The 104,763-nt window shown below is 52.8% G+C and carries 86 protein-coding genes and 1 other annotated feature (1 of these 87 cut by a window edge); of the genes, 56 read left to right on the top strand and 30 right to left on the bottom strand.

Annotated features, from left to right (window positions below; genetic code table 11):
- Window positions 1-45: 45 nt before the first annotated feature.
- Window positions 46-762: a two-component system response regulator ArcA gene (arcA, locus tag J1779_RS08940; protein ID WP_217203584.1), complete on the bottom strand. Its 717-nt coding sequence runs from the start codon at window positions 760-762 to the stop codon at window positions 46-48.
- Window positions 763-1,430: 668 nt separating this feature from the next.
- Here arcA and J1779_RS08935 point away from each other — a divergent pair.
- The 5 genes from J1779_RS08935 (at window position 1,431) to thrC (ending at window position 7,200) form a co-directional block, all read left to right on the top strand.
- Window positions 1,431-2,117: a tRNA/rRNA methyltransferase gene (locus J1779_RS08935; RefSeq protein ID WP_056776742.1), complete on the top strand. Its 687-nt coding sequence runs from the start codon at window positions 1,431-1,433 to the stop codon at window positions 2,115-2,117.
- A 216-nt stretch (window positions 2,118-2,333) separates the two neighbouring features.
- Window positions 2,334-2,402, top strand: a complete 69-nt coding sequence (gene thrL, locus J1779_RS08930) for a thr operon leader peptide (RefSeq protein ID WP_071823645.1) — start codon at window positions 2,334-2,336, stop codon at window positions 2,400-2,402.
- Window positions 2,341-2,457 (top strand) — a sequence feature (Thr leader region). (Overlaps the previous gene by 62 nt.)
- Window positions 2,458-2,495: 38 nt before the next feature.
- Window positions 2,496-4,955: a bifunctional aspartate kinase/homoserine dehydrogenase I gene (gene thrA, locus J1779_RS08925; RefSeq protein ID WP_122094232.1), complete on the top strand. Its 2,460-nt coding sequence runs from the start codon at window positions 2,496-2,498 to the stop codon at window positions 4,953-4,955.
- A gap of 1 nt (window position 4,956) precedes the next feature.
- Entirely contained in the window at window positions 4,957-5,886 is a 930-nt protein-coding gene (gene thrB / locus J1779_RS08920; RefSeq protein ID WP_056776750.1) for a homoserine kinase, read from the top strand.
- Window positions 5,887-5,910: 24 nt separating this feature from the next.
- Window positions 5,911-7,200, top strand: coding sequence for a threonine synthase (gene thrC / locus J1779_RS08915; RefSeq protein WP_122094230.1), 1,290 nt, complete (start codon window positions 5,911-5,913; stop codon window positions 7,198-7,200).
- A 67-nt stretch (window positions 7,201-7,267) separates the two neighbouring features.
- Here thrC and yaaA read toward each other — a convergent pair whose 3' ends face one another.
- Both yaaA and J1779_RS08905 read right to left on the bottom strand, forming a co-directional pair.
- Complete coding sequence (yaaA, locus tag J1779_RS08910) at window positions 7,268-8,041, bottom strand: peroxide stress protein YaaA (protein ID WP_056776757.1); 774 nt, start codon at window positions 8,039-8,041, stop codon at window positions 7,268-7,270.
- A 112-nt stretch (window positions 8,042-8,153) separates the two neighbouring features.
- Window positions 8,154-9,581, bottom strand: coding sequence for an alanine/glycine:cation symporter family protein (locus J1779_RS08905; RefSeq protein WP_217203583.1), 1,428 nt, complete (start codon window positions 9,579-9,581; stop codon window positions 8,154-8,156).
- A 273-nt stretch (window positions 9,582-9,854) separates the two neighbouring features.
- On the opposite strand from J1779_RS08905, the gene tal reads away from it, so the two are divergent.
- The 3 genes from tal to J1779_RS08890 all read left to right on the top strand — a co-directional run bounded on the left by tal (window position 9,855) and on the right by J1779_RS08890 (window position 12,986).
- A complete protein-coding gene (gene tal, locus J1779_RS08900; protein WP_056777212.1) occupies window positions 9,855-10,808 on the top strand; it encodes a transaldolase in 954 nt (317 codons plus the stop codon).
- A gap of 126 nt (window positions 10,809-10,934) precedes the next feature.
- Window positions 10,935-11,522 carry a molybdopterin adenylyltransferase gene (gene mog / locus J1779_RS08895; protein WP_056776763.1) on the top strand — a complete coding sequence of 196 codons (588 nt, stop codon included), beginning with the start codon at window positions 10,935-10,937 and terminating at the stop codon, window positions 11,520-11,522.
- 141 nt (window positions 11,523-11,663) lie between these two features.
- Window positions 11,664-12,986, top strand: a complete 1,323-nt coding sequence (locus J1779_RS08890) for an MFS transporter (RefSeq protein WP_217203582.1) — start codon at window positions 11,664-11,666, stop codon at window positions 12,984-12,986.
- A 93-nt stretch (window positions 12,987-13,079) separates the two neighbouring features.
- Here J1779_RS08890 and satP read toward each other — a convergent pair whose 3' ends face one another.
- Entirely contained in the window at window positions 13,080-13,679 is a 600-nt protein-coding gene (satP, locus tag J1779_RS08885) for an acetate uptake transporter (protein WP_217203581.1), read from the bottom strand.
- Window positions 13,680-14,011: 332 nt separating this feature from the next.
- On the opposite strand from satP, the gene dnaK reads away from it, so the two are divergent.
- The 4 genes from dnaK (at window position 14,012) to nhaR (ending at window position 19,509) form a co-directional block, all read left to right on the top strand.
- A complete protein-coding gene (dnaK, locus tag J1779_RS08880) occupies window positions 14,012-15,913 on the top strand; it encodes a molecular chaperone DnaK (RefSeq protein ID WP_056776772.1) in 1,902 nt (633 codons plus the stop codon).
- Between the two features lie 100 nt (window positions 15,914-16,013).
- Window positions 16,014-17,150: a molecular chaperone DnaJ gene (gene dnaJ, locus J1779_RS08875; protein WP_056776775.1), complete on the top strand. Its 1,137-nt coding sequence runs from the start codon at window positions 16,014-16,016 to the stop codon at window positions 17,148-17,150.
- A 233-nt stretch (window positions 17,151-17,383) separates the two neighbouring features.
- Window positions 17,384-18,559 carry a Na+/H+ antiporter NhaA gene (gene nhaA, locus J1779_RS08870; protein ID WP_217203580.1) on the top strand — a complete coding sequence of 392 codons (1,176 nt, stop codon included), beginning with the start codon at window positions 17,384-17,386 and terminating at the stop codon, window positions 18,557-18,559.
- Window positions 18,560-18,621: 62 nt separating this feature from the next.
- The gene (gene nhaR / locus J1779_RS08865; RefSeq protein WP_056776782.1) at window positions 18,622-19,509 is read left to right on the top strand and encodes a transcriptional activator NhaR; all 888 of its coding nucleotides are present in this window, start codon (window positions 18,622-18,624) and stop codon (window positions 19,507-19,509) included.
- A gap of 82 nt (window positions 19,510-19,591) precedes the next feature.
- Here the strand turns inward: nhaR and rpsT are convergent, their stop codons facing one another.
- Entirely contained in the window at window positions 19,592-19,855 is a 264-nt protein-coding gene (gene rpsT, locus J1779_RS08860) for a 30S ribosomal protein S20 (protein ID WP_056776784.1), read from the bottom strand.
- Between the two features lie 439 nt (window positions 19,856-20,294).
- Here rpsT and ribF point away from each other — a divergent pair, with 439 nt between their 5' ends.
- The 5 genes from ribF (at window position 20,295) to ispH (ending at window position 26,027) form a co-directional block, all read left to right on the top strand.
- Window positions 20,295-21,233: a bifunctional riboflavin kinase/FAD synthetase gene (ribF, locus tag J1779_RS08855; protein WP_056776787.1), complete on the top strand. Its 939-nt coding sequence runs from the start codon at window positions 20,295-20,297 to the stop codon at window positions 21,231-21,233.
- 61 nt (window positions 21,234-21,294) lie between these two features.
- Window positions 21,295-24,111 (top strand): isoleucine--tRNA ligase, encoded by a 2,817-nt coding sequence (gene ileS / locus J1779_RS08850; RefSeq protein ID WP_122094220.1) that lies wholly within the window; start codon window positions 21,295-21,297, stop codon window positions 24,109-24,111.
- Window positions 24,111-24,617: a signal peptidase II gene (gene lspA, locus J1779_RS08845; protein WP_056776793.1), complete on the top strand. Its 507-nt coding sequence runs from the start codon at window positions 24,111-24,113 to the stop codon at window positions 24,615-24,617. The genes ileS and lspA overlap by 1 nt, the downstream gene beginning before the upstream one ends.
- Window positions 24,618-24,622: 5 nt before the next feature.
- On the top strand, window positions 24,623-25,093 hold the full coding sequence (gene fkpB, locus J1779_RS08840; RefSeq protein ID WP_056776797.1) for an FKBP-type peptidyl-prolyl cis-trans isomerase: 471 nt from the start codon (window positions 24,623-24,625) through the stop codon (window positions 25,091-25,093).
- Entirely contained in the window at window positions 25,074-26,027 is a 954-nt protein-coding gene (ispH, locus tag J1779_RS08835; protein WP_056776801.1) for a 4-hydroxy-3-methylbut-2-enyl diphosphate reductase, read from the top strand. Before fkpB ends, ispH begins: the two co-directional genes overlap by 20 nt.
- 82 nt (window positions 26,028-26,109) lie before the next feature.
- On the opposite strand, the gene J1779_RS08830 is transcribed toward ispH, so the two are convergent.
- On the bottom strand, window positions 26,110-26,985 hold the full coding sequence (locus J1779_RS08830) for an SMP-30/gluconolactonase/LRE family protein (protein WP_217203579.1): 876 nt from the start codon (window positions 26,983-26,985) through the stop codon (window positions 26,110-26,112).
- Between the two features lie 144 nt (window positions 26,986-27,129).
- Complete coding sequence (locus tag J1779_RS08825) at window positions 27,130-28,275, bottom strand: porin (protein WP_056776810.1); 1,146 nt, start codon at window positions 28,273-28,275, stop codon at window positions 27,130-27,132.
- A 786-nt stretch (window positions 28,276-29,061) separates the two neighbouring features.
- Here J1779_RS08825 and J1779_RS08820 point away from each other — a divergent pair.
- The 7 genes from J1779_RS08820 (at window position 29,062) to kefC (ending at window position 41,131) form a co-directional block, all read left to right on the top strand.
- Window positions 29,062-31,206 (top strand): type I secretion system permease/ATPase, encoded by a 2,145-nt coding sequence (locus J1779_RS08820; RefSeq protein ID WP_217203578.1) that lies wholly within the window; start codon window positions 29,062-29,064, stop codon window positions 31,204-31,206.
- On the top strand, window positions 31,203-32,636 hold the full coding sequence (locus J1779_RS08815) for an HlyD family type I secretion periplasmic adaptor subunit (protein ID WP_217203577.1): 1,434 nt from the start codon (window positions 31,203-31,205) through the stop codon (window positions 32,634-32,636). The genes J1779_RS08820 and J1779_RS08815 overlap by 4 nt, the downstream gene beginning before the upstream one ends.
- 271 nt (window positions 32,637-32,907) lie before the next feature.
- Window positions 32,908-33,729 carry a 4-hydroxy-tetrahydrodipicolinate reductase gene (gene dapB / locus J1779_RS08810; RefSeq protein WP_056776816.1) on the top strand — a complete coding sequence of 274 codons (822 nt, stop codon included), beginning with the start codon at window positions 32,908-32,910 and terminating at the stop codon, window positions 33,727-33,729.
- Window positions 33,730-34,205: 476 nt separating this feature from the next.
- Entirely contained in the window at window positions 34,206-35,366 is a 1,161-nt protein-coding gene (gene carA, locus J1779_RS08805; RefSeq protein ID WP_122094213.1) for a glutamine-hydrolyzing carbamoyl-phosphate synthase small subunit, read from the top strand.
- Between the two features lie 16 nt (window positions 35,367-35,382).
- Entirely contained in the window at window positions 35,383-38,607 is a 3,225-nt protein-coding gene (gene carB, locus J1779_RS08800; protein WP_056776825.1) for a carbamoyl-phosphate synthase large subunit, read from the top strand.
- A 123-nt stretch (window positions 38,608-38,730) separates the two neighbouring features.
- On the top strand, window positions 38,731-39,285 hold the full coding sequence (gene kefF / locus J1779_RS08795) for a glutathione-regulated potassium-efflux system oxidoreductase KefF (protein ID WP_056776827.1): 555 nt from the start codon (window positions 38,731-38,733) through the stop codon (window positions 39,283-39,285).
- A complete protein-coding gene (kefC, locus tag J1779_RS08790) occupies window positions 39,278-41,131 on the top strand; it encodes a glutathione-regulated potassium-efflux system protein KefC (RefSeq protein ID WP_056776830.1) in 1,854 nt (617 codons plus the stop codon). The genes kefF and kefC overlap by 8 nt, the downstream gene beginning before the upstream one ends.
- 58 nt (window positions 41,132-41,189) lie before the next feature.
- Here kefC and J1779_RS08785 read toward each other — a convergent pair whose 3' ends face one another.
- A complete protein-coding gene (locus J1779_RS08785; protein WP_217203576.1) occupies window positions 41,190-41,804 on the bottom strand; it encodes a LysE family translocator in 615 nt (204 codons plus the stop codon).
- A 106-nt stretch (window positions 41,805-41,910) separates the two neighbouring features.
- On the opposite strand from J1779_RS08785, the gene J1779_RS08780 reads away from it, so the two are divergent.
- From J1779_RS08780 to folA, 3 genes are all read left to right on the top strand, one after another.
- Window positions 41,911-42,720: a threonine/serine exporter family protein gene (locus J1779_RS08780; protein ID WP_056777219.1), complete on the top strand. Its 810-nt coding sequence runs from the start codon at window positions 41,911-41,913 to the stop codon at window positions 42,718-42,720.
- On the top strand, window positions 42,717-43,181 hold the full coding sequence (locus J1779_RS08775; protein ID WP_056776836.1) for a threonine/serine exporter: 465 nt from the start codon (window positions 42,717-42,719) through the stop codon (window positions 43,179-43,181). Before J1779_RS08780 ends, J1779_RS08775 begins: the two co-directional genes overlap by 4 nt.
- A 130-nt stretch (window positions 43,182-43,311) precedes the next feature.
- Window positions 43,312-43,797 (top strand): type 3 dihydrofolate reductase, encoded by a 486-nt coding sequence (gene folA, locus J1779_RS08770; protein WP_056776841.1) that lies wholly within the window; start codon window positions 43,312-43,314, stop codon window positions 43,795-43,797.
- A 74-nt stretch (window positions 43,798-43,871) separates the two neighbouring features.
- On the opposite strand, the gene apaH is transcribed toward folA, so the two are convergent.
- The 6 genes from apaH to lptD all read right to left on the bottom strand — a co-directional run bounded on the left by apaH (window position 43,872) and on the right by lptD (window position 50,698).
- Complete coding sequence (gene apaH, locus J1779_RS08765) at window positions 43,872-44,726, bottom strand: bis(5'-nucleosyl)-tetraphosphatase (symmetrical) ApaH (RefSeq protein ID WP_217203575.1); 855 nt, start codon at window positions 44,724-44,726, stop codon at window positions 43,872-43,874.
- 6 nt (window positions 44,727-44,732) lie between these two features.
- Window positions 44,733-45,110 (bottom strand): Co2+/Mg2+ efflux protein ApaG, encoded by a 378-nt coding sequence (gene apaG, locus J1779_RS08760; protein ID WP_056776850.1) that lies wholly within the window; start codon window positions 45,108-45,110, stop codon window positions 44,733-44,735.
- 4 nt (window positions 45,111-45,114) lie between these two features.
- The gene (gene rsmA, locus J1779_RS08755; protein WP_056776854.1) at window positions 45,115-45,942 is read right to left on the bottom strand and encodes a 16S rRNA (adenine(1518)-N(6)/adenine(1519)-N(6))-dimethyltransferase RsmA; all 828 of its coding nucleotides are present in this window, start codon (window positions 45,940-45,942) and stop codon (window positions 45,115-45,117) included.
- 5 nt (window positions 45,943-45,947) lie between these two features.
- On the bottom strand, window positions 45,948-46,970 hold the full coding sequence (pdxA, locus tag J1779_RS08750) for a 4-hydroxythreonine-4-phosphate dehydrogenase PdxA (RefSeq protein WP_136376933.1): 1,023 nt from the start codon (window positions 46,968-46,970) through the stop codon (window positions 45,948-45,950).
- Window positions 46,960-48,255 (bottom strand): peptidylprolyl isomerase SurA, encoded by a 1,296-nt coding sequence (surA, locus tag J1779_RS08745; RefSeq protein WP_056776857.1) that lies wholly within the window; start codon window positions 48,253-48,255, stop codon window positions 46,960-46,962. The genes pdxA and surA overlap by 11 nt, the downstream gene beginning before the upstream one ends.
- A gap of 67 nt (window positions 48,256-48,322) precedes the next feature.
- The gene (lptD, locus tag J1779_RS08740; RefSeq protein ID WP_136376934.1) at window positions 48,323-50,698 is read right to left on the bottom strand and encodes an LPS assembly protein LptD; all 2,376 of its coding nucleotides are present in this window, start codon (window positions 50,696-50,698) and stop codon (window positions 48,323-48,325) included.
- Between the two features lie 181 nt (window positions 50,699-50,879).
- Between lptD and djlA the strand changes: the two genes are divergently transcribed.
- Window positions 50,880-51,701 (top strand): co-chaperone DjlA, encoded by an 822-nt coding sequence (gene djlA / locus J1779_RS08735; RefSeq protein WP_056776863.1) that lies wholly within the window; start codon window positions 50,880-50,882, stop codon window positions 51,699-51,701.
- A gap of 63 nt (window positions 51,702-51,764) precedes the next feature.
- Here djlA and rluA read toward each other — a convergent pair whose 3' ends face one another.
- The 3 genes from rluA to J1779_RS08720 all read right to left on the bottom strand — a co-directional run bounded on the left by rluA (window position 51,765) and on the right by J1779_RS08720 (window position 58,054).
- Window positions 51,765-52,466, bottom strand: coding sequence for a bifunctional tRNA pseudouridine(32) synthase/23S rRNA pseudouridine(746) synthase RluA (gene rluA, locus J1779_RS08730; protein ID WP_136376935.1), 702 nt, complete (start codon window positions 52,464-52,466; stop codon window positions 51,765-51,767).
- 61 nt (window positions 52,467-52,527) lie between these two features.
- Complete coding sequence (gene rapA / locus J1779_RS08725) at window positions 52,528-55,425, bottom strand: RNA polymerase-associated protein RapA (protein ID WP_122094201.1); 2,898 nt, start codon at window positions 55,423-55,425, stop codon at window positions 52,528-52,530.
- A gap of 223 nt (window positions 55,426-55,648) precedes the next feature.
- Window positions 55,649-58,054 (bottom strand): DNA polymerase II, encoded by a 2,406-nt coding sequence (locus J1779_RS08720; protein WP_338019854.1) that lies wholly within the window; start codon window positions 58,052-58,054, stop codon window positions 55,649-55,651.
- 244 nt (window positions 58,055-58,298) lie between these two features.
- On the opposite strand from J1779_RS08720, the gene J1779_RS08715 reads away from it, so the two are divergent.
- Window positions 58,299-59,066 (top strand): DedA family protein, encoded by a 768-nt coding sequence (locus tag J1779_RS08715; protein WP_217203573.1) that lies wholly within the window; start codon window positions 58,299-58,301, stop codon window positions 59,064-59,066.
- Here J1779_RS08715 and thiQ read toward each other — a convergent pair.
- The 4 genes from thiQ to sgrR all read right to left on the bottom strand — a co-directional run bounded on the left by thiQ (window position 59,056) and on the right by sgrR (window position 64,332).
- Window positions 59,056-59,781, bottom strand: coding sequence for a thiamine ABC transporter ATP-binding protein ThiQ (thiQ, locus tag J1779_RS08710; protein ID WP_217203572.1), 726 nt, complete (start codon window positions 59,779-59,781; stop codon window positions 59,056-59,058). The genes J1779_RS08715 and thiQ overlap by 11 nt on opposite strands.
- Window positions 59,765-61,375 (bottom strand): thiamine/thiamine pyrophosphate ABC transporter permease ThiP, encoded by a 1,611-nt coding sequence (thiP, locus tag J1779_RS08705; RefSeq protein ID WP_217203571.1) that lies wholly within the window; start codon window positions 61,373-61,375, stop codon window positions 59,765-59,767. Before thiP ends, thiQ begins: the two co-directional genes overlap by 17 nt.
- Window positions 61,351-62,334, bottom strand: a complete 984-nt coding sequence (gene thiB, locus J1779_RS08700; RefSeq protein WP_217203570.1) for a thiamine ABC transporter substrate binding subunit — start codon at window positions 62,332-62,334, stop codon at window positions 61,351-61,353. Before thiB ends, thiP begins: the two co-directional genes overlap by 25 nt.
- A gap of 336 nt (window positions 62,335-62,670) precedes the next feature.
- Window positions 62,671-64,332 carry an HTH-type transcriptional regulator SgrR gene (gene sgrR, locus J1779_RS08695; protein WP_217203569.1) on the bottom strand — a complete coding sequence of 554 codons (1,662 nt, stop codon included), beginning with the start codon at window positions 64,330-64,332 and terminating at the stop codon, window positions 62,671-62,673.
- A 102-nt stretch (window positions 64,333-64,434) separates the two neighbouring features.
- Here sgrR and sgrT point away from each other — a divergent pair, with 102 nt between their 5' ends.
- Complete coding sequence (gene sgrT / locus J1779_RS08690; RefSeq protein ID WP_056776895.1) at window positions 64,435-64,620, top strand: glucose uptake inhibitor SgrT; 186 nt, start codon at window positions 64,435-64,437, stop codon at window positions 64,618-64,620.
- A gap of 170 nt (window positions 64,621-64,790) precedes the next feature.
- A complete protein-coding gene (locus J1779_RS08685; RefSeq protein WP_056776898.1) occupies window positions 64,791-65,954 on the top strand; it encodes an MFS transporter in 1,164 nt (387 codons plus the stop codon).
- Window positions 65,955-66,017: 63 nt separating this feature from the next.
- Here J1779_RS08685 and leuD read toward each other — a convergent pair whose 3' ends face one another.
- From leuD to leuA, 4 genes are read right to left on the bottom strand one after another with little or no spacing between them, the layout of a single operon-like run.
- On the bottom strand, window positions 66,018-66,620 hold the full coding sequence (gene leuD, locus J1779_RS08680) for a 3-isopropylmalate dehydratase small subunit (RefSeq protein ID WP_056776901.1): 603 nt from the start codon (window positions 66,618-66,620) through the stop codon (window positions 66,018-66,020).
- Window positions 66,621-66,630: 10 nt separating this feature from the next.
- Complete coding sequence (leuC, locus tag J1779_RS08675) at window positions 66,631-68,031, bottom strand: 3-isopropylmalate dehydratase large subunit (protein ID WP_217203568.1); 1,401 nt, start codon at window positions 68,029-68,031, stop codon at window positions 66,631-66,633.
- A gap of 1 nt (window position 68,032) precedes the next feature.
- Complete coding sequence (gene leuB, locus J1779_RS08670; protein ID WP_056776907.1) at window positions 68,033-69,124, bottom strand: 3-isopropylmalate dehydrogenase; 1,092 nt, start codon at window positions 69,122-69,124, stop codon at window positions 68,033-68,035.
- Between the two features lie 2 nt (window positions 69,125-69,126).
- Window positions 69,127-70,713 (bottom strand): 2-isopropylmalate synthase, encoded by a 1,587-nt coding sequence (gene leuA, locus J1779_RS08665; protein ID WP_056776911.1) that lies wholly within the window; start codon window positions 70,711-70,713, stop codon window positions 69,127-69,129.
- A gap of 750 nt (window positions 70,714-71,463) precedes the next feature.
- On the opposite strand from leuA, the gene leuO reads away from it, so the two are divergent.
- The 21 genes from leuO (at window position 71,464) to lpxC (ending at window position 96,811) form a co-directional block, all read left to right on the top strand.
- Complete coding sequence (leuO, locus tag J1779_RS08655; protein WP_122094185.1) at window positions 71,464-72,411, top strand: transcriptional regulator LeuO; 948 nt, start codon at window positions 71,464-71,466, stop codon at window positions 72,409-72,411.
- A gap of 289 nt (window positions 72,412-72,700) precedes the next feature.
- The gene (locus tag J1779_RS08650; RefSeq protein ID WP_217203566.1) at window positions 72,701-74,497 is read left to right on the top strand and encodes an AMP-dependent synthetase/ligase; all 1,797 of its coding nucleotides are present in this window, start codon (window positions 72,701-72,703) and stop codon (window positions 74,495-74,497) included.
- Window positions 74,498-74,905: 408 nt separating this feature from the next.
- Complete coding sequence (gene ilvI, locus J1779_RS08645) at window positions 74,906-76,624, top strand: acetolactate synthase 3 large subunit (RefSeq protein WP_056776924.1); 1,719 nt, start codon at window positions 74,906-74,908, stop codon at window positions 76,622-76,624.
- 2 nt (window positions 76,625-76,626) lie between these two features.
- Entirely contained in the window at window positions 76,627-77,118 is a 492-nt protein-coding gene (ilvN, locus tag J1779_RS08640; protein ID WP_013577020.1) for an acetolactate synthase small subunit, read from the top strand.
- Between the two features lie 167 nt (window positions 77,119-77,285).
- Window positions 77,286-78,290: a catabolite repressor/activator gene (gene cra / locus J1779_RS08635; RefSeq protein WP_056776928.1), complete on the top strand. Its 1,005-nt coding sequence runs from the start codon at window positions 77,286-77,288 to the stop codon at window positions 78,288-78,290.
- Window positions 78,291-78,988: 698 nt separating this feature from the next.
- Window positions 78,989-79,447, top strand: a complete 459-nt coding sequence (gene mraZ / locus J1779_RS08630) for a division/cell wall cluster transcriptional repressor MraZ (protein WP_056776931.1) — start codon at window positions 78,989-78,991, stop codon at window positions 79,445-79,447.
- Window positions 79,448-79,449: 2 nt separating this feature from the next.
- On the top strand, window positions 79,450-80,391 hold the full coding sequence (gene rsmH, locus J1779_RS08625; RefSeq protein WP_217203565.1) for a 16S rRNA (cytosine(1402)-N(4))-methyltransferase RsmH: 942 nt from the start codon (window positions 79,450-79,452) through the stop codon (window positions 80,389-80,391).
- A complete protein-coding gene (gene ftsL / locus J1779_RS08620) occupies window positions 80,388-80,708 on the top strand; it encodes a cell division protein FtsL (protein ID WP_056776937.1) in 321 nt (106 codons plus the stop codon). The genes rsmH and ftsL overlap by 4 nt, the downstream gene beginning before the upstream one ends.
- A gap of 27 nt (window positions 80,709-80,735) precedes the next feature.
- The gene (locus J1779_RS08615; protein ID WP_056776939.1) at window positions 80,736-82,499 is read left to right on the top strand and encodes a peptidoglycan glycosyltransferase FtsI; all 1,764 of its coding nucleotides are present in this window, start codon (window positions 80,736-80,738) and stop codon (window positions 82,497-82,499) included.
- Complete coding sequence (murE, locus tag J1779_RS08610) at window positions 82,486-83,973, top strand: UDP-N-acetylmuramoyl-L-alanyl-D-glutamate--2,6-diaminopimelate ligase (RefSeq protein ID WP_217203564.1); 1,488 nt, start codon at window positions 82,486-82,488, stop codon at window positions 83,971-83,973. Before J1779_RS08615 ends, murE begins: the two co-directional genes overlap by 14 nt.
- Window positions 83,970-85,331 carry a UDP-N-acetylmuramoyl-tripeptide--D-alanyl-D-alanine ligase gene (gene murF, locus J1779_RS08605; RefSeq protein WP_217203563.1) on the top strand — a complete coding sequence of 454 codons (1,362 nt, stop codon included), beginning with the start codon at window positions 83,970-83,972 and terminating at the stop codon, window positions 85,329-85,331. The genes murE and murF overlap by 4 nt, the downstream gene beginning before the upstream one ends.
- On the top strand, window positions 85,325-86,407 hold the full coding sequence (gene mraY, locus J1779_RS08600) for a phospho-N-acetylmuramoyl-pentapeptide-transferase (protein WP_056776950.1): 1,083 nt from the start codon (window positions 85,325-85,327) through the stop codon (window positions 86,405-86,407). The genes murF and mraY overlap by 7 nt, the downstream gene beginning before the upstream one ends.
- Window positions 86,408-86,409: 2 nt before the next feature.
- Window positions 86,410-87,726, top strand: a complete 1,317-nt coding sequence (gene murD, locus J1779_RS08595; RefSeq protein WP_217203562.1) for a UDP-N-acetylmuramoyl-L-alanine--D-glutamate ligase — start codon at window positions 86,410-86,412, stop codon at window positions 87,724-87,726.
- A 5-nt stretch (window positions 87,727-87,731) separates the two neighbouring features.
- The gene (ftsW, locus tag J1779_RS08590) at window positions 87,732-88,934 is read left to right on the top strand and encodes a cell division protein FtsW (protein ID WP_122094590.1); all 1,203 of its coding nucleotides are present in this window, start codon (window positions 87,732-87,734) and stop codon (window positions 88,932-88,934) included.
- A complete protein-coding gene (murG, locus tag J1779_RS08585) occupies window positions 88,931-89,998 on the top strand; it encodes an undecaprenyldiphospho-muramoylpentapeptide beta-N-acetylglucosaminyltransferase (protein ID WP_056776960.1) in 1,068 nt (355 codons plus the stop codon). The genes ftsW and murG overlap by 4 nt, the downstream gene beginning before the upstream one ends.
- Before the next feature lie 78 nt (window positions 89,999-90,076).
- Window positions 90,077-91,552: a UDP-N-acetylmuramate--L-alanine ligase gene (murC, locus tag J1779_RS08580; RefSeq protein WP_056777225.1), complete on the top strand. Its 1,476-nt coding sequence runs from the start codon at window positions 90,077-90,079 to the stop codon at window positions 91,550-91,552.
- The gene (locus J1779_RS08575) at window positions 91,545-92,465 is read left to right on the top strand and encodes a D-alanine--D-alanine ligase (RefSeq protein ID WP_217203561.1); all 921 of its coding nucleotides are present in this window, start codon (window positions 91,545-91,547) and stop codon (window positions 92,463-92,465) included. The genes murC and J1779_RS08575 overlap by 8 nt, the downstream gene beginning before the upstream one ends.
- A 1-nt stretch (window position 92,466) precedes the next feature.
- Window positions 92,467-93,309: a cell division protein FtsQ gene (gene ftsQ / locus J1779_RS08570; RefSeq protein ID WP_056776967.1), complete on the top strand. Its 843-nt coding sequence runs from the start codon at window positions 92,467-92,469 to the stop codon at window positions 93,307-93,309.
- Window positions 93,306-94,562: a cell division protein FtsA gene (gene ftsA / locus J1779_RS08565; RefSeq protein ID WP_056776972.1), complete on the top strand. Its 1,257-nt coding sequence runs from the start codon at window positions 93,306-93,308 to the stop codon at window positions 94,560-94,562. The genes ftsQ and ftsA overlap by 4 nt, the downstream gene beginning before the upstream one ends.
- 71 nt (window positions 94,563-94,633) lie before the next feature.
- On the top strand, window positions 94,634-95,788 hold the full coding sequence (gene ftsZ / locus J1779_RS08560) for a cell division protein FtsZ (RefSeq protein WP_013577005.1): 1,155 nt from the start codon (window positions 94,634-94,636) through the stop codon (window positions 95,786-95,788).
- Window positions 95,789-95,893: 105 nt separating this feature from the next.
- Window positions 95,894-96,811, top strand: a complete 918-nt coding sequence (gene lpxC / locus J1779_RS08555) for a UDP-3-O-acyl-N-acetylglucosamine deacetylase (RefSeq protein ID WP_056776976.1) — start codon at window positions 95,894-95,896, stop codon at window positions 96,809-96,811.
- 20 nt (window positions 96,812-96,831) lie between these two features.
- On the opposite strand, the gene J1779_RS08550 is transcribed toward lpxC, so the two are convergent.
- Window positions 96,832-97,356, bottom strand: coding sequence for a DUF721 domain-containing protein (locus tag J1779_RS08550; RefSeq protein ID WP_056776980.1), 525 nt, complete (start codon window positions 97,354-97,356; stop codon window positions 96,832-96,834).
- A gap of 26 nt (window positions 97,357-97,382) precedes the next feature.
- On the opposite strand from J1779_RS08550, the gene secM reads away from it, so the two are divergent.
- The 3 genes from secM to mutT all read left to right on the top strand — a co-directional run bounded on the left by secM (window position 97,383) and on the right by mutT (window position 101,222).
- A complete protein-coding gene (gene secM / locus J1779_RS08545; protein WP_056776984.1) occupies window positions 97,383-97,907 on the top strand; it encodes a secA translation cis-regulator SecM in 525 nt (174 codons plus the stop codon).
- An 80-nt stretch (window positions 97,908-97,987) separates the two neighbouring features.
- Window positions 97,988-100,705, top strand: coding sequence for a preprotein translocase subunit SecA (gene secA / locus J1779_RS08540; RefSeq protein WP_056776988.1), 2,718 nt, complete (start codon window positions 97,988-97,990; stop codon window positions 100,703-100,705).
- Window positions 100,706-100,826: 121 nt separating this feature from the next.
- A complete protein-coding gene (gene mutT, locus J1779_RS08535) occupies window positions 100,827-101,222 on the top strand; it encodes an 8-oxo-dGTP diphosphatase MutT (RefSeq protein WP_217203586.1) in 396 nt (131 codons plus the stop codon).
- A 71-nt stretch (window positions 101,223-101,293) separates the two neighbouring features.
- On the opposite strand, the gene yacG is transcribed toward mutT, so the two are convergent.
- Genes yacG through coaE form a run of 3 tightly spaced genes read right to left on the bottom strand, consistent with a single transcriptional unit; the run spans window position 101,294 to window position 102,909 of the window.
- On the bottom strand, window positions 101,294-101,491 hold the full coding sequence (gene yacG / locus J1779_RS08530; protein WP_056776990.1) for a DNA gyrase inhibitor YacG: 198 nt from the start codon (window positions 101,489-101,491) through the stop codon (window positions 101,294-101,296).
- A gap of 9 nt (window positions 101,492-101,500) precedes the next feature.
- Window positions 101,501-102,253, bottom strand: a complete 753-nt coding sequence (zapD, locus tag J1779_RS08525; protein ID WP_183848583.1) for a cell division protein ZapD — start codon at window positions 102,251-102,253, stop codon at window positions 101,501-101,503.
- 44 nt (window positions 102,254-102,297) lie between these two features.
- The gene (coaE, locus tag J1779_RS08520) at window positions 102,298-102,909 is read right to left on the bottom strand and encodes a dephospho-CoA kinase (RefSeq protein ID WP_217203560.1); all 612 of its coding nucleotides are present in this window, start codon (window positions 102,907-102,909) and stop codon (window positions 102,298-102,300) included.
- A gap of 242 nt (window positions 102,910-103,151) precedes the next feature.
- Between coaE and J1779_RS08515 the strand changes: the two genes are divergently transcribed.
- The gene (locus J1779_RS08515; protein WP_056777001.1) at window positions 103,152-104,195 is read left to right on the top strand and encodes a GMP reductase; all 1,044 of its coding nucleotides are present in this window, start codon (window positions 103,152-103,154) and stop codon (window positions 104,193-104,195) included.
- A gap of 79 nt (window positions 104,196-104,274) precedes the next feature.
- Here the strand turns inward: J1779_RS08515 and hofC are convergent, their stop codons facing one another.
- Window positions 104,275-104,763, bottom strand: the end of a protein-coding gene (gene hofC / locus J1779_RS08510) for a protein transport protein HofC (RefSeq protein ID WP_217203559.1). The gene runs 732 nt beyond the window's last position; 489 of the gene's 1,221 nt are visible here — the last part of the coding sequence; the start codon falls outside the window, past its right edge; it ends in the stop codon at window positions 104,275-104,277.

Below are 104,763 nucleotides of genomic sequence, written 5' to 3'. Positions count from 1 at the left end.
TGTTGCAACAGAACGGTTGGCAACCTTCTGTATGCGGGCCGGGGATCAGTCTTCCAGATCACCGCAGAAACGGTAGCCTTCGCCGTGAATGGTGGCGATGATTTCTGGTGTGTCAGGCGTCGCTTCGAAATGCTTACGGATGCGACGGATAGTCACGTCCACCGTACGGTCATGAGGTTTCAGCTCACGGCCAGTCATTTTCTTCAGCAAATCGCCGCGGGTTTGGATCTTGCCCGGGTTTTCGCAGAAGTGCAGCATGGCGCGGAATTCACTGCGCGGTAATTTGTACTGCTCACCCTGAGGGCTGATCAGTGAACGGCTGTTGATGTCTAATTCCCAGCCATTAAATTTGTAGCTTTCTACCAGACGACGTTCTTCACCGGCAGTACCCAGGTTCATCGTGCGGGAAAGCAGGTTGCGAGCGCGGATGGTCAGCTCACGTGGGTTGAACGGCTTGGTGATGTAATCATCTGCGCCGATTTCAAGACCCAGAATTTTATCAACTTCATTGTCGCGGCCGGTCAGGAACATCAGTGCAACGCTGGCTTGTTCACGCAATTCGCGTGCCAGCAGCAGGCCATTTTTGCCCGGCAAGTTGATGTCCATGATAACCAGATTGATGTCATTTTCGGACAGGATTTGGTGCATTTCTGCGCCATCATTGGCTTCATGTACCATGTAGCCTTCTGCTTCAAAAATGCTCTTTAACGTATTACGTGTCACTAACTCGTCTTCGACGATCAGAATATGTGGGGTCTGCATGATTGCTACCTAAGATTGCCAACAAATAGAAAATAGGAGTACAGAAGTCCTTGTTATCCCGATGAATTTCGACGGCTTACTGGCCATCTCACTCGTTACATGACTAAAGTACGTAAACGCGTTCTCGATGCAATTTCCATCAACGGCAACAACATCGCAAGCTCGGTCAGGGATTCCACTTTCTGCAGTTCCACGTGGTCCTAAAGCGGCGCATATCCTAACCCTATTAACAGCAATATAACAGCGAGTGCCGAAATTACCACCCAACAAAACTACGGTTTGTTGACATATATCAAGTTCAATTGTAGCACGGTAACAGAAACGTGAAAAACACTTATAAGAATGCACGCTTGAGTCACATTTCGTCCTTTATTGTACACGATTCAGCAATTCATTAAGTTGACCGAGATAAATGCAAAAAATGGATGAGTGAGTATTATATATCCTTATGAAAAATAATGATTTAAATTTTAATAAAGTTTGCTTAACCGCGCCAGCACCTTTTTTTACTGTCAGCTTCGGTTTTCCGATAAAATGGATGAATATATTCCGTCGGCTGTTAAGTTCTTGTGAATAATATAAGCATTGAATAAGGTCTGGCGCAGGGCAAAAATTCATCGCTGAACCACACCCGACATTATCTCTCCCACTCTTTGCGAAGGTACGACATGCAACTTCATATTATTTTGGTTTCACCTGCGCGCCCTGAAAATGTCGGGGCGGCGGCACGAGCCATGAAAACCATGGGCTTCGCATCCTTGCGTATTGTCGACAGCGAAGCGCATCTGAAACCGGAAGCGGGCTGGGTGGCGCATGGTTCGCAGGAGATCCTGCAAAATGCCCTGCATTTCACCACACTGGCGGAAGCACTGGCCGATATCGATTTTACGGTGGCGACCACTGCCCGCAGCCGTGCGCGCTTCCACTATTACTGCACGCCGCCGGAGTTGCTGACGCAGCTGGAAGAAAAAAGTCAGTGGGTGAACCATGCGGCGCTGGTGTTTGGGCGTGAAGATTCAGGCCTGACGAATGAAGAGCTTGAGCTCGCCGACATCCTCACCGGCGTACCGATGGTGGCTGATTATCCGTCTCTGAATCTCGGGCAGGCGGTGATGGTTTTCTGTTACCAGCTGTCGTCACTCAACCAGGTTGCCGCTGCACGGGCGGAAAATGCCGAGGCAGGGCAGTTGTCTGCCTTGCGTTCGCGGGTGGGCCGATTACTGGAAAATGTCGGGGCCGAAGATGATCAAAAACTGGCCGACTGGGTGCATCAGCGCCTCGGACTTTTGCAGCAGCGGGATGCTGCAATGCTGCACACTTTGCTGCATGACATCGAAAAAAAGCTGAACCAATGATGTGAGGGGTTTATTCTTTACGGTAGTGCAATATTCCGGATAAACTGAATAACCCTGCTATTTGAACTGGAATTTGCTTTACGTGCAGCGGATTGTTCATTTTGTTTCGACCGTGACCGTCAGCGTAAAACCAGAAAAAATTTGACTTGTTGTGCCTTATGCTTTAGCTAATAGAGGCAGACAGCGTAAAAACTCTAAGACAGACAGAAGATAAAAATGCGAATCATCAGCCTGAACACAACAATTATTACCACCACCGATACCACAGGTAACGGGGCGGGCTGACGCGTACAGGAAAAAAGAAAAAAGCCCGCACCTAACCAGTGCGGGCTTTTTTTTTAACACTTTAAAACGACGAGCTTCAGGAGAGAATCAGAAATGCGAGTGTTGAAATTTGGCGGGACCTCGGTAGCAAACGCAGAACGCTTCTTGCGGGTTGCGGACATTATGGAAAGCAATGCGCGTCAGGGACAGGTCGCAACGGTATTATCTGCACCTGCCAAAATTACCAACTATCTGGTCGCCATGATTGAGCGAACTGTCGCAGGACAGGACATTCATACCATCATGAGTGATGCAGAAAGCATTTTCGGACAGCTGATCTCGGGTCTGGCGGACGCACAACCGGGCTTTGATCTGGCAAAAGTGAAAGCCTATGTAGATCAGGAATTCGCTCAGCTCAAACAGTTGCTGCACGGCATCACCCTGCTGGGCCAGTGCCCGGACAGCGTCAACGCCTCGATCATCTGTCGTGGCGAAAAACTCTCTATTGCCATCATGGAAGCCGTATTTATTGCCAAAGGCTTTGGCGTCACCGTGATCAATCCGGTTGAGAAGCTGCTCGCACAAGGCCATTACCTTGAATCCACCGTAGATATCAATGAATCCACCCGTCGCATTGCGGCAAGTGCCATTCCCGCTGACCACATTGTGCTGATGGCCGGTTTCACCGCCGGTAACGACAAAGGCGAACTGGTGGTGCTGGGGCGCAACGGTTCTGACTATTCCGCCGCCGTGCTGGCGGCGTGTTTACGCGCTGACTGCTGCGAAATCTGGACCGATGTTGACGGCGTGTATACCTGTGACCCGCGCATTGTTCCCGATGCCCGCCTGCTGAAATCGATGTCGTATCAGGAAGCGATGGAGCTGTCGTACTTTGGTGCGAAAGTGCTCCATCCGCGTACCATCCTGCCTATTGCTCAGTTCCAGATCCCTTGTCTCATCAAAAACACCACTAACCCGCAGGCGCCTGGCACCCTGATTGGCAGTGAAAGCCTTGGCGATAACACGCCGGTGAAAGGCATTACCAACCTGAACAACATGGCGATGATCAACGTGTCCGGGCCGGGTATGAAAGGGATGATCGGCATGGCGGCGCGCGTTTTTGCGGTGATGTCCCGTTCGGGCATTTCCGTTGTGCTGATCACTCAGTCCTCGTCTGAATACAGCATCAGTTTCTGTGTGCCGCAAAATGAGCTGGAACGCGCGCGCAAGGCGCTGGAAGACGAATTCTATCTGGAACTGAAAGACGGTCTGCTTGAGCCGCTCGACGTGATGGAAAAGCTGGCGGTGATTTCCGTGGTCGGCGACGGCATGCGTACGCTGCGCGGGATCTCGGCGAAATTCTTCTCTGCGCTGGCGCGTGCCAACATCAATATTGTGGCGATTGCCCAGGGTTCTTCTGAGCGTTCAATTTCTGTTGTCGTCAATAACGACGATGCGACTACCGGCGTGCGTGTCAGCCACCAGATGCTGTTTAACACCGATCAGGTGATCGAAGTGTTCCTGATCGGCGTCGGCGGTGTAGGCGGCGCGTTGATCGAACAGATCCGCCGTCAGCAGGCATGGCTGAAAACCAAACATATCGATCTGCGCGTTTGCGGTATCGCCAATTCCCGCGCGTTGCTGACCAATGTTCACGGCATCGCGCTCGACAGCTGGCAGCAGGAGCTGGCCGCGGCGAAAGAGCCGCTGAATCTGGGGCGCCTGATCCGTCTGGTCAAAGAATATCATCTGCTCAATCCGGTGATCGTCGACTGCACGTCCAGCCAGGAAGTGGCCGATCAGTATGCTGATTTCCTGACAGACGGTTTCCACGTTGTTACGCCGAACAAAAAAGCCAACACCTCATCAATGAATTACTACCACCAGTTGCGCAAAGCAGCGGATGGTTCGCGCCGTAAATTCCTGTACGACACCAACGTCGGTGCGGGTTTGCCGGTGATCGAAAACCTGCAAAACCTGCTGAACGCCGGTGACGAACTGCTGCGATTCTCCGGCATCCTTTCCGGTTCGTTATCGTTCATCTTCGGTAAACTGGATGAAGGCATGTCACTGTCTGCGGCGACCTTGCAGGCGAAGGAAATGGGCTATACCGAGCCGGATCCGCGTGATGATCTTTCCGGTATGGACGTTGCCCGTAAGTTGCTGATTCTGGCGCGTGAAGCCGGATACAAGCTGGAACTGACGGATATCGAGGTGGAATCTGTTTTACCGTCTTCCTTCAATGCAGAAGGCAACGTAAATGAATTTGTGGCGCGTCTGCCGGAACTGGATGCACAATTCGCCAAACGCGTGGCCGAGGCTACCGCTGAGGGCAAGGTACTGCGTTATGTCGGTGCTATCGAAGAGGGGCGTTGCAAAGTGAAAATCGATGCCGTCGATGGTAATGACCCGCTTTATAAAGTAAAAAATGGTGAGAATGCGCTGGCGTTTTATAGTCGCTATTATCAGCCGTTGCCGCTGGTTCTGCGTGGTTACGGTGCCGGTAATGATGTGACGGCAGCAGGTGTGTTTGCCGATCTTTTGCGAACGCTGTCATGGAAGTTAGGAGTTTAATATGGTTAAGGTGTATGCCCCGGCTTCAATTGGGAACGTCAGCGTCGGTTTCGACGTGCTGGGCGCGGCAGTTTCTCCGGTGGACGGTACGCTGCTCGGCGACTGTGTGTCGGTTGAAGCTGCCACAGAATTTAGCCTGAAGAGTGAAGGCAAGTTTGTCTCCAAACTGCCAGACCGCATGGAAGACAACATTGTCTATCAGTGCTGGCAGCGTTTCTGTCAGGAAATCGGCAAGGAAGTGCCGGTGGCGATGACGCTGGAAAAAAACATGCCGATCGGATCCGGTCTGGGTTCCAGCGCATGCTCGGTGGTTGCCGGTCTGATGGCGATGAATGAATTCTGCGGCAAGCCGTTGAGTGAAAACCAGATGCTGTCGCTAATGGGAGAGCTGGAAGGGCGAATTTCCGGCAGCGTACATTTTGACAACGTCGCGCCGTGCTATCTGGGCGGCATTCAGCTGATGCTGGAAGAGCTGGATATCATCAGCCAGAACGTGCCGAGTTTTGACGACTGGCTGTGGGTGATGGCGTATCCGGGGATTAAAGTTTCAACGGCGGAAGCGCGGGCAATCTTACCGGCACAGTATCGCCGCCAGGATTGCATCAGCCATGGCCGTTATCTGGCGGGCTTTATTCACGCCTGCCATACCCAGCAACCCGCGCTGGCGGCGAAGCTGATGAAAGACGTGATTGCTGAACCGTATCGCACTCGTCTGCTGCCGGGCTTTGCGGAAGCACGCACCGCCGCAGAAGAAATCGGTGCGCTGGCCTGCGGGATTTCCGGTTCCGGCCCGACGCTGTTTGCAGTGTGTAACGACAGCGCCACGGCGAAACGCATGGCTGACTGGTTGCAGGCGCACTATCTGCAAAATGACGAAGGTTTTGTTCATATTTGTCGTCTTGATACCGCGGGCGCGCGGGTATTGGGATAACTCGAAAATTTACTGGGATAACAAATGAAACTGTACAACCTGAAGGATCACAACGAGCAGGTCAGCTTTGCTCAGGCAGTCAAACAAGGTTTAGGAAAACAGCAGGGTTTATTCTTCCCGCTGGATCTGCCTGAATTTGAACTGACCGAAATTGACCGCTTGCTGGAGCTGGATTTCGTCACCCGCAGCAGCCATATTCTTTCTGCTTTCATCGGCGATGAAATCCCTGAAGAAGCGTTACATCAGCGTGTGAAAAACGCGTTTGCCTTCCCGGCGCCGCTCGCCAAAGTGGAAGAAGACATCGCCTGCCTGGAGCTGTTCCACGGCCCGACGCTGGCGTTTAAAGATTTCGGCGGCCGCTTCATGGCGCAGATCCTGACTCAGGTGTCTGGCGACCAGCCGGTGACCATTCTGACCGCAACCTCCGGGGATACCGGTGCGGCAGTGGCGCATGCTTTCCACGGTATGAAAAATGTGCGCGTTGTTATTCTGTATCCGCGCGGCAAAATCAGCCCGCTGCAGGAAAAACTGTTCTGTACGCTCGGTGGCAATATTCATACCGTGGCGATTGATGGCGATTTCGACGCCTGTCAGGCGCTGGTCAAGCAGGCCTTTGATGATGAAGAGCTGAAACACGCGCTGAAGCTGAACTCGGCGAACTCCATCAACATCAGCCGTCTGCTGGCGCAGATTTGCTATTACTTCGAGGCCGTTGCCCAATTGCCGCAGGAAGCGCGCAATCAGCTGGTTGTGTCGGTACCAAGCGGTAACTTCGGCGATCTGACCGCCGGTTTGCTGGCGAAATCTCTGGGCCTGCCGATCAAACGCTTTATTGCGGCAACTAACGCCAACGACACGGTGCCACGTTTCCTGTCTAACGGGGAATGGGAACCGAAGAAAACCGTCGCGACGCTGTCGAATGCGATGGACGTCAGCCAGCCTAACAACTGGCCGCGCGTGGAAGAGTTGTACCGCCGCAAGATCTGGCAACTGAAAGATCTCGGTTTTGGTGCCGTCAGCGATGACACCACCGAAGACGCGATGCGCGAGCTGGCGGACCTCGGTTATATCTCTGAGCCGCACGCCGCCATTGCTTACCGCGTGCTGCGCGATCAGCTGCAACCGGGCGAGTTCGGCCTGTTTATCGGTACCGCGCACCCGGCGAAATTCAAAGAAAGCGTGGAATCGATTTTGGGTCAGGATATCGGCTTGCCGAAAGAACTGGCTGAACGCGCGGATTTACCGCTGCTGTCGCATAACCTGCCGGCTGATTTCAGCGAAATGCGTGCATTCCTGATGGCACTGCCTGAATAAAGACGGTGCGTCAGAAAGGCAAAAGCCCTCTTCAGGAGGGCTTTTTTATGTCTGTCATTCAGGGACATCAGCGTTCAGGGCGGGTAAATACCAGCTCATTGCCCTGTGAACGTGATTCATCAAATGCGTAACCTTCCAGATTGAAATCCTGAAGCTGTTTCGGCTTATCCAGACGCTCTTTGATGATAAACCGGCTCATCAGACCGCGGGCTTTTTTGGCGTAGAAGCTGATGACTTTGTATTTGCCATTTTTTTCATCGAGGAAGACGGGCTTGATGATCTCGCCATCCAGAAGTTTAGGTTTCACCGCTTTGAAATATTCGTCGGAGGCCAGGTTCACCAGCACTTTGCTTTTCTGTTCGCTGAGCAACAGGTTCAGTTTCTCAGTCAGTAAATCGCCCCAGAAAGCATAAAGATTCGTGCCCTGCGGATTTTCCAGGCGGATACCCATTTCCAGACGGTAGGGCATCATCAGATCCAGCGGACGCAGCAGGCCATACAAACCGGACAACATGCGCAGATGTTTCTGGGCAAAATCGAAGTCTTTCTCGCTGAAATCTTCTGCCTGTAAGCCGGTATACACGTCCCCTTTGAAGGCAAGCAACGCCTGACGCGCATTCTTCGGCGTGAAATCTGGCTGCCAGTCGTTGAACCTTTCCGCGTTCAGATGGGCCAGTTTGTCGCTGATCCCCATCAGGGAAGATATCTGCGCAGGGGACATTTTACGCGCCACGGTGATCAGCTCACTGGATTTATCCAGCAGTTCAGGCTGGGTGTAGCGCGTTGTCGCAAGCGGGCTTTCGTAATCGAGCGTTTTAGCAGGAGAAATAATGGTCAGCATAGTGCGTCCGTTTGGTCAGTGACGGTTCAGATTAAGGAATTTTTCGTTGCACTACTGTAGCAAAAAAGTCAGTGAAATAGCGCGCTGGTGAAAATAACAGCGATAGGAAAAATCAGTTTTGATGCGGATTTTTATCCCAGATACCCGGCTCAAGCTGGCCGCGCAGTTCAGGAAAATGGTTCGGATTAAACACGGGAATTTTCCCCATGCGCTGCTGGCGTTCATAGTCTTTCACGACTTTGACGGCAATGCCTGACAGCAACAGCAGGGCGGTCAGATTGAGAAGCGCCATCAGAGCCATGAAGATATCCGCCAGTTTCCATAAGACCTGTAATTCCATCAGGCAGCCGCCGAATACCATCGCAATCACCAGTAAACGAAAAGCCAGTAATTTTACGCCCCTTTCGCTGCGTACAAAGCCGAGATTGTTTTCCGCATAGGCGTAATTTCCGCAGATGGAGGTGAAAGCAAACGTAAACACGAGTGCCGCCAGCACGACATTGCTCCAGCCTGGTATCGCAGGAGAAATGGCCTGATGGAGCAGAGCAATTCCGGACGGTGCACCGGGATTTTCGAGCGCGCCGGAGGTCAGAATGATCAGCGCCGTCGCGGTACAAATCACTATCGTATCGATAAATACGGCCAGCATCTGATTAAAACCCAGCGCCGCCGGATGACTTACCGAAGCCATTGCGGCGGCGTTAGGCGAGGATCCGACACCCGCTTCGCTGGCGAACACACCGCGCTGCATACCCTGCGTGATGGCCTGCGTCATACCGTACGCCAGCGCGCCGGAAGCCGCTTCCTGCAAACCAAAGGCGCTTTTGAACACCAGCGCCAGAACCTGCGGCAGTTTTTCCACATGATGACCAATGACCCAGACAGCCAGCAGCAAATAGCCGAGGGCGATGAAGGGCATGAGTTTGTTCGCCAGCCGCGTTATCGCGCTTATGCCGCCAAAAATCAGTATCGCCGTCAGTGTGGCCAGTACGAAGGAGGTGGTCAGCGCGGGCGTGTCTAAAAACCGGGAGGAGGCCTGTGCGATAGCATTGGCCTGCAAGGCGATAAAAATGAATCCGCAGGAAATGACGATCAAAATGGAAAACAGGATGCCCATCCAGCGCATACCCAGACCTTTCTCCATATAATCCGCGGGGCCGCCACGGAAACGACCTTTGTTGCCGGGGCTTTTATAAATTTGCGCCAGCGTATTCTCTATCATCCCGGTGGCCATACTGAATACCGCAATCACCCACATCCAGAATATGGCACCGGGCCCGCCCAGCGTCAGCGCAATCGCCACACCGGTCAGATTACCCGTCCCCATTCTTGAGGACATGCTCAGGCAAAATACGCTCCATACGGACAAGCCGCGGGCGTCGGGATGACGTTGGAACGGTGCGCAGGAAAAGAGATGGCGAAAGCGGCGGAACTGAATAAAGCCGAGGCGGAAGCTGAGATAAATACCGGTGCCTAACAACAGATAAATCAGGATCGAACTCCAGAGAACTGTATCGAAAAATTCCAGTAACTCATTCATGACTTATCCTTGTTTGATTTACCTTTCATCATTTTTATCCACTCCGTGCGTGCGCCTCGCTGCGGGAGGGCTAACATACCTTTTTTACGTGACGGGGAATATATTCATTTTGGCTGATTTTGTGTGTTTTGGAAGGTGGGAAAATCCATGATGTTCGTAGCCGAGCATGCCGCGATAAGCGCCTTGCGCCTGGCTTTTTGCATGTTATCATCAGCCAAAGGCAAGGCATGAAAATGCCTATACGAAAACGTCCAAACGATGAGATATGCCAAAATGACCGATAAACTGACTTCCCTACGCCAAATGACTCAGGTTGTTGCTGACACCGGAGATATCGCGGCAATGAAGTTGTACCAGCCGCAGGATGCGACCACCAACCCGTCACTGATCCTCAGCGCTGCGCAAATTCCTGAATACCGTAAACTGATCGACGAAGCAATCGCCTGGGCACGTGACCAGAGCAGCGATCACGATCAGCAGATTACTGATGCCGCTGACAAACTGGCAGTAAACATCGGTCTGGAAATTCTGAAACTGGTCCCTGGCCGCATTTCAACTGAAGTTGATGCTCGTCTGTCTTACGACACCGACGCGAGCGTGGCTAAAGCTAAACGTCTGATCAAACTGTATAACGACGCGGGTATCACTAACGACCGTATCCTGATCAAACTGGCGTCTACCTGGCAGGGCATCCGCGCTGCAGAGAAACTGGAAAAAGAAGGCATCAACTGTAACCTGACGCTGCTGTTCTCCTTCGCTCAGGCTCGTGCTTGTGCAGAAGCGGGCGTCTTCCTGATTTCTCCATTCGTTGGCCGTATTCTCGACTGGTACAAAGCCAATGGCGACAAAAAAGAGTTCGCGCCGAATGAAGATCCGGGCGTTGTGTCTGTGACCGAAATCTACGAATACTACAAACAGCACGGCTACGAGACAGTCGTGATGGGCGCAAGCTTCCGTAACATCGGCGAAATCATCGAACTGGCTGGCTGTGACCGTCTGACCATCGCACCTGCACTGCTGAAAGAGCTGGCAGAGAGCGAAGGCCCGCTGGAGCGCAAACTGTCCTTCTCCGGTGAAACCAAACCACGTCCTGCACCACTGACTGAAGCTCAGTTCTACTGGGACCACAATCAGGATCCAATGGCGATCGACAAACTGGCTGACGGCATCCGTAAGTTTGCAATCGACCAGGGTAAACTGGAAAAAATGATTTCTGACCTGCTGTAATCAGCACTCAGTTTCAGCAAAAAGCGGCTCATCAGCCGCTTTTTTTATGCCTGCGATAAAACCCTCGGCCGGTTACCGATATACTGAAGCCTGTGACAATGAAGAAAAATGCTGTGGAGAAATAGCATGGATAAATTACGAATTGGTCTGGTATCGGTATCAGATCGCGCGTCGGGCGGTATTTATCAGGATAAAGGTATTCCGGCACTGGAAGCGTGGCTGGAAAAAGCGCTGATCACGACCTATACGCTGGAAAAAAGATTAATCCCCGATGAGCAGCCTTTGATTGAACAGGCGATCAGTGAGCTGGTGGATGAATGCGGTTGTCATCTGGTGCTGACCACCGGCGGAACCGGCCCGGCGCGTCGCGACGTTACGCCAGACGCTACGCTGGCCGTTGCAGACCGTGAGATGCCGGGCTTTGGTGAGCAGATGCGTCAGATCAGTCTGCACTTTGTGCCGACGGCGATTTTATCGCGCCAGGTGGGCGTGATCCGCAAACAGGCGCTGATCCTCAATTTACCCGGCCAGCCAAAATCGATTCAGGAAACGCTTGAAGGGCTGAAAGATGCAGAAGGGAAGGTGATTGTGTCCGGCATTTTTGCCAGCGTACCTTACTGCATCCAGTTGCTTGATGGCCCTTATGTGGAAACGCACGAGGCGGTTGTAGCAGCTTTTCGCCCGAAAAGTGCCCGTCGCGATACAAAAAACTGAATACCATCACTTTATGAAAATATGCTGACGTAAGATTCAGGCTCACTGGTGTGAAAATTATTTGCCGCTATAGTAATGATTACTTTACATGAGGCGGCAAAACCTTTTTTCTATTCTCACTCTGGTGTCACACGGACTCTTATGCAACACGCACAATCGCGCCGGCTGAACCGGCAGGATTTCAAAACGCTGTCCCTGGCTGCGCTGGGCGGCGCCCTCGAATTCTACGACTTCATCATTTTCGTCTTTTTCGCTGCGGTAATCGGCGATCTTTTCTTTCCTGCAGATATGCCCGACTGGCTGCGTCAGGTTCAGACCTTTGGCATTTTCGCCGCCGGTTATCTGGCACGTCCGCTGGGCGGCATTATCATGGCGCACTTCGGCGATTTAGTTGGCCGCAAGCGCATGTTCAGCCTGAGCATTTTACTGATGGCGCTGCCAACGCTGGCCATGGGGATGCTGCCAACCTATGCCTCAATCGGCATCGCTGCACCGTTATTGCTGTTGTTGATGCGCGTTCTGCAGGGCGCGGCGATTGGCGGAGAAGTGCCCGGTGCATGGGTCTTTGTGGCAGAACACGTTCCGCGTAACCGTATTGGTTTTGCCTGCGGGACGCTGACCGCCGGGCTGACGGCGGGGATCCTGCTAGGTTCTCTGGTGGCAACCCTGCTTAACAGCGCAATGACGCCTGCGGCGATCAGCGACTTTGGCTGGCGAATTCCGTTCTTCCTCGGCGGTATTTTCGGCCTGTTTGCTATGTATCTGCGTCGCTGGTTGCAGGAGACGCCGATCTTCCTTGAGATGAAAGCGCAAAAAACGCTGGCAGAAGATCTGCCGCTGAAATCAGTGGTAGTGAATCATAAAAAAGAGATCGTGGTATCGATGCTGATGACCTGGCTTTTGTCGGCGGGCATTGTGGTGATCATTCTGATGACGCCAACCTGGCTGCAAAAGCAATACGGCATTCCGGCTGCGCAGGCGTTACAGGCGAACAGTCTGGCGACCATCGCTTTGACGTTTGGGTGTATCGCGGCGGGCTGGATTGTTGACCGCTTTGGTGCCAGCAAAACCTTTATCGTGGGCAGCTTGTTCCTTGGCATCTGCAGCTGGTCCTTCTACCATTCTGTGGCCGCAGACCCGTCGATGCTCATGGGCATGTACGCGCTGGTAGGGTTCAGCGTCGGGATCGTTGGCGCGGTGCCTTATGTGCTGGTTCGCGCATTCCCGGCTGAAGTCCGTTTTACCGGTATTTCATTCTCGTACAATGTGGCTTACGCCATTTTTGGCGGGCTTACACCGATTTTTGTCACGTTGATTATGCGCGTGACGCCGATGGCACCGGCGTATTACGTTCTGGCGTTATCGGCGATTGGCTTGCTGACGGGCATCTATTTAACCCGTGATCTCAACAGTGAGGACAAGACACCGGCCGGTTTTGATCAGCGGGTGACATCCGGGCGTTAATGGCAACCGGGTCTTTCGACGGTAAAAACATCGGTACTATAAAAGCCAAAGGCCCCGCATAAGCGAGGCCTTTTTAGATCGTGCAGAGGGAAATTATGCCCCGGCGGTTACCGCATTCAGTGGGTGACCGTGAGGTTCGCCAATCGGCAAAATGGTACGACCGTATTGTTCGTTGAGCACTTCAGCCATGGCCAGATAGATTGCGCTGGCGCCGCAGAAAATGCCTTCGAAACCGGCAAAGTGCAGTACGGCGGTGTTGCCCGTCATGTTGCCGAAACACAACAATGCGAACAAAATCGTCAGGCTTGCGAAAACAACCTGCAAACCCCGGTTGGCTTTCAGGGTGCCGAAAAACATGAATAAGGTGAAAACGCCCCACAGGCCAAGATACGCGCCGAGGAAACTTTCACTGCTGGCATCAGCCATGCCCATACGTGGCAGCATCAGAATGCCCACCAGGCTCAGCCAGAATGCGCCGTAAGAGGTGAACGCCGTGGTGCCAAAGGTGTTTCCCTTTTTGAATTCCATCATGCCGGCCAGAATCTGAATCAGACCGCCATAGAAAATACCCATGCTCACGATCACTGCCGTCAGCGGGAAGAAGCCTGCATTGTGTAAATTCAACAAGATAGTGGTCATACCGAAGCCCATTAACCCGAGCGGGCCTGGATTTGCCAACGTTTTGCTCTGCATAGATCCTCTGAATAAGAAATATTACGAATAGATAACTGGGGGATATCCGCTTGCGAAATGGGTAAAAACCCCACATATCTTCAGAAGCGCGCGGCATCATAAAGAGGTGGCGGCGGGCAAACATTGATCTGGCGTAACAGCAATCGAAGATTTTTTTTCACTTGTCCCCTTGATGCTGCGCCGCATGGCCCCATCTTATTCCCAACCGCAGTTGTTACCGTCGGGAAAGCCGCGATATCGGGCAGTTGAAATCGAACTATTGAAATCGAAAACATTGCCCGCATATACAGTAACAACATGATCGAATATGAATTTTAAGTGGAGACGTTTAAATGGGTAAAATTATTGGGATCGACCTGGGTACTACCAACTCTTGTGTAGCTATTATGGATGGCACTACTGCACGTGTGCTGGAGAATGCTGAAGGCGACCGCACCACTCCTTCCATCATCGCTTATGCGGCAGATGGCGAGACTCTGGTAGGTTCTCCGGCTAAACGTCAGGCTGTGACTAACCCACAGAACACCCTGTTTGCGATTAAGCGCCTGATTGGCCGTCGCTTCCAGGATGAAGAAGTTCAGCGTGACAAAGGCATCATGCCTTACCAGATCGTAGGCTCCGACAACGGTGACGCCTGGATCGACATCAAAGGCCAGAAAATTGCACCTCCGCAGATCTCTGCTGAAGTGCTGAAGAAAATGAAGAAAACCGCTGAAGATTATCTGGGTGAACCCGTTACTGAAGCTGTTATCACCGTACCTGCATACTTCAACGATGCACAGCGTCAGGCAACCAAAGATGCTGGCCGTATCGCAGGTCTGGAAGTAAAACGTATTATCAACGAACCTACCGCAGCGGCACTGGCTTATGGCCTGGATCGCGAAGTCGGTAACCGCACTATCGCGGTATACGACCTGGGTGGTGGTACTTTCGATATTTCCATCATCGAAATTGATGAAGTAGATGGCGAAAAAACCTTCGAAGTTCTGGCAACCAACGGTGACACTCACCTCGGTGGTGAAGACTTCGACAGCCGTCTGATCAACTACCTGGTTGAAGAGTTCAAGAAAGAACAAGGTATGGATCTGCGTAATGATCCGCTGGCGATGCAGCGTCTGAAAGAAGCGGCTGAGAAAGCGAAGATTGAACTGTCTTCTGCTCAGCAAACTGACGTGAATCTGCCGTACATCACAGCAGATGCGACCGGTCCTAAGCACATGAACATCAAAGTGACCCGTGCAAAACTGGAATCTTTGGTTGAGGACCTGGTTAACCGTTGTATCGATCCGCTGAAAGTCGCGCTGAAAGACGCAGGTCTGTCAGTGTCTGACATTCAGGACGTGATCCTGGTCGGTGGTCAGACGCGTATGCCAATGGTTCAGAAGAAAGTGGCTGAATTCTTTGGTAAAGAACCACGTAAAGACGTGAACCCGGACGAAGCTGTTGCTATCGGTGCAGCGGTTCAGGGTGGTGTGTTGGCAGGTGATGTGAAAGACGTTCTGTTGCTGGACGTTACTCCGTTGTCACTGGGTATCGAAACCATGGGCAGCGTAATGACGCCGCTTATCACCAAAAACACCACCATCCCGACAAAACACAGCCAGGTGTTCTCTACTGCGGAAGACAACCAGTCTGCAGTGACCATCCATGTGTTGCAGGGTGAGCGTAAACGTTCAAGCGATAACAAATCTCTGGGTCAATTCAACCTGGACGGTATTCAGGCAGCGCCGCGCGGTCAGGCACAGATCGAAGTGACCTTCGACCTTGACGCCGACGGTATCCTGCACGTGTCTGCAAAAGACAAGACTACCGGCCGTGAGCAGAAGATCACCATTAAGGCATCTTCTGGTCTGACGGAAGAAGAAATCCAGAAAATGGTCAATGATGCCGAAGCGAATGCTGAGTCTGACCGTAAGTTCGAAGAACTGGTCCAGACCCGCAATCAGGCGGATCACCTGATCCACGGTACCCGTAAGCAACTGGAAGAAGCCGGCGACAAACTGCCAGCGGAAGACAAAACCGCCGTTGAAGAAGCCCTGCAAGCACTGGAAGTTTCTGCTAAAGGTGAAGACAAGGCTGACATCGAAGCGAAAATCCAGGCGCTGGTACAGGTTTCCGGTAAGCTGATGGAAATGGCTCAGCAGCAGGGTCAGGCTGAAGGCGGCGATAACAGCGCTCAGAAAGATGATGACGTTGTTGACGCTGAATTCGAAGAAGTCAAAGACAAGAAATAATCGCCCTTAAGCGGGCACAGTAAGAGTTCATTACTGAAAACCAGCACGGGCGTCGAGGAAACTCTGCGCCCGTGCACGCATGTTGAGGGTAGGTTAAAGCATGGCGAAGCAAGATTTTTATGAGATTTTAGGCGTATCCAAAACAGCGGATGAGCGTGAAATCAAAAAGGCCTACAAGCGCCTGGCGATGAAGCATCACCCTGACCGCAATCAGGGCGATAAAGCCTCTGAAACTAAATTTAAAGAAATTAAAGAAGCGTATGAAATTCTGACCGATGCGCAAAAGCGTGCGGCCTATGACCAGTACGGTCATGCAGCCTTTGAACAAGGTGGCATGGGCGGTGGTGGTGGCTACGGCGGTGGCGGCGGTGCAGATTTCAGCGACATCTTTGGTGACGTCTTTGGCGACATCTTTGGCGGCGGTCGCCGTCAGCGTGCAAGCCGGGGATCAGACCTGCGTTACAACATGGATCTGACTCTGGAAGAGGCCGTTCGTGGTGTCACCAAAGAAATCCGCATTCCTACGCTGGATGAATGTGACGTCTGCCACGGCAGCGGCGCGAAAGCGGGCAGCTCTCCGGCCACCTGTCCAACCTGCCATGGTGCGGGTCAGGTTCAGATGCGTCAGGGCTTCTTCACCGTGCAGCAGGCGTGTCCGACCTGTCAGGGGCGCGGTAAGGTCATCAAAGATCCTTGCAGCAAATGTCACGGTCATGGTCGCGTAGAGCGTTCGAAAACCTTGTCCGTGAAAATCCCTGCGGGTGTAGACACCGGCGACCGTATCCGTCTTGAAGGCGAAGGCGAAGCGGGCGAGCATGGTGCACCGTCAGGCGATCTGTACGTTCAGGTTCAGGTTAAAGCGCACAAAATCTTTGAGCGTGAAGGCAACAACCTGTACTGCGAAGTGCCCATCAACTTCGCTATGGCTGCACTGGGTGGCGAAATCGAAGTCCCAACGCTCGATGGCCGCGTGAGCCTGAAAATTCCTGCTGAAACGCAAACAGGCAAGATGTTCCGTATGCGCGGACGCGGTGTGAAATCCGTGCGCGGCGGTGCTCAGGGCGATTTAATGTGCCGCGTTGTTGTTGAAACGCCGGTTAGCCTGAGCGACAAACAGAAGCAGTTGCTGCGTGATCTGGAAGAAAGTTTTGGTGGCGTCTCGGGCGAGAAAAACAGCCCGCGCTCTAAAAGCTTCCTGGACGGCGTGAAAAAGTTCTTCGATGATCTGACCCGCTAATCCCGCGCTGATTACAGCGACGGAAAGCCAGACAAAATCCCCGGCAGCGGTTGACGCTCCGGGGATTTTTTTATGGTTCAAAACAGGCAAAACCCTGAAATCCAATGATTCGTAAAAACCGAGTTATACTGCAGAAATAATCGAATTTTTACGAAGTGAGTCTTTGCGTACAATTCGGTCATTCCATTGTGGCAATCCCTTTTGCGCCACGGTTTTTCTACAGGAGAGTCAGAATGTCGAATATTATTCGTCAGTTTTTACGGATGGAAGCCGCCGGAGGCGTGGTGCTGATCGTCGCGGCTATCGTGGCATTGATCATGGCGAACAGCCCGTGGCAGGGGGCTTATCAGGCATTTCTGGATATTCCCGTTACGCTACGTTTTTCAGAACTGCTGATCGATAAACCTCTTTTACTCTGGATCAATGACGGCCTGATGGCGGTGTTTTTCCTGATGATCGGGCTGGAAGTGAAGCGCGAGCTGTGCGAAGGCGCGCTGGCAAATCGTGAACAGGCGCTATTCCCGGCAATTGCCGCCCTGGGCGGGATGATTGTGCCTGCGCTGATCTACTTACTGTTTAACGGTAGTGATGAGATCGCTCGTCAGGGATGGGCCATTCCTGCGGCCACCGATATTGCTTTTGCGCTTGGAGTGATGGCGCTGCTGGGTTCACGTGTACCGACAGGGCTGAAAGTATTTTTACTGGCGCTGGCAATCATTGATGACCTCGGTGCGATCGTCATCATTGCACTGTTTTACAGCCATGATGTCTCTGTGCTGGCGCTGGGGCTGTCCGCGGTTTGCATCGGGGTGTTGGCCTTCATGAACTGGCGGGGAGTGACCAGACTGACGCCTTATCTCGTTGTGGGCGCCGTGTTCTGGGTATGCGTACTGAAGTCTGGCGTACACGCCACCCTGGCAGGAGTGATCCTCGGGTTCCTGATCCCGCTGAACACCAAAGAAAATAAACCATCCCCGGCGCGTCGCCTTGAGCATGGCATTCATCCTTATGTCGCCTGGTTTATTTTGCCTGTCTTCGCATTTGCCAATGCGGGGATCTCATTGCAGGGCGTATCGGTATCCGGTGCTTTTTCCCTGTTGCCTGTGGGCATCGCTGCCGGATTACTGCTCGGTAAACCGTTAGGTATCATCCTTTTCAGCGGTGTCGCCCTGAAGTTTGGCGTAACCCGTTTGCCGTCGGGAATTACGTTTAGCCAGATTGCTGCTGTGTCTGTGTTGTGCGGTATCGGTTTCACCATGTCGATTTTTATCGGCTCACTGGCCTTCGCTACACGTGACCCGGCACTGCTGACTTACGCGAAAATGGGCATCCTGATGGGGTCTGTGGCTTCGGCGGTATTAGGTTACTTACTGTTAAGCCGCTCTTTGCCAAATAAAGCCCTCAAATAATGATGAAGGTGCAGCGCGTTTCAGGGCGCGCTGCGCTTTTATTTTTCAGGAACGGATAAAACATGCCTCATATTAACTACAACCATTTGTATTATTTTTGGCACGTCTGTAAATCAGGTTCTGTCGTCGGAGCCGCAGAGGCCCTGTATCTGACGCCGCAGACCATCACCGGGCAGATAAAATCCCTTGAGGAACGTTTAGGCGGCAAGCTTTTTAAACGTCAGGGGCGCGGTCTGGTGCCGTCTGAGCTGGGACAACTGGTTTATCGCTACGCTGATAAAATGTTCACGCTGAGCCAGGAAATGCTGGATATCGTGAATTATCGCAAAGAGTCGAGTTTGCTGTTTGACGTTGGGGTAGCGGATGCGCTGTCGAAACGGCTGGTCAGTCGCGTTCTGGAAGCCGCCGTACCCGCTAACGCGCAGATTCATCTGCGCTGCTTTGAATCCACCCACGAAATGCTGCTGGAACAACTGAGCCTGCATAAGCTGGATATGATCCTGTCGGACTGTCCGGTGGATTCGACGCAACAGGAAGGGTTGTTTTCAGTCAAGCTGGGAGAAAGCCCAATCAGTTTCTATTGCTGCAACCCACCTGCGGGTTTTGATTTTCCTGCCTGCCTGGAGCAACGTTCTCTGCTGATCCCGGGACGTCGCTCAATGCTGGGGCGCAAGCTGCTTAACTGGTTTAACACGCAGGGTTTGAAAGTGAATATTTTGGGGGAGTTTGACGATGCTGCCCTGATGAAAGCTTTCGGCATGAACAATGACGCGATATTTGTTGCCCCAGCGATTTACTCTTCGACTGAGTTTCAGGATGAGAACATTGTTGAGGTGGGACGTGTCGAGGGGATTCTGGAAGAGTACTACGTGATTTTTGCCGAACGTATGATCCAGCATCCGTCGGTGCAAAGGATTTGCCACACGGATTTTTCAACACTGTTTGAGTAACAGTTCAGGCAAGACTCAACATTCAGGTATAAAAAAACCGGCGTTAGCCGGTTTTTTTATCAAGCATATCAGCGTAATGCAATTATTGCATTGCGTTGATTTGCGCAGTCAGGTTTGACTTATGACGCGCTGCTTTGTTCTTGTGGATCAGGCCTTTACAAGACTGACGATCCACAATTGGTTGCATTTCGTTAAATGCATTTTGTGCAGCAGCTTTATCGCCTGCTGCAATAGCCGTGTATACCTTCTTGATAAAGGTACGCATCATTGAACGGCGGCTCGCGTTATGCTTACGACGTTTTTCTGACTGTACGGCGCGTTTCTTAGCTGATTTGATATTAGCCAAGGCCAACTCCCAAATATTTTTCTATTGATGAACAATTCAAAGGCCGAGGAATATGCCTTTTCGGTCTTCTGTTGTCAACGGATTTGTGCAAATAAGCGTCGTTTTAAAGTGTGAACTTCAATCGTCGCTTGTTACGTTGTGATGGCGCAGGATTTTAACAGCTTCCGGCATCGGAATACAGTCTTTCGCGAGAAAAATCGACAGGAGAGTGTACAAACTGCCCACGGCGGCCATTAACGCTTTGTTTATGCGAAAAGTCACGCATTCCCTGCACGAAAAGAAAGATTTTCGTCGCCACACACTCATTTGAACCGCAATATCTGCGGTATGCAAGAGAGAATGGTGTGATCCTGCTAATCGCTGGTTAACCTTGGGGGCTGTACAAGGTATAATCCGCCGATTTCCATCTTTATGAGTCAGCATTGGATTTGAGCCAGCTATGGAGCTAATTCGCGGAATACACAATATTCGAGCACGCCATCATGGATGTGTGCTGACTATTGGCAATTTTGATGGTGTACACCGTGGTCACCAGGCCCTGATTGAACAGCTAAAGCTGGAAGGTCAACGTCTGGGGCTGCCGGTGATGGTCATGATATTTGAACCACAGCCGCTGGAACTGTTTGCAGGGGATAAAGCGCCTGCTCGTTTAACCAGCCTGCGTGACAAAGCCAAATATCTGGCTGAGTGCGGCGTGGATTATCTTTTATGTGTGCACTTTGAGCCGCGGTTCGCTGCGCACATGGCACAGGCGTTTGTCTCACAGCTGTTGGTCGAAAAGCTGGGCGTTAAATTCCTGACCGTAGGGGATGACTTCCGCTTTGGTGCCAGTCGTTTGGGCGATTTTGAACTGTTGCAGAAAGCCGGAAAAGAGTATGGCTTTGAAGTGATCAGTACCCAGACGTTCCGCGAAGGCGGTAACCGTATCAGCAGCACGGCAATCCGCGATGCGCTGCGTGACGATGACTTAGCACTGGCCGAAAACTTACTGGGCCATCCGTTCAGTATTTCAGGTCGCGTCGTCCACGGTGACAAACTGGGGCGCACGATTGGTTTCCCGACGGCTAACGTGCCGTTAAAACGCGTAGTTTCACCGGTTCGCGGCGTGTATGCCGTCGAAGTTCTTGGCCTGGGCCCGGAACCTTTGCCGGGCGTCGCCAATATTGGTATTCGTCCGACGGTCGGTGGCGTGCGCAAGCAGTTGGAAGTTCACCTGCTCGACACCACATTAGATTTATACGGGCGCCACATTGACGTGGTGCTTCGCGCAAAATTGCGCAATGAACAGCGTTTCTCCTCGCTTGATGCGTTAAAGCAACAAATTGCGAACGATGAGGTGACGGCCCGGGAATTCTTCGGGTTAAAGACACCACGCTAAACTTGTACTGACAGGCGTGTAACAAAGCCTGGAATCCAGCCGAAAACGGAACCGAGAATCTATGAGTGACTACAAGAACACCCTGAATTTGCCGGAAACAGGGTTCCCGATGCGTGGCGATCTGGCCAAGCGTGAACCTGACATGCTGAAAAATTGGTATGACCAGGATCTGTACGGGATTATTCGTGCTGCCAAGAAAGGCAAGAAAACCTTTATTTTGCATGACGGCCCTCCGTATGCGAACGGCAGCATTCATATTGGTCACTCAGTCAACAAAATTCTTAAAGACATGATCGTTAAGTCCAAAGGGCTGGCGGGCTTCGATGCGCCTTATGTACCGGGCTGGGACTGTCATGGTCTGCCAATCGAGCTGAAAGTCGAACAACTGATCGGTAAGCCGGGCGAGAAAGTGACCGCCGCGGAATTCCGTCAGGCGTGCCGTAAATATGCCGCAGAACAGGTTGAAGGTCAGAAGAAAGACTTCATCCGTCTGGGCGTGCTGGGCGACTGGGATCATCCGTACCTGACCATGGACTTCAACACTGAAGCTAACATCATCCGTGCGCTGGGAAAAATCATCGGTAACGGCCACCTGCACAAAGGGGCTAAGCCGGTTCACTGGTGTACAGATTGTGGTTCATCACTGGCTGAAGCCGAAGTGGAGTATTACGACAAAAGCTCCCCTTCTATTGATGTGATGTTCAATGCAACCGATGCGGCTGCGGTGGCGGCGAAATTCGGCGCGACGTCCTTTAACGGCCCGATTTCGCTGGTTATCTGGACCACCACGCCGTGGACCATGCCAGCAAACCGTGCGATTTCACTCAACGCTGAGTTCTCCTATCAGCTGGTGCAGATTGACGGGCAGTGCGTGATCCTGGCAACCGATCTGGTTGAAAGCGTCATGAAACGCGCAGGCGTTGCACAATGGACCGTACTTGGCGAGTGCAAAGGTGCCGATCTCGAATTGCTGCGCTTCAAACATCCGTTCCTTGGTTTCGACGTTCCGGCGATCCTCGGTGATCACGTGACCCTCGATGCCGGTACCGGCGCCGTGCACACTGCACCTGGCCATGGCCCGGATGACTTTGTTATCGGCCAGAAATACGGTCTGGAAGTGGCAAACCCGGTGGGGCCGAACGGTTGCTACCTGCCTGGCACATACCCGACGCTGGACGGTAAATTCGTCTTTAAAGCCAACGACCTGATTGTTGAGCTGCTGCGTGAAAAAGGCGCATTGCTGCACGTTGAGAAAATCACGCACAGCTATCCGTGCTGCTGGCGTCACAAAACACCGATCATCTTCCGCGCTACGCCACAATGGTTCATCAGCATGGATCAGAAAGGCCTGCGTCAGCAGTCTCTGGAAGAGATCAAAGGCGTGCAGTGGATCCCTGACTGGGGCCAGGCACGCATCGAAAATATGGTCGCTAACCGTCCTGACTGGTGTATTTCCCGTCAGCGTACGTGGGGCGTCCCGATGTCTCTGTTCGTTCATAAAGACACAGAACAACTGCATCCGCGCAGCCTTGAGCTGATGGAAGAAGTCGCGAAGCGTGTTGAAGTGGACGGCATTCAGGCGTGGTGGGATTTGAACCCGGAAGACATTCTGGGTGCTGACGCTGCTGATTACGTGAAGGTGCCAGATACGCTGGACGTCTGGTTTGACTCCGGTTCCACACACTCTTCCGTTGTGGATGTGCGTCCTGAGTTCAACGGTCACGAGCCTGATCTGTATCTGGAAGGTTCTGACCAGCATCGCGGCTGGTTCATGTCTTCACTGATGATTTCCACGGCGATGAAAGGCAAAGCGCCTTATAAGCAAGTGCTGACTCACGGCTTCACCGTCGATGGTCAGGGCCGTAAAATGTCTAAATCCATCGGCAACACCATTGCGCCTCAGGACGTGATGAATAAGCTGGGTGGCGACATTCTGCGTCTGTGGGTTGCGTCTACGGATTACACTGGCGAAATCGCCGTGTCCGATGAAATCCTCAAACGTGCTGCTGATTCTTACCGCCGTATCCGTAACACCGCGCGCTTCCTGCTGGCGAACCTTAACGGTTTCGATCCTGCGTTGCACAGCGTAGCTCCGGAAGAAATGGTCGTACTGGATCGCTGGGCCGTTGGCCGCGCGAAAGCCGCTCAGGAAGAGATCATTGCTGCGTATGAAGCCTATGATTTCCATGGCGTTGTACAACGTCTGATGCAGTTCTGCTCGATCGAAATGGGTTCCTTCTACCTCGATATCATTAAAGATCGCCAGTACACCGCGAAAAGCGACAGCGTTGCCCGCCGCAGCTGCCAGACCGCGCTTTATCATATCTGTGAAGCACTGGTTCGCTGGATGGCACCGATCATGTCCTTCACTGCAGACGAGATCTGGGCTGAATTGCCAGGTAAACGTGAGAAGTTCGTCTTCACCGAAGAGTGGTACGACGGTCTGTTTGGCCTGATCGGTAACGAATCCATGAACGATGCGTTCTGGGATGAGTTGCTGAAAGTTCGTGGTGAAGTGAACAAAGTGATCGAACAGGCTCGTGCAGATAAACGTCTTGGTGGTTCTCTGGAAGCTGCTGTCACCTTGTACGCAGACGACGCGCTGGCCACTGACCTGCGTTCACTGGGCAATGAACTGCGTTTCGTCTTGCTGACCTCCGGTGCGAAAGTCGCTGCGTTGTCGGAAGCCGACGATTCCGCTCAGGCCAGTGAATTGCTTAAAGGCCTGAAGATCGGCCTGGCAAAAGCCGAGGGCGATAAATGCCCGCGCTGCTGGCATTTCACTACCGATATTGGGCAGAACGCGGAACACAGCGACATCTGCGGCCGTTGTGTTACTAACATTGCCGGCGACGGCGAAGAGCGTAAGTTTGCATAATGAGTAAACCTCTCAGTTCTACCGGACTCCGCTGGCTATGGCTGGCGGTTCTCGTCGTTATCGTCGATCTCGGCAGTAAGTTTATGGTCATGGGGCATTTCCAGCTCGGTGAATCTCTGCCGCTGATCCCGTTCTTTAACCTGACCTACGCCCATAATCCGGGTGCAGCGTTCAGTTTCCTCGCGGATAAAGGCGGCTGGCAGCGCTGGTTCTTTACTGCCATCGCGTTGGTGATTGTGGTCGTTCTGCTGGTACTGATGTATCGCAGCAGCGCGAAACAGCGCATGAATAACATTGCGTTTGCGATGATTATTGGTGGCGCGCTGGGCAATATGTTCGACCGCATGGTGCACGGTTTCGTGATCGACTTTATTGATTTCTACGTGAATGACTGGCATTACCCGATCTTCAACCTGGCCGACAGCTTTATCTGTGTCGGTGCGGTGCTGGTCGTGCTGGAAGGTTTCCTCGCGAAACCGAACGAAGCGACGAAGAGCAAAGGATAAGAAGCATGTCTCAACAGGTGAAACACGACAGCGCCGTACTGGTGCATTTTACGTTAAAGCTGGAAGACGGCTCGACGGCAGAATCTACCCGCGCCAATGGGAAACCTGCGCTGTTTCGCCTCGGCGACGGCAGTTTGTCTGACGCGCTGGAGAATCAGCTTTCAGGGCTGAGTGTCGGGGATAAACATGCGTTTACCCTGTCACCGGAATCTGCATTCGGCACGAAAAGCCCGGATTTGGTTCAGTTCTTCTCGCGCCGTGATTTCCAGGAAACAGGGGTGCCGGATGTCGGTACCATCATGCTGTTCAGTGGTCGTGACGGTAACGAAATGCCGGGTGTGGTGCGCGAAGTGACAGAAGATTCAATCACTGTTGATTTCAACCATCCGCTGGCGGGACAGTACATTGATTTCGATATCGAAGTGCTGGAAATCGACCCGCAACTGGAGGAGAAACATGCAGATATTGCTGGCTAACCCGCGCGGATTTTGTGCGGGCGTTGATCGTGCCATCAGCATTGTGGAACGTGCGCTGGAATTATATGGCGCACCGATTTATGTCCGTCATGAAGTGGTGCACAACCGCTACGTGGTCGACAGCCTGCGTCAGCGCGGCGCGATTTTTATCGAGCAAATCAGTGAAGTGCCTGACGGTTCGATCCTGATTTTCTCCGCCCACGGTGTTTCGCAGGCGGTGCGTGCACAAGCAAAAGCCCGTGACCTGACCATGCTGTTTGACGCGACCTGCCCGCTGGTGACCAAAGTGCATATGGAAGTGGCACGCGCCAGCCGTAAAGGGACAGAAGCGATACTGATTGGTCACGCCGGTCATCCTGAAGTGGAAGGCACCATGGGCCAGTACAGCAATCCGAAAGGAGGCATGTACCTGGTTGAAGCGCCGGAAGATGTGTACAAATTGCAGGTAAAAGATGAAACCAACCTGTGCTTTATGACGCAAACTACGCTCTCTGTGGATGACACTTCGGCGATCATCGATGCCCTGCGCGATCGCTTCCCGAAAATCATCGGGCCGCGTAAAGACGATATTTGCTACGCAACGACTAACCGTCAGGAAGCCGTGCGAACGCTTGCCGATGGCGCAGATGTGGTGCTGGTGGTGGGGTCGAAAAACTCATCCAACTCCAACCGTCTGGCTGAACTGGCGCAGCGCGTTGGCGTGCCGTCCTATCTGATCGATTCTGCGGCAGATATTCAGGAAAGCTGGCTGAAAGACGCGAAAAGCATTGGTGTGACAGCAGGCGCATCAGCACCGGATATCCTGGTGCAGGATGTGATCAACAAACTAAAAACGTTTGGTGGTCTGGATGTGATTAACATCGAAGGGCGCGAAGAAAATATTGTTTTCGAAGTGCCAAAAGAACTGCGTGTGGATGTGAAACAGATCGACTGATTTTCACAGGTCCCTGCAACAATAAAAAAAACCGGCTCAATCGTGGCCGGTTTTTTATTTTCTGCGTCTGCATCAGCGCTGCTTAAGGCTTTTGCAGTTTGAATAAATTCTGCGGGGCGCCAACGGTTGACGTTTGAACGTGCAATAACGCCCCTTCCAGCGCATGGGGTGCTTCAAGGGTTTTGCGCGCAGAAGTGATGTAAAGCTCAGTCATGTCCGGCCCGCCAAACGTACAGCAACTCGGTTGTGTCACCGGAAGAGGGGCGGTGTCCAGAGTCAGTAATTCACCCTGATTGATTTGCTGGCGTAACAAGCAATGTGATCCCCAGCAGGCGGTGATCAGCCAGCCATTTTGAGCCAGTGCGGAACCGTCGGGAGATTTATCGCCGGAAGAGAAGCAGGAGATTTTTTGCGGATTGATACGGCGTGCATTAGCAGAATAGAAGCGGTTTTTTCGTGTATCAGCGAACCAGACCTTGCCTTCATACCAGACCAGCGTATTAGTGATCCCGACGTTATCAAGCATCATTTCTGGCGCATCGGCTCCTGCTTCATAGCGATACCAGGCCCCGTTATTCTTTTCTTCTTTGAGGTCCAGAGTGCCAAACCACAGAGAACCATCCGGCGAGATTGCTGCTTCATTCGGGCGAGTACCTTCTGCACCGAAATAACCGCAGATTGTCTGACGGCTTTTCAGATCGTAATCGTAGAGATGGATGCCGTCGATCGAAACCAGTAAAAACAGATTACGTTTCTCCGTCAGCAGGACGGCACTGGTGATGCTCGGCAGATCGTGGATTTCAGTTTTTTTGGTTTCAGGCCAGTAGCGCAACACACGTTGAGCAAGAATATCGACCCATAACAACGATTGAGTGCGCTGGCACCAGACGGGAGTTTCACCCAATTCGGCTCGATAATCGCCAACGGCGGTCACGTCGGACCGGAATAATGCTGACATCGTAAAGCTCTCCTGAGGGATAGGCTGTGGCAGCATTCAGTCTAGTCCTGCTTTGCGTGTAGTGGATAGTAGAAAAGGTGTAAAAATAAAGGGCCGGCACGTCATTAAGACGTAAAACCGGCCCGCAAATGAGTGCTTAAATGCTTAGAAATCGTATCTCAGACGGATCAGGTTCATATCACCGAGGTTATCGGTAGAGGATGTGAACACGTGTTCGTAATCAACACGGAAGCCGTAATCGAGCTGGAAGGAAACACCCAGACCGTTATCAATACGCTGATAATTACGGCCTGTGACATAGGTCAGACGGTCACCCATGAAGTAAGGCTGAATGGTTTTGACGGCCATCTGGTTGATCGGGAAGGCATAACCCAGGAAGTATTCCAGACCGTAAGCGTCGCCTGCAAAGAAGCTATCTTCAGTTTTCACGCCAGTGGTCAGGAAGTCATGGTAATAACCGCCGCCGAAGGATGCCGTCCAGTTACCTGGTTTCCAGCTCAGCGCAGTACCAACAATACTCTGGTTATAGTCTTTGGACGTGTTATCGCCCGGATTTCTCATTTCTGCGTCGGTGTAGTTGTACGCAGTACCCCAGGTCAGGTCTTTGGTGATGTGGTAATCCACACCGACAGAACCGCCGCCGTTACGTTTGTAACGCAGGCCATTTTTGCCGGTCAGCAGTTCGCTGTCTTCAAACAAGTAAGAAGCGTAAACATCTGCATCGCCGAATGTATTTTTATATTTCAGCATTTTACGGGAACGGTATGAACCATCGTAATCGCCGTTAACACCATTACCCGGTGCCTGGGCGAGCATGTCGTAATCCCAGATATCGGTTTTCGCACCGACCACATCATAGTAAACGCTGTTTTGCTGACCAAAGGTCAACTGACCGTAGGTTTTGCTTTTCAGACCGGTGTAAAGCATACGACGGCTGGTGTTATGCGCGCCATCTGCATGGTGATTATCCCAGCCGGTCAGGGCAGGAATGTTCACGCCCAGCTCGTAGTAGTTAATCCAGCTGATGTCATCAAACAGATAATAATCAGCAGAAAAACGGAAACGTGTGCCGCCATCAAAACCGTTGGTTTTGTAGTTTTTCACGCCGTTCTGGAACTGGAATTGTGGACGAATACTGCCGCCAACCTGGAAATTCAGGCGGCTGAGCGGATCGTTAGGCTGGGGATCTTGTTTGATCAGTGTGATTTCTGCGTGTGAAGCAAAAGAGGCTAAGCCGAATAACAGGCCTGCGGTCGCCACTTGCGTGACTTTGTTTAGTTTGAAGTTCATGTAAGTCCCTGAGCCAGTACTCTGTTTTGAAAAAACCAACAGAGAAACCGGCCTTGTGTGTTTTATAGTTTTTCCCCTTACTTATGACAGGCTGGTAAGGGTGAAGACGCGCCTCATACTTTCAGGCTGCTTTCATTTTAACCGCTCAAAAATCAACTTTCGTTGGTTAAAATTAGCTGGCTATTTATTATCATATTCATTGGTTTTATCAATATTATTTCGTGCCATATAATAAAATATTGATGTTTTAGATCTAAGAAATGGCGGTTTTGAGGAAATTATCTGCAAACTGCTTGGATGCGGAGGAGGGCATGGCCGCGTTGAGGGGTGATCCCGCTCCCCGGGTGATAACAAGGAGATCATCCGGAGGTGCAAGATCCTGTAGGGGTACAAATGGAATTAGGAAGCTAATGATATAATGACTTAGAGTGACAATATCGTAATGCGTATTATGAATAATGCCCTTAAAAGGCAAGAACGGTATGTTGCTATTTGGTTTGAACACAAGAATAAGTAATTCAATATCGGTCAGAGATAAATTAAATAATCAAGGAGGATTAATTAAATTATCGATAGTGTGATGTGTGTCTATCAATAAGATATCCCACTTATTAATGTTTTATATATTTTTATAATTATCATATATGCATGATTATTGATTTAAAAAATAGTATTGAATTAATGATGTCACTATTGAGTTTGAGCGTTTTTTTTGTTTTTAATGCTGTGGTACACGAAGTGCGAAAGGGATGTTTTGTCCATTATAAAGGGAATAAATAAACTATTATGTCACTGCTTGAAAATGAACTCAGTACAGGGGTGAAAAAACAGCATGATCTTGCTTTTTCTGCCCTGACTATTATTGCGCATTACCACGGCGTTGCTGCTAATGGTGAAGATTTAAAGCATCAGTTCAGTGATGGAAATGGTGGGCTGACAACAACCCAATGGCTGTTAGCGGCAAAGTCTTTAGGGTTAAAGGCAAAATTAGTGCGTCAGGATATAAACCGGCTTCACTTAATCAGCTTACCGGCCGTGGTATGGAGAGAAGATGGTGAGCATTTTATTTTGGCGAAAATTGATAACAATAAATATCTGATTCAGGATCTTGAACTCGGCAGGCCGGTTGTATTGGATAAAGGTGATTTTGAGGCGCGTTACAGCGGCAGGCTTATTCTGGTGACGTCCAGAGCTTCTGTGCTTGGCAGCCTGGCCAAATTTGATTTCACCTGGTTTATTCCTGCCGTTATTAAGTACCGAAAAATTCTGCTGGAAGTGCTTGCAGCATCGGCAGTTATTCAGTTTTTTGCCTTAATTACCCCTCTGTTTTTTCAGGTTGTGATGGATAAGGTGCTGGTGCACAGAAGTTTTAGCACACTCGATGTTGTGGCTGTGGCATTACTTATCGTGGTGTTATTCGACGTTATTTTGAGCGGTTTACGAACCTATATTTTAGCGCATACCACAAGCCGCATCGACGTTGAATTAGGGGCGCGTCTGTTTCGCCATCTGTTTGCGTTACCTCTCGCCTGGTTTGAAAAGAGACGCGTGGGTGACACCATCGCACGCGTCAGAGAACTGGAGCAAATCCGCACTTTCCTCACCGGACAGGCGTTGACCTCGGTGATGGATCTCAGTTTTTCATTCATCTTCCTTATTGTGATGTGGTTTTACAGTGGCTGGCTAACCCTTGTGGTGATGGTTTCATTACCCTGTTATGCCTTTTGGTCTGCCACGATCAGCCCTGTTTTGAGGGCACGGCTCAACGACAAGTTTGCCCGTAATGCCGACAGCCAGTCATTTTTGGTAGAGTCCGTCACCTCGGTCGGGACGATTAAATCGATGGCCGTTGAACCTCAGATGACCCGTAACTGGGATCAGTTGCTGGCGGCGTACGTGCATTCCGGATTACGGGTTACCCGTCTGGCGACCATCGGCCAGCAAGGCGTTCAATTGATCCAAAAATTAGTGATGGTGAGTACGCTGTGGCTGGGAGCTCAGCTGGTTATTGGCGGAGATTTAACGGTCGGTCAGTTAATTGCTTTTAATATGCTGGCAGGCCAGGTTGCGGCGCCGGTGATTCGTCTGGCGCAGTTATGGCAGGATTTTCAGCAGGTAGGGATCTCCGTGGCGCGTCTGGGAGATATTTTAAATACGCCGACGGAACGTTCCGGTAGCCGTTTAGCGCTGCCTGAAATTAAAGGAAAAATAGATTTTGAACAGGTAAATTTCCGCTACCGTCCAGATGGTTATGAGGTATTGCGCGATCTCACTTTGAGTATTCAGGCCAGTGAAGTGGTGGGGATCGTAGGCCGTTCCGGATCAGGTAAAAGTACACTCACCAAACTGGTTCAGCGCTTATATACCCCCGGGCGCGGCAGGGTGCTGGTCGATGGCAATGATTTAGCGCTGGCTGATCCGGCCTGGTTACGGCGTCAGATAGGTGTGGTATTGCAAGACAACGTACTGCTCAACCGCTCCGTTCGTGAAAATATCGGTTTAGCGGAACCCGGTATGTCTTTAGAAAGAATCATCCACGCGGCCAAACTCGCCGGTGCGCATGAATTTATTATGGCATTGGCTGAGGGCTATGACACGGTTGTCGGCGAACAGGGCGCGGGGCTATCTGGCGGCCAGCGGCAACGGGTTGCCATTGCGCGGGCATTGGTCGGAAACCCACGGATTTTAATATTGGATGAAGCCACCAGCGCTCTGGATTATGAATCGGAAAGGGCAATTATGCAGAATATGCAATTAATTTGCCGTGAACGCACCGTACTTATTATTGCTCATCGTCTTTCTACTGTTCGTTTTGCGCAAAGAATCATTGCAATGGACAAAGGTGAGATCGTCGAACAGGGCAGTCATGAAGAACTGTTGAAAATAGAAAATGGTTACTATCGTTACCTACATGAGCTTCAGTCATTATGAATATCTGGTTGCAGGCCTCGAAAGAACTTATCCGCAAATATTGTCATGTCTGGAAAGAAGTCTGGAAGGTTCGTGAAAAATTGGACCCGCCTAAACGGGAAGGCGATGAGCGAGTTTTTCTTCCCGCCACGCTGGAAATTACGGAGACACCTGTTTCAGTGGCGCCGAAATATATCGCCAGACTGATTATGTTGTTTACTGCCATTGCATTGATATGGGCCATATTTGGGCATATCGATATTGTTGCGGTGACGCAGGGGAAAACCATCGTCAGCGGGCGCAGCAAAAAAATTCAGCCATTGGAAACGTCCGTCATTAAAAACATTTATGTTAATGACGGCGATTATGTCCACGCGGGTCAGACGCTGATTGAGTTGAATGGCATCGGTTCTGACAGCGATTACGAACAATCCCGACATGCTTTGGAAGCGGTGCAGTTAACGAAATTGCGCTGTGATGCGTTAATCAAAGCGCTTCAACATGAGGGCGACATTGAGATTAACCGCGAAGAGGCGAAACAACTCGGTCTGAAAGAAACCGAAATCTTAGCCACACAGTTACTGGCGAAAAATCAATTTCAGTCGTGGTCTGCTGATAATGAAAGGTTGCAGGCGATTTTAAGCCAGCACAAATCTGAATTACGGTCGAATGAAGATCAGGTCCACAAGCTGGAGCAGATCCGAAAAATTGAACTGCAGCGATCAAAAGATTATCAGGCTCTACTGGAGAAAAAATACCTTTCTCAGCATGAGTATTATGAACAGGACAGCAAAACAATCCAGAATGAACAGGATCTTCGCAGCCTGAGAAATCAGACGCAGCAAATAAAAGAAAGCATTCATCAGGCTGAACAGGAAAAGCTATTAAACACCCAGACGTTTCAGCGAGACACGCTGGACGCACTGCGCCAGGCAAATGAGCAGATACCTCAGCTTCAGGGCCAGATGGAAAAAACCCGGCAGCGCCAGTCTTTGATGACATTAAAGGCTCCCGTCGACGGTACCGTTCAGCAGTTGGCATTTCATACGGTGGGTGGGGTGGCCTTAGAAGCAGAGGCGATCATGACGATTGTGCCACTTGATGACAAAATCGAGGTCGAAGCGATGGTGGCAAACAAAGACATTGGGTTTGTGAATGTTGGGCAGGATGTCATCATAAAAATCGAATCATTCCCTTATACTCGCTACGGATATATCACCGGAAAAGTCACCAGCGTCAGTTTCGATGCGATTGAGCATGAGAAATTAGGGCTGGTATTCAATGCGAATGTCGCGCTTGACCAAAACTATCTGATGGTGGAAGGCAAGCGTATCAACCTGGTGGCGGGGATGAACGTCAGTGCGGAGATTAAAACCGGCAAGCGTCAGGTGATTGATTATCTGCTGAGTCCGCTACAAACTAAAGTTGATGAAAGTTTCAAAGAGCGTTGATATCCCCTGACCATTATGCACAAAAATGAATGGTTATGCGGGGAGTTGAACACAGGGGAATTAAGGCTGGTTTTCTGAAACAGTTCCAGTTTGGTCGGGTTGTTAACACAAAACCTCACTTTAAGTAACCTGAAATCAAATGGTTTTTACTGATATTAACCAGCCTGTATCATAATTTTCTAATTATGTGGCAATTTTGCTGGCTACCCTATAGCAGGGTAGTTAACCTGATTCTGTTTCACGGCAGAACCCCTATAAAAAGAGAGTATTTATGAGTAACGCTGAAATTCGCATGGCCATTGTTGGCGCGGGCGGGCGTATGGGCCGGCAGTTGATTCAGGCCGTTTCCGACGCAGAAGGTGTGGTGCTGGGTGCCGCGCTGGAGCGTCCGGGATCATCCCTCATCGGTACTGATGCCGGTGAACTTGCAGGGATCGGCGCAGCGGGTATCAAGGTCAATGATGACCTGAATGCCGTGGCGGATGACTTCGATATTTTGATCGACTTTACCCGTCCCGAAGGCACCCTGGTGCATCTGGAATTTTGCCAGAAGCACCATAAAGGCATGATTATCGGGACTACGGGCTTTGATGACGCGGGTAAGGGGGCAATTAAACAGGCTTCTGAGGTTATTCCGGTGGTTTTTGCGGCTAACTTCAGCGTAGGCGTGAATGTTGTCCTCAAACTTTTAGAAAAAGCCGCCAAAGTGATGGGCGACTATACCGACATTGAAATTGTTGAAGCACACCATCGCTATAAAGTGGATGCGCCATCAGGTACCGCACTGGCGATGGGTGAAGCGATAGCGGGCGCGCTGGGGCGAGATCTGAAGGAATGTGCGGTATATGCCCGTGAAGGCCACACCGGAGAGCGCGATCCTAAAAGTATTGGTTTTGCGACGATCCGGGCCGGAGATATCGTCGGTGAGCATACTGCGATGTTTGCAGATATTGGCGAGCGCGTAGAGATAACGCATAAGGCTTCCAGCCGTATGACTTTCGCAAATGGCGCTGTTCGTGCAGGGAAATGGCTTGCTTCGCATAAGTCTGGCCTTTATGACATGCGGGATGTGCTTGGATTGGATGATTTGTAGCAGATGATTTAGATGTGATGTGGTTGTATTGGTCATAATCTTTTGATAAAAGGGCAGTTCCTTGATTGCCCTTCTCTTTTTATTAAAAAATAAGCATCCTGATTGAAATTTCCAGATTAGTCGTCTTTTTTATATCTTTTGTGGCGATTTCACCTGTCAGTCGCGCGTTTTTCGAACATCTCATTTCGTCCTCACCCGCACAAACCGATTTTCAGCACTATTTTCAGACATCCTCTTCCGCAAACGGTTACTATGTTTACTTAGCCTGTGGTTTTGTGGCTGTGACGGAGCCTTTTCACTGAGTTGTGCGAAAAATAGAGAAATATGGCGGCTTTTGGTAGACAAACCTCACTGCCATCATTAGAATGCGCGCAATTTGCCGAAAATTGGCTTCCCGAGCGATTTTTGCATTGATTTAGATCGGGTTATCTGAATTAATATGCAGATATTGTGATTTATTATTCTTGGAGGATGCTTTGATAAAGTCAGCGCTATTGGTTCTGGAAGACGGAACCCAATTCCACGGTCGGGCCATCGGGGCAGAAGGTTCGGCAGTGGGGGAAGTGGTCTTCAATACGTCGATGACCGGTTATCAAGAAATCCTCACTGATCCTTCCTATTCCCGCCAGATTGTCACTCTCACTTATCCCCATATCGGTAATGTCGGCACCAATGCCGCTGATGCAGAATCCTCCGCAGTACACGCTCAAGGCCTGGTCATTCGCGATTTACCTCTTATTGCCAGCAACTACCGCAGTGAAGAAAATCTTTCTGATTACCTCAAGCGCAACAACATCGTTGCCATCGCCGATATCGATACCCGCAAGCTGACCCGTCTGTTACGTGAAAAAGGCGCGCAGAACGGCTGCATCATCGCGGGCGATTCACCGGATGCTGAACTGGCACTGCAAAAAGCCAAAGCATTCCCTGGCCTGAAAGGCATGGATCTGGCGAAAGAAGTGACCACAGCGGAATCTTACAGCTGGCAACAAGGTAGCTGGACGCTGGAAGGCGAACTGCCGGAAGCGAAAAAAGAAGAAGACCTGCCATTCCACGTGGTGGCTTACGATTACGGCGCCAAACGCAATATCCTGCGTATGCTAGTGGATCGCGGCTGTCGCCTGACGGTAGTACCGGCGCAAACGCCTGCTGCTGACGTGCTGAAAATGAATCCGGACGGTATTTTCCTGTCCAACGGCCCTGGTGACCCGGAGCCTTGCGACTACGCTATCGCCGCCATCAAAACTTTCCTGGAAACCGACATCCCGGTATTCGGCATCTGTCTCGGCCACCAGTTACTGGCACTGGCCAGCGGGGCGAAGACCGTGAAAATGAAGCTCGGCCACCACGGTGGTAACCATCCGGTGAAAGATCTCGATAAAGATATCGTGATGATCACGGCGCAGAACCACGGCTTTGCGGTGGATGAATCCGATCTGCCGGCCAACCTGCGCGTGACCCACAAATCACTGTTCGACCACACGGTGCAGGGCATTCATCGCACAGATAAAGCGGCATTCAGCTTCCAGGGTCACCCTGAAGCCAGCCCGGGCCCGCACGATGCGGCGCCATTGTTCGATCACTTCATCGAACTGATTAACGCTTTTCGCGCTTCTCACAACCACAACGCCAAATAACAGGAGCGAATAAAAAATGCCAAAACGTACAGACATAAAAAGCATCCTGATCCTCGGCGCCGGCCCGATTGTTATCGGCCAGGCTTGTGAATTCGACTATTCCGGTGCGCAGGCGTGTAAAGCGCTGCGTGAAGAGGGTTACCGCGTCATTCTGGTGAACTCCAACCCGGCCACCATCATGACTGACCCGGACATGGCGGATGCGACTTACATCGAGCCTATCACCTGGGAAGTGGTGCGTAAGATCATCGAAAAAGAGCGTCCGGACGCCGTGCTGCCAACCATGGGCGGTCAGACCGCACTGAACTGTGCACTGGAACTGGAACGTCAGGGCGTGCTGGAAGAATTCGGCGTGACCATGATTGGCGCGACCGCAGATGCGATTGATAAAGCCGAAGACCGTCGCCGTTTCGACGTCGCGATGAAGAAAATCGGCCTCGACACGGCGCGTTCCGGTATCGCACACACCATGGAAGAAGCGCTGGCGGTTGCCGCCGATGTTGGCTTCCCGTGCATTATCCGTCCTTCCTTTACCATGGGCGGCACCGGTGGCGGTATCGCGTATAACCGTGAAGAGTTCGAAGAGATTTGCGAACGCGGTCTGGATCTTTCCCCAACCAAAGAGCTGCTGATTGATGAGTCGCTGATTGGCTGGAAAGAGTACGAGATGGAAGTGGTGCGTGATAAAAACGACAACTGCATCATCGTCTGTTCTATCGAAAACTTCGATGCGATGGGTATTCACACCGGTGACTCCATCACCGTGGCGCCAGCGCAAACCCTGACCGATAAAGAATACCAAATCATGCGTAACGCCTCGATGGCGGTACTGCGTGAAATCGGCGTAGAAACCGGGGGTTCCAACGTCCAGTTCTCGGTGAACCCGAAAAATGGCCGCCTGATTGTTATCGAAATGAACCCGCGTGTTTCCCGCTCTTCCGCGCTGGCTTCTAAAGCGACCGGTTTCCCGATTGCTAAAGTCGCGGCGAAACTGGCAGTGGGTTACACCCTCGATGAGCTGATGAACGACATCACCGGTGGCAAAACCCCGGCATCGTTCGAACCCTCTATCGACTACGTTGTGACTAAAATTCCTCGCTTCAACTTCGAGAAATTTGCCGGTGCAAATGACCGTCTGACCACGCAGATGAAATCTGTTGGCGAAGTGATGGCTATTGGCCGTACGCAGCAGGAATCCTTGCAAAAAGCGTTGCGCGGTCTGGAAGTGGGCGCGAGCGGTTTTGACCCGAAAGTGAACCTTGATGACCCTGAAGCGCTGACCAAAATCCGTCGCGAGCTGAAAGAAGCCGGTGCCGAGCGTATCTGGTACATCGCCGATGCTTTCCGTGCCGGGATGTCGGTTGACGGTATCTTCAACCTGACCAACGTGGACCGCTGGTTCCTGGTGCAGATTGAAGAGCTGGTGAAACTGGAAAATGAAGTGGCTGAAGGCGGCTTCAACATTCTGACTCACGATTACCTGCGCATGCTTAAACGCAAAGGTTTTGCGGACCTGCGTCTGGCGAAACTGGTCGGCGTTTCAGAAAGCGAAGTGCGCAAACTGCGTCATAAATACAATCTGCATCCGGTCTACAAACGTGTCGATACCTGTGCGGCGGAATTCTCCACCGATACCGCGTACATGTACTCCACGTATGAAGAAGAGTGTGAATCCAACCCGACCAATGACAAGCCGAAAATCATGGTACTGGGTGGCGGTCCAAACCGTATCGGTCAGGGCATTGAGTTCGACTACTGCTGCGTACATGCCTCACTGGCGCTGCGCGAAGACGGTTACGAAACCATTATGGTTAACTGTAACCCGGAAACTGTGTCTACCGACTACGACACTTCCGACCGTCTGTATTTCGAATCCGTCACTCTGGAAGATGTGCTGGAAATCGTGCGTATCGAACAGCCAAAAGGCGTGATTGTTCAGTACGGCGGCCAGACTCCGCTGAAACTGGCGCGAGAACTGGAAGCTGCGGGTGTGCCTATTATTGGTACCAGCCCGGATGCAATTGACCGTGCAGAAGACCGCGAACGTTTCCAGCAGGCGGTTCACCGTCTGGGCCTGAAACAACCGGCAAACGCCACGGTTGCGACAATCGAACAAGCCGTCGAAAAAGCAGCCGGTATCGGTTATCCGCTGGTGGTGCGCCCGTCCTATGTACTGGGTGGCCGTGCGATGGAAATCGTCTACGACGAAATCGACCTGCGCCGTTACTTCCAGAACGCGGTGAGTGTCTCCAACGATGCGCCGGTGCTGCTGGATCGCTTCCTTGACGACGCCATCGAAGTGGACGTTGATGCCATCTGCGACGGTGAACGTGTGCTGATTGGCGGCATCATGGAGCACATCGAACAGGCGGGCGTTCACTCCGGTGACTCCGCATGTTCATTGCCGTGCTACACGCTGAGCCAGGAAATTCAGGATGTGATGCGTCAGCAGGTCGAGAAACTGGCTTTTGAGCTGAGCGTTCGCGGCCTGATGAACGTCCAGTTTGCGGTGAAGAACAACGAAGTCTACCTGATTGAAGTTAACCCGCGTGCTGCGCGTACCGTGCCGTTTGTCTCCAAAGCCACCGGTGTGGCGCTGGCAAAAGTGGCGGCGCGCGTGATGGCGGGGCAGACACTGGCGCAGCAGGGCATCACAGAAGAAGTGATCCCGCCTTACTACTCCGTGAAAGAAGTGGTGCTGCCGTTCAACAAATTCCCTGGCGTTGACCCGATTCTGGGGCCGGAAATGCGTTCTACCGGTGAAGTCATGGGCGTCGGCCGTACCTTCGCCGAAGCCTTTGCCAAAGCGCAACTGGGCAGTAACTCCGGCATGAAGAAAGCCGGTCGCGCACTGTTGTCAGTCCGCGAAGGCGATAAAGGCCGCGTGGTGGATTTAGCCGCGAAACTGCTCAAACGCGGTTTCGAGCTGGATGCGACTCACGGTACCGCGGTGGTGCTGGGTGAAGCCGGGATTAACCCGCGTCTGGTCAACAAGGTGCATGAAGGCCGTCCACATATTCAGGACCGTATCAAGAACGGTGAATATGTGTATATCGTGAATACCACGGCGGGCCGTCAGGCGATTGAAGACTCCAAGCTTATCCGTCGCAGTGCGCTGCAATACAAAGTGCATTACGACACCACGCTGAACGGCGGTTTCGCCACGGCGATGGCGCTGTCTTCTGACCCGACGGAGCAGGTGATTTCAGTGCAGGAAATGCACGCGAAAATCAAAGGCTAATGGCATAATTGCTTGATGAAAGGCGCGGCGAAAGCTGCGCCTTTTCTTTTTATACGCTCAGCTTTTACCAGAAAGCCCAAAATTGCGTATGCTGAAGTAAAGCTAATAAGACAAGAGACCTGCATGATTTTAATAATTTACGCCCATCCTTATCCGCGCCATTCGCGGGCCAACCAGGGACTGCTTTCGGCCGTCAGCGATTTACCCAATGTTGAAGTGCGTTCGCTGTATGACCTTTACCCCGATTTCAATATCGATATCGCCGCTGAACAGAAGGCGGTTGAACGCGCCGATATGGTGGTATTCCAGCATCCGATCCAGTGGTACAGCCTGCCGCCACTGATGAAGCTGTGGCTGGACAAGGTGCTCGAGCACGGCTGGGCTTACGGCCATGACGGCAACGCGCTTAACGGTAAGCATTGCCTGTGGGCAGTGACGACCGGCGGAGATGAACACCATTTTGAGCTCGGCGATCACCCCAATTTCGACGTGCTTGCGCAGCCATTACAGGCGACGGCAGTTTACTGCGGCATGCACTGGCAACCATATTTCGCCGTACATAACACCTTTATTTGCGATGAAGTTGCGCTGAAAGCCGCGGGTGAAGAATACCGTCGACGTCTGACCGCTTGCCTGAGCCTGAAAGAAGGCTGTGCGCCGGAGGTCGAAAATGGATAACCATAACCTGATGATTGAAGGGCTGATTTATCTCGGCTCTGCGGCGTTGTTTGTCCCGATTGCGGTGCGTCTTGGTCTGGGCTCGGTGCTCGGTTATCTGATCGCCGGCTGCATTATCGGGCCGTGGGGACTGAAACTGGTTTCTGATGCTGAGTCGATTCTGACCTTTGCGGAAATCGGCGTAGTGCTGATGTTGTTCGTTATTGGCCTTGAGCTGGATCCTAAACGGCTTTGGACCATGCGCGCCTCGGTCTTTGGCGGCGGCAGCATCCAGATGGTCGGCTGCGGCGTGGTGCTCAGCGCATTCTGCTATTTCCTCGGCCTCGACTGGAAAATCGCCATGCTGATCGGCCTGACGCTGGCGCTTTCCTCAACGGCCATTGCCATGCAGGCAATGAGTGAACGCAGCCTGACGGCGTCACCGATTGGCCGCAGCGCCTTTGCGGTATTGCTGTTCCAGGATATTGCCGCGATCCCGCTGGTGGCGATGATCCCGCTGCTGGCGAGTACCGGCGAAGCCACCACGCTGATGAGTTTTGGCCTGTCGGCGGCGAAAGTGGCCGGTGCGCTGGTGCTGGTGGTGTTGCTCGGGCGCTATGTCACCCGCCCGTTACTGCATTTTGTTGCCCGCTCCGGTATGCGTGAAGTGTTCAGCGCCGTGGCGCTTTTTCTGGTGTTTGGTTTTGGCATTCTGCTGGAAATGGCGGGTATGTCGATGGCGATGGGCGCGTTTCTGGCGGGCGTATTGCTGGCGAGCTCTGAATATCGTCATGCGCTGGAAAGCGATATTCAGCCGTTCAAAGGCCTGCTTCTCGGGCTGTTCTTTATCGGCGTCGGCATGTCCATCGACTTCGGTACACTGGTTCATCAGCCGCTACTGATCGCCACCTTGCTGGTCGGTTTCATGGCGCTGAAAGCCGCTTTACTGTGGCTGGTCGCACCCTGGCTCGGCGTTCCGAAAAAGCAGCGCGGGTTGTTCGCCATCCTTATCGGACAGGGCAGTGAATTCGCGTTCGTGATTTTCAGCACAGCACAAATGGCCGGTGTGTTGCCGGTGGAATGGGCGAAGGCGCTGACGCTTGCTGTGGCGCTGTCGATGGCGGTCACGCCGCTGCTGCTGGTTCTCGCCGCGCGTATGGAACGCAATGCGCCGCAAGACGATCGTCCGCAAGATACGATTGATGATGAAAATGCGCAGGTGATTATCGCCGGTTTCGGGCGCTTTGGTCAGATTGCCGGTCGTCTATTGCTGGCGAATAACGTTCATACCGTGGTGTTGGATCACGACCCGGATCATATCGAAACGCTGCGTAAATTCGGCACCAAAGTGTTTTACGGGGATGCCACGCGGGTGGATTTGCTGGAATCAGCCGGTGCGGCGCAGGCCAAAGTGCTGATTAACGCTATCGATGATGTGGAAGCCAACCTGCAACTGACCGCGCTGGCAAAAGAGCATTTCCCGAACCTGAAGATTATTGCCCGCGCCCGCGACGTCGATCACTGGTATCAACTGCGGCAGCTGGGTGTGGAAGCACCGGAGCGGGAATTGTTCGAAGGATCCCTGCGCGTTGGCCGGGAAGTGCTGGAAACGCTCGGGCTCGATGCGTATGAAGCCCGCGAGAAAGCCGATCTGTTCCGCCGCTACAACCTGAAAATGCTGGAAGCAACCATCGAGAATTACGAAGACACTGAGTTCCGTATCGCCAGTATGCAGCGCGCGAAAGACATGCTGAGCGCCGCGATTGAACAGGATCAGGAACGTCTCGCCTCTGAACAGCAACAAGGCTGGCGGGGAAGTATCGACGGTAAAGCACCGGAGAATGAAGTGATTGAAGCGAAGAGTTAAGCAAGGATGAAATCTGAAGCCGGTGCCTGAACAGCACCGGCTTTTTTTTGTGTTTCTGTCAGCTCAGCGCGACTTTGATACCTAAACCTATCAGTACGCCGCCCAGCAGTTTATCGATAATTTTTTGCGCTTTTGCCAGACCACGACGCACCGGCGCGCTTTGGATCAACAAGGCCAGCGACGGCCACCAGACCAATGAAAGTCCGACAATGATCGAGGCATACCAGAGTTTCTCGCCAAGGCTGGAGTCAACCTGTAATACCTGGGTAAACATCGCCAGGAAAAACAGCGTTGCTTTAGGATTCAGCAGGTTGCACAGATATCCCTGTACAAAAGCGGTACGCAGTTTCACCTGCTGCGGCACCAGTCCGTCGAGATTCATTTTACTGTTGCTGCGCGAGAACAATGCCTGGATCCCCACCCAAATCAGATAAGCCGCCCCGACGTATTTCAGCAAGCCAAACAACCACGGCGTGGTGGTGATCACGACCGCCAGACCTGCGACGCAGTAAGACATATGTGTAATCACGCCACAAATCACCCCCAGCGAGGTCATCAGTGCCGCCGCGCGCGGATAGCGGGCCGCATTTTTGATCACCAGAAAGAAATCGGGGCCGGGAGAGAGCATGCCGAGAAAGGCGATACTGGCAATAAAAAGGGAGGTTTCAAGCATGAAAGTAACCGTCGTCAATGTTCAGGGCAAAATAAGGCCGCATGATACGTCAATCTTCACCTCGACGTATCACACTTATTGGCTTTTTTTACGGGCGGTAAAGGCTATGCAAGAACCTGTCGTTGAATACCCGCAGCGCGAAAGTCCACAGGCGCATTACCAGCGTGAAATCACCCGCCTGTGCATCGAATGTGCCCTGTTATTGTTACAGCACGGCGCTGAAAGTATGTTGGTGGAGCAGTTATCAGCCCGGCTCGGTATCGCGCTGGGCATGGATCGGGTGGAAAGTTCGATCTCCGCCAATGCCGTGGTGCTCAGTACGCTGTGCGGCGGATACTGCCTGACCTCAACGCGAAAAAATGTCGATCGCGGGATCAACATGCAGGTGGTCACCGAAGTGCAACATACGGTGATCCTCGCCGAGCATAAGTTACTCGACAGCACGCTGGTGGCGAAGCGTCTGAGCCATATCAGGCCGCTGCGCTATCCCCGCCCGCTGATGATCCTGATGGTGGCGCTGTCGTGCGGTTGCTTCAGCAAACTGAACGGCGGTGGCTGGGATGCGTTCAGCATAACGTTTATCGCCAGCGGTGTGGCGATGGCGGTGCGCCAGACGCTGACCCTTCGCCATATGAATCCGCTGATTAACTTCTGCTGTACCGCCTTTGTGGCGACCTCGATTTCCGGCCTGCTTATGCGCCTTGATGCATTCCATCACACCTCGAACGTGGCGATGGCTGCCAGCGTTTTACTGCTGGTGCCGGGGTTTCCGCTCATCAACGCGGTGGCCGATATGTTTAAAGGCCATGTGAACACCGGTTTGGCGCGCTGGGCAATGGCCAGTTTGCTGACGCTGGCAACCTGCATCGGGGTGGTCATGGCGATGGCGCTGTGGGAATTGCGGGGGTGGGCATGAGTCTGATCTGGGCACTCCTGCAGGATATGTTTCTGGCCGCGGTGCCGGCGCTGGGTTTTGCGATGGTGTTCAATGTCCCGCCGCGTGCGTTGCGCTATTGTGCGCTGCTCGGTGCCATCGGGCACGGCTCCCGCATGCTGATGATGCATGGCGGGATAAACATTGAGTGGGCTTCTTTGCTGGCGGCTATACTGATCGGCATCATTGGTATTCGCTGGTCGCGCTGGTTTCTCGCGCACCCTAAAGTTTTCACAGTAGCCGCCGTCATCCCCATGTTTCCGGGAATTTCTGCGTATACGGCGATGATTTCCATGGTGGAAATTTCGCACCTTGGTTACAGCGAAGTGCTGATGTCTACCATGGTCACCAATTTCCTGAAGGCCAGTTTTATCGTCGGGGCATTGTCGATTGGATTATCTTTGCCGGGGCTGTGGCTGTACCGCAAACGTCCCGGCGTGTAAGTCTGAGCGGCGCGCGTTTATATCTTTGTAAAGCGCGAGTCTCCCTATCGACGGCTGATGGGGCTTTCCGTATAGTGGCAGCTCTTTTTTCGGGTCACGGTTTTATTCCTTATCTACACAGGGCTTCACAATGATTATTAGCCTGATCGCCGCACTGGCGACCGATCGCGTTATTGGCATGGAAAACGCTATGCCTTGGCATTTACCCGGTGATCTGGCCTGGTTTAAGCGTAATACGCTCAATAAACCCGTCATCATGGGACGCAAAACGTTTGAGTCGATAGGACGCCCTTTGCCTGGCCGACTGAATATTGTCATCAGTTCTAAACCCGGCGAGCACGAAGGCGTGACCTGGGTGACGTCTGTTGATGCCGCACTGGCCGCTGCCGCCGGCGTGGAAGAAGTGATGGTCATGGGCGGTGGTCGTGTGTATGAGCAATTCCTGCCTAAGGCGAACCGCTTATATCTGACCCACATTGACGCCGAAGTTGAAGGGGATACCCATTTCCCTGACTATGAGCCGGACGACTGGGAAAGTACGTTCAGCGAATTCCATGATGCGGATGAGCAGAACTCTCACGGCTATTGCTTTGAGATCCTTGATCGCCGCGCCTGATTGAGCCGCAGCAGTCAGCAAAAAGGCACCTGAGAAGGTGCCTTTTGTCTTTCCGAAACAGGGAAAATGTCTGCTCAGCGCGCCTTTGGCGCGAGCGCCAGATCCTTTTCACTGCGCCGGTGAGAAGGCTCAGTGAAATAGGTTTTATCTTCCCAGCGCAGCATGGTCATATCGCCGCCCCAGCAACAGCCGGTGTCCAGCGCATAAATACCTTCCGGCGCGCCTTTTCCTTCCAGCGAAGCCCAGTGACCAAACGCAATGCTGAAACCCGCTTCCTGTAAAGGACCCGGAATATCAAACCAGGGTTTGAGCGGTTTCGGCGCGGTATCGGGCGTGTCTTTGCAGATCATATCCAGTTGCCCGTTAGGGAAGCAGTAACGCATCCGGGTCAGCGCATTGGTGCTGAAACGCAGACGCGCAAGGCCGGTCAGCTCGGGATGCCAGTTGTTGGGCATATCGCCATACATCGCGTCGAGAAACAGCGGATAGGTGTCACTTCTCAGCACGGATTCCACTTCACGCGCGCACATCTGCGCGGTTTCCAGGTCCCACTGCGGCGTAATCCCCGCATGCGCCATCACCAGCTTCAGCTCTTCATCCACCTGCAGGACCGGCTGGCGTCGCAGCCAGTTGATCAACTCATCTGCATCTTCAGCTTCAAGCAGCGGGGTGATGCGATCTTTCGGTTTGTTAAAGCTGATACCGGCGTAAACCGCTAACAGATGTAAGTCGTGGTTGCCGAGCACCATGCGGACTGCATCGCCCAAACCACTGACAAAACGCAGCACCTCGAGCGAGGACGGGCCACGGGCAACCAAATCTCCGGTCAGCCAGAGACAATCATTTTGCGGATTAAAATCCACCTGCGCCAATAGCGCCTTGAGTTCATCGATGCAACCGTGAACATCACCAATAAGGTATGTCGACATAAAGGATTAATTTATCAGTGTAGGGATGGCGAGGCGGAAGACCGGAACCGGCACACGGAAGGATTCACCGTCTTGTGCGACCATTTCATAATGGCCTTCCATGGTACCGAGCGGCGTTTCGAGGATCGCACCGCTGGTGTAGTGAAATTCACTGCCGGGCAGGATCAGCGGCTGTTCGCCGATAACCCCTTCGCCCTGTACTTCGGTCTGGCGGCCGTTACTGTTGGTGATCAACCAGTAACGGCGCAGGAGCTGTACGTTAAAACGCCCAAGATTGCGGATGGTGATGGTGTAGGCGAAGACAAAACGCTCATCTTCCGGTATCGACTGTGACTCAATGTAGACACTTTGCACCTGAACACATACGCGGGGCGAATTAAGCATATCGCTACTCCTGGGGTTCTGTGGTTTTCGGTCGGGTTGATAACCAGTTAGCCAGTTTACAGAATTGTTCGACTGAAATGTTCTCAGCACGCATTGACAGATCCAGACCCAGCGCGCTCATTTGTTCTGGTGTGAACAAGTGGCCGAGGCTGTTACGAATCGTTTTACGGCGCTGGTTAAACGCATCTGTTGTCAGACGACTCAGAATGCGGATATCTGAAACCGGGTACGGGATAACGTCATGCGGAATCAAACGCACCACGGCGGAATCAACTTTCGGCGCTGGCGTGAAGGACTCCGGTGGAACTTCCAGAACCGGGATCACGTTACAGTAATACTGCGCCATGACGGTTAAACGACCATACGCTTTGCTGTTCGGCCCCGCAACCAGACGGTTGACCACTTCCTTTTGCAACATGAAGTGCATGTCTTTAATGGCGTTGGTATAGGTGAACAGGTGGAACATCAGTGGCGTAGAAATATTATAGGGCAGGTTGCCGAATACGCGCAGCGGCTGGCCGAGCTCTTCGGAAAGCTCGGCGAAATTGATTTTCATCGCATCAGACTGAATGACGCGCAATTTGCCCTGAAACTTAGGATTACTTTCCAGACGAGCCGCCAAATCGCGGTCAATTTCGATAACGGTCATGCTGTCCAGACGCGAGGCGACGGGCGCCGTCAGCGCTGCCAGGCCGGGCCCGATTTCGACCACCGCTTGTCCCGGCATCGGATGAATGGCCGACACAATGCTATCAATCACAAATTGATCGGTTAAAAAGTTTTGGCCGAAACGTTTACGGGCAAAGTGCCCCTGGTGGACTCTACTATTCATTGTTTTTATTTATCAGTGTGTTGTGGTTCAAAAGTATTGATTGCCATACGAATGGCGAGATTTATTGCTGTCCTGAAACTGCCTGCATCGGCGGTACCGGTAGCGGCAAGTTCAAGCGCAGTACCGTGATCAACGGAAGTCCGGATAAAGGGCAGGCCAAGCGTGATATTCACAGCGCGACCGAATCCCTGATATTTTAGCACCGGAAGGCCCTGATCGTGATACATCGATAAAACAGCATCGGCGTGTTGCAGATATTTCGGCTGGAAAAGCGTATCTGCCGGCAGCGGACCCACCAGATTCATCCCCTGCTGACGCAGTTCATCCAGTGCAGGAATGATCGTATCGATCTCCTCATGCCCCATATGACCGCCTTCTCCGGCATGCGGATTCAGACCGCAGACGTAAATCTGGGGTTCAGCAATGCCAAATTTGGTTTTCAGATCATGATGAAGAATGGTGATCACTTCATGCAGACTTTGTCGGGTAATGGCACCCGGCACGGCCAGTAACGGTAAATGCGTTGTCGCCAGCGCGACGCGTAATTCTTCGGTCGCCAGCATCATCACTACACGTTCACAGTGGCTGCGGTCAGCGAAGAATTCGGTATGCCCGATAAACGGAATACCCGCATCGTTGATGATGCTCTTCTGGACCGGCCCGGTGATCAATGCAGCGAATTCGCCGCTTATCGCACCGTCACAGGCTCTGGCCAGCGTTTCCACGACGTAAGCACTGTTCGCGACGTCCAGCTTGCCCGCCGTCACCGGCGTTGCGGTTTTTACCGGCAGAACCGTGAGTGTCCCTGCAGCCTGAGGCTGGGCCGGGCGGCCCTGCACGTAATCGCGTAACTGAATGTTCAGACCCAGCGTCGCGGCACGTTCAAGCAACAGGGCCGGATCGGCACACACCACTAACTCAACAGGCCATGCCTGCTGAGCCAGCGCCAGTACCAGATCCGGCCCAACCCCGGCGGGTTCGCCGGGGGTGATGACCACAGATTTTGTCATGGAAGTATTATTTACCATTACCATCCATAATTTTTACATAAGCTTCAGCACGTTGTTCCTGCATCCACGTCTGAGCTTCTTCCGCAAACTTACGGTTGAACAGCATGCGGTAAGCACGTTCTTTCTGAGCGGCATCGGTTTTATCGACCTGACGCGTATCGAGTAATTCGATCAGATGCCAGCCAAAGGAAGAGTGTACCGGTGCGCTCATCTGGCCTTTTTTCAGGTTAATCAGTGCTTCACGGAACGCCGGATCGTACATGTCCGGAGAAGCCCAGCCTAAGTCCCCGCCCTGAAGCGCAGAACCCGGATCCTGAGAAATCTGTTTTGCTTCCTCAGCAAAGGTCGCTTTGCCGCTCTTGATGTCTGCAGCAACCTGTTCCAGTTTTGCTTTAGCCTGTGCATCCGTCATAACGACGGAAGGTTTCAGCAGGATGTGGCGGGCATGAACTTCGGTGACGGAAACCGTTTTGTTATCGCCACGGATGTCGTTCACTTTCAGAATATGGAAGCCAACGCCTGAACGGATTGGGCCGATGATCTGACCTTTCTGCGCGGTGCTCAGCGCCTGAGCAAACAGCGAAGGCAGCTCCTGCAATTTGCCCCAACCCATGTTGCCGCCTTTCAGCGCCTGTGAGTCAGCAGAATAGGTGATCGCCAGCTTACCGAAATCAGCGCCGTTATTCAGATCTGCAACAATTTTCTTCGCCTGCTCTTCAGCAGCATCGACCTGATCCTGCGTCGGGTTTTCCGGCAATGGCAACAGGATATGGCTGAGGTTAAATTCAGCACTGCCGCCATTTTGTGCCGCCACTTGCTTAGACAGCTGATCCACTTCCTGAGGCAGGATCGTCACGCGACGGCGAACTTCACCATTACGGACTTCACTGATCAGCATTTCTTTGCGGATCTGGGCGCGGTAGGTGCTGAAGTTCAGACCGTCATAGGCCAGACGACTGCGCAGTTGATCGACGGTGATGTTGTTCTGCTGAGCAATACCGGCGATGGCTTTATCCACGTCCTGATCGGTCAGTGTGATGCCCATCTTCGACGCCATCTGGAGTTGGATCTGATCCATGATCAGACGGTCGAGGATCTGGTGGCGCAACGTTGCATCATCGGGCAACTGCTGTTTAGCCTGGGCTGCCTGCTGTTTAACAGACTGCATTAAGCCATCGACATCACTTTGTAACACGACGCCGTTGTTCACAACGGCGGCGACTTTATCAACTTCCTGAGGGGCTGCAAACGCAGTGCTGGCACAAAGCGTCACGCCGAGGAGAAGTGTTCTCCAGTTCTTCATACTTTTTCCATTTGTCTAATCCGCAAGCGCGGGTTTCAAGTTCACTGAGTTAATCGTGTCGTCTGGCTTAGAAAGCGCGTTGATAAGGCAGTATGCCACTGGCCAACATTTCTTTCGTTCCGAGAGTTTGATTACTTCCCAGGCCTCTAAGTTCAATGTTGAAACCAATCTTATTGTCATACTTACTTTCAGACTTAACGGAGTCGTAGTTGGTGATCTTGCGTTCGTAACCGACATTGATGGCCCAGCAGCAGGTGTTGTATTGCAGGCCGATCAACTGATCTGCAGGCTGCTGTGCTTTGGTGTCGTAATAGTAAGCACCGACAATCGCCCAGCGATCGGCGATTGGCCAGCTGGCGATACCACCGACCTGAGAAATCCCATCCTGATAACCCGGGTTTGTCACGCTAGGTAAGGTAGCCTGAATATATTCCGGGCTGGCGTAACGGTAGCTCAACTGAATCATTCTTTCTGAATCAGCTTTGTACTCGAGAACGGCATCGCCCACGGCCAGCGAATCCAGACGCGTGTCGTACTGCACACCGCCACGAATACCCCAGAAGTTGTTGATTTTATAATAAGTGTCACCCGCCCAAACCAGGCTGCCGGTGTCATCATTTTTATCCAGTGCGCTGTTCTGGTCGCCCGTACGTGGCGGCTGGAAGTAGTAAATCTGACCGGCGGACGCATTAAAGCGCTCAACCAGACCATCATCATAAATACGGGTTGTTAAACCACTTGCGACCTGGTTGGCGGAGGCAATGCGGTCAAGGCCACTGTAGCTCTTATCGCGGAACAGGCCGGTATAGTCGGACTGCAGCAGCGTAGAGTCATAGGTGTTAATGGAGCTTTGATTACGGTATGGGATGTACAGATACTGCACGCGCGGTTCAAGCGTTTGCGTGTAATCACTGTTCCAGTCCATCGTACGGTCGAAGACCATTTTGCCGTCGCTTTTAAACTCAGGCATGACACGGTTTACCGACGAGCGCAGCTTGGTGTTCGGATTGGCCTCGTAATAGTTATCCGAAATGTCCTGCTGATAGTGGGTCGCCATCAGCTTCACTTCGTTATCCAGGCTTCCCCAACCGTTACTGAGCGGCAGACTGATGGTTGGCTCAATGTGCGTACGAATGGCTTCCGGGTTATCCGGGTTTACGCTGGTAAATTTGGCTGCCTGACCGTAAATGTGCAGATCGAACGGGCCAACGTCATTTTGGTAATAGTTGACATCAAGCTGTGGCTGAGCACGGTAGGCATTGGTATTTCCGTAATCGGAGAACACCTGGAACTGCTTGCTGGCCAGGGTGGCATTCCAGTTTTCGTTGAAATAACCGACACTGAATTTTTGGGTAGCATAGCCATCTGTACTTGAACCGTATTTCGAATCGAAATCGGTGAAGTAGTAAGGATCGCTAACTTTGGTGTAATCGACATTGAAGCGCCACACCTGATCATACACACCCGAATGCACCCAATAGTACATCCAGCGCTTCGTCTTATCGCTGATGCGGTTTTCATCTGCGACATACTGATCGTCAATTTTCTTGTCATTACCCAGGAAGTCAAACTCCATCAAACCTGCACCGGCAACGGTCAGATAACGGAATTCGTTCTGCAATTGCAGACCACGGGTACTCATGTAATTTGGCGTGATAGTGGCATCGTAGTTTGGTGCGATGTTCCAGTAATAAGGAACCGTGACACCAAAGCCATTGTTGCTGCTGTATTTCGCGTTCGGGATAAGGAAACCGGAACGGCGGCGGTCACCGATAGGCAACTGCATATACGGGCTGTAGAACACCGGCACCGGGCCGATGTGGAAGCGGGCATTCCAGATTTCAGCCACTTCTTCCTGACGGTCCTGAATCACCTCAGAACCCACTACGCTCCAGCTGTTATCGCCGGGCAGACAGGTCGTGAAGGTGCCGTTGTCCATGATGGTGTAGCGGTTATTATCACGCTGCTTCATCTTGTCGGCATCACCACGGCCCTGACGGCCTACCATCTGGTAATCACCGTTCTCAACATCCGTATCTTTGGTGGTCAGGTTGGCGAAACCTTTCGGCCCGTTCAGCTTGATTTGGTTATCGTTATAACGCACGTTGCCGGTCGCCGTGGCGGTACGGGTCGGTGTGGGCTGATTGGGATTGGCGATTTGGTTCAGCTGAACCTGATCGGCATCCAGCGTGCTGTTGCCCTGTACGACGTTAACGTTTCCGCTAAACAGCGCGCTATCAGGATAGTTACCGGTGGCTTTATCGGCATTGATGGTGACAGGCAGTGAGTTTGGGTCACCCTGTACCAGAGGTTTGTCATAGGTCGGAACGCCGAGCATACATTGTGCAGCAAGGTCGGCCATTGCGCCGTGACTGTACAATGCTGACCAGATTGTGGCGGCCAGCATTGTGGGTAAGCGTGTATTCAGACGTCTGTTTTTCATACGTAAAATGGTGTTCCGTCATCAGAGGCATCATGCCGGCAAACGGTCAGAGACTATCTCACTCATCATGGTTGCGCTAGTGTTAAATCCCACCTGTTACGTTGCCGCCGTTAGGCACAACGATAAATGCCGGTTATGATAAAGCAATTTTTAAGCGACGGCATGGCGAATTGAGGAGTATATGCAGTATTGGGGAAAACTGCTCGGACTTATCCTTGGCTATATGTCAGGGACGGGATTCTGGGGGATCGTATCAGGTCTGCTGATTGGACATATGTTTGACACGGCGCGCGCTGCAAAACGCCGGGGTTACTTTGCCGATCAACAGACGCGTCAAACCATCTTCTTCCGCACCACGTTTGAGGTGATGGGGAATCTGACTAAATCAAAAGGCAGGGTGACCGAGGCGGATATCCAGATCGCCAGCCTCTATATGGATCGTATGCAGTTGCATGGTGAGCAGCGTGAAGCCGCGCAGCGCGCCTTCCGCGACGGGAAAGAGGCAAACTATCCCCTGCGTGAGAAAATGCGTGAGTTACGCAGTGCGTGTTTTGGTCGTTTCGACCTGATACGGACTTTTCTGGAAATTCAAATCCAGGCTGCGTATGCCGACGGTTCATTGCATCCTAACGAACGCGAAGTGCTGTATGTGATTGCCGAAGGGCTTGGCATCTCACGGATGCAGTTCGATCAGTTCCTGCGCATGATGGAAGGCGGCCAGCAGTTTGGCGGCGGTCAGCAGGGCGGTCGTTCTTATGGCGGCGGTTATCAGCAGGCACAGCAGGGCCCGACCCTGGCCGACGCCTGCAAAGTGTTGGGCGTCAATGCGACTGATGATGCGACCACTATCAAACGCGCCTACCGCAAGCTGATGAGTGAGCACCATCCGGATAAACTGGTGGCAAAAGGCTTACCGCCGGAAATGATGCAAATGGCGAAAGAGAAAGCGCAGTCGATTCAGGCCGCGTATGACCTCATCAAACGAGAGAAAGGCTTTAAATAAGTCTGGTTGATGCAAAAGCAAAAGGCGCTGAATTCAGCGCCTTTTTTGTTTTTAGCCGCCGCATTAAAAATCCGGCTCGCAATTAAACACCAGCGGCTCATCGGTAACCGGATGGTAAAACGACAATTCCTGCGCATGCAGTTGCAGGCGATCCACGGCGGCCAGCGCGGCGGGGTGGGCGTAAAACTTATCCCCCAGAATCGGATGTCCGAGCGCCAGAAGATGCACGCGTAACTGATGTGAACGTCCGGTGATTGGCCGCAGCCGGACGCGGGTCGTGCCATCGTCATCCCACGACATCACTTCGTATTGCGTCAGCGCCTTTTTGCCCGTCTCATGACAAACCTTCTGCTTGGGCCGGTTCGGGTAATCGCAAATCAGCGGTAAATCGATAATGCCGTAGTCTTCTTCCATCCGTCCCCAGACCCGCGCGATATACACTTTCTTGGTTTCGCGTTCGCGGAACTGGCGTTTGAGCTCGCGCTCGGCGTCTTTGGTCAGTGCCACCACGATCACGCCGCTGGTCGACATATCCAGACGATGTACGGATTCCGCCTCAGGAAATGCCTGCTGAATACGGGTCATCAGGCTGTCCTGATGTTCAGCTAACTTGCCCGGCACCGAAAGCAGACCGCTTGGCTTATTGACCACCATGATGTGTTCATCCTGAAAAATCACCTGCAACCAGGGATCGGTCGGCGGATTATAGTTTTCCAGCGGCCGGGTGTTTGAAGGGACAGGCATGTTCGGTTGATGTTCGCTCATAGCGGTTTCAGTCTGTGTCGGGGTTAGAAGAGGGGGGCAGACCGGCTGCACCCCGTCGGGCTTACTGATGGCTGACCACCACCAGGCGGATCGCATCCAGACGCCAGCTGGCATCGTTCAGGTTCGCCAGCACTTGCTTACGGTTAGAGTCTACCGATTCCAGTTCGTCATCACGAATGTTCGGGTTCACTTCCTTCAGCGCTTTCAGTCGGGCGAGTTCCTGCGTCAGTTGCGCGTCGGCTTCTACCTTAGCCGCTTCAATCAGCGCACGCGCCTGTTCTGCAATCTGCGGTTCGGCCTGCTGCAACATGTTATGCACATCCTGCTGCACTGCGTTCACCAGTTTGCTGGAATTATGACGATTGATGGCATTTAACTGACGGTTAAAGCTCTCGAACTCTACCTGAGCGGCCAAATTGGTGCCTTTGCTGTCCATCAGCATGCGCACCGGCGTTGGCGGCAGGAAGCGGGTCAGCTGGAGATGCTTAGGCGCCTGACACTCGACCACGTAGATAAGCTCGGCCAGCATGGTGCCCACCGGCAGCGCTTTGTTTTTCAGGATAGACACCGCACAGCTGCCGGTATCGCCGGACAGGATCAGATCCAGACCGTTACGCACGATCGGGTGTTCCCAGCTAATGAACTGTGCATCTTCACGCGACAGCGCCTGCTCACGATCGAAGGTCACGGTACAACCCTCCTCCGGCAGACCTGGGAAATCCGGTACCAGCATGTGATCGGACGGCGTCAGAACGATCAGGTTATCACTGCGATCTTCCTGATTAATCCCCACGATATCGAACAGATTCAGCGCGAAGTTAACCAGATTCACGTCGTTATCCTGCTCGCCGATCTCTTTTGCCAGCTGCTGCGCACGCTCGCCACCGTTGGAGTGCATCTCCAGCAGACGGTCGCGGCCATTTTCCAGCTTCTCTTTCAGCGCATCATGTTCCGCGCGGCATTCGAGAATAAAGTCGTCCAGACCTTCCTGTTCAGCCGGCGTGGCGAGGAACGCGATCAACTGCTCATAGGCGCTGTCATAAATGGTGCGTCCGGTCGGGCAGGTGTGTTCGAACGCGTCCAGCCCCTCATGGAACCAGCGAACCAGCACCGACTGCGCGGTCTGTTCGAGGTAAGGCACCATAATGTCGATATTGTTTTGCTGGCCGATACGATCCAGACGGCCAATACGTTGTTCCAGCAGATCCGGGTTGAACGGCAGATCGAACATCACCATTTTGCTGGCGAACTGGAAGTTACGGCCTTCGGAGCCGATTTCAGAACACAGCAGAACCTGTGCACCATCTTCCTGCGAGGCGAAATAGGCGGCAGCGCGGTCACGCTCGATGATCGACAAACCTTCATGGAACACGGCGGCGCGGATCGCTTCACGTTCACGCAGTACCTGCTCCAGCTGTAATGCGGTGGCCGCTTTGGCGCAGATCACCAGCACTTTTTCGTCGCGGTTGGCGGTCAGATAACCGAGCAGCCATTCAACGCGCGGATCAAAGTTCCACCAGGTGGCGTTCTCGCCTTCGAATTCCTGATAAATCTGCTCCGGGTACAGCATGTCATGCGCACGGGCTTCGGCGGATTTCTTCGCGCCCATAATGCCCGAGACTTTAATGGCGGTCTGATACTGCGTCGGCAGCGGCAGTTTCACCGCCTGCAGATGACGCTCAGGGAAACCTTTCACGCCGTGGCGGGTGTTACGGAACAGCACGCGGCTGGTGCCGTGGCGGTCCATCAGCATGGAAACCAGCTGTTTGGCGGCGGCTTCATCACCTTTATTGGCGGCGGCCAGCAGGGCATCGGTATCGGCGTTGCCGACACTTTCACCCAGCAACGCCAGGGCTTGTGGCGTCAGCGGCTCTTTATTCAGTAACAGCGTGACGGCATCTGCCACCGGCTGATACTGCTGTTGCTCTTCGATGAATTCTTCGTAATCGTGGAAACGATCCGGATCCAGCAGGCGCAGACGCGCAAAGTGGCTTTCCTGACCGAGCTGCTCAGGCGTAGCGGTCAGCAACAGAACGCTGGGGATTTGCTGAGAAAGTTGTTCGATAACCTGATATTCGCGGCTTGGCGCGTCTTCGCTCCACACCAGATGGTGTGCTTCATCGACCACCAGCATGTCCCACGCCGCATCAGAAAGCTGCTCGAGGCGGGATTTATTGCGGCGCACGAAATCGAGGGAGCAGATCACCAGCTGTTCAGTTTCAAACGGGTTGGTCGCCTCATGTACGGATTCGGCGTAGCGGTCATCATCAAACAGAGAGAAACGCAGGTTGAAGCGGCGCAGCATTTCCACCAGCCACTGGTGTTGCAGGGTTTCCGGCACCACAATCAGCACGCGTTCGGCGCGGCCTGACAGCAGTTGCTGATGAATGATCATCCCTGCTTCGATGGTTTTACCCAGACCCACTTCATCGGCCAGCAATACGCGCGGGGCATGACGCTGACCGACTTCATAAGCGATGTGCAACTGGTGCGGGATCAGGCTGGCGCGCATACCGCGCAGGCCGCCGAACTCCAGGCGGAACTGCTCGCGCTGATATTTACGGGCGCGAAAGCGCAGGGCGAAACGATCCATGCGGTCGATCTGGCCGGCGAACAGGCGATCCTGCGGTTTGCTGAAGGTCAGCTTGCTGTCGAGCAGCACTTCACGCATGGCGACGCCGGTTTCTTCTGTATCAAGACGGATGCCGATGTAGGTCAACAGACCTTTGTCTTCAACGACCTCTTCGACCTGCAACTGCCAGCCTTCGTGGCAACTGATGGTATCACCGGGATTGAACATCACACGGGTGATCGGGGAATCATTTCGGGCATACAAACGGTTTTCACCGGTGGCGGGGAAAAGCAAAGTCACCATGCGTACATCCACTGCTACCACGGTTCCTAATCCTAATTCGCTTTCCGTATCGCTTATCCAGCGTTGACCCAATGTAAACGGCATAATCTCTCTCTGTGTTGTGTGTTCCAGATATGGCAACTGTGACGCCAACTGCGCAATGCTTGCTATGCCTCTGATGAAGCGTGGGCAATAGTCTTCTTTCCCCGCCCGAAGGGACGGAGTGATTCACTGTGTGAGGATGATTCAGAAATGGGAAAGGGCGCTATGGTAATGGAAGGTAAACGATTCGTCACCTGCGAATCACCGGGCGCGCATCAACTTTTGCTTAAAATAGCCCCATCTGACCCGTAATGAGTGTAGCAAAATCATCGTGAAGGAAAGGCAGAATGCCATCGGCCACCGGTTCAAGCTGGCGCTCAATGTAGTGGTCATAATCGACAGGTGACTGGCGGTTTTCCAGCGGTTCCGGCCCGGACGTGGTCATGACGTAGCTGATCCAACCGCCGTTCTGGTACTGCTTCGCACGGCCGTGCAGGGCGTTATATTCATCGGCAAGCCTCGCGGCGCGCACGTGCGGCGGCACATTTTTCTCATAATCGCTGAGTTTACGGCGCAGGCGTTTGCGATACACCAGTTTGTCATCGAATTCGCCCGCCAGCGTGCGCGCGACATAATCACGGACGTAATCCTGATAAGGCTGGCGGTGGAACACGCGCTGATACAGTTCCTGCTGGAACTCCTGCGCCAGTTTCGTCCAGTCGGTGCGCACGGTTTCCAGCCCTTTATAGACGATGTGCTCGCCATCGGCATCTTTCACCAGACCGGCATAACGTTTTTTACTGCCTGTCTCTGAGCCGCGAATGGTCGGCATCAGGAAGCGCTGGTAGTGCGTTTCGAACTCCAGCTCCAGCGCACTCTCCAACCCGTACACCTGCCGGATATGGTTTTTCCACCAGGCATTCACCTGTTCCACCAGATGGCGGCCAATGACGTTCGCGTCTTCCTGCGAATGGGCCTTGTTCAGCCAGACAAAGGTGGAATCGGTATCGCCGTAAATCACCTGATAGCCTTCGGCTTCAATCAGTTCGCGGGTCTGACGCATGATGTCGTGTCCGCGCAGGGTAATCGACGAGGCGAGACGCGGATCAAAGAACCGGCAGCCGCTTGACCCCAGCACGCCGTAAAAGGCGTTCATGATGATTTTCAGCGCCTGAGACAGCGGTTTGTTTTTCTGCTTTTTGGCTTCTTCCCGACCCATCCAGATTTGACGGACGATCTCCGGCAGGCAATGTTTTTCCCGCGAGAAGCGGGCGTTGCGGTAACCGGGAACCGAATGCTCATCGTCCGGTTGTTGCAGCCCGGCGACCAGCCCGACCGGGTCGATCAGGAAGGTGCGGATAATTGACGGATACAGACTTTTATAATCAAGCACCAGCACCGAATCATACAGGCCGGGCCGTGAATCCATCACAAATCCGCCAGGGCTCATTTCCCCTTCCAGTTCGCCCATGTTGGGTGCGACATAACCCGCGCGGTGCATACGTGGTAAATAAAGGTGAGTAAATGCCGCCACCGATCCCCCGCTGCGATCTACCGCCAGGCCGGTGACCGAGGCGCGCTCGAGCAGGAAGGGCATCAGTTCGGTTTTGGCGAAAATACGCGTCACCAGCTCGCAGTCTTTCAGGTTGTAGCGCGCCAGCATCGGTTTATCTTCACGAAAACGCTGCTCGATTTCTGCCAGCCGCTGATAGGGATTGTCGCTGGCCTTGCCTTCGCCCAGTAAACTTTGCGAGACGAATTCCAGGCTGAATGAATTGAAATTCCAGAACGCCGATTTCAGTGCTTCTATGCCGTCAATAATCAGACGGCCCGCCGCAGCGGCAAAAAAGTGCCCCTGCTTAAAGCCGTGCTCGCGCCACTCCAGCTCCCCGCCGCCGCGCCCGAATTTTAGCGGGATTTTGTAGCGGTCAGCGTGTTTTTGTAAAACCCGCAGATCAAACTGCACCACGCTCCAGCCGATAATGGCGTCGGGATCGTAGGTTTCCAGCCACTCATTGAGTTTTTCCAGCAACTGCGGACGGCTGTCGACATACACCAGATTGAAATCAAACTGCGCGTGCGGATCGCCATTGGGCGGCCCGAGCATATACACGTGGCGCTGCCCGCAGCCTTCCAGCCCGATGCAGTAAAGCTCGCCGTTACCGCTGGTTTCGATATCCAGGGAGCAGAGCTTCATGGGCGGGCGGTAGCCTTCGGCAGGCTTCATTTTGGTGTCGAGCAGAAGGTTTCCTGCTCCCGGTTTCCCGCTGAACCAGACGGGCGCGGTGATATACCGCTCCATCAGAAAGCGCTCCGGCGGGCGGATATCCGCCTCATAAACCTGAACGCCGCCTTCTTTCAGCAATTTCTCAATGCGCATCAGCTGACGGTGTTGCGGGCAATACAGCCCGAGAACCGGGCGGGAATGGAAATCCTGCATCGGTAATTCGCGCAAACTGACATTTTTTTCATCGGCCAGCAGGCGTTCTGCGGCGTGGCGCTGTTCCGCCGGAATAAACGCGACGGATTCCTGCAATGGCAGACGGATTTTCTGTGCGCCTTCGTCGGTTGCCAGCCACAGTTCCACCTCGGTGCCGCGCGGCGTGTCGCGCCAGTGGCGGGTCAGCACAAATCCCTGACGCGGCGGGGTATCAGTGGCAGCAGGAGCGGGACGAACAAAGGTGGAAGTAATAAGCGCCTCGAAACGGTACAGATGAAGATATCGGGATCCAATACAGAGTATGGTTATTTATACAGTCTTTGTCTATGGCTCAGGTTTCTGCCAAATACGCATACAATTACCCGGTTGACTGTGATAGTTCATGCACTGACAATTCAGCCGCTTAATGTATTTACTACAATGAGAAGGCAGAAAACTCACACTTGTCTCATTTATCTGCGCAATTGGCGCAGGCGAAACTGAATTCTGGGAATATATGGAAGCCTATCTACAACATCTGGTCGCTCAGTCGGTGGGCTTCGCGTTAATTATTGTCGCCGTGGTGGCTTTCTTCGAGTCGCTGGCGCTGGTGGGGCTGATCCTGCCGGGTACCGTCATGATGGCGACGCTCGGCACGCTGATTGGCAGTGGTCAGGTGGGATTATACGAAGCCTGGCTGGCCGCCGGTCTGGGGTGTTTCCTGGGAGACTGGGCCTCGTATTTCATTGGCCGTGGTTTCAAGGAGCCGCTGCATCGCTGGCGCTTCCTCAAACGTTACCAGTCATTACTGGATAAAACCGGTTATGCGCTGGATCGTCACAGTTTTGCCACCGTGATTTTAGGCCGTTTTATCGGTCCGACGCGTCCGCTGGTGCCGCTGGTCGCCGGTATGCTCAATCTGCCGCCGTATAAATTCGCCCCGCCAAATATTGTCGGCTGCATCACCTGGCCGCCGGTGTATTTTCTGCCGGGGATCCTGGCGGGTGTGGCGATCGACATTCCTGCCACTCACAACAGCGGCGTTTTCAAGTGGATGTTGTTTATCAGCGTGATGCTTATCTGGCTCAGTGCGTGGCTGGGGTGGCGCTGGTTCCGTGCCGGTAAAAGCTCACCTGACTTCATGAGCAAATGGCTGACGCTGCCAAGATTACGCATTGTCTGCATCCTGAGCGGGGTGGCGACGGTGGTCAGTCTGGTGATGCTCAGCAAGCAACCGATGATGCCGGTTTACGGCCATCTGCTGTGGAACGTCATTACACGCTGATATCAGGTTTACTTCCTGAAGCGTCGATTCCTAATACTCTGGCCTCCGGCGCACTGCCGTTTACCAGCGCCTGCGTCGGGCCATCGTAGAAAATCCTGCCATCGACAATCAGCAACGTGCGCGGCGCAATCCGCGCTGCGTCATCCAGATTATGCGACACCATCAGCAGCGTGAGTTGACGTTGCCCGCAGACCTTATCCAGCAAACTCAGCATTTCACTGCGCAGCGCCGGATCGAGCGCCGAAAACGGCTCGTCGAGCAGTAAAATCGGCTGGCTGCGCAACAGGCAACGTGCCAGGGCGACACGCTGACGCTGACCGCCTGAAAGCTGCGACGGCAACCGCGCCAGACAATCACTCAACCCCACCTGCCGGGCGATCTCTTCCAGTTCCTGCTTTTGTTGTGCCGTCAGTTTCAGCCCCGGATGCAGCCCCAGCCCCATGTTCTGACGCACGGTCAGATGTGAGAACAGATTGTTTTCCTGAAACAGCATCGATACCGGGCGCTTAGCCGGTGGCGTTGCGCTGTGATCGGCGCCATTAAGCAGGATCTGCCCGCTGACCGGCGACAGAAAACCGGCGGTCAGGCTGAGCAGGGTACTTTTCCCCGCACCGCTCGGGCCGAGGATGGCCACGCGCTCGCCGGCGTCGATCTGTAAATCGAAGCGCATCGGCAGATGTTCGTACAAATACGTCAGTTTATTCAGCGTCAGCATGGCGGCCCGGCAGTTTCTCAATCAGGGTGAATAACAGGAAGCATAACAACAGAAGTAACAGCGCCGTCACCGCACCGTCCTGGCTGCGATAGGCACCGATCTGCTGATACAGATAAAACGGCAGGGTGCGGAAATTCTCATTGCCGAACAAGGCGATCACGCCGAAATCTCCCAGCGACAGCACGCAGGCAAACGCCAGCGCCTGCGCAACCGGGCGTTTCAGCGCGCGGAGTTCCACCCAACGCAGGCGCTGCCAGCCGCGCATATCCAGCGAAAGGCACAGCGGGTTATAGCGTTCGGCGACGTCGCGCATCGGGTTATCCAGCACTTTTAATGCGTAAGGCACCGCCATCAGCGCATTGGTCATGATCACCAGAGGCCACGGCGATTGCGGCAAACCAGTAGTATCGCCGAGCAGCAGGAAAAAGCCGGTCGCCAGCACGATACCGGGCATCGCGAGGATCAGCATGCCGCTCAGATCCATCGCCTGCGCCCAGCCGTTTCGCTGACGTAAACGCAGCTCGCGACTGCTCCACAACAGCATCATGGTCAGCAAAACACACACGATTCCGCTGCCGAGCGCGATGCGCACTGAGGTCCATAATGCCTGCCAGAGCGCGGTTTGTTGCAGCACACTGACCGCCGCGCGGTTGACACCATCAAACATCACGGCCAGCAGCGGTGGCAGGATCAGCAACAATGCCAGACCAATCAGTACGCCATCGGCGATACGGCGCAGCAGAGAATCATCGGGATTTCGCCAGCGCTGAGCATGCGTCTGCCCGACCGGCAATGCCTGACTCAGTTTCTGACTGAGCAACACCAGCGCCAGACAACAGAACAGCTGCACCAGCGCCAGCGTGGCGGCACGGCTTAAATCGTAGTCGTAGCTAAGCGCCTGATAAATAGCCAGCTCAATGGTGGTCGCCTGCGGGCCGCCGCCCAGTGAAAGCACGGTGGCGAAGCTGGCAAAACACAGCATGAAGATTAACGCAGCCGCGGGGAAAATCTGCCGGCGCAGGGCAGGCCATTCAACAAAACGGAATTGCTGCCAGACGTTCATCCCGAGCTGCGCCGCAAGCTGGCGCTGTTCCACGGCGATGTTTTCCAGCGCCTGCACTAACAGACGCGTCGCCAGCGGCAGATTGAAAAATACGTGCGCCAGCAAAATGCCCTGTAAACCATACGGTGAGAAACGGTAATCCACGCCCAGCCAGCCGCACATCTGTGCCAGCCAGCCCTGTCGCCCGTAGACGCTGAGAATGCCAAACACCGCGACCAGAACCGGCAGCACCAGCGTCATTGCGCACAAACGTAATAACAGCTGCCGGCCGGGGAAACGGCGGCGAAACAGCGCACGCGCCAGTAAAATCGCGGGCAGCACGGAGCAGAGCGCCGAAAGCAGCGCCTGCCAGAAGGTAAAGCGGATCACGTGCCAGAGATAGGGATCCTGCCAGAGTGAGGTGCCGCTCATCTGCGGCGCATGACGCCACAGAGAACCTAACGCCAGTGCCGCCACCAGCAACATAGCCAGCGAGGCGACGGCACCCGGCCACAGCCAGCGCGGGATCAACGGCTGACGGCGTTCTGCCATGCCTGGATCCATTGTGAACGGTGGGTGGCAACATCCTGTGCGCTGTATTGCAGGGATTTGGCCGGTACGGTCAGTTGTTTAAAGGCGTCAGGCAGCGGCGTGTTAATCACCGGATACATCCAGTTGCCGGGTGGGATCACTTTCTGGAAATCTTCTGTGGTGACGAATTTCATGAACGCTTCAGCCAGTTTAGGTTGCTTGCTGTTGGCCAGCTGGCCCGCTACTTCAACCTGCATGTAATGGCCTTCGGTGAAATCCGCTGCCGCGTAATTGTCTTTCTTCTCTTCCACGATGTGGTACGCCGGGGAGGTGGTGTAGCTCAGCACCAGATCGCTTTCGCCTTTGAGGAATAACCCGTAGGCTTCGCTCCAGCCTTTGGTCACGGTGACGGTTTTCTTCGCCAGTTTTTCCCACGCCTCTGGCGCTTTATCACCATAGACTTTTTGCATCCACAGCATCAGGCCCAGACCCGGCGTACTGGTGCGCGGATCTTCATAAATCACTTTCCAGTTCTGATCGCTGTTGATCAGTTCATCGAGGCTTTTTGGCGGGTTCTTCAGTTTGTTTTTGTCATAGACGAACGCGAAATAGCCGTAATCGTAAGGCACGAAGGTGGTGTCATTCCAGCCGCCCGGCACGGTCAGTCTGGCGTCGGTTTTCGGTGCTTTGGCGAATAAACCGGTTTGCTCAGCGGCCTGCAACAGGTTGTTATCCAGCCCGAGAACCACGTCGGCTTTGCTGTTCTTGCCTTCCATCCGCAGACGGTTCAGTAAAGACACGCCATCTTCCAGCGCAACGTATTTCAGCTCGCAGCCGCATTGCGCCTCAAAGGCTTTTTTGATCGCCGGACCAGGGCCCCAGTCGGCAGAGAAAGAGTCGTAGGTGTAAACCGTCAGAACAGGTTTTGCAGCCAGGGCAGGTGCAGAAAGTAACAGCAGGCAGGACAATATTTTTTTCAACTTTGCGCTCCAAAAAAATGAAAGGGCAAAGGATTTTGAGTAAGCATCGCGCAGTCTCAAATCCCTCCGCCGGGATTAACCGGATCAGGTTCGACGGGTTTCAAATCTCAGCCTTTTAAACTTGCTGAGCGTGTGTTGATCGGGCGTCGTGCAGTGCTCGAAATGCTTACGTACTGTGTGTACGCTCCGCTTTCTGTGCGCTGGACTTCACCCGCTGAACACGCGCTCGCGGCGTTTAAAGATCGAGCTCATTCTTTATTAAAAAAGAACGCACTCGGGCACCCCGTTGAGAACGGATGTCATTCTAGAGATTAACGGCGCGATGCGATAGTCCGATTAACTGTCCGGTGGCGCAAACCAGGCGGATTTGAAGTCGAACCAGCCGAGGGTGTTCATGCGCACGCCGCGCATACTGCGCTGCCCCTGCAAGACCAGCCAGTGGTGAAACAGCGGATGGATCTGATGGCTGGCCGTTTGTTTCTGGCTCCAATTGGCGATGGATAAATTTCCCGCGTGCCACTGCGCAGCGGCCTGACTCATGTCTTCGCTAAAGCAATGTTTTGCCAGCGGTAATTCGTAGAAATGCGCGAACAGCGAAAACTCCAGCGGCAGGGTGAAGTTGGCGCTGCCGAGCCACACGTCGCTGCTGGCGTCGCCGCGATGCCAGACCGCGTAATCCACCACCTGAATGATCAGTTCGATACCTTCCGCCGTCAGCAGCGGGCGCAGCGCATTGCAGATGGCGTGATGCTCGGAGTGCTCACCGTAGAACGTCAGCGTCACCTGCGTCAGATTTTGCGGTTTGGGCGGCCGCGGCTGTGGCGCCTTATGGTGCCAGCGCGGCAGCAGGCCGTAAGCCGGGGACCAGTAGCGCTGAAAAATCGGCTCTGCATTACTGAGCAGTGCGATGGGGTTGAGTAAGTCGCACAGCCACCGGCGCGTTTCCTCTGACTGGCCGACCGGCGAACGCTGGTCAAATAACAGGAAATAGCAGCCTTCTTCGAGGCGGCTTTCCAGCTCGCTTTTGCCGGATTCATCCGCCTGTAGCTGAACACCGGAATGCACCAGCTCTTCACTCAGCTCCGGCAACACCCAGATATTCACTTCGTCGATCAGCGCCCGGAACCCGAAATAATCGTCAAAGGCGCGGATACGCAGCTGCGTTTTCAGATTACGCACCACGGCGTAAGGGCCGGTGCCGACCGGATGACGGGCGAAATCGGGCAGTGATTGCCATTCCTGCGGCAAAATCATCGCGTGAACATTGCCGAACAACCACGGCAGCCAGCGGTCAGGCTCATTCAGATGGACATCAATGACATTCGGCGTGGGCGTGGTGACGGATTTCAGGTTGCTGAACAGCGGATGCGAGGTCAGGCGGGTAAAGGTGGCGATGATATCGGCCATCTCCAGCTCACGGCCATGATGAAAATGAATGGCAGGACGCAGATAGAAACGCCAGTGCAGCGGTGAAATTTCCTGCCAGTGATGGGCTAAATCACCTTCAACTTCCCCTTTTTCCTCATTTATGCGTGTCAGGCCGCTAAAGATTTGCCGGGCGATGTGTGTTTCTGAACGGCGCAGCATGGTGCCGGGCAGCAGGTTAAACAGCGGACGGTAGTAGAGCACCCGCAGGATATGTTTACCCTGTCGAAAGCTGCGGCCGAGCTGTGATAACAGCATCTGGCGCACCTGCGTTTTATCGCCGACCAGTTGCACCAGTTGATCAATATGATCCTGCTCCAGCAGTTCTTCGGCCCGCTGTTGCCGTAGTGCCAGCCCGGTATACAGAAAACGCAGCGTGGATCGTTTGCCGCGCCCGGCCTCTGCGTCCCACGTCAGCCAGCCCTGTTCCTGCATGGTGCTGAGCAGCGAGCGCATGTGCCTGCGTGAACAATTCAGGACTTCCGATAACGCCTGTAATGTCGTTTCGGTTTCTTCACCGTGACAGCTTTGCCATAAACGAATGAACTGTTGTTGCAGTCGGGGCGAGGACATAAAAGAGGAACTCCGTGGGCGATCTTCATCAATTTATCTTTCCTCATATTACTCCGATACTGTTTCTCAACGAAAGCCTGTTGTGAACACCCGGAGGTCAGCATGAAACGCAGTCTGAACGCCCGTTTTTACCAGCGTTATTTTGAAGCCATAAAGAGGAACGCCTCTAAAAATCATGCAGACTGGCTGTCCTGGGTTCCGGTGCAATATCGTCTGGATATTCTGTCCCGTCTCACCCAGTGGGATATCGACTCCGTGGATGAAAAAGAGTATCGCCAGCGTCTGTAATCTTTTTCACGGCAGGTTTGACCCGAATTCGATTTTCTGAGTAATGGTGTAATTTCACCAGCCAGTGGGGCGACTCACTGGTTTTTTTATGCTCATTTTCCAGAACCGCCTGAAACTTCGCTACACTGTCTGTCTTGCTTTATCTGCTTTCATTTCTCAGGGACGACGTTATGTCAAAACCTCGTATTAATGCCATTTATGTCACCTTTCTGGTGGTTTCCTTACTGTGTGGTATTGCAGGCGCACTGCAGGCGCCGACGCTCAGTCTGTTTCTGACCAACGAAGTGAAAGTGCGGCCGCTGTGGGTCGGCTTCTTTTATACCGTCAATGCGATTGCCGGCATTGCGATTAGCTTTCTGCTGGCTAACCGCTCGGATAACAAAGGCGACCGGCGCAAGCTGTTGATTTTCTGCTGTCTGATGGCGCTTGGTAACAGCCTGGTGTTTGCTTTCAGCCGTGATTATCTGGTGCTGATCACCGTCGGCGTGCTGCTGGCGGCGATCGGGAATGCCTCGATGCCGCAGCTGTTTGCGCTGGCGCGTGAACATGCCGATCGCTCATCGAGCGAAGTGGTGATGTTCAGCTCGATGATGCGTGCGATGTTGTCGCTGGCCTGGGTACTCGGCCCGCCGCTCTCGTTTATGCTGGCGCTCAATTATGGCTTCACCCCGATGTACCTGAGTGCCGCAGCGGTGTTTGTCGGCAGCATTCTGATGATCATTTTCTTCCTGCCTTCTGTGCCGCGCGTCGAGCAACCGGTGGACGAAAAAGTGGTGCCGGTCAGCGCGTGGCGCAACAGAGACGTACGGCTGCTGTTCTTTTCATCCCTGCTGATGTGGACCTGCAACATCATGTACGTCATTGATATGCCGCTTTATATCACCAGCGATCTGGGATTGCCGGAAGGGCTGGCAGGGTTGCTGATGGGAACGGCCGCCGGGCTGGAGATCCCGGCGATGCTGCTGGCTGGCTATCTGGTCAGGCGCACCGGCAAACGCAAGCTGATGCTGTATGCCGTGGCGAGCGGGGTGGTTTTCTATGCCGGACTGGTGGCGTTTCAGTTCAAAGCGGCGCTGATGATCCTGCAACTGTTCAACGCGATTTTCATCGGTATCGTGGCCGGGATCGGCATGCTCTATTTTCAGGATCTGATGCCAGGGCGCGCAGGTTCAGCGACCACGTTGTTCACCAACAGTATCTCGACCGGCGTCATTTGCGCGGGTTTGTTACAGGGCTTCATCGTGGAAAACTTCGGGCATTATCCGGTGTACTGGGCGGCGACGGTGCTCGCGGTTCTGGCGCTGGGGCTGATGTATAAAGTGAAGGATGTCTGAATCTTGCTGATAAGAAAAAACCCGCGAATGTCGCGGGTTTTTTTTATAGCGGCGAAACCGTCATCACTGCATAAAGGCAGGCTGATTCTTTTCGTAGCTGGAGATATTGGTTTCGTGTTGCAGCGTCAGGCCGATGCTGTCCAGACCGTTGATCATGCAATGACGGCGGAAACTGTCAATCACAAACGGATAGCTTTTATCGCCCGCTTTCACGGTCTGCGCTTCCAGATCCACCACAAACGTGATGCCCTCGTTCGCTTCAACCAGCGCAAATAATTCGTCTATTTCTGCATCGCTCAGGGTAATCGGCAGCAGCTGATTGTTGAACGAGTTGCCATAAAAGATATCGGCAAAACTCGGCGCAATCACTGCGTGAAAACCGTAATCGGTCAATGCCCACGGCGCATGTTCGCGGGAAGAACCGCAGCCGAAGTTTTCGCGTGCCAGCAAAATACTTGCGCCTTTATAACGCGGTTTGTTCAGCACGAAATCAGGATTGGGCACCTGACCGGCATCGTCCAGAAAACGCCAGTCGTTGAACAGGTGCTGGCCGAAACCGGTACGCGTCACTTTCTGCAAAAACTGTTTTGGGATAATGGCATCGGTATCGACGTTTGCTGCATCCAGCGGAACCACCAGACCGATGTGTTGGGTAAATTTAGCCATGGTGTTGTCCTCAGTTCAAATCACGAATATCAGCGAAACGACCGGTCACCGCGGCAGCCGCAGCCATTGCCGGGCTGACCAGATGCGTGCGTCCGCCACGGCCCTGACGGCCTTCGAAGTTACGGTTGCTGGTGGACGCGCAACGCTCGCCCGGTTCCAGACGGTCGTTGTTCATCGCCAGACACATTGAGCAGCCTGGCAGACGCCATTCAAAGCCGGCTTCGATGAAGATCTTATCCAGACCTTCTTCTTCCGCCTGAGCTTTTACCGGGCCGGAGCCTGGCACCACAATCGCCTGTACGCCGGTGGCGACTTTGCGACCTTTGGCAACGGCGGCAGCGGCACGTAAATCTTCAATACGTGAGTTGGTGCAGGAACCGATAAACACTTTGTCGATCGCGACGTCGGTCAGTTTAATGCCCGGTTGCAGATCCATATAGGCCAGTGCTTTTTCTGCGGAAGCGCGTTCAACCGGATCGGTGAAGGAAGAAGGATTTGGGATCACCTGATTAACGCCCATTACCTGACCCGGATTCGTGCCCCAGGTGACTTGCGGTGCGATGTCTGCGGCGTCCAGCGTCACGATGCTGTCGAACTGAGCCGTTTCGTCGGTTTTCAGGGTCTTCCAGTATTCTACTGCGGCATCCCAGTTCTGGTTTTTCGGGGCAAACTGACGGCCTTTCAGATAGGCAAAAGTCGTCTCGTCCGGTGCAACCAGACCGGCCTTAGCCCCCATCTCAATCGCCATGTTGCACAGGGTCATGCGACCTTCCATGCTCAGCGCTTCAATGGCTTTACCGCAGAATTCCACCACATGGCCGGTACCGCCGGCGCTGCCGGTTTTGCCGATGATCGCCAGCACGATATCTTTTGCGGTGATACCGGCAGGCGCATCGCCGGTGACTTCGATTTTCATGGTTTTGGCGCGGCCCTGTTTCAGGGTTTGCGTCGCCAGCACGTGTTCCACTTCTGATGTCCCGATACCGAACGCCAGTGAACCAAATGCGCCGTGGGTGGCGGTGTGTGAATCGCCGCACACGATGGTCATGCCCGGCAAGGTCATGCCTTGTTCAGGGCCAATGACGTGAACGATGCCCTGGAACGGGTGGTTCAGGTCATACAACTGCACGCCGAATTCTGCGCAGTTCTTGATCAGTTCCTGCATCTGAATGCGCGCCATCTCGCCGCTCGCATTGATGTCTTTGGTTTGCGTGGACACGTTATGGTCCATGGTCGCGAAAGTTTTACCCGGCTGACGCACCGGACGCCCCATCGCACGCAGGCCGTCGAAAGCCTGCGGAGAGGTGACTTCATGCACCAGATGACGGTCGATGTACAACAGTGGCGTTTCGTTTGGCGCTTCGTAAACGACGTGCGCGTCATACAACTTTTGATACAGAGTCTTCGCCATGTTATGCCCCTTCTTTCACAAAGCGGGCAATAATGTCGCCCATTTCACTGGTGCCCAACGCCTGCTGACCGTTCGCCAAATCACCGGTGCGGTGTCCCGCTTCCAGTGCTTTATTAACGGCCTGTTCGATAGCGTTAGCGGCATCATCCGCACCCAGGCTGTAACGCAGCAACAGCGCGGCAGACAGGATTTGTGCAATCGGGTTCGCGATGTTTTTACCGGCGATATCCGGCGCTGAACCGCCCGCTGGCTCGAACAAACCAAACGCCTGCTCGTTCATGCTGGCAGAAGGCAGCATGCCCATTGAACCGGTGATCATCGCGCATTCGTCAGACAGGATGTCGCCGAACAGGTTGGAACACAGCAGCACGTCGAACTGCGACGGATCTTTAATCAGCTGCATGGTCGCGTTATCGATGTACATGTGGCTCAGGCTGACATCCGGGTAATCTTTAGCGATTTCGTTTACCACTTCGCGCCACATTATTGAGGTCTGCAACACGTTCGCTTTATCGATGGACGTCACTTTGCTGCGGCGTTTGCGCGCAGATTCAAAAGCGATACGGGCGATGCGTTCAATTTCAAAGCGGTAATACACTTCGGTATCAAAGGCTTTTTCGTGCATGCCCTGACCTTCGCGGCCTTTCGGCTGACCGAAGTAAATGCCACCGGTCAGTTCGCGGACGCACAGAATATCGAAGCCTTTGGCCGCGATGTCTGCACGCAGCGGGCAGAACTCTTCCAGCCCCTGATACAGACGGGCAGGGCGCAGGTTGCTGAACAGTTTGAAGTGCTTACGCAGCGGCAATAATGCGCCGCGCTCAGGCTGATCGTTTGGCGGCAGATGTTCCCATTTCGGGCCACCGACCGAGCCGAACAGGATTGCATCCGCGTTTTCGCAACCGGCGACGGTGGCTTCCGGCAACGGGCTGCCGTGTTTGTCGATGGCTGCGCCACCCACATCGTATTCGCTGGTGGTGATGTTCAGACCAAAACGCTGACGTACTGCGTCCAGCACTTTGTATGCCTGGGCCATGACTTCCGGGCCAATTCCGTCTCCGGGTAAGACGGCAATATGATGGGACTTGCTCATGTTCACACCGTTTCCTGATTATTTTGAATGTTGTGTTGCTGACTTTCCTGCTGCAAACGTTGTTTTTCAATCTCAACTTGTTTGCTGCGCCAAATGTTATTCAGTACATGGACCATCGCTTTCGCGGAGGATTCGACGATGTCTGTTGCCAGACCGACACCGTGGAAGCGGCGGCCATTAAAGGAAACTACCACGTCAACCTGACCCAGCGCATCGCGGCCCTGGCCTTTCGCGCTCAGCTGATATTTCACCAGTTCGATCTGATAGCCGGTGATACGGTTGATGGCCTGATACACGGCATCAACAGGGCCGTTGCCGGTCGCGGCTTCGGTGATGACCTCTTCGCCGCAGGCCAGATTGACTGATGCGGTCGCGGTAATGTTGGAACCGGACTGCACGCTGAAGTTATCCAGACGGTAAAATTCCGGCTCTTCCTGCTGCTTATTAATGAACACCAGTGCTTCTAAATCGTAGTCGAAAACCTGACCTTTTTTGTCTGCCAGCTTCAGGAACGCGGTATACAAATGATCCATATTGTAATCGGACTCTTTGTAGCCCATTTCTTCCATACGATGCTTCACTGCAGCACGGCCGGAGCGGGAAGTCAGGTTCAGCTGAATCTGGTTCAGACCTATGGATTCCGGGGTCATGATTTCGTAGTTTTCGCGATTTTTCAGCACGCCATCCTGATGGATACCCGAGGAGTGCGCGAAGGCGTTAGAACCGACAATCGCTTTGTTGCCAGGGATCGGCATGTTGGTGATCTGGCTGACAATCTGGCTGGTGCGGTAGATTTCTTTGTGATTGATATTGGTATGGACGTTCATGTAATCCGAACGGGTGCGGATCGCCATGATCACTTCTTCCAGCGCGGTATTCCCGGCGCGTTCGCCGATACCGTTCAGGGTGCCTTCAACCTGACGCGCACCGGCCTGGATTGCGGCGATGGAGTTACCGACCGCCATGCCCAGATCGTCGTGACAGTGAACGGAGATAATCGCTTTATCAATGTTAGGCACGCGTTCATACAAATTGGTGATGATGCCACCGAACTGAACCGGCGTGGTGTAACCGACGGTGTCAGGGATGTTAATGGTGGTCGCTCCGGCTTTGATTGCCGCTTCTACGACACGGCACAGGTTATCCAGCGGGGTGCGGCCTGCGTCTTCGCAGGAGAATTCGACGTCATCAGTATAGTTACGGGCGCGTTTCACGGAATGCGTTGCCATCTCCAGCACCTGATCAAACGAACGCTTCAGTTTGGACTCAATGTGCAGGGTAGATGTGGCCAGGAAGACGTGAATTCGGAAGGCTTCGGCAACGCGCAATGCTTCAGCAGCGGCATCGATATCGCCGTCAACGCAGCGGGCCAGACCGCAAACACGGCTGTTTTTAATCTGGCGCGCGATAGTTTGTACAGACTCGAAATCGCCGGGAGAGGACACCGGGAAGCCGACTTCCATCACGTCAACGCCCATTCTCTCCAGCGCCATTGCAATCTGAATCTTCTCTTTAACACTCAGGCTGGCTTGTAACGCCTGTTCACCGTCACGCAGCGTGGTATCGAAAATAATGACTTGCTCGCTCATGGGTTGTTCCTTGTCTGTTTTATTATTCGCGCCCTGCGGGAGGTAAAAAAAAACCCGCGCATCGGCGCGGGTTTGTTGTCTGTGGAAGTTGAATCAGTTCTGATTTTCGCCCACTGGCTTACCGCGCAAATTTTCTGCGTTGAGTAGTAGGCCTAGGAGACGGGTGGTCATAAACATGTTTTCAGCTTCTCGTAATAGGGTTGTTAAACGGACGTCGTTTAAACAGTGCTTAAATTGATACGGGAATGCGTCAGGTATGTCAACCTTCAGCGTGTGGAAATACCGTGAAAACTCACAAATGAAACTGACTCTCATTTAGCATAAAACTCTGTTTGTAAGAATGTGTTTAGCTTAAAGAATTCATGGCGAACTCCGGCATTTAATTGCACAAAAAAATGTCTAAATATGGACATTTGACGGACTGCGCCTGTAAAAAAGCAATGTAATACAAGGGATTGCAGATGATTTACTGCTGCTTAATTTATTATTCATTTTTTGCATGTTGTTCGTGCAAGTATTTTAATGTCTTATATCATCAGTTTTTTTAGAAGGAAATGAATTTTATATTTTGCTTTCTTATTATTTAAAGCCGTATTCGCGTATCTTTCTAAAAATAATAATATTAAATGGCACGCGCTCATTGTCAGCTATTTGTTAATTAGTCTGATGTCACTGTGCCGATTTTTTTAATCATATCAATTAAAGATAATCATTCTTCTGCGAGTCTGATGCTCTTTAGTGAGGATTGTTATGTCAGACATCATTACCGAAAACTCAGTGAAAACTGCTGAACCTGAAACACATCTTCGTAACGTCGATCTGAATTTGCTGACAGTTTTTGATGCCGTCATGCAATTACAAAATATTACCCGCGCTGCAAATATGCTGGGTATGTCTCAACCGGCCGTCAGTAATGCGGTGGCTCGTTTAAAAATCATGTTTAATGATGATTTGTTTGTCCGCTATGGCCGTGGCATTCAACCGACAATGCGTGCCCGCCAGCTTTTTGGCCCGGTGCGTCAGGCGTTGCAGCTGGTCATGAATGAATTACCCGGTGCCGGTTTTGACCCTACCGTCAGCATGCGCCAGTTCAACGTGGCGATTTGCAGCCCGCTGGATAAGCGCCTCACATCACAGGTTCTGCATGCAGTAGATACCTTAGCCAGCAGCGTCAGTATTAAATTACAAACCATTGTTAATGATAATATTGAACATCAGCTGCGCTACCAGAATATCGAGTTTATGATCAGCTATCGTAAATTCGAACGTGCTGATTTCTGTAATGAGCCTTTATTTAATGATGAGCTGGTTTTGGTGGCTTCGCAAAATCATCCGCGTATCAGTCCATATATGTCAGATGAGAAATATCTGAGAGAAAAACACGCGGTGATGATGATTGATCGTTTCTACTCTTTCAGCGGACCTTATTATGATGATCCAGAGTTACAATCTTTAATTGCTTATCAGGGCACTGATCTTTACAGCGTAATGGAAGTGGTTTCAAAAACAGACATGGTAGCGCTGGTTCCTCGCTGGTTAGCGCAGGCCAACGCCGGAATACTGAATTTATCTGTCATTCCGTTACCCTGGATGAAAAATCAGCTGACCTGTTATTTGTCATGGCATGAGTCATCCAGCAAAGATCGCGGCAATATGTGGATGAAATCTTTATTGAGCCAGTGTGTTGCCACGGCCTGATCCCGTTTAGAACATCATTTTTACTTCGGCGCGCGTTTAGGTAAAAATGGCTGATTATGATTTAATTTGAAGTGATTTATCCTGCGTAGTTTTTTTCTCCTCGTTAAGGCTATGCAGGTTTTTTTCCTCTCTCCCTTCCCCCATCGCGGTTACCAGCCGGCATTTTCTCACCCGCTATAATTTCGTTTCGCCGCACAATATTTGCCGGTAGACTGCGTTAAATCTTTGTAACAGAGCAATACAGTCAGCCGCCCCGGTGAGCTGCGCTGGACGCCGGTATAGACGCTGAATGAATCCAACCTTAAATGACTATCATCTGATCACCCGTTTTCGCCAACAGGTGATGACGCGTGCCGACCAAACAGCCTTTCGCGAGTGGTCGCCAGCTGCGCACACTGCACTGACCTGGCGTCAGCTGGGCGAGAATGTGGATGCGTTATCTCATCTTCTGTTGCAGGAGCAGGCAGGGATTCAGGAGCGGATCGCCATCTGCGGCAATAATTCCATCGCATGGGCGACGGCGGATCTGGCGATTTTGCAGGTGCGCGCGGTCACGGTGCCGGTGTATGCCACCAATACGCCTGCGCAATCGGCATACGTGCTCAATGATGCCGATATCCGCATTTTGTTTGTGGTGGGTCAGAAGCAATATGATGCCGCCGTGGCTTTGCGTGAATTATGCCCGCAGCTCAAACATATTCTGGTGCTGGATAACGACGTCGATTTGCAGGGCGTTTCTATCGCCAGACACGTTTCTCAGGCGGTTGCCTCGGATCCGGCATTATCCGCCGGGCTCATGGAGCGGATCGGCGGCTGCGATCTCAACGATCTCTTCACCCTGATTTACACCTCGGGTACGACCGGGGAAGCAAAAGGCGTGATGCTGGATTATCGCAGCATGGCAACTCAGCTGAAACAGCATGAAAAACGCCTGACGATTTCCGACAGCGATATCTCCCTGTGCTTCCTGCCGCTGGCGCACGTATTTGAACGCGCATGGAGTTTCTTTGTGATGCACAGCGGCGCGCAAAATGTTTTCCTGCGCGAAACGGATTTGGTGCGTGATGCTCTTGCGGCGGTGAAGCCTACCGTGATTTGCGCCGTGCCGCGTTTTTATGAAAAAGTGTTCAGTGCGATTCATGACAAAGTGGCCCGCGCGGGCACGGTCAAAAAGCGCTTATTCCACTGGGCGGTGGCGCAGGGTAAAGAGAAGTTTCTTATTGAGCGCCGTGGCGAACGTTACCCTTTCTGGTTATCCCCGGCGCATTTTCTGGCCGATAAGCTGGTGCTCAAAAAGCTCAGAGGTCTGCTCGGCGGCAACTTACGTTTTCTGCCCGCAGCCGGTGCGAGCCTGGATGACAATGTGATCCTGTTTTTTGAATCCCTCGGTCTGCACATCAAATACGGGTACGGTCTGACGGAAACGTGCGCGACCGTCACCTGTTGGGAAGAGCAGAATTTTCGTTTCGGCTCAGTGGGGACAGCGCTGCCGGAAATCGAAGTGCGCATTGGTGATGAAAATGAGATCCAGGTACGCGGGCCGACGCTGTTGCGCGGATACTTCAATAAACCGGAAGAGACTGCCGCCAGCTTTACCGCCGATGGCTGGTTCAAAACCGGTGATGCAGGGAAAATGGACGCAGAAGGGAATGTTTTTATTACCGAACGTCTGAAAGACCTGATGAAAACCTCGGGGGGTAAATATATTGCGCCGCAGCGTATCGAAGGCACGCTGGTGCAGGATCGGTATATCGAACAGGCGGCGGTCATTGCCGATGAGCGTCACTTCGTTTCCGCGCTTATCGTGCCGGATTTTGATGTGCTGAATATGTATGCGCAGACGCACCATATCGATTATCTCAACCGCAGTGGCCTGGTAAAAAACGAACAGATCCTGTCATTGTTTGCCCATCAGTTACGTGAAATCCAGCATGATCTGGCCGGATTTGAGCAGGTGAAAAAATTCGTACTGCTGATTAAACCGTTCACGATGGAAGCGGGCGAGCTGACACCCACGCTCAAACTGCGTCGCAAGGTGATTTTCAGTCGCTATAAAAAAGAAATCGACGAACTTTACGGCGAGTAGCGCTGGCCGTTGCGGTCTTATTTGTCACCGGCGAACGCCTGTTCGCCGGTTTACCCTTCATGCTGATGACAGCCTCAGACATAATTTAATCCTGTAATTTTTCCCGCCTTCCTGATATTTCTGACTGGTTGCCCTCTGCAGGCAGTGTTTTGTAGTGAACGGGTGAGGGCAGGCAGCGCGTCGCAATAATCAGAACGTGTCATCCCTATTTTGGCGTTTGCCTGACCTAAATTCTCACGCTAAGGTACTGAGTTGAGTTAGCAACGCCAATAACAACAGCAGGGTTATCATCAATCTTGTGCAAAGGCCTAAAATTCAGCGATTTAACGTGAGATTGCTGCTTGATAGAACAGTTTGCTGAAATAAAAGTCATCCTATAGAAGAAATAAAAAGCCTGGAGGCAAAACCATGGAGATGTTGTCAGGAGCCGAGATGGTCGTTCGATCCTTAATCGATCAGGGCGTTAAGCAGGTATTCGGTTATCCCGGCGGAGCGGTGTTGGATATCTATGATGCACTGCACACGGTCGGCGGGATTGATCATGTACTGGTGAGACATGAGCAGGCTGCTGTTCATATGGCAGATGGTTATGCGCGCGCCACGGGCGAAGTGGGCGTGGTGCTGGTGACGTCCGGTCCCGGTGCAACCAATGCGATCACGGGTATTGCGACGGCTTATATGGATTCCATTCCGCTGGTGGTGCTGTCCGGCCAGGTACACAGTTCACTGATCGGTTATGACGCGTTCCAGGAATGCGACATGGTGGGGATCTCCCGTCCGGTGGTGAAACACAGTTTTCTGGTAAAACGTGCCGAAGATATTCCCGGCGTGCTGAAAAAAGCCTTTTATCTGGCCTCGACGGGCCGTCCGGGTCCGGTCGTGGTCGATTTGCCAAAAGACGTCGTCAATCCGCAGATCAAGCTGCCGTATGCCTACCCCGAGCAGGTGTCGATGCGTTCGTACAACCCGACGGTGCAGGGGCATCGCGGGCAAATTAAACGCGCCTTACAAACTTTGCTGGCTGCAAAAAAACCGGTGCTTTATGTCGGCGGTGGGGCGATTAACTCTGAGTGTCACGCTGAAATTCTGGAGCTGGCCGAGAAACTGAATCTGCCGGTCACCAGTTCCCTGATGGGGCTGGGCGCGTTTCCGGGAACACATCGTCAGAGCCTTGGCATGCTGGGTATGCACGGCACTTACGAAGCCAATATGGTGATGCACAATGCCGATCTGATCTTCGGCGTGGGCGTGCGTTTCGACGACCGTACGACCAATAATTTGGCGAAATACTGTCCGAATGCCACCGTGATGCATATCGATATTGACCCGACGTCGATCTCGAAAACAGTCAATGCTGACATTCCGATTGTCGGCGATGCGAAGCAAACGCTGGTTCAGATGCTGGAATTGCTGGGGCAAAGTGAAGACAAGCAGGAATTTGACGCACTGCGTGACTGGTGGACAAGCATTGAAAACTGGCGTGCGCGTGAGTGTCTGAGCTTCGACAAAAATAGCGGTAAGATCAAACCTCAGGCCGTCATCCAGATGCTGCATCGCCTGACCAAGGGTGACGCCTACGTGACCTCTGATGTCGGTCAGCACCAGATGTTTGCGGCGCTCTATTATCAGTTTGATAAGCCGCGTCGTTGGATCAACTCCGGCGGCCTCGGCACGATGGGCTTTGGCTTGCCTGCCGCGCTGGGTGTGAAACTCGGTCTGCCGGAAGAAACCGTAATTTGTGTGACCGGCGATGGCAGTATCCAGATGAATATTCAGGAGTTGTCCACTGCGCTGCAATACAATCTGCCCGTGATTGTCATCAACCTGAACAACGGTTATCTCGGTATGGTTAAGCAGTGGCAGGACATGATTTATTCCGGCCGCCATTCGCAATCTTATATGGAATCGCTGCCTGACTTCGTCAAACTGGCGGAAGCTTACGGCCACGTTGGCATCGCTATCCGCACGCCAGATGAACTGGAAAGCAAACTGACGCAGGCACTTGAACAGAAAAATCGTCTGGTATTCGTGGATATCAGCATTGATGAAACAGAACACGTTTACCCGATGCACATCCGTGGCGGTGCGATGGACGAAATGTGGTTAAGCAAAACGGAGAGGACCTGATCATGCGCCGGATTTTATCAGTATTACTGGAAAACGAATCGGGCGCGTTGTCCCGCGTAGTCGGCCTGTTCTCTCAGCGTGGCTACAACATTGAAAGCCTGACCGTCGCGCCAACCGATGATCCGACGCTGTCCCGCATGACCATTCAGACCGTCGGTGATGCCAAGGTGCTGGAACAGATCGAAAAGCAACTGCACAAACTGGTCGATGTGCTGCGCGTGACTGAACTGGTGCAGGGCGCTCACGTTGAGCGTGAAATTATGCTGGTGAAGGTTCAGGCTTCCGGCTATGGCCGTGAAGAAGTGAAACGTTCGACAGAAATCTTCCGCGGCCAGATTGTGGATGTGACGGCGACGCTTTACACCGTTCAGCTTGCGGGAACCAGCGACAAACTCGACGCCTTCTTAGCCAGTATTCGTGATGTGGCTGAAATCGTTGAAGTCGCGCGCTCTGGCGTAGTCGGCGTTTCGCGTGGCGACAAAATCATGCGCTAAAGCGTAAAAAATCAGCAAGATGTAAATATTGTCTGCCTGATGAAAGCCCAACTTTTTAGTTGGGCTTTCTTTTTTGTGTCTCAGGTGAAGCGATTCGGTAAAACACCTTGCCCGGCAGGGTCTTCTGGGGTTAGATAAAGCATTATCTTTCTTAAGGGGTTATCTCAGTGAAGCTGGATGAGATCGCGAGGTTAGCGGGCGTTTCGCGTACCACGGCCAGTTATGTGATTAATGGCAAAGCGAAGCAGTATCGTGTCAGCGATAAAACAGTCGAAAAAGTCATGGCTGTTGTGAAGGAACATAACTATCACCCGAACGCGGTGGCGGCGGGGCTGCGCGCTGGCCGAACCCGATCTATTGGTCTGGTGATCCCCGATCTGGAAAATACCAGCTACACCAAAATCGCCAACTTTCTTGAGCGTCAGGCGCGACAGCGTGGGTATCAGTTGCTGATTGCCTGCTCTGAAGATCAGCCGGATAACGAAATGCGCTGCATCGAACACCTGCTGCAACGACAGGTTGATGCGATCATCATTTCCACCTCTTTACCGCCGGAACACCCTTTCTATCAACGCTGGGCCAACGGGGATTTCCCGATCATTGCGCTGGATCGCGCGCTGGATCCGGAACATTTCATCAGCGTCGTGGGCGCCGATCAGGAAGATGCCCTGATGCTGGCGCAGGAGCTGCGAACGTTCCCTGCTGAATCGGTATTGTATCTGGGCGCGCTGCCGGAATTGTCGGTGAGCTTCCTGCGCGAGCAGGGGTTCCGTCAGGCCTGGGCGGATGATGCACGTCAGCCCGAATATCTTTATGCCAACGCCTACGACCGCGAATCGGCGGCGGTTGTGTTCGCTGAATGGCTGAAAACCCACCCGATGCCGCAGGCGTTATTCACTACCTCGTTTCAGCTTTTGCAGGGCGTCATGGATGTCACGCTGAAGATGGAAGGGCGTTTGCCTGTCGATCTGGTGATTGCGACCTTTGGCGACAATGAACTCCTCGACTTCCTTGAATGCCCGGTGCTGGCTGTCGCGCAGCGCCATCGCGATGTGGCTGAGCGCGTGCTGGAGCTGGTTTTGGCTTGCCTCGATGAGCCCAAAAAACCTAAAGCAGGCCTGACCCGTATTCGTCGCAATCTCTTCCGTCGTGGCCGTTTAAGCCGCAAGTAAATCTCTGACGGGCATTCTGTGGGGTGCCCGCGATTTTCCCTCACCCGCTCTTTTCCTTTCTCAAATTTCACCAGGACAAGTATTCCCTTCGCTAAAAACAATCCCTTGCGGGATAAGCGGGTATTTTAAGAGCATTCCCAGAGCGCTGAATTATTAACAAATGTGTTCTCATTTTTTTCGCTGATATAAACCCGTAAATCAATTTCAAAATACGTTAATGCAGTCTGCAAAAGTGCTGTAGAATTCCCGGCTTAATTTCTTTGAGTATGGGTGCGGGCCGCGACTCGTGGTTTTTAAATGCGCTGAAAGGCTTGTGCCACGCGGGCTGGCATTCTTAATGATGATGATTTAGCAGTGATGGCCGAAAAAAAATCGGAAATGATTTTTCTTAAGGCATAAAGACCCGGAAAACTGAGTCATAGAGCAGAAGAATATAAATAGTTAAATAATGTTCATTTTGGTTTTTTTTTAAACGAAATTATTAACCCTCCGAAATTTCTTCAACTAATCATGACGTTATTTTCTATTTCACCTCTAAATCACCTCGCTTACCTGGGGCGGGCTTTCCTGTCCCTGCGTAAATATTACCAAACCGCCTCCGCTCTGGCTTGACAAGGTTTTAAAACCATCCGTAAACTCCTTTAAGTGGGAATTTGTGGAGGAAAGTGGTGAATAAGGTCAAAGGGGAGTAGAGCGCCATGTTTCGTGGCGCGACGATGGTTAATCTCGACAGCAAAGGGCGACTTGCCGTACCCACCCGATACCGGGATTTGCTGAGCGAGGAATCGCAAGGTCAAATGGTTTGCACCATAGATCTCCATCACCCGTGCCTCCTCCTTTACACCCTTCCCGAATGGGAAATTATCGAACGAAAATTGTCCCGTCTGTCGAGTATGAACCCTGTGGAGCGCCGTATTCAGCGCCTGCTTCTGGGACATGCCAGTGAATGTCAGATGGATAACGCCGGGCGTCTGTTGATTGCGAACACACTGCGTCAGCACGCCGGGCTCGCAAAAGAAGTGATGCTGGTTGGGCAGTTCAACAAGTTTGAACTGTGGGATGAACAGACCTGGTATCAACAAGTTAAGGAAGACATAGACGCTGAACAATCGTCTCAGGAACCTCTTTCTGATCGATTACAGGACTTGTCATTATAAGCATGGTTGAAAACTACAAACACACTTCCGTTTTGCTGGATGAAGCCGTTAACGGTCTGAACATCCGCCAGGACGGCATTTACATAGACGGAACTTTTGGTCGCGGTGGCCACTCACGTCTGATTTTGTCACAGCTTGGGCCTGAAGGCCGTCTGCTGGCGATTGACCGCGATCCGCAAGCGATCAAAGCCGCAGAGTCTATTGATGATGCCCGTTTCTCTATTATCCACGGACCTTTTTCCGATCTCGCTGATTACGTCCGCGAGCGGGGTCTGGAAGGTAAGATCGACGGTGTGCTGTTGGATTTAGGCGTTTCTTCTCCGCAACTGGATGATGCTGAGCGCGGATTCTCCTTTATGCGCGACGGACCTCTGGATATGCGCATGGATCCTACACGAGGTTATTCAGCGGCTGAATGGCTGATGAAAGCGGAAGAAGAAGACATTATTTGGGTTCTGAAAACGTTTGGTGAAGAGCGTTTTGCGAAACGCATCGCGCGCGCGATTGTCGAGCGTAACCGTGAATTGCCGATGACGCGAACCAAAGAGCTGGCTGATTTAATTGCGAATGCCTCGCCGTTTCGCGAGAAGCACAAGCATCCCGCGACGCGCAGCTTCCAGGCGATTCGTATCTACATCAACAGTGAACTGGAAGAAATCGAACGTGCGCTTGATGGCGCGCTGGAGATTCTTGCCCCGGCCGGACGGCTGTCGGTAATCAGCTTCCACTCACTGGAAGACCGCATCGTGAAGCGCTTTATTCGTCAGCACAGTCGCGGTGCACAGGTACCGGCCGGTATTCCAATGACGGAAGCGCAGATCGCCGAGCTTGGCGGGCGTTCATTAAAGTCAGTGGGAAAAATGATGCCCTCAGATGCGGAAGTGTCAGAAAACCCGCGGGCCCGCAGTTCTGTACTGCGTTTTGCTGAGAGAACGGCATCGTGATCGGCAATGAACGCCACGGTTTAGTGGGGGTCATTGCCAGCGACATTTTGCGCAATGGCAAGATCCCGATGATTTTGCTGATCGCTGTTTTAGTCAGCGCAATTTTCGTGGTCACCACCGCTCACCGTACGCGTTTACTGACGGCACAGCGGGAACAGTTAGTGCTGGAAAGGGATGCGCTGGACATTGAGTGGCGCAACCTGATCCTTGAAGAGAATGCCCTCGGCGATCACAGCCGGGTAGAACGCATCGCAACGGAGAAATTGCAGATGCAGCACGTTGATCCATCTCAAGAAACTATTGTGGTTCAGCCTTAAAATGCGCACGGAGAATACAGGCAGCTAATGAAAGCAACACGCACCGCGAAGTTAAAGCGTCCAGAAGATCAAGCCAGCTTTATAAGCTGGCGTTTTGCGTTGTTGTGCGCCTGTATTTTGCTGGCATTACTGGGGCTGATGTTGCGGGTAGCTTATCTGCAGGTGATTAACCCGGACAAGTTGGTCAAGGAAGGGGACTTACGCTCCCTGCGCGTTCAAACCATTCCGACCTCCCGTGGCATGATTACCGATCGCTCAGGCCGCCCTCTCGCGGTCAGCGTGCCGGTCAATGCTATCTGGGCTGATCCGAAAGAAATCATCGACCGGGGCGGCATCACGGTTGATACCAAATGGAAAGCGCTGGCTGACGCGCTGAATATGCCGCTCGACCAACTTTCTGCCCGTATTAATGCCAACCCTAAAGGCCGTTTCGTCTATCTCGCCCGCCAGATAAACCCTTCTGTCGGCGAATATATTCACAAACTCAAACTTCCTGGGATTTCCCTGCGCCAGGAGTCACGTCGTTACTATCCGGCAGGTCAGGTCACCTCGCACGTCATTGGTGTCACTAACATTGATGGTGAAGGTATCGAGGGTGTTGAGAAAAGTTTTGACCGCTGGCTGACGGGAAAACCGGGCGAGCGCACCATCCGTAAAGACCGTTTCGGTCGCGTTATCGAAGACATCTCCTCAGTGGATAGCCAGGCAGCGCACAATCTGGCGCTCAGCATCGATGAACGTCTTCAGGCGCTGGTTTATCGCGAGCTGAACAACGCGGTAGCCTTCAACAAAGCCGAATCAGGCACTGCCGTGCTGGTGGATGTGCAAACCGGCGAAGTGCTGGCGATGGCGAACAGCCCGTCCTACAACCCAAACAACATGCCGAATACGCCGAAAGACGTGATGCGTAACCGGGCGATCACCGACATCTTCGAGCCAGGTTCCACGGTAAAACCTATGGTGGTGATGACGGCGTTGAAAAATGGTGTCGTGCGTGAGAACAGCGTGCTGAACACCTTGCCGTACCGGATAAATGGTCATGAGATTAAAGATGTGGCCCGTTACGCGGAGCTTTCCGTCACGGGTATCTTGCAGAAGTCGAGTAACGTCGGTGTTTCACGACTGGCGTTATCGATGCCGTCCGCAGAGCTGGTAGACACTTACTCGCGATTCGGATTGGGAAAACCGACCAATTTGGGGCTGGTTGGAGAAAGCAGTGGCTTATACCCTAAAAAACAACGGTGGTCTGACATAGAGAGGGCCACCTTCTCTTTCGGCTACGGGCTAATGGTGACACCTCTCCAGCTGGCGCGAGTCTACGCAACGATTGGCAGCATGGGCATTTATCGTCCGCTGTCCATAACCCGGGTTGATCCCCCGGTATCCGGTGAACGCATCTTCCCTGAGCCTGTTGTGCGCAGCGTCGTTCACATGATGGAAAGCGTCGCGCTGCCTGGCGGCGGTGGCGTGAAGGCCGCGATCAAGGGTTACCGCATTGCGATTAAAACCGGTACCGCGAAGAAAGTCGGTCCCGATGGGAAATACGTGAACAAATACATTGCCTACACCGCAGGCGTTGCACCGGCAAGCAATCCAAGATTTGCACTGGTGGTTGTTATCAACGATCCGCAGGCAGGGAAGTATTACGGTGGGGCCGTTTCCGCACCGGTGTTTGGCGCCATCATGGGCGGCGTATTGCGCACCATGAACGTTGAACCGGATGCGCTGACTGCCGATGAAAATGCAGACATAGTGAATAATCAAAAAGAGGCTTCAGGTGGCAGATCGTAATTTGCGCGACCTATTAGCGCCCTGGGTGAGTGATGCCCCGGCAGTAGCGCTAAAAGAGATGATTTTAGACAGCCGCGTGGCGGCTGCCGGAGATCTGTTTGTCGCGATTTCAGGCCATACCAGTGATGGGCGTCGTTTTATTCCCCAGGCAATTGCCCAGGGCGTCGCTGCCATCGTGGCCGAAGCAAAGGGTGAGCAAGAGCACGGAACGGTCTGCCAGATGCATGGTGTACCGGTAATTTATCTCGAGAATCTGAATGTCCTGCTCTCTGAACTGGCCGGGCGTTTTTATCATCAACCAGGCAATGCTTTGCGCCTGATTGGCGTGACCGGCACCAACGGCAAAACCACGACCACGCAGTTGCTGGCGCAGTGGAGCCAGTTGCTGGGCGAAACCAGTGCCGTCATGGGCACCGTCGGAAATGGTTTGCTGGACAAAGTGGTTCCGGCAGAAAATACCACCGGCTCTGCCGTGCAGGTTCAGCACATTCTGGCTGACCTGGTGAAACAGGGTGCAACCTTTGCCGCAATGGAAGTCTCTTCCCACGGACTGGTTCAGCATCGTGTCGCCGCACTGCCGTTTGCGGCAGCCGCATTTACCAACCTGAGCCGCGATCATCTTGATTACCACGGTGACATGCAAAGTTACGAAGATGCCAAATGGCAGCTCTTCGCTTCGCATCAGGTCGGCCAAAAAATTATTAATGCTGACGATGACGTCGGGTTGCGCTGGCTGGCGAAGACGCCGGACGCTATTGCCGTCACCATGGAAGATAAAATTCCGGCAGGCTGGAAAGGCCGCTGGCTGGCGGCGCGCAGCGTGAATTATCACGACAACGGCGCCACCGTAAACATCGATTCAAGCTGGGGCGAAGGGCTGCTGGAAAGCCGTCTGATGGGCGCTTTCAACGTCAGCAATCTGCTGGTGGCGCTGGCGACTCTGCTGTCTCAGGATTACCCGCTGGCACAACTGCTGGCAGTGAGCTCGCAATTACAACCGGTGTGCGGCCGCATGGAAGTTTTCAATGCGCCGGGCAAACCGACAGCAGTCGTGGATTATGCCCATACGCCGGACGCGCTGGAAAAAGCGCTGGCGGCAGCCCGCTTGCATTGCCGTGGCACGCTGTGGTGTGTGTTTGGCTGCGGCGGTGACCGTGATAAAGGCAAGCGCCCACTGATGGGCGGCATCGCAGAACAATACGCTGACCGCGTAATCGTGACTGACGATAACCCGCGCAGCGAAGAGCCTCGCGCTATTGTCGCAGACATCCTTGCCGGGCTGCTCGATGGCGGGCGTGCTCAGGAAATTCATGGCCGCGCAGAAGCGGTGACCAGCGCGATTATGCAGGCAACGGAAAATGACGTTGTGCTGATTGCGGGTAAAGGTCATGAGGATTATCAGCTTGTCGGTAATCAGCGTCTTGATTACTCCGATCGTGTCACCGTTGCCCGTTTACTGGGGGTGATCGCATGATCCGCGTTTCCCTGCAAACGTTGGCGGCGGCACTCAATGCTGAACTTATCGGCAATGATACCCAAATTGACAGCGTCACAACCGATACCCGTCAGGTCACGCCAGGCTGTTTGTTCATTGCCCTGAAAGGCGAGAAGTATGATGCTCATGACTTTGCTGCAGAGGCTGTCAAGGCCGGTTCAGGGGCGTTGCTGGTAAGTAAGCGCTTACCGGTGGACGTCCCGCAGTTAGTGGTGGCTGATACCCGCATCGCGCTGGGACAACTCGGCGGCTGGGTGCGTCAGCAGGTTCCTGCACGCGTGGTTGGCCTTACGGGTTCTTCCGGCAAAACCTCGGTGAAAGAGATGACCGCCGCGATTTTGCGTGAGTGCGGCAATGTGCTGTATACCGCAGGCAACTTCAATAATGACATCGGCGTGCCGCTGACCTTATTACGTCTGACCGCAGAACACGATTTTGCTGTTATCGAAATGGGCGCAAACCATGCGGGTGAAATCGCCTACACCACTGCGCTGGCGCGTCCTGAAACGGCGCTGATAAACAACCTCTCTGCCGCACATCTGGAAGGTTTCGGTTCACTGGCCGGAGTTGCTCAGGCGAAAGGCGAGATTTTCGAAGGGTTGCCGGACGACGGCATCGCTGTGATCAATGCAGATAATAATGACTGGGCAAACTGGCAGCACAAGCTTACCGGTAAAAAGGTCTGGCGTTTCTCTGCGACCCAGCGTGCGGACATCGACTTCAGCGCCTCGGATGTCAGACTCAGCCCGCTGAATACCGCATTCACCTTACATTCCCCTCAGGGCAGCATTGATGTCTCGCTGCCTGTTCCTGGTCGTCACAATATCGCTAACGCGCTGGCCGCTGCGGCGCTGGCACTCTCAGTCGGTGCCTCGCTGGATAACGTGCGCGCAGGGCTTGCGACGCTGCAATCAGTGAAAGGGCGCTTGTTCCCGATTGTGCTGAGCGAAGGTAAAACTCTTCTTGATGACAGCTACAACGCCAACGTCGGTTCCATGACCGCTGCCGCGCAGGTTTTGGCCGAGATGCCTGGCTACCGCGTGATGGCAGTGGGCGATATGGCAGAGCTGGGTGCGGAAAGCGAAAGTTGCCACCGTCAGGTTGGTGAAGCCATCCGCGACGCAGGTATCGACAAAGTATTCAGTATTGGCCATGACAGCCGCATCATCAGTGATCTCAGTGGCTGTGGTGAGCATGTAGAGGATAAGGCAGCCCTGACGGCCCGTTTAACGAGCTTACTGTCTGAACATGCGGTAATTACCGTTTTGATTAAAGGTTCACGTAGTGCCGCAATGGAGCAGGTAGTACGCGCGTTACAGGAGAATGCAACATGTTAGTTTGGCTGGCCGAACACTTGGTCAAATATTATTCCGGCTTCAACGTCTTTTCCTACCTGACGTTTCGCGCCATTGTCAGCCTGCTGACTGCACTTTTCCTGTCATTGTGGATTGGTCCACGGATGATCGCCCGTCTGCAAAAAATGTCATTTGGTCAGGTTGTTCGCAACGACGGTCCGGAATCACATTTCAGTAAACGCGGTACGCCAACGATGGGCGGCCTGATGATTTTGGCCTCTATCACTATTTCAGTGCTGATGTGGGCATATCCGTCGAACCCGTATGTCTGGTGCGTGCTGTTTGTTCTTATTGGCTACGGCGTTGTCGGTTTCATCGATGATTACCGGAAAGTCGTGCGTAAAGACACCAAAGGGCTGATAGCCCGCTGGAAATACTTCTGGCAGTCCGTCATCGCGCTGGCCGCGGCATTTACGATGTATGCCATCGGCAAAGACACGCCCGCGACTGAATTGGTTGTACCGTTCTTTAAAGACGTCATGCCACAGCTTGGTCTGCTGTACATCCTGCTGAGCTATTTCGTGATCGTGGGCACCAGCAACGCGGTAAACCTGACGGACGGTCTGGACGGTCTGGCGATTATGCCTACGGTATTTGTCGCAGCAGGTTTTGCGCTGGTCGCATGGGCCACGGGTAACATGAATTTTGCCAGTTACCTGCATATTCCCTATCTGCGTCATGCGGGGGAACTGGTGATCGTGTGTACCGCCATTGTCGGTGCAGGACTTGGATTCCTGTGGTTTAACACCTATCCGGCACAAGTGTTCATGGGCGATGTCGGCTCTCTGGCTCTGGGCGGCGCGCTGGGTACCATCGCCGTTCTGCTGCGTCAGGAATTCTTACTGGTGATTATGGGCGGTGTGTTCGTCGTCGAAACACTGTCGGTTATCCTGCAAGTCGGGTCCTTTAAGTTACGCGGGCAGCGTATTTTCCGTATGGCGCCTATTCATCATCACTACGAACTTAAAGGCTGGCCGGAACCGCGTGTCATCGTACGCTTCTGGATTATTTCGCTGATGCTGGTGTTGATCGGCCTCGCTACGCTGAAGGTGCGGTAATTATGGCTGACTATCAGGGTAAAAAAGTTGTCATTATCGGGCTGGGGCTGACCGGCCTCTCCTGTGTTGATTTCTTTGTGGCACGTGGGGTTACGCCGCGTGTTATTGATACCCGCGTCAGCCCGTCAGGACTGGACAAACTTGCGGATAACATTGAGCGCCATCTCGGTTCGCTCAATGAAGAGTGGCTGCTGGACGCTGATTTGATCGTTGCAAGCCCGGGCATTGCCCTGGCGACGCCAGCACTGAGCGCCGCCGCAGAAGCCGGAGTGGAAATCGTTGGTGATATCGAACTGTTCTGCCGGGAAACCGATACGCCGATTGTGGCGATCACCGGTTCAAACGGTAAAAGCACAGTGACCATGATGGTGGGTGAAATGGCGAAAGCCGCCGGATGGCGCGTCGGCGTGGGGGGCAATATCGGCTTGCCAGCGCTGACCATGCTGGATCACGAATACGATCTGTTCGTGCTTGAGCTGTCGAGCTTCCAGCTGGAAACCACGGAAAGTTTACATGCTGCAGCGGCCACGATCCTGAATGTGTCCGAAGATCATATGGATCGTTATCCGTTTGGCTTGCAGCAGTATCGGGCTGCAAAACTGAAAGTCTATGAAAACGCCGCGCTGTGCGTCGTCAATGCGGACGATGCACTGACCATGCCGGTGCGGGGCGCAGATAAACGTTGCGTGAGCTTTGGTGTGGATGTCGGTGATTACCACCTGACCCGTCAGCAGGATGACATCTGGCTGCGTGTGCGTGGCGAAAAAGTTCTTAATACCCATGAGATGCCGCTGACTGGCCGTCACAATTATACCAATGCGCTGGCTGCGCTGGCGCTGGCAGATGCTGTCGGCGTGCCACATGCCTCCAGCCTGAAAGCACTGACCACATTTACCGGTCTGGCTCACCGTTTCCAGATTGCCTGGCAACATAACGGCGTGCGCTGGATAAATGATTCCAAGGCGACCAACGTCGGCAGCACCGAAGCGGCGCTGAATGGCCTGCAGGTTGAGGGGACGTTGCACCTGCTGTTAGGCGGTGATGGCAAATCGGCTGATTTCTCTCCGTTGATCCGTTATTTGCAGGGCGACAATCTGCGCGTTTACTGCTTTGGCCGTGACGGTGCAGAGCTGGCTGATTTACGGCCTGATGTCTCTTCATTGTTTGACACCCTGGAGCTGGCGATGCGTGACATCAGCACGCGTGTGGTTTCCGGCGATATGGTGCTGCTTTCTCCGGCCTGTGCGAGCCTCGATCAGTTCCGCAGTTTTGAACAACGGGGTGATGTCTTCACCGCGCTGGCGAAGGAGCTTGGCTGATGCGGATCCGTATGCCGGGGCTGGGTCTCGTTAGAAAGTTTAACGACTGGGTGATGGGCGCCAAAGAAAATGACGCCGTGACGCTGGTGCTGTATGACCGGACTCTGCTGTGGCTGACCTTTGGTCTGGCGATTGTCGGTTTCGTGATGGTGACCTCGGCATCGATGCCCATTGGACAGCGTCTGGCCGATGACCCGTTCCTGTTTGCCAAACGTGATGCGATTTACCTCGCACTGGCATTTGGGATGTCACTGGTCACCCTGCGCGTACCCATGGCGGTCTGGCAGAAATACAGCAACGTGCTGCTTTTGCTCTCAGTGGTCATGCTGCTGGTGGTGTTAGTGGTGGGGAGTTCCGTTAACGGGGCATCGCGCTGGATCTCCTTTGGTCCTCTGCGTATTCAGCCTGCTGAGTTTTCCAAGCTATCACTGTTCTGCTATCTCGCCAGCTATCTGGTGCGCAAGGTCGATGAGGTGCGCAGCAATTTCTGGGGATTTTGTAAGCCGATGGGTGTGATGGTTGTGCTGGCCGTGTTGCTGCTGGCTCAGCCTGACCTCGGTACGGTGGTTGTACTGTTTATCACCACGCTGGCGATGCTATTTCTGGCAGGGGCAAAAATGTGGCAGTTTTTGGCCATCATCGGCTCCGGAGCCTTTGCGGTTGTGCTGCTGATTATCGCCGAACCCTACCGTATGCGCCGCGTGACATCTTTCTGGAATCCGTGGGCCGATCCCTTTGGCAGTGGCTACCAGTTAACCCAGTCACTGATGGCCTTTGGCCGTGGTGAATTCTGGGGGCAAGGCCTCGGTAACTCGGTGCAAAAACTGGAGTATTTACCGGAAGCGCATACCGATTTTATCTTCTCCATTTTAGGCGAAGAACTGGGGTATTTCGGTGTGGTTTTAGCCCTGTTGATGGTATTCTTCGTCGCTTTTCGCGCGATGTCCATTGGACGCCGTGCTTTAGAGCTTGATCAGCGATTTTCCGGCTTTTTGGCCTGCTCAATCGGCGTGTGGTTTAGTTTCCAGGCGCTGGTAAACGTTGGGGCCGCAGCGGGAATGTTGCCGACCAAAGGTTTGACCCTGCCGCTCATCAGTTACGGTGGTTCGAGCCTGATCATTATGTCGACGGCAATCGTGTTATTGCTGCGAGTGGATTTTGAAACGCGGCTGGCTAAAGCCCAGGCGTTTGTAAGGAGTGCCCGATGAGTGGCAATACCCGGCGGTTAATGGTGATGGCAGGCGGTACCGGTGGGCATGTTTTCCCGGGGCTGGCTGTGGCACATCATCTGATGGAGCAAGGCTGGGAAGTCCGCTGGCTGGGAACCGAAGATCGTATGGAAGCAGATCTGGTTCCTAAACACGGTATTGGGATTGATTTTATTAAAATCTCAGGATTACGTGGGAAAGGTCTGAAAGCGCAACTCACAGCCCCAATTCGCATATATCATGCGTGGCGCCAGGCAAAAGTCATCATGAAACGTTTCCAGCCGGATGTGGTGCTTGGCATGGGCGGATACGTTTCTGGTCCCGGCGGGTTAGCCGCCTGGTCGCTGGGGATCCCGGTGGTGCTACACGAACAAAACGGTATTGCGGGCATGACCAACAAAGGTTTGTCGCACATTGCCAAAAAAGTATTGCAGGCATTTCCCGGCGCATTTCCTCATGCAGACGTGGTCGGTAATCCGGTGCGTACCGACGTACTGGCGCTGGAGTTGCCAGAAACCCGACTGGCCGGGCGTGAAGGGCCGATTCGCGTTTTAGTGATTGGCGGAAGTCAGGGCGCCCGAGTGCTCAATCAGAGCATGCCGGAATTGGCGGCGCTGATGGGTGACAAAATTACGCTGTGGCATCAGGTCGGTAAAGGTGCGCTGGAGTCAGTGAACCAGGCTTATGAAAAAGTCGGCCAGACTCAGCATAAAGTTACTGAATTTATTGATGACATGGCAGAAGCATACGCATGGGCGGATGTGGTGGTGTGTCGTTCCGGTGCCTTAACGGTCAGCGAAATTGCTGCGGCGGGTTTACCGGCGATATTTATCCCCTTCCAGCACAAAGATCGTCAGCAGTACTGGAATGCGCTGCCACTGGAGAAAGCCGGTGCAGCAAAGATTATCGAGCAGAAAGATTTTAGTGCTGCCGCAGTGGCCGATCTGATGGCCGGATGGGACAGAACCCATCTTATGGAAATGGCACGCGCTGCACGCGCAGCGGCCATCCCTGATGCGACAGAACGCGTGGCTGCCGAAGTGGTTGCCGCCAGTAAAAAATGAAATTGAACGGGCCATGCATTGCGTGGTCCCAGCCGTAAGAAACGGATTAATCAGTAACCTGAAATAGTGAATAAAAACGTGAATACACAACAATTGGCGAAACTGCGTACCTTCGTGCCCGAGATGCATCGTGTCCGGCACATTCACTTTGTTGGCATCGGTGGTGCCGGCATGGGTGGTATCGCCGAAGTGTTGGCCAATGAAGGCTATCAGATCAGCGGTTCTGACCTGGCACCGAATGCGGTGACGCAGCAACTGACTGCGCTGGGTGCGACGATTTATTTCAATCACCGCCCGGAGAATGTGCTCGATGCCAGCGTAGTGGTGGTTTCTACGGCGATCTCATCCGATAACCCGGAGATTGTCGCCGCCCGCGAAGCGCGGATCCCGGTGATCCGTCGTGCAGAAATGCTCGCCGAGCTGATGCGTTTTCGTCACGGTATCGCCGTGGCAGGTACGCACGGTAAAACCACGACGACAGCGATGGTGACCAGTATTTATGCCGAGGCCGGACTGGATCCGACCTTTGTAAACGGTGGTTTAGTGAAAGCGGCAGGCACGCATGCGCGTTTAGGCTCAAGCCGCTTCCTGATTGCAGAAGCCGACGAAAGCGATGCGTCGTTCCTGCACCTGCAACCGATGGTGGCGATTGTTACCAATATCGAAGCAGACCACATGGACACGTATCAGGGTGATTTTGAAAACCTGAAACAGACCTTTGTGAATTTCCTGCACAACCTGCCGTTCTATGGCCGTGCGGTGATGTGTATCGATGATCCGGTGATCCGTGAGCTGATCCCCCGTGTTGGCCGTCATATCACTACCTACGGCTTCAGCGAAGATGCAGATGTGATGATCGAAAGTTATCGTCAGGAAGGCGCGCAGGGGCACTTTACGTTGCGCCGTCATGATTTGCCGCAGATTACGGTGACGCTGAATGCGCCGGGCCGTCACAACGCCCTTAATGCTGCCGCCGCTGTTGCGGTAGCAACCGATGAAGGCATCAGCGACGACGCCATACTGCGCGCGCTGGAAGGTTTTCAGGGCACCGGGCGTCGTTTCGATTTCCTCGGCGAATTCGCGCTGGAAAATGTGAACGGCAAATCCGGCAGCGCCATGCTGGTTGATGACTACGGTCACCATCCGACAGAAGTGGACGCGACGGTCAAAGCCGCACGCGCGGGCTGGGCGAATAAACGCCTGGTCATGATTTTCCAGCCGCACCGGTACACGCGTACCCGTGATTTGTACGATGATTTTGCCAACGTGCTGTCTCAGGTTGATGTGCTGATCATGCTTGATGTTTACCCGGCTGGCGAAGCGCCGATCCCGGGTGCTGACAGCCGCTCGCTGTGCCGTACCATTCGCGCGCGTGGCAAGCTGGATCCCATTCTGGTGTCTGATATTGACGCTGTGCCTGAAAGCCTGGCGCAGATCCTCGAAGGGGACGATTTAGTTCTGGTTCAGGGCGCTGGCACGATTGGCAGAGTGGCCCGCAAATTGGCTGACCAAAAATTGCAGCCAGTGAAAAAAGGTGAAGAACATCATGTCTGAGAAAGTAGCAGTTTTATTTGGTGGTACTTCCGCAGAACGCGATGTGTCATTGCAGTCCGGCGCTGCGGTGCTGGCTGGCTTACGTGAATCCGGTGTGGATGCCCACGGCATCGACACCAAAACCTTTAATGTTGCACTGCTTAAAGAAGAAGGTTTCAGCAAAGTCTTTATCGCGCTACACGGTCGCGGGGGTGAAGACGGCACATTGCAGGGGCTGCTGGAGCAAATTGATTTGCCTTATACCGGCAGCGGCGTGATGGCATCCGCACTGACCATGGATAAGTTCCGCACCAAACTGGTGTGGCAGGCACTGGGTTTACCGGTTGCTCCGTTCGTGGCACTGCATCGCTCACAAATTGAAGCGGCAGGGCAGGGCACGTTAGCGGCAAAAATCGCTGAATTAGGCCTGCCGGTGATCGTGAAACCCAGTCGTGAAGGCTCCAGCGTAGGTATGAGCAAAGTGACGACTGAAAATGAGTTGTTACCTGCCTTACAGGAAGGCTTCCGCCATGACGATAACGTATTGATCGAAAAATGGCTAAGTGGTCCTGAATACACCGTGGCTATCGTGGGCGAGCAAATTATGCCTTCGATCCGTATTCAGCCTGCCGGTACCTTTTATGACTATCAGGCGAAGTATCTGTCTGATGAAACACAGTATTTTTGTCCAAGCGGTTTAAGTCAGGATCAGGAACAGCAATTGTCTGCACTGGCATTGCAGGCTTATCAGGCGCTCGATTGCAGCGGCTGGGGGCGTGTTGATGTGATGCAAGACAGCGATGGCAGTTTTAATCTGCTGGAAGTGAATACCTCACCGGGCATGACCAGTCATAGCCTGGTGCCGATGGCCGCGAAACAATTCGGGTTGAGCTTCCCGCAATTAGTTTTCCGTATTCTGGAACTGGCTGACTGATATGTCTCAAGCCGCCCTGAATACCCGAGAGCGAGAGACGGCCGAGAGCAATAATGGCGGCCGTCGCAGTAACGGCGGTCAGCTGGCAGGGATCGTATTCCTGCTGCTGGTTGCAGGCACTATTTTATGGAGCGCGTGGGCAGTTGTGGTCTGGATGCAGGACGCAAACCGACTGCCGCTGTCTCAGCTGGTGGTGACTGGCGAGCGTCATTACACCACTAACGACGATATTCGCCAGGCGATCTTGTCCTTAGGGGCGCCGGGCACGTTTATGACGCAGGATGTGAATGTCATCCAACAGCAGATTGAGCGATTGCCGTGGATTAAACAGGTCAGCGTCCGTAAGCAATGGCCGAATGAACTGAAGATTCACCTGGTGGAGTATGTGCCGGTCGCACACTGGAATGATTTGCACATGGTTGATGCTGACGGCAAGTCATTCAGCATACCTGCTGAACGTGTCGTCAATCAAAAAATGCCGTTGCTCTACGGTCCGGAAGGCAGTGAACAGGATGTTTTGCAAGGCTATCAAACGATGAGTCAGGCGCTGGCCGCCGGCAAGTTCACGTTGAAAGCCGTGGCAATGAGTGCACGCCACTCGTGGCAGTTAACCCTGGATAATGATATCCGGCTGGAATTGGGGAGAGATGACCGGATGGGACGTTTACAGCGTTTTATCCAACTTTATCCGCGTTTCCAGCAACAGGCTGACGCCGACAAAAAGCGCATCACTTATGTCGATTTACGTTATGACAGCGGTGCATCAGTGGGTTGGGCGCCAGAGTTTATTGACCAGCAAAACAGTAATCAGCAACAGAATCAGGCACAGGCTAAACAACAATGATCAAGTCGACGGACAGAAAACTGGTAGTTGGGCTGGAAATCGGTACTGCAAAAGTCGCCGCATTGGTGGGAGAAGTTCTGCCCGATGGCATGGTCAACATTATCGGTGTGGGCAGTTGCCCATCCCGGGGCATGGATAAAGGTGGCGTTAACGATCTGGAATCGGTGGTGAAATGCGTGCAGCGTGCCATCGATCAGGCCGAATTGATGGCTGATTGCCAGATTTCCTCTGTTTACCTTGCTTTGTCTGGTAAACATATCAGTTGTCAGAATGAAATAGGGATGGTTCCTATTTCAGAAGAGGAAGTGACGCAGGAAGATGTAGAGAACGTTGTGCATACCGCTAAGTCGGTACGCGTACGTGATGAGCATCGGGTATTGCACGTCATTCCTCAGGAATATGCCATCGATTATCAGGAAGGCATTAAAAATCCGGTCGGATTATCTGGCGTGCGTATGCAGGCTAAAGTCCACCTGATCACCTGCCATAACGATATGGCGAAGAACATTGTCAAAGCGGTTGAACGGTGCGGCCTGAAAGTTGATCAGCTCATTTTTGCCGGTCTGGCCTCCAGTTATGCCGTTCTGACCGAAGATGAACGCGAATTAGGTGTCTGTGTCGTCGATATTGGTGGCGGAACCATGGATATCGCTGTTTATACCGGTGGCGCACTGCGTCATACTAAGGTAATCCCTTATGCAGGGAATGTGGTCACCAGTGATATCGCTTACGCGTTCGGCACACCACCTACCGATGCCGAAGCGATCAAAGTTCGCCACGGTTGTGCATTAGGGGCGATTGTCGGCAAAGACGAAAATGTCGAAGTGCCGAGCGTAGGCGGACGTCCGCCACGCAGTCTGCAACGTCAGACACTGGCTGAAGTTATCGAGCCTCGTTATACAGAATTGCTGAATCTTGTGAACGACGAAATTTTGCAATTGCAGGAGCAGTTACGTCAGCAGGGCGTAAAACATCATCTGGCCGCAGGTATAGTTTTGACAGGCGGCGCAGCACAAATTGATGGTCTGGCAGCTTGTGCGCAGCGGGTATTCCATACCCAGGTGCGTATCGGGCAACCTCTGAACATCACCGGGCTGACAGATTATGCGCAGGAACCTTACTACTCAACTGCTGTAGGGCTGCTGCACTACGGGAAGGAGTCTCACCTCAGCGGTGAGGCAGAAGTGGAAAAACGCGCCTCAGTGGGCAACTGGTTCAAACGAATCAATAGCTGGCTGAGAAAAGAGTTTTAATGTTTTAACAACGGGATCATGCTTTTAAGTATTTCGATCCCGACGCGACAGGCACAAAACGGAGAGAAACTATGTTTGAACCTATGGAACTGACCAACGATGCGGTGATTAAAGTCATCGGCGTCGGCGGTGGCGGCGGTAACGCTGTCGAACACATGGTGCGTGAGCGCATCGAAGGTGTTGAATTCTTTGCCGTTAACACCGACGCTCAGGCGTTGCGCAAAACGGCAGTAGGCCAGACGATTCAGATCGGTAGCGGTATTACCAAAGGTCTGGGTGCTGGTGCGAACCCGGAAGTGGGTCGCAATTCTGCTGAAGAAGATCGTGAAGCCCTGCGTGCTGCGCTCGAAGGCGCTGACATGGTCTTTATCGCAGCGGGCATGGGCGGCGGTACCGGTACCGGTGCAGCGCCAGTGGTTGCTGAAGTAGCAAAAGATTTAGGTATTCTGACCGTTGCTGTCGTGACTAAGCCATTCAACTTTGAAGGCAAAAAACGCATGGCATTCGCGGAGCAGGGTATCGCTGAACTGTCCAAACACGTGGACTCCCTGATCACCATCCCGAACGACAAGCTGTTGAAAGTTCTGGGTCGCGGTATTTCTCTGCTGGACGCCTTCGGTGCGGCCAACGACGTGCTGAAAGGCGCGGTGCAGGGTATTGCTGAGTTGATCACCCGTCCGGGTCTGATGAACGTCGACTTCGCCGATGTGCGCACCGTTATGTCCGAAATGGGTTATGCCATGATGGGCTCCGGTGTGGCATGTGGTGAAGACCGTGCTGAAGAAGCGGCTGAAATGGCGATCTCCAGCCCGTTGCTGGAAGATATCGACCTGTCAGGCGCGCGCGGCGTTCTGGTCAACATTACTGCGGGCTTCGATCTGCGTTTGGATGAATTCGAAACGGTGGGTAACACCATCCGTGCTTTCGCCTCTGACAACGCCACCGTGGTTATCGGGACTTCTCTTGACCCGGAAATGAATGACGAACTGCGCGTGACAGTAGTGGCAACGGGTATCGGCATGGACAAACGTCCTGAGATCACCCTGGTGACCAACAAGCCAGCCAGCCAGCCTGTTATGGATCATCGCTACCAGCAGCACGGGATGTCTCCGTTGCCGCAGGAAACGAAGCCAGCTGCCAAAGTGGTCAACGATCAAAGCGCGCAATCTAATAAAGAGCCCGACTATCTGGACATCCCAGCCTTCCTGCGTAAGCAGGCAGACTAGTCTGAATTGTAGGATCTCCGCTCTTTGTGCTAAACTGTCCCGCCAACCTTAATGTACTATGCAAAGGTTGGCAGGATAGATGGATAACATTGCGAGATAAAAACGATGATCAAACAACGTACATTAAAACGTATCGTTCAGGCGACGGGCGTCGGTTTACATACCGGCAAGAAAGTCACCCTGACTCTGCGTCCTGCACCGGCCAATACCGGGGTCATCTATCGTCGCACTGACTTGAATCCACCGGTCGATTTCCCGGCAGATGCCAAATCCGTGCGTGATACCATGCTCTGTACTTGCCTGGTCAATGAGCATGACGTACGTATTTCTACGGTAGAGCACCTTAATGCGGCCCTCGCAGGTTTAGGCATCGATAACATCGTTATCGAAGTCGACGCGCCTGAAGTGCCTATTATGGACGGTAGTGCTGCACCTTTCGTCTATCTGTTGATGGATGCAGGGATTGAAGAGCTGAACTGCGCGAAGAAATTCCTGCGCATCAAGCAGACTGTGCGTGTTGAAGACGGTGATAAGTGGGCAGAGTTCAAACCATTCAATGGTTTCTCTCTGGATTTCACTATCGACTTCAATCACCCGGCGATTGATTCCAGCTCACAGCGCTACAAAATGAACTTCTCTGCAGAAGCATTTGTTCGCCAAATCAGCCGTGCGCGCACATTTGGTTTTATGCGTGATATCGAGTACCTGCAGTCACGTGGTTTGTGCCTGGGTGGCAGCTTTGATTGTGCGATTGTTGTAGATGATTACCGCGTACTTAACGAAGATGGCCTGCGTTTTGAAGATGAATTCGTTCGTCACAAAATGCTTGATGCTATCGGCGACCTGTTCATGTGCGGCCATAACATTATTGGTGCGTTTACCGCATTCAAATCTGGTCACGCTCTGAACAACAAGTTACTGCAAGCGGTATTGGCGCAGCAGGAAGCCTGGGAACTCGTTACATTCCAGGATGAAGCTGAAGTGCCATTGGCTTTTAAAGCCCCTTCTACCGTATTGGCATAATCGGTACAGATATTACTGTTTTACTTATTACGACTGGTTGTTCTGGCACTCTCTCCGGCCAGGTCAGCCAGTCGTTCTAATGCCTTCCTCAGTTTTTCCGGGCTTCGGCTCGCCAGTCCTCTCAATTCATTAGCACTCTGCGAACTCAAATGCCGTACCGGCATAGACTCTGCTGCGATCGTTTTATTTTTCTGAGCAATTTGCGAAGCATTTTCCATTTTAGCCATCAACGAGGGATTAATCCTGATGTCGATTGATGACAATGATGGTAGAATTTGCGCTCGAAGTGCAGAGAGTAATGCGGGTTGTTCATAGCGTAATCGCATCATCCAGCTGGCATTAGCAATTTCCAGCACTAAAACTCCCTGTCGATAATTACCGACACGACACCATGGTTGCATGGGTGACGGTAAAAGCCCCTTCACTGCGCGGTTTAGTTTTAATAAAGCCGCAGCGCGCTGTTGAACAATTCGCAGCGGGCTTTGTTCCGTTGAAGAGGCGTCATCGAACAGGATATCTAATAATTGTGGGCGACTATCGCGCATGATGGGCTCCGGCGGATTGTAAACGTGTGATTGGTATTCTAAATCGTTGGCGACAATTTGGCAGAAGGTATTTTTGGCCGCATCTCCTCCTGGGGATGGTCGCGGCTAGCCTTGGCGTGTCGACGAATCTCTCACAAACTGAACTGGTTGCCGTTCCTAATACGTCTTCAAGTCTAAACCGTCTCAACATCGGCAGTACAGGGCTGAGTAATCTGGCATTACTCCAGGCGCATCGCCGCCCGTCTTTCGGTGTCGATTACTGGCAGCAGCATGCACTACGTACCGTTATTCGTCATCTTTCTTTTGCTCTGGCACCGCAGGTTGTTTATACCGCTGCACCGGAAGTCGTTGCTAAAGACGCAGAGCCGCTGCATGTCCAGCAACTCGCTTTACTGGTCACCCTGAATGCCTTACTGACACATGAATCCAAACCTCCGGTTATCATTCGTCATACGCAACAGCCTTTCCTCTCTCATGCTTCATCGCATCAAACCGGCCTGTGGTTAGCACAGGTGCAAGGCATTCGTGCCGGCCCGGCCTCTCTGATTTAACAGACTGTAATTGTAAAATCTATCTATAAATCAATAAATTAGTGGCTACCTAAGGTGGCCTCCAAGAGATATTAAGCACTATGTTAATCAAATTATTGACCAAAGTTTTTGGTAGCCGTAATGATCGTACCCTGCGCCGTATGCGCAAAGTGGTTGACCTTATCAACCGCATGGAACCTGAAATTCAAAAGTTGACCGATGAGCAACTGCAAGCGAAAACCAACGAGTTCCGCGAGCGTTTGGCGAAAGGTGAAGTGCTTGAAAATCTGATCCCTGAAGCTTTTGCTGTCGTACGTGAATCCAGTAAACGTGTCTTTGGCATGCGCCACTTCGACGTGCAGTTGCTCGGCGGTATGGTACTTAACGAACGCTGCATCGCAGAAATGCGCACCGGTGAAGGTAAAACACTGACCGCAACGCTGCCTGCTTATCTGAACGCATTGAGCGGTAAGGGCGTTCACGTTGTTACCGTCAACGATTACCTGGCACAGCGTGACGCCGAAAATAACCGTCCACTGTTTGAATTCCTGGGTCTGAGCATCGGTATTAACTTACCGGGTATGCCTTCTCCGGCTAAGCGTGCGGCTTATGCTGCAGATATCACCTACGGTACCAACAACGAATACGGTTTTGACTACCTGCGTGACAACATGGCGTTCAGCCCTGAAGAACGTGTTCAGCGTAAGCTGCACTATGCGCTGGTGGATGAGGTTGACTCCATCTTGATCGATGAAGCGCGTACTCCGCTGATCATCTCCGGCCCGGCCGAAGACAGCTCAGAAATGTACACCCGCGTTGATAAGCTGATTCCAAAACTGATCCGTCAGGAAAAAGAAGACTCCGATTCCTTCCAGGGCGAAGGCCACTTCTCAGTGGATGAAAAAGCGCGTCAGGTTCACCTGACTGAGCGCGGTCTGATTCTGATCGAAGAACTGCTGATGGAAGCGGGTATCATGGAAGAGGGCGAATCCCTCTATTCCCCGACTAACATCATGCTGATGCACCACGTGACCGCCGCGCTGCGTGCACACGTGCTGTTTACCCGCGATGTGGATTACATTGTGAAAGACGGTGAAGTTATCATCGTCGACGAACACACTGGCCGTACCATGCAGGGCCGTCGTTGGTCAGATGGTCTGCATCAGGCGGTTGAAGCGAAAGAAGGCGTTGATATCCAAAACGAAAACCAGACGCTGGCTTCCATTACCTTCCAGAACTACTTCCGTCTGTACGAAAAACTGGCCGGTATGACCGGTACTGCGGACACCGAAGCATTCGAATTCAGTTCCATTTATAAACTCGATACCATTGTTGTGCCAACTAACCGCCCGATGGTGCGTAAAGACATGGCCGATCTGGTCTACATGACAGAAATGGAAAAAATTGGCGCAATCATTGAAGACATTCGCAATTGCACCGCGAATGGCCAGCCGGTATTGGTGGGGACTATCTCAATTGAGAAATCAGAAGTTGTCTCAAATGAGCTGACCAAAGCCGGTATCGCACACAGCGTACTGAACGCGAAATTCCACGCTAAAGAAGCGGACATTGTTTCCCAGGCGGGCCAGCCAAGTGCGGTAACGATCGCCACCAACATGGCCGGTCGTGGTACGGATATCGTATTGGGCGGCAGCTGGCAGGTTGAAGTTGAGAATCTCGGCGAAGAAGCGACAGACGAGAAAATCGCAGAAATTAAAGCAGCATGGCAGATTCGTCACGATGCCGTGCTGGCTTCCGGTGGTTTACACATCATTGGTACCGAGCGTCATGAATCACGCCGTATCGATAACCAGCTGCGTGGCCGTGCGGGTCGTCAGGGTGATGCGGGTTCATCACGCTTCTATCTGTCCATGGAAGATGCTCTGATGCGTATCTTCGCGTCTGACCGTGTAACTGGCATGATGCGTAAACTGGGGATGAAACCAGGCGAAGCCATTGAGCATCCTTGGGTGACCAAAGCGATTGCTAATGCGCAGCGTAAAGTAGAAAGCCGCAACTTCGATATTCGTAAGCAATTGCTGGAATATGATGATGTGGCAAGCGACCAGCGTCGTGCGATCTACAGCCAGCGTAACGAACTGCTGGACGTGTCCGACGTGAGCGAAACCATCGCCAGCATTCGTGAAGACGTGTTCAAAAGCACTATCGACAGCTACATTCCGCCACAGTCTCTGGAAGAAATGTGGGATGTTGAAGGTCTGGAACAGCGTCTGAAAACCGATTTCGAGCTGGAAATGCCGATTTCGGAGTGGCTGGATAAAGAGCCAGAACTGCATGAAGAAACACTGCGCGACCGTATCATGGAAATCGCGAAAGAATCTTACGCCCGTAAAGAAGAAGTCGTTGGCGCTGAAATGATGCGCAACTTCGAAAAAGGCGTGATGCTGCAAACCCTTGACTCCCTGTGGAAAGAGCATCTGGCCGCAATGGATTACCTGCGTCAGGGTATTCACTTACGTGGCTATGCGCAGAAAGATCCGAAGCAGGAGTACAAACGTGAATCCTTCGCCATGTTTGCTTCTATGCTGGAATCGCTGAAATACGAAGTGGTCAGCGTACTCAGCAAAGTACAGGTACGTATGCCTGAAGAAGTAGAAGCGATGGAGATTCAGCGTCGTGAAGAAGCTGAACGTCTGGCGCGTCAGCAACAGCTGAGCCATCAGGATCAGCAGGAAATCGAAGTGGCCGAAGCCGCGCGTCTTGCTTCTTCTGGCGAACGCAAAGTAGGTCGTAACGATCTCTGCCCATGCGGTTCCGGCAAGAAATACAAACAATGCCATGGCAGCCTGCAAAAGTAAGATCTCAGGCTAAGTCATCGTGTTAATCTTAAAGGCGGCTAATCACCGCCTTTATTTTTGTCTTAAAAAGTACGGTTTCAGTACAGGATTCTTGGTCAGGAGAAAGGTGAGAACTGTGACGATTAAGCAACTGAATATCTCAGTCGGCATCATCCGCAATGAGCAGAAAGAAATTTTTATCACCCAGCGTGATGCCTCATCACACATGGCCGGATGTTGGGAGTTTCCCGGCGGTAAGATAGAAGCGGGTGAGTCGCCGGAACAGGCCGTCATTCGTGAGTTACAGGAAGAAGTGGGGATAAATGCAACATCTCCAGTGTTGCTGAAAACGTTAGAGCATCGCTTCTCCGATCGCATTATCACTTTGCATTTCTTTTTGGTACAAAGCTGGCAGGGCGAACCTTACGGCAAAGAAGGGCAGCCTAAGCGCTGGGTTGCACAGTCTGAGTTGGATGAAACTGAATTTCCACCAGCGAACGAAGAGATAGTCAAGGCACTGAAAAATAACCAGTTATAATGTTATACCTCTCGCAAAAAAGGGGCTGAAGCCCCTTTCTGTGTCATTCCTTTCTACGCTTGTTTGCTGCGTTAAATCTCTTCTTCGCTCCACTCATCCAGATCGTTGATATCCCCTTTGCTGGGAATACGTTTCTCTTCATCGGCCCATTCGCCGAGATCGATCAACTGGCAGCGTTTACAACAAAATGGGCGGTAAGGGCTTTGTTCGCCCCAGACCACTGTTTTGCCACAGGTCGGGCAATTTACTTCAATAATTTCGGGATCCATTTGCAACTCCTAGCAGCAGGCAAGATCAAAATTCAGTCGCGCGGGAACCACACCATGTTCGCTGTCGAGGGGTAAAAAGCGAATGGCATAACGGGTTTTGTGCCCGGACACTTGCGGGTAAAGCAGATTTTCCATCGACAGACGTAATCGTAACAGATCTGCGCCTTCCGCATTGTCCTGGAAAAAGCCGTTAAGGCTGATTTGATTGCGAAATACGCCTGACTGACGGATTAAATCCAGCACCATTGTGAGCGAGTTATTTAACGGAGCCAGAGTTTCCAGCCAGTTTTGAACTTCGCCATCCCTCTGAGATTGCGCCAAATGCAGCCAGATATGCAGCGTCGGTAAATCAAAGCTGCAGCAACCGCCAGGAATACTCAGGCGTTGACGAACCAGCGCGATCATCCGGTCTTCTTTCAATGCCTGACCAATTCTGGGGGCTTTCATCAGGATGCCTGCGCACTGCTTTAGCTCTGCCCGAATTCCTTCAATGCGAGATATATCTACGCCAGGGACATCCTGCCACTGGGAGAGTTTCTGTTGCTGTCTTTCCAGCTCTTTCAGCAAATCCGTACGTACTTCCCCGCGCTCTAAAACATCCAGCAGATCGGATGCAGTGCGGAAAAACAGCAACGCAGAAGAAATATCAGTAACTTGCGCATTGGCATGCAGTTGCTGTAACAAAAACTCAATGCGTAGCCAGGTACGCATTTTTTCATTTAGAGGATGTTCAAAAAGAACGGTGGCTGCTGCTTCACTCATGCTTGGCAATATCCTGTCTGTTTTCCCCTTGATATTCTGATGAATTATTCAGGGGATACTGATGCCGCAAATGTTAAATAGCGGCTATGTAATTGGGCAACACGCGATTCAATCGTTTCAGGATCGCCGCTGTTATCAATAATGTCATCCGCGCAGGCCAGTCGTTTTTCACGGCTCACCTGCGCAGCAATAATACTTTCAGCCTGCTGACGGCTGATGCCATCGCGCTGCATTGTGCGCACAAGCTGGGTTTGTGGATCAACGTCTACAACTAAAACGCGATTTGCCTGCGCCTGTAACCCATTTTCAACCAGTAACGGCACCACCCACAGCACGTAAGCCGTTTCAGCCTGCCTTATAAACTGCTGAGTACGCGCATGAATAACGGGATGGAGCAGTTGATTCACCCAGGCTTTTTCAGCCGGATGACTGAAAATGCATTCTCTCAAAGCGGCTCGATTTAACGAACCATCATCAAGAATAATATCTTTACCAAAGTGTTTGCTCAGTTCATCCAGCGCCGGTTCACCGGGAGCCACAACCTGACGTGCAATGATATCAGCATCGACAATGCTCACCCCGCGGCGGGCAAAGCTTTCGGCTACGGTACTTTTTCCGCTTCCTATGCCTCCGGTCAATGCAACGATATAGGCCATGCTGATGCTCTGATAGAATTAGTTGGGTAAATGATAAAGAGATTATGAGTAAGTGCAAGCCGCTCTCGTATTGGTTTTGGACTGGAAAAATTAATCAGCTACACAATCAAAAGTCTGTGATGTGCGCTGTAAAAGCCATCTTGCCGTTGTCATTTTCCTGTGTATGATAAAACCACTGGAAAGGGTGTCTAATTTTCTGCTGCCACCCTAGCGACCCGTCGCCAAACCAGGACAAACCCGTCATGCGCATTGAAGAAGATTTGAAGTTAGGTTTTAAAGACGTACTTATCCGCCCGAAACGTTCCACCCTCAAAAGCCGTTCCGAAGTAGAGCTGGAGCGCACCTTCACATTTAAACACTCTGCTATCAGCTGGTCTGGCACGCCAATTATTGCCGCCAATATGGATACCGTTGGTACATTCCGTATGGCGACTGTGCTGGCATCATTCGGGATGCTGACCGCAGTCCATAAGCATTACACCGTAGAGCAATGGCAAGCTTTCATCTCCTCTGCTGATGAATCAGTACTGCGCAATGTGATGGTTTCAACCGGAACGTCAGAAGCTGATTTCGTCAAAACCCTGCAAATTCTCGCGATGTCGCCTCTGCTGAAGTTTGTGTGTCTTGATGTTGCTAACGGCTATTCAGAACACTTTGTGGATTTCCTGCGGCGTGTGCGTGAAGCTTGCCCGGATAAAGTGATCTGTGCAGGTAATGTTGTCACCGGTGAAATGGTGGAAGAATTGATCCTCTCTGGCGCAGACATCGTTAAAGTTGGCATCGGTCCGGGTTCCGTTTGTACCACCCGCGTCAAAACCGGTGTAGGTTATCCGCAACTTTCTGCCGTGATTGAATGTGCTGATGCAGCCCATGGTTTAGGCGGACAGATCGTCAGCGATGGTGGCTGTGCTGTTCCGGGTGACGTAGCCAAAGCCTTCGGCGGCGGTGCCGATTTCGTTATGCTCGGCGGTATGCTGGCTGCGCACGAAGAATGTGAAGGTTCAGTGGTTGAAGAAAATGGCGAAAAATTCATGCTGTTTTACGGCATGAGTTCTGAATCAGCGATGAAACGCCACGTGGGCGGCGTCGCGGAATATCGCGCCGCAGAAGGCAAAACGGTGAAATTACCCCTTCGTGGTCCGGTAGAAAACACTGTCCGCGATATTCTCGGCGGCTTGCGTTCAGCCTGCACCTATGTGGGCGCCGACCGCCTGAAAGAGCTGACGAAACGCACTACCTTTATCCGCGTTGCGGAGCAGGAAAACCGGTTGTTCGGCGGCAAATAACCCATCGTCATTCAGGCTAAATAACGGCGAAATAATTTTCGCCGTTTTCTGTTTATGCACAGATTCAACATTGCCATCCTCAGCCCATCACCGAGCCCAGCTGGAATATCGGCAGATACATCGCTATCACTAATCCGCCAACAATCACGCCCATTACTGCCATAAGTACCGGTTCAATCGTTTGTGACAAGGTGTCTGCCAGCGAATTTGCTTTTTCATTATGCAGATGCGCCAGTTTTAGCAGTAACTCATCCAGCGATCCTGACTCCTCACCTATTTTGATTAGTTGCTGGCACAGCGATGGAAACAGCGGCGACTGTACAAAAGCTTTGTGTAAGGGCACACCCTGCATAATCTGCTCACGGATCTGACCGAGTGCGGTCTGAAAATGCAGGTTAGACATTGAGGCCGATGCGGCTGCCAGCCCTGCAATCAATGTCATACCCGCCTGCTGCGTCATCGCCAGAGTCTGAAATATCTGGCTCAGGCAGCTGTCGGTGACCAGCCGTGATGTTAACGGCAGCGTGAGCAGCAGCTTTTGTTCCCTCAGTTTCCACCTTTTTTGCGG

The organism is Rahnella rivi (genome assembly GCF_019049655.1).
Classification (GTDB): domain Bacteria; phylum Pseudomonadota; class Gammaproteobacteria; order Enterobacterales; family Enterobacteriaceae; genus Rahnella; species Rahnella rivi.
The sequence above is the reverse complement of the archived record's forward strand: the minus strand, read 5'-3'. Positions and strand labels throughout refer to the sequence as shown.

Coding starts and splice junctions, on each gene's coding strand:
- J1779_RS08575 (WP_217203561.1), top strand. CDS start 91,545: ATGTCTGAGAAAGTAGCAGTTTTATTTGGTGGTACTTCCGCAGAACGC.
- J1779_RS08815 (WP_217203577.1), top strand. CDS start 31,203: ATGAATATCTGGTTGCAGGCCTCGAAAGAACTTATCCGCAAATATTGT.
- J1779_RS08685 (WP_056776898.1), top strand. CDS start 64,791: ATGTCAAAACCTCGTATTAATGCCATTTATGTCACCTTTCTGGTGGTT.
- J1779_RS08650 (WP_217203566.1), top strand. CDS start 72,701: ATGAATCCAACCTTAAATGACTATCATCTGATCACCCGTTTTCGCCAA.
- J1779_RS08550 (WP_056776980.1), bottom strand. CDS start 97,356: ATGCGCGATAGTCGCCCACAATTATTAGATATCCTGTTCGATGACGCC.
- thrC (WP_122094230.1), top strand. CDS start 5,911: ATGAAACTGTACAACCTGAAGGATCACAACGAGCAGGTCAGCTTTGCT.
- djlA (WP_056776863.1), top strand. CDS start 50,880: ATGCAGTATTGGGGAAAACTGCTCGGACTTATCCTTGGCTATATGTCA.
- yaaA (WP_056776757.1), bottom strand. CDS start 8,041: ATGCTGACCATTATTTCTCCTGCTAAAACGCTCGATTACGAAAGCCCG.
- ileS (WP_122094220.1), top strand. CDS start 21,295: ATGAGTGACTACAAGAACACCCTGAATTTGCCGGAAACAGGGTTCCCG.
- J1779_RS08905 (WP_217203583.1), bottom strand. CDS start 9,581: ATGAATGAGTTACTGGAATTTTTCGATACAGTTCTCTGGAGTTCGATC.
- J1779_RS08830 (WP_217203579.1), bottom strand. CDS start 26,985: ATGTCAGCATTATTCCGGTCCGACGTGACCGCCGTTGGCGATTATCGA.
- J1779_RS08890 (WP_217203582.1), top strand. CDS start 11,664: ATGCAACACGCACAATCGCGCCGGCTGAACCGGCAGGATTTCAAAACG.
- lspA (WP_056776793.1), top strand. CDS start 24,111: ATGAGTAAACCTCTCAGTTCTACCGGACTCCGCTGGCTATGGCTGGCG.
- coaE (WP_217203560.1), bottom strand. CDS start 102,909: ATGGCCTATATCGTTGCATTGACCGGAGGCATAGGAAGCGGAAAAAGT.
- pdxA (WP_136376933.1), bottom strand. CDS start 46,970: ATGGTAAATAATACTTCCATGACAAAATCTGTGGTCATCACCCCCGGC.
- leuD (WP_056776901.1), bottom strand. CDS start 66,620: ATGGCTAAATTTACCCAACACATCGGTCTGGTGGTTCCGCTGGATGCA.
- ftsQ (WP_056776967.1), top strand. CDS start 92,467: ATGTCTCAAGCCGCCCTGAATACCCGAGAGCGAGAGACGGCCGAGAGC.
- secA (WP_056776988.1), top strand. CDS start 97,988: ATGTTAATCAAATTATTGACCAAAGTTTTTGGTAGCCGTAATGATCGT.
- sgrR (WP_217203569.1), bottom strand. CDS start 64,332: ATGTCCTCGCCCCGACTGCAACAACAGTTCATTCGTTTATGGCAAAGC.
- murD (WP_217203562.1), top strand. CDS start 86,410: ATGGCTGACTATCAGGGTAAAAAAGTTGTCATTATCGGGCTGGGGCTG.
- dnaJ (WP_056776775.1), top strand. CDS start 16,014: ATGGCGAAGCAAGATTTTTATGAGATTTTAGGCGTATCCAAAACAGCG.
- kefC (WP_056776830.1), top strand. CDS start 39,278: ATGGATAACCATAACCTGATGATTGAAGGGCTGATTTATCTCGGCTCT.
- J1779_RS08515 (WP_056777001.1), top strand. CDS start 103,152: ATGCGCATTGAAGAAGATTTGAAGTTAGGTTTTAAAGACGTACTTATC.
- J1779_RS08775 (WP_056776836.1), top strand. CDS start 42,717: ATGAGTCTGATCTGGGCACTCCTGCAGGATATGTTTCTGGCCGCGGTG.
- ilvI (WP_056776924.1), top strand. CDS start 74,906: ATGGAGATGTTGTCAGGAGCCGAGATGGTCGTTCGATCCTTAATCGAT.
- thiP (WP_217203571.1), bottom strand. CDS start 61,375: ATGGCAGAACGCCGTCAGCCGTTGATCCCGCGCTGGCTGTGGCCGGGT.
- murG (WP_056776960.1), top strand. CDS start 88,931: ATGAGTGGCAATACCCGGCGGTTAATGGTGATGGCAGGCGGTACCGGT.
- satP (WP_217203581.1), bottom strand. CDS start 13,679: ATGCAGAGCAAAACGTTGGCAAATCCAGGCCCGCTCGGGTTAATGGGC.
- lptD (WP_136376934.1), bottom strand. CDS start 50,698: ATGAAAAACAGACGTCTGAATACACGCTTACCCACAATGCTGGCCGCC.
- thiQ (WP_217203572.1), bottom strand. CDS start 59,781: ATGCTGACGCTGAATAAACTGACGTATTTGTACGAACATCTGCCGATG.
- dapB (WP_056776816.1), top strand. CDS start 32,908: ATGAGTAACGCTGAAATTCGCATGGCCATTGTTGGCGCGGGCGGGCGT.
- ftsA (WP_056776972.1), top strand. CDS start 93,306: ATGATCAAGTCGACGGACAGAAAACTGGTAGTTGGGCTGGAAATCGGT.
- rluA (WP_136376935.1), bottom strand. CDS start 52,466: ATGAGCGAACATCAACCGAACATGCCTGTCCCTTCAAACACCCGGCCG.
- nhaA (WP_217203580.1), top strand. CDS start 17,384: ATGTCGAATATTATTCGTCAGTTTTTACGGATGGAAGCCGCCGGAGGC.
- tal (WP_056777212.1), top strand. CDS start 9,855: ATGACCGATAAACTGACTTCCCTACGCCAAATGACTCAGGTTGTTGCT.
- lpxC (WP_056776976.1), top strand. CDS start 95,894: ATGATCAAACAACGTACATTAAAACGTATCGTTCAGGCGACGGGCGTC.
- mraY (WP_056776950.1), top strand. CDS start 85,325: ATGTTAGTTTGGCTGGCCGAACACTTGGTCAAATATTATTCCGGCTTC.
- J1779_RS08785 (WP_217203576.1), bottom strand. CDS start 41,804: ATGCTTGAAACCTCCCTTTTTATTGCCAGTATCGCCTTTCTCGGCATG.
- J1779_RS08935 (WP_056776742.1), top strand. CDS start 1,431: ATGCAACTTCATATTATTTTGGTTTCACCTGCGCGCCCTGAAAATGTC.
- mog (WP_056776763.1), top strand. CDS start 10,935: ATGGATAAATTACGAATTGGTCTGGTATCGGTATCAGATCGCGCGTCG.
- leuO (WP_122094185.1), top strand. CDS start 71,464: ATGTCAGACATCATTACCGAAAACTCAGTGAAAACTGCTGAACCTGAA.
- apaG (WP_056776850.1), bottom strand. CDS start 45,110: ATGCTTAATTCGCCCCGCGTATGTGTTCAGGTGCAAAGTGTCTACATT.
- J1779_RS08715 (WP_217203573.1), top strand. CDS start 58,299: ATGGAAGCCTATCTACAACATCTGGTCGCTCAGTCGGTGGGCTTCGCG.
- J1779_RS08780 (WP_056777219.1), top strand. CDS start 41,911: ATGCAAGAACCTGTCGTTGAATACCCGCAGCGCGAAAGTCCACAGGCG.
- surA (WP_056776857.1), bottom strand. CDS start 48,255: ATGAAGAACTGGAGAACACTTCTCCTCGGCGTGACGCTTTGTGCCAGC.
- J1779_RS08825 (WP_056776810.1), bottom strand. CDS start 28,275: ATGAACTTCAAACTAAACAAAGTCACGCAAGTGGCGACCGCAGGCCTG.
- ispH (WP_056776801.1), top strand. CDS start 25,074: ATGCAGATATTGCTGGCTAACCCGCGCGGATTTTGTGCGGGCGTTGAT.
- J1779_RS08615 (WP_056776939.1), top strand. CDS start 80,736: ATGAAAGCAACACGCACCGCGAAGTTAAAGCGTCCAGAAGATCAAGCC.
- mraZ (WP_056776931.1), top strand. CDS start 78,989: ATGTTTCGTGGCGCGACGATGGTTAATCTCGACAGCAAAGGGCGACTT.
- carB (WP_056776825.1), top strand. CDS start 35,383: ATGCCAAAACGTACAGACATAAAAAGCATCCTGATCCTCGGCGCCGGC.
- thrB (WP_056776750.1), top strand. CDS start 4,957: ATGGTTAAGGTGTATGCCCCGGCTTCAATTGGGAACGTCAGCGTCGGT.
- zapD (WP_183848583.1), bottom strand. CDS start 102,253: ATGAGTGAAGCAGCAGCCACCGTTCTTTTTGAACATCCTCTAAATGAA.
- fkpB (WP_056776797.1), top strand. CDS start 24,623: ATGTCTCAACAGGTGAAACACGACAGCGCCGTACTGGTGCATTTTACG.
- apaH (WP_217203575.1), bottom strand. CDS start 44,726: ATGTCGACATACCTTATTGGTGATGTTCACGGTTGCATCGATGAACTC.
- thrA (WP_122094232.1), top strand. CDS start 2,496: ATGCGAGTGTTGAAATTTGGCGGGACCTCGGTAGCAAACGCAGAACGC.
- rapA (WP_122094201.1), bottom strand. CDS start 55,425: ATGCCGTTTACATTGGGTCAACGCTGGATAAGCGATACGGAAAGCGAA.
- arcA (WP_217203584.1), bottom strand. CDS start 762: ATGCAGACCCCACATATTCTGATCGTCGAAGACGAGTTAGTGACACGT.
- leuC (WP_217203568.1), bottom strand. CDS start 68,031: ATGGCGAAGACTCTGTATCAAAAGTTGTATGACGCGCACGTCGTTTAC.
- ilvN (WP_013577020.1), top strand. CDS start 76,627: ATGCGCCGGATTTTATCAGTATTACTGGAAAACGAATCGGGCGCGTTG.
- leuB (WP_056776907.1), bottom strand. CDS start 69,124: ATGAGCAAGTCCCATCATATTGCCGTCTTACCCGGAGACGGAATTGGC.
- sgrT (WP_056776895.1), top strand. CDS start 64,435: ATGAAACGCAGTCTGAACGCCCGTTTTTACCAGCGTTATTTTGAAGCC.
- folA (WP_056776841.1), top strand. CDS start 43,312: ATGATTATTAGCCTGATCGCCGCACTGGCGACCGATCGCGTTATTGGC.
- J1779_RS08820 (WP_217203578.1), top strand. CDS start 29,062: ATGTCACTGCTTGAAAATGAACTCAGTACAGGGGTGAAAAAACAGCAT.
- murF (WP_217203563.1), top strand. CDS start 83,970: ATGATCCGCGTTTCCCTGCAAACGTTGGCGGCGGCACTCAATGCTGAA.
- yacG (WP_056776990.1), bottom strand. CDS start 101,491: ATGGATCCCGAAATTATTGAAGTAAATTGCCCGACCTGTGGCAAAACA.
- kefF (WP_056776827.1), top strand. CDS start 38,731: ATGATTTTAATAATTTACGCCCATCCTTATCCGCGCCATTCGCGGGCC.
- rsmA (WP_056776854.1), bottom strand. CDS start 45,942: ATGAATAGTAGAGTCCACCAGGGGCACTTTGCCCGTAAACGTTTCGGC.
- ribF (WP_056776787.1), top strand. CDS start 20,295: ATGGAGCTAATTCGCGGAATACACAATATTCGAGCACGCCATCATGGA.
- nhaR (WP_056776782.1), top strand. CDS start 18,622: ATGCCTCATATTAACTACAACCATTTGTATTATTTTTGGCACGTCTGT.
- ftsZ (WP_013577005.1), top strand. CDS start 94,634: ATGTTTGAACCTATGGAACTGACCAACGATGCGGTGATTAAAGTCATC.
- rsmH (WP_217203565.1), top strand. CDS start 79,450: ATGGTTGAAAACTACAAACACACTTCCGTTTTGCTGGATGAAGCCGTT.
- leuA (WP_056776911.1), bottom strand. CDS start 70,713: ATGAGCGAGCAAGTCATTATTTTCGATACCACGCTGCGTGACGGTGAA.
- dnaK (WP_056776772.1), top strand. CDS start 14,012: ATGGGTAAAATTATTGGGATCGACCTGGGTACTACCAACTCTTGTGTA.